80 protein-coding genes and 1 tRNA gene (1 of these 81 running past the window's edge) are annotated in these 104532 nt (G+C 71.6%); 41 read left to right on the forward strand and 40 right to left on the reverse strand.

All coding sequences use genetic code 11. The annotated features are described in order from the left end of the window. The 3 genes from lysA to ACH5AF_RS11665 form a co-directional block, all read right to left on the reverse strand. A protein-coding gene (gene lysA / locus ACH5AF_RS11655; RefSeq protein ID WP_398901368.1) for a diaminopimelate decarboxylase crosses the window boundary here: on the reverse strand, positions 1 to 585 show its 5' end (the start). It extends 807 nt beyond the left edge of the window; 585 of the gene's 1392 nt are visible here — the first part of the coding sequence; it begins with the start codon at positions 583 to 585; its stop codon lies off the left edge, out of view. A gap of 14 nt (positions 586 to 599) precedes the next feature. After that, a complete protein-coding gene (gene nrtL, locus ACH5AF_RS11660; protein ID WP_398901369.1) occupies positions 600 to 1535 on the reverse strand; it encodes an ArgS-related anticodon-binding protein NrtL in 936 nt (311 codons plus the stop codon). 341 nt (positions 1536 to 1876) lie between these two features. Next, positions 1877 to 2368 (reverse strand): response regulator, encoded by a 492-nt coding sequence (locus tag ACH5AF_RS11665; RefSeq protein WP_398901371.1) that lies wholly within the window; start codon positions 2366 to 2368, stop codon positions 1877 to 1879. Between the two features lie 147 nt (positions 2369 to 2515). On the opposite strand from ACH5AF_RS11665, the gene ACH5AF_RS11670 reads away from it, so the two are divergent. Together ACH5AF_RS11670 and ACH5AF_RS11675 are read left to right on the forward strand one after the other, a co-directional pair. Then, a tRNA-Arg gene (locus ACH5AF_RS11670) sits at positions 2516 to 2587 on the forward strand. A gap of 643 nt (positions 2588 to 3230) precedes the next feature. Continuing rightward, the gene (locus tag ACH5AF_RS11675) at positions 3231 to 3785 is read left to right on the forward strand and encodes a hypothetical protein (protein WP_398901372.1); all 555 of its coding nucleotides are present in this window, start codon (positions 3231 to 3233) and stop codon (positions 3783 to 3785) included. Between the two features lie 205 nt (positions 3786 to 3990). On the opposite strand, the gene ACH5AF_RS11680 is transcribed toward ACH5AF_RS11675, so the two are convergent. From ACH5AF_RS11680 to ACH5AF_RS11715, 8 genes are all read right to left on the reverse strand, one after another. Continuing rightward, complete coding sequence (locus ACH5AF_RS11680; RefSeq protein ID WP_398901373.1) at positions 3991 to 5271, reverse strand: alpha/beta fold hydrolase; 1281 nt, start codon at positions 5269 to 5271, stop codon at positions 3991 to 3993. A gap of 146 nt (positions 5272 to 5417) precedes the next feature. Further along, entirely contained in the window at positions 5418 to 6104 is a 687-nt protein-coding gene (locus ACH5AF_RS11685; protein ID WP_398901374.1) for a GntR family transcriptional regulator, read from the reverse strand. 49 nt (positions 6105 to 6153) lie between these two features. Further along, the gene (locus ACH5AF_RS11690) at positions 6154 to 7536 is read right to left on the reverse strand and encodes an aldehyde dehydrogenase family protein (protein WP_398901375.1); all 1383 of its coding nucleotides are present in this window, start codon (positions 7534 to 7536) and stop codon (positions 6154 to 6156) included. Next, positions 7533 to 8537 (reverse strand): proline racemase family protein, encoded by a 1005-nt coding sequence (locus tag ACH5AF_RS11695; RefSeq protein WP_398901376.1) that lies wholly within the window; start codon positions 8535 to 8537, stop codon positions 7533 to 7535. Before ACH5AF_RS11695 ends, ACH5AF_RS11690 begins: the two co-directional genes overlap by 4 nt. Before the next feature lie 49 nt (positions 8538 to 8586). After that, on the reverse strand, positions 8587 to 9495 hold the full coding sequence (locus ACH5AF_RS11700) for a dihydrodipicolinate synthase family protein (protein ID WP_398901377.1): 909 nt from the start codon (positions 9493 to 9495) through the stop codon (positions 8587 to 8589). Positions 9496 to 9569: 74 nt separating this feature from the next. Next, complete coding sequence (locus ACH5AF_RS11705; protein ID WP_398901378.1) at positions 9570 to 11018, reverse strand: NAD(P)/FAD-dependent oxidoreductase; 1449 nt, start codon at positions 11016 to 11018, stop codon at positions 9570 to 9572. Further along, on the reverse strand, positions 10990 to 11313 hold the full coding sequence (locus ACH5AF_RS11710; protein WP_398901380.1) for a (2Fe-2S)-binding protein: 324 nt from the start codon (positions 11311 to 11313) through the stop codon (positions 10990 to 10992). Before ACH5AF_RS11710 ends, ACH5AF_RS11705 begins: the two co-directional genes overlap by 29 nt. A 105-nt stretch (positions 11314 to 11418) precedes the next feature. Then, positions 11419 to 12594 (reverse strand): NAD(P)/FAD-dependent oxidoreductase, encoded by a 1176-nt coding sequence (locus tag ACH5AF_RS11715; protein ID WP_398901381.1) that lies wholly within the window; start codon positions 12592 to 12594, stop codon positions 11419 to 11421. Positions 12595 to 12784: 190 nt separating this feature from the next. Here ACH5AF_RS11715 and ACH5AF_RS11720 point away from each other — a divergent pair, with 190 nt between their 5' ends. The 6 genes from ACH5AF_RS11720 (at position 12785) to ACH5AF_RS11745 (ending at position 19205) form a co-directional block, all read left to right on the forward strand. After that, entirely contained in the window at positions 12785 to 14530 is a 1746-nt protein-coding gene (locus ACH5AF_RS11720; protein WP_398901382.1) for an ABC transporter substrate-binding protein, read from the forward strand. A gap of 21 nt (positions 14531 to 14551) precedes the next feature. Then, on the forward strand, positions 14552 to 15478 hold the full coding sequence (locus ACH5AF_RS11725) for an ABC transporter permease (RefSeq protein WP_398901383.1): 927 nt from the start codon (positions 14552 to 14554) through the stop codon (positions 15476 to 15478). After that, the gene (locus tag ACH5AF_RS11730; protein ID WP_398901384.1) at positions 15475 to 16461 is read left to right on the forward strand and encodes an ABC transporter permease; all 987 of its coding nucleotides are present in this window, start codon (positions 15475 to 15477) and stop codon (positions 16459 to 16461) included. Before ACH5AF_RS11725 ends, ACH5AF_RS11730 begins: the two co-directional genes overlap by 4 nt. After that, a complete protein-coding gene (locus tag ACH5AF_RS11735) occupies positions 16461 to 17465 on the forward strand; it encodes an ABC transporter ATP-binding protein (RefSeq protein ID WP_398901385.1) in 1005 nt (334 codons plus the stop codon). Before ACH5AF_RS11730 ends, ACH5AF_RS11735 begins: the two co-directional genes overlap by 1 nt. Next, positions 17462 to 18433 (forward strand): ABC transporter ATP-binding protein, encoded by a 972-nt coding sequence (locus ACH5AF_RS11740; protein WP_398901387.1) that lies wholly within the window; start codon positions 17462 to 17464, stop codon positions 18431 to 18433. The genes ACH5AF_RS11735 and ACH5AF_RS11740 overlap by 4 nt, the downstream gene beginning before the upstream one ends. Positions 18434 to 18755: 322 nt before the next feature. Beyond that, the gene (locus ACH5AF_RS11745; RefSeq protein ID WP_398901474.1) at positions 18756 to 19205 is read left to right on the forward strand and encodes a DNA-binding protein; all 450 of its coding nucleotides are present in this window, start codon (positions 18756 to 18758) and stop codon (positions 19203 to 19205) included. A 42-nt stretch (positions 19206 to 19247) separates the two neighbouring features. Here the strand turns inward: ACH5AF_RS11745 and ACH5AF_RS11750 are convergent, their stop codons facing one another. Further along, positions 19248 to 20372 carry an amidinotransferase gene (locus ACH5AF_RS11750; protein WP_398901389.1) on the reverse strand — a complete coding sequence of 375 codons (1125 nt, stop codon included), beginning with the start codon at positions 20370 to 20372 and terminating at the stop codon, positions 19248 to 19250. A 555-nt stretch (positions 20373 to 20927) separates the two neighbouring features. Between ACH5AF_RS11750 and ACH5AF_RS11755 the strand changes: the two genes are divergently transcribed. Further along, positions 20928 to 22100, forward strand: coding sequence for a GDSL-type esterase/lipase family protein (locus ACH5AF_RS11755; protein ID WP_398901390.1), 1173 nt, complete (start codon positions 20928 to 20930; stop codon positions 22098 to 22100). A gap of 97 nt (positions 22101 to 22197) precedes the next feature. On the opposite strand, the gene ACH5AF_RS11760 is transcribed toward ACH5AF_RS11755, so the two are convergent. The 7 genes from ACH5AF_RS11760 to ACH5AF_RS11790 all read right to left on the reverse strand — a co-directional run bounded on the left by ACH5AF_RS11760 (position 22198) and on the right by ACH5AF_RS11790 (position 35697). Next, the gene (locus ACH5AF_RS11760) at positions 22198 to 22272 is read right to left on the reverse strand and encodes a 50S ribosomal protein bL37 (protein ID WP_373297613.1); all 75 of its coding nucleotides are present in this window, start codon (positions 22270 to 22272) and stop codon (positions 22198 to 22200) included. Between the two features lie 262 nt (positions 22273 to 22534). Further along, the gene (locus ACH5AF_RS11765; protein ID WP_398901392.1) at positions 22535 to 24805 is read right to left on the reverse strand and encodes a UvrD-helicase domain-containing protein; all 2271 of its coding nucleotides are present in this window, start codon (positions 24803 to 24805) and stop codon (positions 22535 to 22537) included. Next, the gene (locus ACH5AF_RS11770; RefSeq protein WP_398901393.1) at positions 24802 to 31578 is read right to left on the reverse strand and encodes a DEAD/DEAH box helicase; all 6777 of its coding nucleotides are present in this window, start codon (positions 31576 to 31578) and stop codon (positions 24802 to 24804) included. The genes ACH5AF_RS11765 and ACH5AF_RS11770 overlap by 4 nt, the downstream gene beginning before the upstream one ends. A gap of 108 nt (positions 31579 to 31686) precedes the next feature. Then, on the reverse strand, positions 31687 to 32628 hold the full coding sequence (locus ACH5AF_RS11775; protein WP_398901396.1) for a hypothetical protein: 942 nt from the start codon (positions 32626 to 32628) through the stop codon (positions 31687 to 31689). A 54-nt stretch (positions 32629 to 32682) separates the two neighbouring features. Continuing rightward, on the reverse strand, positions 32683 to 33870 hold the full coding sequence (locus ACH5AF_RS11780; protein ID WP_398901397.1) for a DUF3696 domain-containing protein: 1188 nt from the start codon (positions 33868 to 33870) through the stop codon (positions 32683 to 32685). Continuing rightward, positions 33867 to 35138 carry a DUF262 domain-containing protein gene (locus ACH5AF_RS11785; protein WP_398901398.1) on the reverse strand — a complete coding sequence of 424 codons (1272 nt, stop codon included), beginning with the start codon at positions 35136 to 35138 and terminating at the stop codon, positions 33867 to 33869. Before ACH5AF_RS11785 ends, ACH5AF_RS11780 begins: the two co-directional genes overlap by 4 nt. Before the next feature lie 100 nt (positions 35139 to 35238). After that, on the reverse strand, positions 35239 to 35697 hold the full coding sequence (locus tag ACH5AF_RS11790; RefSeq protein ID WP_398901399.1) for an ATP-binding protein: 459 nt from the start codon (positions 35695 to 35697) through the stop codon (positions 35239 to 35241). Positions 35698 to 35940: 243 nt separating this feature from the next. Between ACH5AF_RS11790 and ACH5AF_RS11795 the strand changes: the two genes are divergently transcribed. From ACH5AF_RS11795 to ACH5AF_RS11810, 4 genes are all read left to right on the forward strand, one after another. After that, entirely contained in the window at positions 35941 to 36126 is a 186-nt protein-coding gene (locus tag ACH5AF_RS11795; protein WP_398901400.1) for a hypothetical protein, read from the forward strand. Between the two features lie 500 nt (positions 36127 to 36626). Further along, on the forward strand, positions 36627 to 37733 hold the full coding sequence (locus ACH5AF_RS11800; RefSeq protein ID WP_398901401.1) for a hypothetical protein: 1107 nt from the start codon (positions 36627 to 36629) through the stop codon (positions 37731 to 37733). Positions 37734 to 38030: 297 nt separating this feature from the next. Next, positions 38031 to 38894 carry a helix-turn-helix domain-containing protein gene (locus ACH5AF_RS11805; RefSeq protein ID WP_398901402.1) on the forward strand — a complete coding sequence of 288 codons (864 nt, stop codon included), beginning with the start codon at positions 38031 to 38033 and terminating at the stop codon, positions 38892 to 38894. Next, entirely contained in the window at positions 38891 to 39076 is a 186-nt protein-coding gene (locus ACH5AF_RS11810; protein WP_398901403.1) for a DUF397 domain-containing protein, read from the forward strand. The genes ACH5AF_RS11805 and ACH5AF_RS11810 overlap by 4 nt, the downstream gene beginning before the upstream one ends. A gap of 45 nt (positions 39077 to 39121) precedes the next feature. Here ACH5AF_RS11810 and ACH5AF_RS11815 read toward each other — a convergent pair whose 3' ends face one another. The 5 genes from ACH5AF_RS11815 to ACH5AF_RS11835 form a co-directional block, all read right to left on the reverse strand. Continuing rightward, positions 39122 to 44644 (reverse strand): DNA methyltransferase, encoded by a 5523-nt coding sequence (locus ACH5AF_RS11815; protein WP_398901404.1) that lies wholly within the window; start codon positions 44642 to 44644, stop codon positions 39122 to 39124. Position 44645: 1 nt separating this feature from the next. Further along, positions 44646 to 47666: an SNF2-related protein gene (locus ACH5AF_RS11820; RefSeq protein ID WP_398901406.1), complete on the reverse strand. Its 3021-nt coding sequence runs from the start codon at positions 47664 to 47666 to the stop codon at positions 44646 to 44648. A 119-nt stretch (positions 47667 to 47785) separates the two neighbouring features. Continuing rightward, positions 47786 to 48970 carry a serine/threonine-protein kinase gene (locus tag ACH5AF_RS11825; protein ID WP_398901407.1) on the reverse strand — a complete coding sequence of 395 codons (1185 nt, stop codon included), beginning with the start codon at positions 48968 to 48970 and terminating at the stop codon, positions 47786 to 47788. Positions 48971 to 49096: 126 nt separating this feature from the next. After that, positions 49097 to 49540, reverse strand: coding sequence for a phospholipase D-like domain-containing protein (locus ACH5AF_RS11830; protein WP_398901408.1), 444 nt, complete (start codon positions 49538 to 49540; stop codon positions 49097 to 49099). Next, a complete protein-coding gene (locus ACH5AF_RS11835) occupies positions 49537 to 50592 on the reverse strand; it encodes a Ku protein (RefSeq protein ID WP_398901409.1) in 1056 nt (351 codons plus the stop codon). Before ACH5AF_RS11835 ends, ACH5AF_RS11830 begins: the two co-directional genes overlap by 4 nt. Before the next feature lie 41 nt (positions 50593 to 50633). On the opposite strand from ACH5AF_RS11835, the gene ligD reads away from it, so the two are divergent. The 3 genes from ligD (at position 50634) to ACH5AF_RS11850 (ending at position 52936) form a co-directional block, all read left to right on the forward strand. Then, positions 50634 to 51509 carry a non-homologous end-joining DNA ligase gene (gene ligD / locus ACH5AF_RS11840; protein WP_398901410.1) on the forward strand — a complete coding sequence of 292 codons (876 nt, stop codon included), beginning with the start codon at positions 50634 to 50636 and terminating at the stop codon, positions 51507 to 51509. Beyond that, positions 51506 to 52426, forward strand: coding sequence for an ATP-dependent DNA ligase (locus ACH5AF_RS11845; RefSeq protein WP_398901411.1), 921 nt, complete (start codon positions 51506 to 51508; stop codon positions 52424 to 52426). The genes ligD and ACH5AF_RS11845 overlap by 4 nt, the downstream gene beginning before the upstream one ends. Before the next feature lie 78 nt (positions 52427 to 52504). Further along, positions 52505 to 52936 (forward strand): nuclear transport factor 2 family protein, encoded by a 432-nt coding sequence (locus tag ACH5AF_RS11850; protein ID WP_398901412.1) that lies wholly within the window; start codon positions 52505 to 52507, stop codon positions 52934 to 52936. Positions 52937 to 52967: 31 nt separating this feature from the next. On the opposite strand, the gene ACH5AF_RS11855 is transcribed toward ACH5AF_RS11850, so the two are convergent. Further along, positions 52968 to 53774, reverse strand: coding sequence for an NERD domain-containing protein (locus ACH5AF_RS11855; RefSeq protein ID WP_398901413.1), 807 nt, complete (start codon positions 53772 to 53774; stop codon positions 52968 to 52970). A gap of 157 nt (positions 53775 to 53931) precedes the next feature. On the opposite strand from ACH5AF_RS11855, the gene ACH5AF_RS11860 reads away from it, so the two are divergent. From ACH5AF_RS11860 to ACH5AF_RS11885, 6 genes are all read left to right on the forward strand, one after another. Then, on the forward strand, positions 53932 to 56037 hold the full coding sequence (locus ACH5AF_RS11860; RefSeq protein WP_398901414.1) for a PBS lyase: 2106 nt from the start codon (positions 53932 to 53934) through the stop codon (positions 56035 to 56037). 202 nt (positions 56038 to 56239) lie between these two features. Beyond that, on the forward strand, positions 56240 to 56530 hold the full coding sequence (locus tag ACH5AF_RS11865) for a zinc-ribbon domain-containing protein (RefSeq protein WP_398901415.1): 291 nt from the start codon (positions 56240 to 56242) through the stop codon (positions 56528 to 56530). Positions 56531 to 56768: 238 nt separating this feature from the next. Then, entirely contained in the window at positions 56769 to 58154 is a 1386-nt protein-coding gene (locus ACH5AF_RS11870; RefSeq protein ID WP_398901416.1) for an FtsW/RodA/SpoVE family cell cycle protein, read from the forward strand. Next, positions 58151 to 59608 (forward strand): penicillin-binding transpeptidase domain-containing protein, encoded by a 1458-nt coding sequence (locus ACH5AF_RS11875; RefSeq protein ID WP_398901417.1) that lies wholly within the window; start codon positions 58151 to 58153, stop codon positions 59606 to 59608. The genes ACH5AF_RS11870 and ACH5AF_RS11875 overlap by 4 nt, the downstream gene beginning before the upstream one ends. A gap of 4 nt (positions 59609 to 59612) precedes the next feature. Next, on the forward strand, positions 59613 to 60704 hold the full coding sequence (locus tag ACH5AF_RS11880) for an amidase family protein (RefSeq protein WP_398901418.1): 1092 nt from the start codon (positions 59613 to 59615) through the stop codon (positions 60702 to 60704). Then, on the forward strand, positions 60701 to 61171 hold the full coding sequence (locus ACH5AF_RS11885; RefSeq protein WP_398901419.1) for a DUF3291 domain-containing protein: 471 nt from the start codon (positions 60701 to 60703) through the stop codon (positions 61169 to 61171). The genes ACH5AF_RS11880 and ACH5AF_RS11885 overlap by 4 nt, the downstream gene beginning before the upstream one ends. Here ACH5AF_RS11885 and ACH5AF_RS11890 read toward each other — a convergent pair. Further along, entirely contained in the window at positions 61155 to 61754 is a 600-nt protein-coding gene (locus ACH5AF_RS11890) for a Uma2 family endonuclease (RefSeq protein ID WP_398901420.1), read from the reverse strand. The genes ACH5AF_RS11885 and ACH5AF_RS11890 overlap by 17 nt on opposite strands. Before the next feature lie 146 nt (positions 61755 to 61900). Then, positions 61901 to 63016: a ferritin-like domain-containing protein gene (locus ACH5AF_RS11895; RefSeq protein WP_398901421.1), complete on the reverse strand. Its 1116-nt coding sequence runs from the start codon at positions 63014 to 63016 to the stop codon at positions 61901 to 61903. A gap of 179 nt (positions 63017 to 63195) precedes the next feature. Between ACH5AF_RS11895 and ACH5AF_RS11900 the strand changes: the two genes are divergently transcribed. From ACH5AF_RS11900 to ACH5AF_RS11920, 5 genes are all read left to right on the forward strand, one after another. Beyond that, on the forward strand, positions 63196 to 64131 hold the full coding sequence (locus ACH5AF_RS11900; protein WP_398901422.1) for a diiron oxygenase: 936 nt from the start codon (positions 63196 to 63198) through the stop codon (positions 64129 to 64131). 31 nt (positions 64132 to 64162) lie between these two features. Further along, positions 64163 to 64891 (forward strand): TetR/AcrR family transcriptional regulator, encoded by a 729-nt coding sequence (locus tag ACH5AF_RS11905; protein WP_398901423.1) that lies wholly within the window; start codon positions 64163 to 64165, stop codon positions 64889 to 64891. A gap of 10 nt (positions 64892 to 64901) precedes the next feature. After that, positions 64902 to 65177, forward strand: a complete 276-nt coding sequence (locus ACH5AF_RS11910; protein WP_398901424.1) for a hypothetical protein — start codon at positions 64902 to 64904, stop codon at positions 65175 to 65177. A gap of 35 nt (positions 65178 to 65212) precedes the next feature. Continuing rightward, complete coding sequence (locus tag ACH5AF_RS11915; RefSeq protein WP_398901425.1) at positions 65213 to 68179, forward strand: PQQ-binding-like beta-propeller repeat protein; 2967 nt, start codon at positions 65213 to 65215, stop codon at positions 68177 to 68179. A 210-nt stretch (positions 68180 to 68389) separates the two neighbouring features. Then, a complete protein-coding gene (locus ACH5AF_RS11920) occupies positions 68390 to 69265 on the forward strand; it encodes a coiled-coil domain-containing protein (protein ID WP_398901426.1) in 876 nt (291 codons plus the stop codon). Between the two features lie 48 nt (positions 69266 to 69313). Here ACH5AF_RS11920 and ACH5AF_RS11925 read toward each other — a convergent pair whose 3' ends face one another. The 5 genes from ACH5AF_RS11925 to ACH5AF_RS11945 form a co-directional block, all read right to left on the reverse strand. Then, positions 69314 to 70558, reverse strand: coding sequence for a styrene monooxygenase/indole monooxygenase family protein (locus tag ACH5AF_RS11925; protein WP_398901427.1), 1245 nt, complete (start codon positions 70556 to 70558; stop codon positions 69314 to 69316). 29 nt (positions 70559 to 70587) lie between these two features. Further along, positions 70588 to 71181, reverse strand: a complete 594-nt coding sequence (locus tag ACH5AF_RS11930; protein WP_398901476.1) for a GTP-binding protein — start codon at positions 71179 to 71181, stop codon at positions 70588 to 70590. 88 nt (positions 71182 to 71269) lie between these two features. Next, positions 71270 to 71680 (reverse strand): DUF742 domain-containing protein, encoded by a 411-nt coding sequence (locus ACH5AF_RS11935; RefSeq protein WP_398901428.1) that lies wholly within the window; start codon positions 71678 to 71680, stop codon positions 71270 to 71272. Then, on the reverse strand, positions 71677 to 72159 hold the full coding sequence (locus tag ACH5AF_RS11940) for a roadblock/LC7 domain-containing protein (RefSeq protein WP_398901429.1): 483 nt from the start codon (positions 72157 to 72159) through the stop codon (positions 71677 to 71679). The genes ACH5AF_RS11935 and ACH5AF_RS11940 overlap by 4 nt, the downstream gene beginning before the upstream one ends. Beyond that, entirely contained in the window at positions 72156 to 75698 is a 3543-nt protein-coding gene (locus ACH5AF_RS11945; RefSeq protein ID WP_398901430.1) for a nitrate- and nitrite sensing domain-containing protein, read from the reverse strand. The genes ACH5AF_RS11940 and ACH5AF_RS11945 overlap by 4 nt, the downstream gene beginning before the upstream one ends. Before the next feature lie 540 nt (positions 75699 to 76238). Between ACH5AF_RS11945 and ACH5AF_RS11950 the strand changes: the two genes are divergently transcribed. Next, complete coding sequence (locus ACH5AF_RS11950) at positions 76239 to 77027, forward strand: hypothetical protein (RefSeq protein ID WP_398901431.1); 789 nt, start codon at positions 76239 to 76241, stop codon at positions 77025 to 77027. 42 nt (positions 77028 to 77069) lie between these two features. Here ACH5AF_RS11950 and ACH5AF_RS11955 read toward each other — a convergent pair whose 3' ends face one another. Beyond that, positions 77070 to 77552: a MarR family winged helix-turn-helix transcriptional regulator gene (locus ACH5AF_RS11955; protein WP_398901432.1), complete on the reverse strand. Its 483-nt coding sequence runs from the start codon at positions 77550 to 77552 to the stop codon at positions 77070 to 77072. A gap of 240 nt (positions 77553 to 77792) precedes the next feature. On the opposite strand from ACH5AF_RS11955, the gene ACH5AF_RS11960 reads away from it, so the two are divergent. Further along, positions 77793 to 78617, forward strand: coding sequence for a lysozyme (locus ACH5AF_RS11960; protein ID WP_398901433.1), 825 nt, complete (start codon positions 77793 to 77795; stop codon positions 78615 to 78617). A gap of 40 nt (positions 78618 to 78657) precedes the next feature. On the opposite strand, the gene ACH5AF_RS11965 is transcribed toward ACH5AF_RS11960, so the two are convergent. Together ACH5AF_RS11965 and lon are read right to left on the reverse strand one after the other, a co-directional pair. Continuing rightward, entirely contained in the window at positions 78658 to 79461 is an 804-nt protein-coding gene (locus ACH5AF_RS11965; RefSeq protein ID WP_398901434.1) for a pentapeptide repeat-containing protein, read from the reverse strand. 524 nt (positions 79462 to 79985) lie between these two features. After that, positions 79986 to 82433, reverse strand: coding sequence for an endopeptidase La (gene lon, locus ACH5AF_RS11970; RefSeq protein WP_398901435.1), 2448 nt, complete (start codon positions 82431 to 82433; stop codon positions 79986 to 79988). A gap of 415 nt (positions 82434 to 82848) precedes the next feature. Between lon and ACH5AF_RS11975 the strand changes: the two genes are divergently transcribed. The 8 genes from ACH5AF_RS11975 (at position 82849) to ACH5AF_RS12010 (ending at position 93248) form a co-directional block, all read left to right on the forward strand. After that, a complete protein-coding gene (locus ACH5AF_RS11975) occupies positions 82849 to 83454 on the forward strand; it encodes a hypothetical protein (protein ID WP_398901436.1) in 606 nt (201 codons plus the stop codon). Positions 83455 to 83474: 20 nt separating this feature from the next. Then, the gene (locus ACH5AF_RS11980) at positions 83475 to 84236 is read left to right on the forward strand and encodes an ABC transporter ATP-binding protein (protein WP_398901477.1); all 762 of its coding nucleotides are present in this window, start codon (positions 83475 to 83477) and stop codon (positions 84234 to 84236) included. After that, positions 84233 to 85615, forward strand: a complete 1383-nt coding sequence (locus ACH5AF_RS11985) for a hypothetical protein (RefSeq protein ID WP_398901437.1) — start codon at positions 84233 to 84235, stop codon at positions 85613 to 85615. The genes ACH5AF_RS11980 and ACH5AF_RS11985 overlap by 4 nt, the downstream gene beginning before the upstream one ends. Next, positions 85612 to 86241: a hypothetical protein gene (locus ACH5AF_RS11990; RefSeq protein ID WP_398901438.1), complete on the forward strand. Its 630-nt coding sequence runs from the start codon at positions 85612 to 85614 to the stop codon at positions 86239 to 86241. Before ACH5AF_RS11985 ends, ACH5AF_RS11990 begins: the two co-directional genes overlap by 4 nt. 270 nt (positions 86242 to 86511) lie before the next feature. Continuing rightward, the gene (locus ACH5AF_RS11995; RefSeq protein ID WP_398901439.1) at positions 86512 to 87207 is read left to right on the forward strand and encodes a spermidine synthase; all 696 of its coding nucleotides are present in this window, start codon (positions 86512 to 86514) and stop codon (positions 87205 to 87207) included. Positions 87208 to 87309: 102 nt separating this feature from the next. Then, positions 87310 to 88047, forward strand: a complete 738-nt coding sequence (locus ACH5AF_RS12000; RefSeq protein ID WP_147988102.1) for a response regulator transcription factor — start codon at positions 87310 to 87312, stop codon at positions 88045 to 88047. Then, positions 88044 to 89147, forward strand: coding sequence for an ATP-binding protein (locus ACH5AF_RS12005; protein ID WP_398901441.1), 1104 nt, complete (start codon positions 88044 to 88046; stop codon positions 89145 to 89147). Before ACH5AF_RS12000 ends, ACH5AF_RS12005 begins: the two co-directional genes overlap by 4 nt. A 279-nt stretch (positions 89148 to 89426) precedes the next feature. Further along, a complete protein-coding gene (locus ACH5AF_RS12010; protein ID WP_398901442.1) occupies positions 89427 to 93248 on the forward strand; it encodes a multifunctional oxoglutarate decarboxylase/oxoglutarate dehydrogenase thiamine pyrophosphate-binding subunit/dihydrolipoyllysine-residue succinyltransferase subunit in 3822 nt (1273 codons plus the stop codon). A gap of 46 nt (positions 93249 to 93294) precedes the next feature. Here the strand turns inward: ACH5AF_RS12010 and ACH5AF_RS12015 are convergent, their stop codons facing one another. Continuing rightward, a complete protein-coding gene (locus tag ACH5AF_RS12015) occupies positions 93295 to 93465 on the reverse strand; it encodes a hypothetical protein (RefSeq protein WP_398901443.1) in 171 nt (56 codons plus the stop codon). 235 nt (positions 93466 to 93700) lie between these two features. Here ACH5AF_RS12015 and ACH5AF_RS12020 point away from each other — a divergent pair, with 235 nt between their 5' ends. The 3 genes from ACH5AF_RS12020 to ACH5AF_RS12030 all read left to right on the forward strand — a co-directional run bounded on the left by ACH5AF_RS12020 (position 93701) and on the right by ACH5AF_RS12030 (position 96326). Then, positions 93701 to 93883, forward strand: coding sequence for a DUF6104 family protein (locus ACH5AF_RS12020; protein WP_215025437.1), 183 nt, complete (start codon positions 93701 to 93703; stop codon positions 93881 to 93883). 543 nt (positions 93884 to 94426) lie between these two features. Further along, positions 94427 to 95287, forward strand: a complete 861-nt coding sequence (locus ACH5AF_RS12025) for a DUF4097 family beta strand repeat-containing protein (RefSeq protein ID WP_398901444.1) — start codon at positions 94427 to 94429, stop codon at positions 95285 to 95287. Position 95288: 1 nt separating this feature from the next. Beyond that, positions 95289 to 96326: a helix-turn-helix transcriptional regulator gene (locus ACH5AF_RS12030; RefSeq protein ID WP_398901445.1), complete on the forward strand. Its 1038-nt coding sequence runs from the start codon at positions 95289 to 95291 to the stop codon at positions 96324 to 96326. 56 nt (positions 96327 to 96382) lie between these two features. On the opposite strand, the gene ACH5AF_RS12035 is transcribed toward ACH5AF_RS12030, so the two are convergent. The 4 genes from ACH5AF_RS12035 to ACH5AF_RS12050 all read right to left on the reverse strand — a co-directional run bounded on the left by ACH5AF_RS12035 (position 96383) and on the right by ACH5AF_RS12050 (position 103179). Then, positions 96383 to 99142, reverse strand: a complete 2760-nt coding sequence (locus ACH5AF_RS12035; protein ID WP_398901446.1) for an ABC transporter substrate-binding protein — start codon at positions 99140 to 99142, stop codon at positions 96383 to 96385. Positions 99143 to 99268: 126 nt separating this feature from the next. Then, the gene (locus ACH5AF_RS12040) at positions 99269 to 100708 is read right to left on the reverse strand and encodes a cellulase family glycosylhydrolase (protein ID WP_398901447.1); all 1440 of its coding nucleotides are present in this window, start codon (positions 100706 to 100708) and stop codon (positions 99269 to 99271) included. 72 nt (positions 100709 to 100780) lie between these two features. Then, entirely contained in the window at positions 100781 to 101746 is a 966-nt protein-coding gene (locus ACH5AF_RS12045; RefSeq protein WP_398901448.1) for a zinc-binding dehydrogenase, read from the reverse strand. Between the two features lie 221 nt (positions 101747 to 101967). Next, entirely contained in the window at positions 101968 to 103179 is a 1212-nt protein-coding gene (locus ACH5AF_RS12050; protein ID WP_398901449.1) for an NADP-dependent malic enzyme, read from the reverse strand. A 523-nt stretch (positions 103180 to 103702) separates the two neighbouring features. Between ACH5AF_RS12050 and ACH5AF_RS12055 the strand changes: the two genes are divergently transcribed. Further along, positions 103703 to 104532: ABC transporter substrate-binding protein (locus ACH5AF_RS12055; protein ID WP_398901450.1), on the forward strand; the 830-nt coding region annotated here is incomplete at its 3' end.

Raw genomic sequence — 104532 nt, forward strand, 5'->3', positions numbered from 1 at the left:
GTGCGTGTGCGCCTCGACGCCGACGGTCACCCGGATCTGGACCGGCTGCCGCTTGCCCAGGCGCTGCGCGATGTGCGCGACGCGGACGATCTCCTGGAAGGAGTCGAGCACGATGCGCCCGACGCCGACACGCACGGCTCGCTCGATCTCGGCCTCGGACTTGTTGTTGCCGTGGAAAGCGATGCGCTCGGCGGGCATCCCGGCATCCAGGGCGGTCGCCAGCTCACCCCCGGAGCACACGTCCAGATTGAGCCCTTCCTCCTTCAGCCAGCGCACGACGGCGCGGCTGAGGAACGCCTTCCCCGCGTAGAAGACATCGGCGTCCTTGCCGAACGCCTCGGCCCAGGCACGGCAGCGGGCGCGGAAGTCGGCCTCGTCCAGGAAGTAGGCGGGCGTGCCGAACTCCTCGGCGAGCCGGGTGACCTCGATCCCGCCGACGGTCACGACACCGTCCGTGTCACGGGTGACCGTGCTGGACCACACCTTGCCGTCGAGGGCATTGAGGTCGGTGGGCGGGGCGGTGTAGTGCCCCTCGGGAAGGACGTCGGCGTGACGGGGCCCGGCGGGGTGGGCGGATCGGCTCATCTGTCTCTCACATCTCACAAGTATTCGGGTGCGCTGATGCCGAGCAGGGACAGGCCACCTGCGAGCACCGTCCCGGCGGCTTCGGCGAGGGCCAGCCGGGAGCGGTGGGCGGCCGAGGGTTTCTCGTCCCCGACGGGCAGCACCGTGTGCTGAAAGGCGAGGAGTGCGTCGGCGGTGACGTCCAGATGCCGTGCGAGCCGGTCGGGCGCGCGCAGGCGGGCGGCGCCGGCGACGACCTCGGGGTGATCGCCGACGGCGGTGGTGAGGGCGGGGGCGTCGACGTACGCGTCGGGTGCGGCGCCGAACCCGAGCCGCTCGGCGCTCCTGCCGAGCGCCCTGGCGCGGGCGTGGGCGTACCGCACCTTGTGGAGCGGATTGCGCTCGTGCTGCACGAGGAGGTCCTCCGTACGGGGCCGGTCGTGCGCGGCGGCGGCGAGGAGGGCCCAGCGTGCGGCGTCGTTCCCCAGCGTCGCGAACAGGTCGCCACGGGGCGCGGGTACGACGGTGACGCCCTCGCCGTCGAGGGGCCGGGCGCCGAGCCGTACGAGGGTCTCGGCCCAGACGCGGGCACGCACCTCGTCCGGGTGCGGGAAGTCGGTGCCCGGCAGGGGGTCGCCGTACTGCGCCCCCTGGCTGCGCACGGTCTGGACGAGCCGCTGCTGCGCGCTCCCCGCGAGGGTGAAGTTGAGGAACCCGGGCCCGGTGATCTCGATGCGCTCGATGCCGCCGGTGCGGCCGATGCGCTCCTTGAGGACGGCGGCCACATCACCGGCCGGCCGCCCGGCCGGCCCCGCGAGCCGGAGGGCGACATTGGTGGCGTAGTCCCCGCGCCCGCCGGGCCGTGGCCGCTCGATCCGCACGCTCTCGGGCACGGGGGCCCGCAGCGCACCGTCCTCCACCGCACGGCACACGGCGTGCAGCACGGTACGGGAGAGCTCTGCGGGAGTCACGGGACAAGCGTATGGGAGGAGGGGGGTGCCTTTGCGAACCGGTTTCGCCATGCGGGCAGCGGGGGGCGGTCGACGGGGGGCGGGCCCGTGCGGAGGGGGATGGGTGGGGTCGGCCGGGGGCAGCACGCGGGGGTGCCGACAGGGGGCGGTCAGCCGCGGGGCGGGTGGGGAGCCCGCGAGGCGGGGCGGGGTGGTGCCGAGGGGGGGAGGCGAGTGGGGGTCGGGGTGGTGCCGAAGGGGGTGCCGACCGGGCGCAGGACGGGTGGGCGGCTGGCTGGCGGAGGGGCGGCGGGGGCTGCCAGCCGCGGGGACGGTGGGAGGGGGCGTGTCGCGGTGGGCGGTCAGCCGCGGGGGCTCGGGGCCCGCCCGGCCTCATGCCTGCCGTCTACTGACGGCGGACCCTCCCGGTGCTCCCGGCGCACCAACTGCCGCACGATCCGCACGAGCTCCGCAGGCTCGAAGGGCTTGGCGAGGAAGGCGTCCACGCCGGCGGCGATCCCGGACTCGACCTCGTACGGCGTGCACGCGCTGATGATCGCGACGGGTACCTGCCGGGTGCGTGGGTCGGCGCGGAGGCGGGCGGCGGTGCGCAGCCCGTCGAGCTGGGGCATGACGACGTCGAGGGTGATCATGTCCGGCTGCACCCGGTGCACGACATCGAGGCACTCGGCACCATCGGCCGCGGTCACGACCTCGAAGCCCTCCAGCTCGAGGTTGACCCTGATCAGCTGCCGAATCACCCGGTTGTCATCGACAACCAGCACTCGGCCGGACGCGCCGGACACAACTCGAGAGTAGGTGCGCGGACGCGGCTGCGTCCGGGTTTTCCCCACTTCCGACCCCTGCGGGGGGACACGGGGTCACGTCGGGGCGCACGGGGGCGCGCGCCAAGACGGCCTCACAGGCCGGAAATACCTGTTCACGGCGACCCTTCGGGAGCTGGTAGGGTTCTACCCGTCGCCGCGCACAGCGAGGCGCACGCCCCCGTAGCTCAGGGGATAGAGCAACGGCCTCCGGAGCCGTGTGCGCAGGTTCGAATCCTGCCGGGGGCACAGAAGCCGGAACAGCGTGATCACGCCGCTGACCTGCAGAAGTGCCAGACTTCAAGAGCCGGACCCAGTCTCGTTGGGTCCGGCTCTTCGTCGTTCTCTGTCGCTGATCGCGAGTGAGTGGCGAGTGTGGTGCGGGCTGCCCAAAGATCTCGAAACGGGCGGTTCAACAGGACGGACGAATCTGAAGATGGATCACCAAGGGCATGCCCCAGGCGGTGCACAGAGTCTTGCCCACAGGGAAGTGCTGCTTCCGGGTGATGCAGGGCGGGTGGTCCGTCCGGTGGAAGGGCTGCCTTGTGTACACGATCAGCGGGCGGGGGCGGGGGCGCCTGGTGGTAGAGGAAACAGCATGAGTTCACAGCCACCCGGACCGCCGGCCGGTCCGTTGTTCCCTCCCCCCGAGCCCGGTCCCCGGCCGCCCTCCGGTCCTGGTCCGTCCGGTGGGTTGTCCCGCCGCCTGCTTGCGCTGATCACCGGCGGCGGGGTTGTGGTGCTGGGGCTCGTTGTACTTTTGGTCGCGCTCCTGCGGGGCGGGGGCGGGGACGGTTCCGCGAACGGCTCCCCGTCACCCTCTCCACCGTCACCCACTTCACCCTCGCCCACCGTCACTGGCACCGCGGCAGCCCACGACGTCGCGACACGGGTGGCGCTCACCCCGGCTGACTGGGGGCCTGACTTCGGTCAGGGCGATCCGTACGAGGCCGCCTCGGACGAACTCACCGTCAACAAGAACTGCGAAGCGATCTCCCGGCCCCCACGGGGCGGAACACTCGCCTCTCTGATTCGCTGGTCCGTACAGTACGAACCATCCTTCTTCGCAGGCTCGGAGGTGCGCGTCTTCGCCGATGCGGCAACGGCCCAGAAGTACATTGCCGACGCGAAGAAGACGACACACACGTGTGCAACGCAGACCCAAGGCAAAACCCGCTGGGAGGACGTCCGTGAAGCGGCGCCACCCCAGCTGAACGGCTTCGACGAGTTGTTGGCCGAGGAAAGCAAGCTGACGTCCACCAACGACGGCATGAAGGCGAACGACCTCTGGCTCGCCCTGGCCGGCCGGGTCGATGCAACCGTGCTCACCACCGTTGTGCGCGGAGCGACCAAGGATGACGCCCAGGTCCGCAAACACGCCAGAGAAGGACTTCAGCTCATGCAGAAGCGCCTGGCCGGTGCGTCGCCCAACGCTGCACGCCAGTGACCGCGGAGGAGCGGCAGCAGGACACACTCGGGCCGCCCCGCCGCCAAGCCGGGGCGGCTCGCGTGGCGGAACGCTGACGGACGGGAGACGGGTTGCTGACGACAGGCAGCCCGGACTGGTCGAGGGCGGCCGACAGGCCCGGGACTTTGCGCGGCGGCGCTTGACGTCCGGCGATTCCGCGTGACCGTGCGCAGCCGACGGTCCGTCAGCGTGGGCGGTGTGTCGCCGGCCAGAGGCAGACCACGGGCGGAACGGCGCTGCCGATGCCCACGACCAGGGCGGCGACAGCGAGCGGCTCGCTGATGGTGGGCAGCACCACGCTCACCCGGCCCATGGTGGTGGTCGGCACGGCCGACAACGTGGCCCTGCAGCTGGCCGGTGCTGCCGGTACCCCGGCCCCGCCAGGTCGCCGAGGCACTGGGGTACTGCGGCACCGCAGCGGTTGGCTGGCAGTCGTATGTGCCGTTCCCAGCGCCCGGGCGCTCGCGTCACCCCATTCGATCGGCTCGACACCGTACGTCGGAGCGCCTCGTCCCCGCGGGCACGGGATTCGCCGAACTGCCCGTCGCCTTGGGGCTCGGACCGGTGGGCCAGGTTCGAGTCCGGCGCAGGCGGGGCAGTTCTCCCAGTCGGCGTCGTACGGCTCGATCTCGAGCGGCTGTACGGGAGCGGACAGGGCAAGCGCGGCGTCGGGGCGGCCGACCCCGCGGATCCGCAACGCCCAGTCGCCGGGCTGGACCCGCTCCGAGGGAGGGGCCGCTCCGCAGGGCAGCGCCCCTGCCTCGATACGCCGCCTGCCTGGGCACTTTGGCCGTGCTCGCGGCCCTGCTTCCGGCAGCCGGACGTCGCCGGCCGCGAGGAGGTCGGCGATCTTCCTCAGGCGGGGGGCGTCGTCCGGGTAGCGGGCATAGAAGTCGAGGACCCGATCGCGTACGCGCGGGTAGGTCCGGGCGTACACGTCGTCGGCGGTGGCCGTGAGACCGGGCAGGCCGCCGGTGACGTAGCAGGCCCGCAGGCCCTCGGGGGCCTGGGAGAGGTAGGTGAGGGTGATGAAGCCGCCGTAGCTCTGGCCGAGCGTCTCCCAGGGTGTGTCGTCGCCGCAGAGCCTGCGGCGGATCAGTTCGGCGTCGGCCACGATCGCGTCCGCGCGGAAGTGAGCGAGATGCGCGGCGAGTTCGGCTGAAGAGGGGAACCGGGAGGCGGACCGCGCGGTGACGGGCGTGGAGCGGCCGGTACCGCGCTGGTCGAGGAGCAGTACGCGGTGGGTCTTCAGCGCCTGGGGCAGCCAGCCGGGCGAACCGGCCGACGGGCGTGGTGATTTACCGCCCGGTCCCCCCTGGAGATAGAGCAGCCAGGGCAGTTGCTCGCCGGCCCGGGCCAGATCGGCGACCTCGCGGGCGAAGATCTCGATGGCAGGGCCATCGGGGGCCTCGTGATCCAGGGGGACGGTGAAGACGTGGTCGACCGTCGCGTACGCGGGGTTCATGGATCCCTTTCACGGCCGAGGCGATTGCCTAGTGCGGTGTGACATTGCATAGCCAGTGTGAACCGGGCTGCCCTGTCCGCGGAGCCCTCACTTGCGCATAACCCCGTGTTATGAACCCGCACCCCAGGTGCTACCCAGCCGAGGCGCTACCCGGCGGTGCCCGCCGGCCCCTTGCGCTTGGCCCACAGCGAGCGGACATGACCCAGGTGCTTGGTCATGCATTTCTCCGCGCCCTTGGCGTCGCCCGCCAGCATGAGGTCGAGGAGCTCCAGGTGCTCCTCGGCCGACGGGATCAGTTCACCGCGCTTGTCCAGGGCGGTGAGTCCGTACAGGCGGGACCGCTTGCGCAGGTCGCCGACGGTCTCGACGAGGCGGTCGTTGCCCGCGAGGCCGAGCAGCGTGAGGTGGAAGCGGCGGTCGGCCTCCAGGTAGCCGATCAGGTCGTGCTCACGGGCCGCGCGCACGATTTCCTCGGCGACGGGCCGCAGCGCCTCGAGATCCGCGCGGTCGGCGGTGCGGGTGAGCCGGCCGACGACGGGGACCTCGATGAGCGCGCGGATCTCGGCGTACTGGTCGAGGTCGCGTTCGTCGACCTCGGTGACCCGAAAACCCTTGTTGCGGACGGGCTCGACAAGGCCCTCGCGGGCCAGGTCGAGCATCGCCTCACGGACCGGGGTGGCGGAGATGCCGAAGTCCTCGGCCAGCGCCGGCGCCGAGTACACCACCCCCGGCCGCAGCTCACCCGAGATCAGGGCGGCTCGCAGGGCATGGGCGACCTGGTCGCGCAGCCGCTCCCGGGAGGCGTTCAGGTCACGGCGGGTCAGGTGCCCCATGACGGTGGTGGTTCCCTTCGTTTCCGGTACGGACCAGCACCGTACAATGTCACGTTGTTCCCGCAGGTAGGAGGGTATAGGTGCGGCTGGAGGTGTAGAACTCCAGAGCGGCCCGGCCCTGCTCGCGCGGCCCATGGCTGGATTCCTTGGCTCCGCCGAACGGCAGGTGGAAGTCGACGCCTGTGGACGGGGCGTTGATCCGGATCATGCCGGTGTCGAGCCGGTCGAGCCCGTGCAGGACCGTGTTCAGACCGGCCGTGTGCACCGACGTGACCAGGCCGTACGGTACGGAGTTGGTGATCCGTACCGCGTGGGCGAGGTCGTCGGCGGGCAGCAGGGCGGCGAGGGGGCCGAAGACCTCCTCACGCAGCAGCCGGTGCCCCGGGGGGACCTTCTCGACCAGGGTCGGGGCCGCGTACCAGCCGGGACCGGACGGCACCGTGCCGCCCGCCAGCGTGGGCAGGCCCTGCCAGGCGTCGTTCACCCGGTCGCGCGCGTTCTCGCCGATGAGGGGCCCGCACACGACGGCCGCATCGGCCGGGTCACCGACCGGGAGGGCTCGCAGCGCTTCGGAGAGCGCCTCGCGCAGGGGGTCGAGGGCCGTGCCGACCGCGATCACCCGGCTGGTGGCGGTGCACTTCTGCCCCGCGTACCCGGCGATGGAGGCGGCGATGTGGGCCGCGGCCTGCTCGATGTCGGCGTCCGGCAGGACGATCGCCGCGTTCAGACCGCCCATCTCGGCCTGGACCGGGATGCCCCGGGCTGTCGCCTCCCGGGCGACGGCCTGACCGACGGCGGTCGAACCGGTGAAGGAGACGACATCGGCGGCGGAGACGATCGCGTTGCCCTCGGTCGCACCGCCCGGCAGGACGGTGAACACCTCAGCCGGCAGTTTCTGCCTGACGATCTCGGCCAGACGCTGAGCGCACGCGGTGGCCTCGGGGGCGGGTTTGAGCACGACCGTGTTGCCGGCCGCGAGCGCCGGGGCGGCCTTCCAGCTCGGGATGGCGAAGGGGAAGTTCCAGGGTGTGATCAGCCCCGCCACACCGTGCGGACGGCGACGGGTCAGGAGCAGTCCGGGGCCCGCGGCGGTTTCGTGGACGGCCCCGGTGGGCTCGTAGGGGGCCTGGGCGTAGTAGCGCCAGATCGCGGCGGTCCGCGCGACTTCGGCCCTGGCCTCGGTGAGCGGCTTGCCGACCTCGCGTACGGCGAGTGCGGCCAGCTCATCCGCCGCGGCGTCGACGGCGGCGGCGACCGCGCCGAGGGCGGCGGAGCGGGCGGCCGCTCCGGCGAGCAGCCATCCGGGCTGGGCGGCATGGGCCCGCTCGACGGCGTCGGCCGCCGCGAAGGCGCCGGGCGCCGGAATCCGCACGAGTACGTCGGCCGGGTCGGCCGGGTTGTGGGAGGTGAGGGAGGTGACGGCCGTGGTCATAGGAGGAAGCCTCCGGGGAAGGGGTCGTCGGGGTCGAGGAAGTACTGGGCGGTGCCGGTGATCCAGGCGCGGCCGGTGATGGCCGGAACGACGGCGGGCACCCCGCCGACGTCCGTCTCGGCGATGAGCCGGCCGGTGAAGCGGGTCCCGATGAAGGACTCGTTGACGAAGTCGCGGCCGAGCGGCAGCTCACCCCGGGCGTGCAGCTGGGCCATCCGTGCCGAGGTGCCGGTGCCGCATGGGGAACGGTCGAACCAGCCGGGGTGGATGGCCATCGCGTGCCGTGAGTGGCGGGCGTCGGAGCCGGGGGCAGCGAGGTAGACGTGCTTGACTCCGGCGATCTCCGGCCGCTCCGGATGGACGGGCCGGTCCGGCGACGCGTTGATCGCGTCCATGATCGCGAGTCCGGCCGCGAGCAGGTCGTCCTTACGGGCGCGGTCGAACGGCAGCCCGAGATCGCCGAGCTGGACGAACGCGTAGAAGTTGCCGCCGAAGGCGAGGTCGTAGGTGACCGTCCCGAAGCCGGGGACGGCTGTCTTGCGGTCCAGGCCGACGCAGAACGCGGGCACGTTGGTGAGCGTGACCGATCGCGCCGCACCGGCCTCCACCTGTACGTCGACGGTGACCAGACCGGCCGGGGTGTCGAGCCGCACCGTGGTGACCGGTTCGCTCACCGGCACCATGCCCGTCTCGACGAGAACGGTGGCGACCCCGATGGTGCCGTGCCCGCACATCGGGAGCAGTCCGGAGACCTCGATGTAGAGGACGCCGTAGTCGGCGTCGGGCCGGGTGGGCGGCTGGAGGATGGCGCCGCTCATGGCGGCGTGCCCCCGTGGTTCGTACATCAGGAGCGTGCGGAGATGGTCCAGGTGCTCGATGAAGTGCAGCCTGCGCTCGGCCATCGTGGCGCCGGGGATCACCCCGACGCCACCGGTGATCACCCGCGTCGGCATGCCCTCGGTGTGTGAGTCGACGGCATGGAAGACATGACGCGTACGCACGGGCGCCTCCTTTGTCGGGAACGGTGTGGTTCGTGAACGAGTCTCGTGGTCAGCGGTGACCGCCCGCGATGGCCTTCTCGGTGGCGGTCCGCACTCCGGCCTCGATCTCGCCCGCCAGCGGGAGGCGCGGCGGCCGGGTGGGGCCGCCGCGGCGGCCGGCCAGGTCCATGGACAGCTTGATCGACTGGACGAACTCGGTCTTGGAGTCCCAGCGCAGCAGCGAGTGCAGGGACGTGTAGAGCGGCACGGCGGTGGCCAGGTCGCCCGCGACCGCCGCGTGGTACAGCTCGGCGCAGCTGGCGGGGAAGGCATTGGGGTAGCCGGCGATCCAGCCGACCGCGCCCGCCACGGCCAGTTCGAGCAGCACGTCGTCCGCACCGATGAGGAGATCGAGTCCCGGGGCGAGTTCAGCGATCTCGTACGCCCTGCGGACATCGCCGGTGAACTCCTTCACGGCGACGATGCCGCCGTCCTCGTGCAGCCGGGCAAGCAGACCGGGGGTGAGGTCGACCTTGGTGTCGATGGGGTTGTTGTAGGCGACGACCGGCACCCCGGCCTTGGCCACCTCGGCGTAGTGGGCGCGCACGGCCGGCTCGTCGGCGCGGTAGGCGTTCGGCGGCAGGAGCAGCACGGAACCGCAGCCCGCTTCGGCCGCGTGCTCGGCCCAGCGGCGGGCTTCGGCGCTGCCGTAGGCGGCCACGCCCGGCATGACGCGCGCGCCGTCGCCCGCCGCCTCGACGGCGGTACGAACCACCCGGGCGCGCTCGTCGTCGGTGAGGGTCTGGTACTCGCCGAGCGAACCGTTGGGCACTACGCCGTCGCAGCCGTTGTCGATCAGCCAGCGGACGTGCTCGGCGTACGCGTCGTAGTCGACGGACAGGTCGTCGTGCAGGGGCAGGGTGGTGGCGACCATGATGCCGCGCCAGGGGCGGGCGCTGTTCCAGGTGGTGGCGGTCATGTCCAGAACCTCTCTTCAAGGTGTGACGTTTTACTCATGGCTGTGCGACGCCCACGAGGGTGGGCCGGTCGCGTTCAGCGTTCGGTCTCGGGGGATTCGCCGAGCGCGGCGAGCGCCGACAGCGGAACCGGCACGGCGAACGGGCGGCGCGCGTCGGTCGGTTCGGCCGCGCGGTCGCGTGCGGCCAGGCAGGCCACGGCCGCTGCGCACATCCGGCCCTGGCACCAGCCCATGCCTGCCCTGGTGAGCAGCTTCACGGTCCGGGCGTCGCGTGCCCCGAGGTCGGCGACCGCCTCGCGGATCCGCCCAGCGGTGACCTCTTCGCAGCGGCACACCTCGGTGTCGTCGGCCAGCCAGTCCGGCCAGCCGGGACCGGGCGCGTGGGCGGCGGCCATCACGTCGGCGAAGGCGCGCATCCGGTCGCGGCGGCGTTGGAGTGGACGGACCCGGCCGTCGCCGGTACGTCGTCCCAGCAGCCGGGCGGCTGCCGCGATGCCCGCCAGCTCTCCCTCCGTACGGGCGAGTTCGGCGCCGCCCACTCCGCCCGTCTCGCCCGCCGCCCACAGACCGCGTACCGATGTCTCCTGGAGGCCGTCCAGGGCAAGGGCCACTGTGCCGTCGGCCAGGGGGTGGGTGGCGCAGCCGAGGGTCGTGGCCAGTTCGATCTGGGGGGCCAGTCCGTGCCCGACGGCCAGCGCATCGCACGTGATCCGCCGGCCCGTCCCCCGCACGGGCCGCCAGTCATGGTCGAGGCGGGTGACCGTGACGGCCTCCACCCGGTCGGTGCCGTGCACCTCGGTCACCGCACTGCGCGGTCGGAGCCGGACCCGGTGCCGCAGCAGCGCGGCGCCGTGCACCAGGGCCTCGGCCGCCTTCCACGGGTTGGTCACGAGCGCCCGGGGGCTGCGGGCGTACCGCAGGTACCCGGACGCCTCCACCACGGCCGGCACCCGCGCCCCCGCCGCGGCCAGCGACGAGGCGACCGCCAACAGCAGCGGACCGCTGCCCGCCACGACGATCCGCTTGCCGGGCAGCACCAGGCCGGACTTGAGCATGGCCTGCGCTCCCCCGGCACCCACGACACCGGGCAGGGTCCAGCCCGGAAACGGGAGTTGACGCTCATAGGCCCCGGTCGCGAGCAGTACCGCGCGGGCGCGTACCCGGGCGGGACGCTCGTCGGTGCCGTCGGCCCCGGTGACGGCGTGTACGGCCCACGAGCCGTCGCCCTCCTTCATCACGCTCCACACGTGGTGTCCGGCCAGATGCGTGACGTCGCTCGCCGCCAGGCGCCGGCGCAGGTCGGAGAAGGCGGACCAGTCGTGGTGCAGGGCCTCGGGCCGCACTGCCCCCAGAGCGGGTGCGGGATGCCGGTAGAACTGCCCGCCGATCTGTGGGGAGGCGTCCAGCAGGGCGACGGTCAGACCGAGTCCAAAGGCGGTGACGGCACCGGCGATTCCGGCGGAGCCCGCGCCGATGACCGCGAGGTCGTACGGTTCATACGATCCCGACACTGGGGCGGTCATGGCCGTGTCCTTTCTGGGTGGTGATCGTGTCGCCGGGGGTGGCGGGTACCAGGCAGGCTCGGCGGTTGGGTTGTTCGTTGATGGTGGCAAGGCAGTCGTAGCACTGGCCGATGCCGCAGAACGCGCCGCGCGGCCGGCCGCCGACGCGGGTGGTGCGCCAGGCGAGGATTCCGGCCGCCCACAGTGCGGCGGCGACCGACTGCCCGGGCTGGGCGGTGACGCGGCGGCCGTCGAAGGTGATCTCGAACGGCGGATCGGGTTGTGCCCGGACGAGGTCGGCGGGCGTGCGGGCCACAGGGCCCTCCTCTCGTGACGGCGCGGCAGGAGCACCGGTCGGGTTCGGACAGGGGCGGCACACGGACTCAGGCGGCAGCCAGTCCAGGCAGCTCTGCCGGCGGATTCAGCAGGAGGTGGAGGCGGAGGCGGAGGCGGACGCGAACCGCTCAGGTCTGAACGGGCGGATGTCGAGCGGCGGTTCATGACCGATGAGGCACCCCGCGACGATCAGTCCCGTGGCCGGTGCCAGCCCGATCCCCGCCCCCTCGTGGCCGCAGGCGTGCAGCAGGCCGGGGACGCGCGGGTCGGCGCCGATCGCAGGCAGGTGGTCCGGCAGGTACGGGCGGAAGCCCGCGTACGTCCGTACCGCCCGTACTGCGGCAAGCACCGGGAACAGGGCCGTGGCCCCGGCCGCCAGGCGCCGCAGCACCTCCGCCGACATCGTCCGGTCGAAGCCGACCCGCTCCCGACTGGCCCCGATCAGGACCGGACCCGCCGGGGTGCCCTCGACCACGGCCGAGGTCTGGAGCGCGGCGGACCCGCTGGCGACATCCGCCACATAGTCGGCGGCGTACACCTTGTGGCGCACCAGGCGCGGCAGCGGTTCGGTGACGAGGACGAAGCCCCGGCGGGGCAGTACGGGAAGCTCCACTCCCGCGAGACGCGCGAGTTCACCGCCCCAGGTCCCGGCGGCGTTCACCACGTACGGGGAATGGATCTCCCCGGCCGTCGTGCGGACCCCGCACACTTCCCCGGCGGCCCCGGTGAGCAGGCCGGTGACCTCCTCACCGAGTCTCAGGCGCACCCGGTCGCCGCCCGCACGCAGCAGATGCGCGGCGGCGAGGGCGGGCATGACCTGGGCGTCCTGCAGATAGTGGAAGCCGCCCGCCAGGCCGGGAGCGAGGTGGGGCTCCAGGTCATGCAGCAGCTCCGGCGGGACCTCCCGGGCACTGACACCTGCCTTCTCCTGTCCGGCCGCGAACGCGCGCAGCGCGCTCCTCCCGGCCTCGTCGGAGGCGACGACGAGGCCGCCCTTGGACTCGTACTCGATCTGCGGCGGGAGGCGGTCGGCCAGCTCCCGCCACAAACGGGAGGAGACGAGCGCGAGTTCGAGTTCGGGGCCCGGCTCCTTGTCGGAGACCAGGAGATTTCCCTCCCCCGCGCCCGTGGTGCCGCCCGCGACGGGTCCGCGGTCGATGACGGTGGCGGTGAGGCCGGCTTGAGAGGCGTAGTAGGCGCAGGCCGCGCCGACCACACCGGCGCCGACGACGATGACGTCCGAGGTATTTCTCGTGGGCACCGCAGTAATATTTCACATGGCACTTATGTTGCCAAGAGCCCCGCCGAACGAACCGGAATGACAGGGCCGTTCGGACACGGGTCGGTAACGGAGCCCCCCACGCCTTGTCAGTAAAATTTCACATTACTATGTTACAGGTCGCATTCCAGCTGACCTGGCTGTCCGATCGCTGCTCCCGGAGTGACCACTGATGGACAAGCGCACCTCCACCGCCCTCGCCACCGCACTGGTGGCAGCCCTCACCCTCGGCCTGGCCGGTTGTTCCGGCGGAAAGTCCTCCGACGACGACCGGGGAGGCAGGAATCCCGCGACTGCCAACAACGGCGCGGTGGTCGGCGGCACTCCGCAGAAGGGCGGCACCCTGACCGTCCTGTCCAACCAGGACTTCCAGCACCTCGACCCCGCCCGCAACTGGGTCATGAACGAGATGGACTTCGGCACGCGGCTGCTCTACCGCACCCTGGTGACATACAAGGCGGAGCCCGGCGCCAAGGGCGGGGAGCTGACCCCCGACCTCGCCGAGGACCTCGGCACCTCCTCCAACGGCGCCAAGACCTGGACGTTCACGCTCAAGAAGGGGCTGAAGTACGAGGACGGCTCGCCCATCACCGCTCAGGACATCAAGTACAACGTGGAGCGGTCCTTCTCGCCCGACCTGACCGGTGGCCCCGACTACGCGGCCCGCTACCTCGCCGGTGCCGAGGGTTACCAGGGCCCGGCCAAGGGCAAGCATCTCGACTCCGTCAAGACCCCCGACGACCACACGATCGTCTTCGAACTCCGCAAGCCCTTCGCCGAGTTCCCCTACGCGACGGTCCTGCCCACCTTCGCCCCGGTGCCCAAGGCCAAGGACAAGGGCCCCCAGTACGACAGCCGCCCCTTCTCCTCGGGCCCCTACAAGATCGAGACGTACGCCCGGGACAAGCAGATGGTGCTGGTGCGCAACCCGCACTGGGACCCGGAGACCGACAGCGTGCGCAAGGCCTACCCGGACAAGATCGTCGTGAGGATGGGCCTCAAGCAGAACCAGATCGACGACCGGCTCATCGCCGGTACGGGCGCCGACGCCTCCGCCGTGCCCTGGGGCAAGCTGCGCCCCGAGAGCACGCCCAAGGTGCTCACCAAGCCCGAGGTGAAGGCGCGTCTGCTGGCCGAGTCCAGCAACTGCCACGACATGGTGCAGATGCACACCGGCCGTGCGCCGTTCGACAACATCAAGGTCCGCCAGGCGGTGCAGTACGCCCTCGACCGCGAGGCCATCCTGACCGCGAACGGCGGTCCGGCACTCAACGACCTGTCCACGGCCCTCATGCCGGCCTCTCTCTTCGGCGGCAAGCAGCCCGACATCCTGAAGATCCCCGTCACCGGTGACGTGGAGAAGGCCAAGCAGTTCCTCAAGGAGGCAGGAACGGCGGACGGCTTCGCCACCAGCATCACCGTCTCCAACGGCGACAAGGGAGTCGGCGAGGCGATCCAGCAGGCCCTCGGCCGTGCAGGGATCAAGGTCACCATCGAGACGGTGGACCCGTCGGCCTTCTACGACACCATCGGCGACACCAAGAACCGCACCGACCTCGTCTACACGGGCTGGTGCCCGGACTACCCCTCCGGCTCCACCTTCCTGCCCTTCGTCTTCGACGGCCGCTACATCAAGGAGAAGGGCAACTCAGGCAACCACTCGCTCTTCCGCGACGAGCCGACCATGAAGCGGATGGACGAGATCGCCGCCATGGCGGACGCCGCACAGGCCAACGAGGCCTGGCAGGACCTGGACGGCGAGATCCTCGCCAAGGCTCCGACCGCGCCCACCATCGTCGAGCGCTGGCCGCTGGTGCTCGGCCCCAACATCGCCGGCGCCTTCGGTCACAACTCCTTCGGGGGCCAGATCGACTACGCCACCATCGGCCTCAAGGACCCCTCGAAGAGCGACAACTAAGGACTGAAGGTACGTCACCACATGGCTACCACCTCCGTCTCCGCTCCGGCGGGCAGTGGCCCCTGGCAACTCGCCCGCGCGGAACTGCGCCGCCGTACCTCCGTGAAGGTCTCCCTCGCCGTGGTCGCCCTCTTCGTGATCACGGCGGTGGCCGCCCCGCTGCTCAGCTCGCTGGGCGGCTGGGGTCCCGAGGAGTTCGACAAGAGCGCCGTCGACCCCTATCTGGGCGGACAACCCATCGGGGCGTTCGGCGGCGTCTCGGCCGAACACTGGCTCGGCGTCGAACCCGTCACCGGCCGCGACCTGTTCGCCCGGGTCCTGCACGGCGCCCAGGTCTCTCTGCTCATCGCCTTCGCCGCCACGGCGATCGTCGTCATCGGGGGCGTCGCGGCCGGGACCGCGGCCGGCTACTTCGGCGGCCGCACCGACGCCGTGCTCTGCCGGCTGATGGATCTGACCATGTCCTTCCCGTCCCTCATCTTCATGATCGCGATGATGTCGGTGGCCCGCGACGTCAACCGGATCGTGCTGATGACCGCGGTCATCGGCCTCTTCGGCTGGCCCGGCATCGCCCGCATCGTGCGCGGACAGACGCTCTCGCTCAAGCACCGCGAGTACGTCGACGCGGCCCGCGTCGGCGGCGCCGGCCCCTGGCGGATCCTCACCCGCGACGTCCTGCCGGGTGTGGCGGGATCCGTCATCGCCTACACCACCCTGATCATCCCCGGGATGATCGCCACCGAGGCCGCCCTGAGCTATCTGGGCGTCGGCGTCCGCCCGCCCACTCCGTCCTGGGGCCAGATGATCGCCGAGAGCGTCGCCTTCTACGACACGGACCCCATGTACTTCGTCATCCCGAGCACCTGCCTGTTCCTGACCGTGCTCGCGTTCACCCTGCTCGGCGACGCCCTGAGGGACATCCTCGACCCGAAGGGAAGCCGCACATGATCGTCTACATGTTGCGGCGGCTGGCCGGCGTCATCGGTGTGCTGATCGCCGTCGCCGCCGTCACCTTCGCCATCTTCTACGTCTTTCCCTCCGACCCCGCCGCCGCGGCCTGCGGCAAGTCGTGCAGCGCGGAGCGCCTGGAGGCGATCCGCACCCACATGGGCCTGGACGAGCCGCTCTGGCGGCAGTTCGCGGACTTCGTCAGCGGCATCTTCACCGGCCGCACGATGGGCAGCGGCCAGTACGCCCTGCACTGCGACTTCCCGTGCCTGGGCTACTCGTACGAGAACAGCCAGGGTGTATGGGACCTGCTGATGGACCGGCTGCCCGTCTCCGCCTCGCTCGCGCTGGGCGCCGCGGCGATCTGGCTGCTCCTCGGCCTCTCGGCGGGCGTCGTGGCGGCCCTGCGCAAGGACACCCTCACCGACCGCGTCCTGATGGTCGGCGCTGTCGCCGCCGCCTCGCTGCCCGTCTACTTCACCTCGGTGATGCTCATCTACGGGTTGATCCGGGTGGCCGGACTGCTGCCCTATCCCGAGTACGTGCCGTTCGGCTCCGATCCTCTCGGCTGGGCATCGAACCTACTGCTCCCCTGGCTGGCGCTCGCCGTCCTGTACGCCGCCATGTACGCGCGCCAGAGCCGCAGTTCGATGATCGAGACGATGGCGGAGCCGTACATCCGCACCGCCCGCGCCAAGGGCCTGCCGCGCCGCACGGTCGTGGTCAAGCACGGACTGAGGGCCGGCATGACCCCGATTCTCACCATCTTCGGCATGGACCTCGGCGGTCTGCTCGCGGGCGCGGTGATCACCGAGTCCATCTTCGGGCTGCCGGGCATCGGGCGGCTCTTCTACGGCGCCCTGTCCACCGGCGACCAGCCGGTCATCCTCGGCGTCACGCTGCTCGCCGCCACCTTCATCGTCGTGGCCAACCTGGCCGTCGATCTGTTGTACGCCGTCGTCGACCCGCGAGTGAGGTACTGATGGCCGGCACCGCTTCCCTGTTGTCGGTACGGGACCTGACGGTCACCTTCCCGATGAAGCACGGCCCGGTCCGGGCCGTCGATTCCCTCACCTTCGACGTGCGGCAGGGGCAGACCCTCGGCATCGTCGGCGAGTCCGGCTCCGGCAAGTCCGTCACCTCCATGGCCGTGATGGGCCTGCACACCGGTGCCGAGGTCACCGGCTCCATCACCGTCGACGGCCGGGAACTGATCGGCCTGTCCGAGCGCGAGCTGAACCGGCTCCGCGGCCGGAAGATGGCGATGATCTTCCAGGATCCGCTCTCCAGTCTCCATCCGTACTACACCGTCGGCGACCAGATCGCCGAGCACCACCGGGTGCACTTCGGATCCGGCCGCAGGGCTGCCCGTGAACGTGCGGTGGAAGCGCTGGCCGATGTCGGCATCCCCGAACCCCGTCGCCGGGAGGGGGAGTACCCGCACCAGTTCTCCGGCGGCATGCGCCAGCGCGTGATGATCGCGATGGCGCTGGTCTGCGAACCCGACCTCCTCATCGCGGACGAGCCGACCACGGCCCTGGACGTCACCGTGCAGGCCCAGATCCTGGAACTGATCGCACGGCTTCAGCAGGAGCGGGGCCTCGCCGTCATCCTGATCACGCACGATCTGGGGGTGGTCGCCCGGATCGCCCACGAGGTGCTGGTGATGTACGGGGGGCGGGCCGCCGAACAGGCACCCGTCGACGCACTGTTCGCGTCCCCCGCCCACCCCTACACCCGGGGTCTGCTCGACTCCCTGCCCCGTCTCGACGACAGCGACGACGCGCCACTGCGGGCGATCCCCGGAAGCCCGCCGTCGCTGCTCATCCCCGCTCCCGGCTGCGCCTTCGCGCCACGCTGCCCACGGCCGGCCGCCGGCTCCGCCGAGGAGCGGTCCCGCTGCGAGACGGAGCGCCCCACCCTCCGGGGACCGGCCGGACACCCGGCCGCCTGCCACTTCCCCGCGTACGAAGGCGTCACCTCATGAGCACTGAAACCCTGTTGTCCGTACGGGACTTGGCCAAGACTTTTCCCGGACGACGACATGCGAACCCGGTGCGAGCCGTCGATGGCATCAGCTTCGACGTCGCGGCGGGCGAAACGCTGGGCCTGGTCGGCGAGTCCGGCTGCGGTAAGTCCACCACCGGCCGCCTGATCGTCCGTCTGCTGGAACCCACCACCGGATCCATCACGTACGACGGACGCGACATCAGCCATCTGTCGCAGCGGGGACTGAAGCCCCTGCGCAAGGACCTGCAGATGGTCTTCCAGGACCCGCACTCCTCCCTCAACCCCCGCCAGACGGTGGCCAGGATCATCTCCGATCCCCTGATGGTGCAGGGGAGCCCGGCGGCCGAGGCACGCACGAGGGCAGCCGAGCTGATGGAACTGGTCGGGCTCATCCCCGAGCACATCGACCGCTACCCGCACGAGTTCTCCGGGGGACAGGCCCAGCGCATCGGCATCGCCCGCGCCCTGGCCACCAGCCCCCGCCTCGTCGTCGCCGACGAACCGGTCTCCGCCCTCGACGTCTCCGTCCAGGCCCAGATCGTCAACCTGATGGAACGCCTCCAGCGCGAACTCGGCCTCGCCTACCTCTTCGTCGCCCACGACCTGTCCGTGGTCAAGCGGGTATGCGACCGGGTCGCCGTGATGTACCTGGGCAGGATCGTCGAGATCGGTGCCAAGGAGCGCGTGTACTCGGCCCCCGCCCACCCGTACACGCGGGCGCTGCTGTCCGCCGTACCCCTGCCCGACCCGGCCGCCGAACGGACCCGCGAACGGATCACCCTGCTCGGCGACCCACCGAGCCCGGCCGCGCCTCCGCCCGGCTGCACGTTCCACCCGCGCTGCCCGAAGGCCCAGGAGATCTGCCGGGCCGAGGCGCCGCTGCTGCGGATCGCCGCCCCGGGCGAGGCGCGGCAGGTGGCCTGTCACTTCCCCGAGGTCGCCTGAACGAGGTCCGGCCCCGGCTCCGGTATCTCCGGAGCCGGGGCTGGACCGTCCGCGCGGGGTTCAGCGGATTCTTGCGAGGAACCCCCGGGGCTTCAGCCCCGGGAGGAATCGCATCCATGTGTTCGCGGCGCGGAGCGCCGCGGCATCCACTGCGATTACCGGGCCGTGATGCGGTTGAACGCTGCGGGGCCGGGCGGGTACTGGCGGGGTGGTCGGTTCATCCGGTGGGGTGAATGCCGGATGCTGTCCTGGCAGATCGCCGAGCGAACGGTGTCGATCTGGACGGTGCAGGGGCGGGTCAGGCACACGTCCACCGGCCTGTCTGACCGGGGGCACACCAGACCCTCGCCATGATGACCAAACCCGCTCCCCCGCCGTCCCCGGCGGCACCCGGGTCCTCGACAGTGAGGGACTGGCGAAGGCCGTGCTGCTCGACCGGACGGTCACCGGCTGGCTCGCGCTGGCCCGCGCCGACGACACGAGGGTGATCACGTCCGCGGCCACCCTCGTGGAGGTCGTCCATCCCAGGATCAACAGCCCGGCCCTGGAATGGGCCCCGTCCCGCCTCGTCGTCGAACCGGTCACCGAGCCGATCGCCCGCCACGCCGCCGTCCTGCTCGCCGACGCCGGTCTGCACGGCCACAAGTACGCCATCGACGCCATGCTCTGCGCCACCGCCCTCGTCGCCCCGGGACCGGTCACGATCCTCACCTCGGATCCCGAGGACCTCACCACCCTGTGCGCTGGACGGGTCACCGTCGTCAAGGTCTGACGGCACGCCCCTCGGCTCGGTATCCGTCCCCCGGTGGGTCGATCACTGGCAATACGATTCCAGCGTGCCGCGACGTCGGACGTCGAGCGTCGCACAGTGGAATGAGCCGCCGAACGGGGCGTAGTGGAGCAGGTCGCACGGGATCGGCTCGAACCCCCACTTTTCGAGCGCTCGGAGCATGGCGGTGTGGTGCCGCTCCGCGATCACCCGTTTGTCGTCGATCATGAGAACGTTCATGCTGAGCCATTTGCCGCACATCGAGGTGAGCTTGAGCAGGCGCTCGTCGATCGGGTCGGGCTCGGGGGCGACCAGGATGTCCCATGAGCGCAGCACTTCGGGCAGTCGGTCGGCGTCGATGTGTTCGGGATTGACCAGCACCTTGCCGGGAGAGAGCAGGACGAACGTCGTGTCGATATGCATGGGCGTGCGGCAGCGGCTCTCGATCTCGTGGATCCGATAGCCGGGCCCGAGATGGCGGCGCAACCAGTCGATGCCCATGCGGTTGGTGACGTTGCTCCGCGTAACGAACAGATCGCGTCCCGCCCGCACGAAATCCGCCGCGTCGAACACCGGCTCGAACTCGGTGAGGATGTAGCGCATGGGCTCGCCGGCCTCGGGTGTACGGAAATCCGCCTCGAACAGTTCGTCGGTGAGCTGCGGTTTCGGCGCCGCCGTCCAGCGCGCGCCGCGCCGGAAGTAGTCCTTGAGGATCGCGCGATAGGAGTGGGTCTCAAAATATCGGCACGGCCATGCCATAGGGGTCTCGATGATCTCGTCGCCGATCACGAGCATGCTGTCGCGCGGACAGGTGTTGCAAAAACCTCGCGAGGACCAATCGGGGGTGCCGAAGCGTTGCCTGTGGTCGACCGCGTCCGGGCGGGTGACCGTGATGCCGAGTGACTGCAGGAGACCGACGAACTGATCGAGCTCCTGCTGCGCCGGCTCGATCAGCCTGCGCGGATACCTGAAGCCGGCGGCAACCCCCTGCAACCGCGCCGCCCACGGCGGGATGTTGCAGGCTACGACCGGATGGTGGGAGGGGATCGTCGCGCCGTCGAGACGACCGACGATGATCTCCTCCAGCGGGTCCCACTCGTTGTGTGAATTGACCGGCGAAACGAGACGTTCTGCGGCGTCGTCCGTCGCGGTCAATGGCGCCGACTTCACGCGTACTCCACAGCTCGCGTACGGGCGTCACCGTCTGCCGCCGTCAGAATGTCGGACCTCTGCCCAACCGCCAATGCTCAACCGCTTTCGATCGCAGAAATCAGAACGTGCCGCATTACCTGCCGCATTGAAGTGCCGCATTACCTGCCGCATTGAATACGTTACTGCAAGGCAAGTGGCATGGCAGGGCGCTCCACACCAGCGGTCAGAACCATCTACCTGACACCGGGTCACCGGCGCGCGCAGGAGATCACGGCAGAGCTCCGGACCACCCGTTCCCCTGAGAACGGCTCAAGGCTCCAGGGTCGGTGATCAGCGAGTCGGTCACGGGCCCGCGCCTCGCGCGCCGTCGTGACTCAATCACCACCGCCCGTGTGACCGAAAAGAGACCTGTCGCTACCTAGCGGTAACAAGACGCGGCATGCCAGATTCCGCATGCCACCGGCCGGCGGCTCCCTCACTCGTACGTCACGCCCTCGTCGAGATCGACCGAAAGTCGCTCTCTTCCGTGGCCAGCCGCAGGAGTTCGCCGTGTCTGGATTCCGCTTGTACAGAATGCTTCCCTCAACGGCCCGTGGTCGGCGGTGGCTGCGTGCCGTGGTCGCCGGGGTGCTCGCCTTCCTCGCCCTTGTGGTCGCCGGAGCCGGGACCGCTCAGGCCGGGCCGGGCGTCGGGCCCAGCGCCATCGTGGCGCTCGGGGACAGTTACATCTCCGGCGAGGCCGGGCGCTGGAAGGGCAACAGCCTCACCAACAGCGGCAGCAGGGACGGCACGGACCGGGCGTGGACAGGGACGGCGTACGACCCGGCGCGGGTGTACGGGACGACAGCGGCGAACGGGTGCCACCGGTCGGACTCCGCGGAAGTGCTCAGCGCCACCGGGACGACCCAGGCACTGATCAACCTCGCCTGTTCCGGGGCGACCACGGGGAACGTCTTCCGGACATCCCGCGGCGGCACGGCCTTCAAGGGCGAGGCGCCGCAGGCGGATCAGCTGGCCGCCGTGGTCGCCTCGCACGACGTCGAGGTGATCGCGCTGTCGATCGGCGGCAACGACCTCGGTTTCGCCGACATCATCACCGCCTGCGCGAAGGACTACATCATCTACTACTCGTACTGCCACGACGACCAACAGGCCGTCGTGGACGGGAAGATCGACGCCGTGATGGCGAACGTCGGCAAGGCCGTCGACGAGATCCGCGCGGTGATGGCCGGTGCCGGGTACGCGGCCTCCTCGTACCGGATCGTGCTCCAGTCGTACCCCTCCCCCATCCCCCGCGGCAGCGAGAACCGGTACACCGAGAGCGGCTGGTCCCGGGTGAACACCGGCGGATGCCCCTTCTGGGACCTCGACTCCGACTGGGCGCGCGATTCGCTCGTGCCGCAGCTCGCCGGCCGGCTGAAGGCACTGGCCGCGGCGAAGGAAGCCCAGTTCCTGGATCTGCGGGACATGCTCCAGGGCCGTGAGGTCTGCGCGAGGGCCAGCCGCCTGGTGACCGCGACGCAGCCCCCGTCGGCCGCGGCCAGCGAATGGACGCGGTGGATCGACAGCGACGGGACGCAGGGGCCGGTGCAGGAGTCCGCGCACCCCAACCACTACGGGCAGTTGGCGCAGGGACGCTGCCTGGCCCTCGTCCACGCGAAGCCGACAGGCGACTACAGCTGCCGCAACACGGCGGGCGACGGGCCGTCGGGCATGTATCTGACGGCTCTCGCCGGGGCCTCCTGACGAGCAGGAGCCAGGTGGCCGGCCGGTGCCGCCGCCACCGGCCCGCCCTGCGGCACGGCGGCGCGGCAGCACCGGGCGAATACGGCGGTCGGTCGGCTCAGGCGTTGGGCCGCTTGCCGTGGTTCGCGCCCTTCTTCTTGCGGGCGCGTCGCTTGTTGCCTCGCTTCGACATGGTGCACATCTCCCTTTTCGGGGTGTATCGGGCGCTCGCCAGTCTAGGTTCGGGCCCCCAGGGCCGCATCAGGGCCGGAACCCGGCCGGTTCCGGCCCGCGTCAGGCGCACCGGCGCCGGTGGCGCCGCGCCGGCTACCCGGCGCTGGGTGCGGCGGAGCAGCAGGCGCTTCGAGGAGCTCGGCTTCCCGGCCGCGGAGGCGCGCAGCCGCGGCCTGCTGGCGTACAGCAGCTGCCTCGGCACACCCAGCAGGCCCACGCGGTCATCGGGCCGAGCACAGCGGAGCCAAGAACCGGCTCGGCTCCCCGTGCCAGGTGATCGCGAGGGCGTCACGAGCGCGGGTCGCGGCCACGAAAAGCAGGGAGCGGGCGCGGTGGAGCTCCCGTTGATGGCGTGTCGGGTCGGTGTGCTCCCAGACGTCCACAGATGACCGCGGCACGAGTCCCTCGGACACTCCGGCGATGATCAGACAGCGGTACTCCAGGCCCTTGAAGCGGTACATGGTTCCGATGTGGACGCCCTGATCGCTTCGTGGTCCGTCCTGCGTGATCTCCGTGGCGGTAATGCCACGTTGCCCCAGGCGGTTGGCGAGCTGAGTGACCATCTCGTTGGTCGGGACGCAGATCGCCGTGGACTCGCGGGGCACGTCGTGCCAGGCCCGCAGCTGCTCCACGACAAGGTCCATCTCCTCGTCCCAGCTCCGCGCGCCGCGCAGGGACGGGCTCAGACCGTGGAGGACGGAGCGATATCCGGCAAGAGTGTCGGCGCTACCGTCGAGATCGTCGTAGTCCGCGTCGCCCAGTACCCGGATCGCGTTCCGCAGGATCTCCCGGGTCGTGCGGTAGCTGAGGGTCAATCGGGACGACCGGCCGCGGATGTGGACACCGAGGCTGCCGAGCGTGACCTGGTTGTCGTAGATCCGCTGATGCGTGTCGCCTACGAGGAAGATGTCGTCAGGCTCGGCCGGCACCATGGCGCGCAGCATCTTCCAGTGGGCGGCGCTGAGGTCCTGGGCCTCGTCGACCACGATGTGCCGGTAGCGGTAGCGCAGCCAGGCACCGGAGCCGGCCTCGACGTGGAGGTTGTCCAGGCCGCCCCGTTCCTCGCGTTCCTCAGCCCGCCTGTCGATCCTGGCCTTGCGGGCGATCTCCAGCCGTGCGGCCCGCTCCGCGACCTGGCGGTGGGTCTCCAGTCCCTTGGTCTCCAGGCGCTGGGTGAAGCGTTCGGCGAGCTGCCAGATACCCGCTCGCTCGGCGCGGGTGACGCTGCGTCCCCGTCCGGCGCGCCGGGCGGCGAAGTAGTCGCTCCGGGAGGTCACGGCCTGGCCGAGGATGACCTGGTTCCACTCGTCGCTGAGGAACTCGGCGCTCCAGCGGGTCTCCCCCGCCTCCACCAGCAGCTCCCGCCACTCGCGGAGTGCCGCCGCGTCGTCGATCCGCCGCTTCGCGTTGCCCGGGTCGGCCTCGCTGACGATCCGGGTGGCGAGCTGGTCGACGTGGGCGATGTCGACCCGGGCCAGCACCTCGGGGCCGCCGAGCGAGAGGAGTCGGGCCCGCAGGTCTGCGGCAAGGTTCCTGTTGAACGTGGTGAGCAACACGGGCTTGTCACGGCCCGGCGGAAGCGCGCGCACCAGATGGCACACGCGGTGGAGGGCGACGATCGTCTTGCCCGTCCCCGGTCCCCCTCCGACCCGGGCCGGGCCGGAATAGCGACGATGGACCAGCTTCTCCTGGGTGGGGTGGAGGAAGATCTTCCACCGCCCGAAGTCGCCCTCCTCCAGGATGCTCTGCAGGGACTCGTCGTCGGTGATCACCACGGTCTGGGAGCGGTCGACGGCGGCCTGCCAGTCCTCGGTGTCGACGTTCTGCTCCGGCTCGGCCACCGCGACCGGCGCGGTGACCTGTTCCATGACCGCTTCGTATGGAACGCCGTCGCGCAGCCGGAGCAGGACTTCCCCGGTGTGACGGGGTGCATACTCGGCGAGGCCGAGCAGTTCGTCGTCCGTGGTGAGTTTCCGGACGATGGGGATCAGAGGTTCGGCGACGCCGAGGTCCGCGAGCTGCTCGTCGGTGTACGCGGCGAAGAGGGGCTCCTCCACCGGCTGCCGTCGGACGGCTTCGGGTACGGCGACAGGGGCGGCGGACGGCGCGAGTTCGCGGCGCAGCACGCTGTCCTCGACAACCTGGAGGTCGACGTACTCGATGGCGCCGGTGATGTGGTTGATGCCGTAGTTGAGCCGGTCCAGGTTCTTGTGGACGTGGCTGCGGTGCTTGACCGAGACGAGCAGCCAGTCGTCACCGCCGAGGCGGATCATCAGGGCCCGCCACTCGCGGTTGACGCGTGCCGACCAGAGCCGGTCGTGGCCTTCCAGCTGTTTGAGGCCGAAGCCGCCGGCATCCGGGTTGCGGCGGAAGTCGTGCTGGAACTTGTAGAACGCTCCCAGGACCGCGCGGTCCAGTTTGACGATCTCCTTGTCGGCCTTGTCCAGCAGACGCAGGGTCACGCCCGTCCTCGGCGCTCCGGTGACCGTCATCCCTCGTTCTCCTCGTGCTCATTCGTCGTCCTGCTCGCGTCTCCGCCCAGCAGCGCGGCGAGCTCACCGGCGTTCCACTCCGCCGCGGGCCGGACCTGCCAGTCCGCCTCCCGGTAGGCCTGGTCCCGTTGTTCGGCGTCGATGTCCCGTTTGCTGCCCGGGTCGGGCCTGTGCGCGAGGACGACGCCGACGCGCCGTGCGGGCCAGGCGAGTTCGGCGGGCCAGGCGGCCGGCCCCAGTTCGTAGCCCGCCTCGGGCGCCGGCGCGCCGAGGCCGGCGAGGGTCCGGGCGAGGTCGGGCAGGCCGGGGTCGTCGAGGAGGAACTCGATGACCTCGTCCCAGGCGGGGTCGCGGACGGCCTTGGGGGCTTCCTCGCTCCTTCTCGGAGCCGCTTCAGGCTTCTGCCCGGCCGCCGCGGGTTCGTGCGCCCGCCGCTGGGACGTGAGCCATCCGGTACCGCCGGTGACGGCCAGTTCACGCGGGTCGAATCCGGGCAGCATGCCTGTCGTGAGCTGGACCCCGTCTCCTTCGCCGGCGTCGAGGAACTGGAGCAGGTTGCTCCAGTAGAGCCATGCCTGCCATCGCCGCCGGTGGGCGGCCTCGTCCGCCGCGACGGTTTCCGCGCTGTCGTCGAGCACGGCCAGTGCCGTCCAGGCCGCCCCGGTCTGCCCCCTGCGCAGGTCGAGCGTGATGGTGAGCGGGCATCCCGACGCGTCCCGGGTCGTCATGACCTGGACGGCGCCCTGTCCTCCGGCCAGGCGCCGCCCGTTCAGTGCCTCGCCGATCCTGCGGCCGATCTCCTCGCCGTCCGCCAGGGCCCTGCTGGTCGCCGACACGGCGGCGAAGCCCGCGAGCGCGCTCTGGGTGCGGCGGCGCCATGCGTCGGGGTCGGGGTCGGTGAGGTAGCCGATGAGGGTCTCGACCGGGTTGGCCCATACGAAGCGTGGCAGATCCCGGGTGTCGCCGGCGTGCATGCGCCGGTGAACGTCCATGGCCGTCTTCTGCGCTGTGTTCGGGTACGGCTTCCAGGCGGGGTCGGTCTGCGGCCCGGTCCGGCCCGTCCATGCCTGCACGTCGTCCCAGGTGAGCTGGAAGACCTGCCAGCCCTCAGCTCGCAGACGGGTGCGCTTGTCGGCGTCGGACTCGGCGGTGAGGTGCTCGGGGCTCGCGTGGTAGCGGTATCCGTCCAGGTAGACGGCCACCCTGCGATCGTCGTCGGTGCTGCGGAAGATGACGTCCGGCCGGGTGAAGCCGAGCGGGGTCTGCGTCTCCATCTGCCAGCCGCGGACCGTGCCGTCGGGTGCGGTGAAGCGCAGGGTGGTGTCCCGGGTGCCGTCGGCGGTGAGCGCGCTGCGGACGCTGACCTCGTCCACACCTTCGGCCCATTCGAGCAGCCCGCGCCGGAAGAGCGCCTCCAGTTCGCTCTCCACCTGGTGCACGAGCGTGATGTCCCGGGTGGTGGTGACGGGTGCGACGCTCCACCGGTCCGCTGTGCGGCCGAAGAGGTCGCCGAGCATGTCCAGCGCGTGCTCGCGGGAGACGAGTTCGTACTCGCTGTCGGTGACGTGCCGCAGCAGGCAGCGGTGGCACGCGGGCCGGCCCTGACCGGCGCACACACAGGTCTCGATCACCTGACGGGCGTCGTCCAGGACGCCCCGCAGGCCGTCCTGGCCGGCGAGGCGGTGCAGATATCCGGTGCCGCCCGGCAGCGTGTCGTACAGCACGAGGAAGTGGCGGCGCAGGGCGGCCTCGCCGCCTTCCTCGGGCATGGAGTCGGCGACGACCGCGAGGTGGTCTGGGTCGCCGCCGTAGCTGCGGGCGATGCCGGCCAGCAGCAGCGCCTTGAAGGAGACGAGCCGTTCCTGGGTGTGGGCGGTGACGGCGGGGATGAGGATCCGCAGGGCGTCGGTGCGCAACTCGTGGGCGAGCAGCACCTTCTCGCCGCGCCGCGCGGCGTCGGCTCCGTCGCGCCGCCTGGGGCACCAGGGCCGGTGGTACTTGCCGTACGCGGTGGCGTCGCCGGTGTCGTGGGCGGCGGGGCCGCCGTCGGGGTCGGCGAAGCCGCACGCGTCGCAGACCCAGAAGGGGTTGAGGCGGACCTCCCGGCCGGCGAAAGACGTGTCGGTCCCGCCGTCCACACGGGTGGCTCCGACGTTGATGTGGCGGATCCGTGCCTGGCGGGTGAACTCCCAGCCGAAAGTGGCGTGTTCGTGTTTCCACGCCTGCTCGACGTCTTGCGCGTGGATGTCGACGGCGGGGACGACGGAGTAGTGCCGCCGTTCCCGCTCGTCGGTGTCGTCGCGGACGCGGACGTCGTCGCGTTCGTCGCGGGAGGTGGCGCGGCGCGGCACCAGGACCTTGTGCAGGCAGCCGACGTCGCCGATGGCCGCGGAACGGCAGCGGGGGCAGGGCGAGGTGTCCGGTTCGGCGCGGTGGGTGCGGACGTGGCCGCAGTCGGGGCAGATGCGCCACCAGATCCACGCCGGGCGTCCGGGGCTGCCGATGTCCAGTCCGGTGACGCGGTGCTTGTAGCCCTGGGCGTAGTAGTGGTTGCCGGGGGCGAACTCGGAAAGGGCAAGGCGTGCGGGACGGCTGTGACGGATGGTCTTGCTGTGGTCCTTGCGGGTTCCGTCAGGTGCCTTCTCGGACCAGGTGAGGGTGGCCTCCAGTTCGGTGGCCGAGTCGATGAGGCTGTAGTTGGGAAGCAGGCCGAGGTCCACGAGTGCGCCGTGCGCGGTCGTGCGGCTGATCTCGCAGGAGACGCGTGCCACGTCCCGGCGTTCGGCGCGCAGTTCACGGCCCTGTCGTTCGTGTTCGGGGTCGCCGGCGACGAGCAGTCCGTGCGCCCGGTCGATGGCCTCGATCCGGCGCTGCATGTCGGCACGCCGGTCCTCCCAGCGCCGGCACGCGGTTTTCAGCGCCTCCACCAGCCCCTGCTCGCCGGGGTCGGTGGCGTAGGTGGTGAGGGCGGCGCGGGCCTGCGGGCTGACGCCGGTGCCGCGGCTCTCGTCGTACGGGGGGAAGAGGCCGAGGAAGTCCTCCACGAGCCGTTCTCCCCCTGCCAGTGCGGCCTCGGCGAACTCGTCCTGCCACGCCGAGGCGCCGAACAGTTCGGTGGCGGGTCCGGGCAGGGGCCGCACCGGCGTTCCGTCGGGGGCGGTCAGGCGCCCGGCGCCGGCGAGGTCGAGGAGGTGGGCGAGGTACTGGCGGCGCAGGATCTCGACCGCGGACAGGTAGCAGCCGGGGGGCAGGACGTCTCCGGCGATCATGAGCCGGGGCTCTTCCAGGTAGTAGCGGTCGCGCGGACCGCGGTCGACCATGGTGAGCAGGTACGCGTTGCCGGTGGAGCGGCCCGCCCGGCCCACCCGCTGGATGTAGTTGGCGGGCCCCTTCGGCAGGGAGGCGAGGACGACGGCGGACAGGTCGCCGATGTCGATGCCGAGTTCGAGGGTGGGGGTGCAGGACAGCACCTGCGGGTTGGCGTAGTGGACGTCGATGCCCTCGCGGAAGGCCTTCTCGACGGCCTCGCGCTTGGCGCGGCTGAGGGTGCCGGTGTGCTCGGCGGTGTTGATGGTGAAGACGCCGGCTTCGCGGTACATGCGCCGGTAGAAGTCGTCGCTGAAGTCCCGTTGCCGCAGGCCGCTGTCGAGGTCGCGGCCGGTGGCGAGGACTCCTCCGCAGCGGTAGCGCGGGCACGGCTGTCCGTGCCACTGGTCGGCGAGGTCGGGGTGGACGGTCTGCTCCCAAAAACAGACCGGGCAGTGCGCGGTGGCATCGGGGAGCGCGTGGTCGGCGAGTCGGCGGACCTGGATGTGGCCGGGCTGGAGGCCGTAGACGCGGGTGGCGCCGTCAAGTGCGGTGCGCACGGAGAGGACCCCCGCGTCGGCGAGGGCGGGCAGCAGCCGGGTCAGGAAGTCGGTGGCGGCCTCCCTGCGCAGGCCGAGGGAGCGTACGGCCCAGTCCTGGTACCAGCCGAGGCGGCCGGTGAGGACGTCGAAGTCCTCGCTGCCCTGTTTGGGCGTGCCGAGCAGGAACGCGGGCGCGGACACCCCGCGGGGGAAGGCAGGCATCCCGGTCGCACGCCCGCCCCAGATCGCCCATCTGCGCACCCCGGCCTGGTCGAGCCAGGGGTCCAGCCAGGCGTGCCGGACGGCGCCCCGGACGCGCAGCCTCTCCAGCAGGCCCCGGACGAACCCGGTGTACTGGTCGGGGCCGGGCGTGGACCCGCCGGGCAGTGCGATCTCTCCCGGCGTGGTGAGCAGGGTTTCCCGTACGAGGTCGGCGACGGCATCGGCGTCGGGCAGGGGCACGTCGGCGGCGACGGTGCGGGTGAGTTCGAGGGTGCGGCCCTGACGGGACCGCAGGCCGAACTCCATGACGGTGGCGAACGCGAGGCGCTGCGCGATCAGTTCCCAGGTGGCACCGGACCCGCGGCTGCGGCCGGAGAGCAGGGTGTCCACACCCCGGATCAGGTGCAGGTCCGGGGGAATGACGGCGGCCTGCACCGCCTTGCTGTCGACGACGTCGGCGATCAGGTCCGCGGCGAGGTCGCTCAGGGTGATCGGTTCGTCCTCGTCGATACGGCTGGCGAGCAGGGCGCGGAGCGAGAACGTGTACGAGCGGCTGGCGACGTAGCCGGCGCGGTGGGCGGCGTCCTGGACGGAGTCGTTGAAGAGGAGGGTCTTGTCCTCGCCCAGGTTCTTGTCCAGTTCGCCGCCGGTGAAGAGCTGGGTGACGGCGGCGGCGGCGAGCGCGGCGAGTCCGGTGCCGAGGTAGCGGATGGAGTTGAAGGTGCGGCAGGCGGGGCACTGGTCGCGTTCGGCGGCACGGTCTCCGTCGAGATCGGCGTGGACGAACGCGGCGTTGGTCAGTGGCCTTGGCCGGCGCGGTCCCTGGCCGTCGGCCGGGGCGGTGAAGTCGGCCTCGGGCGACAGTGGGCGCAGCCGTCCGCCGGCACCTTCCAGGACCATGACGGCGGGTCCGCCGCGCCGGCGTTCGGCCCCGGCGCCGAAGGCCGCGTCGTGCACTTCCTGCGGGGTCGCGGCGATCATGTTGCGCACCCGGCGCTTGTCGCGGCCGATGGAGGCGCGGCGGATCTTCGAGGCGTTCAGGTCGAGTTCGGCCGGGTCGACCTCCGGCGAGTACGCGGCCCAGCCGGAACGTCCGCATTCGCGGCAGAACACGGCCGGCAGGAAGACCGCGGCGGGCGGCGGGGCGCTGTCGTCGGCCGGTACGGCGGCCTGCTCGGCCGCGCCGGCCGGTACGACGGGTTCCTCCCCGTCGTACGGGGAGGGCCGGGCGGCCGGGCTCCGGTCCTTGCGGGCCAGCACGCCACGGGAGGTCACCCGCTCGTCGTCCCAGCGGAATTCGGCGCGGGCAGCGCTGATGCCGCGCAGCACACGGGAGACCGACCGCACCCAGTGGTGGATCTCGATGGACAGCAGCGGCCGGCCGGGGTACTCCGGGTCGCGGGCGTACGACAGGAGGGCGATGTAGCGGGCGAGTGCCTCGGCGGCGAGACGTGGCCGCTGCTGCACGGCCATGCCCCAGTGGTAGGCGTAGCGGGGCAGCACCTCGGTGATCTCGGCGAGGGTCTTCGGAGCGCCGTCGAGGATCTCCAGCACAGCGGCGGTGAGCCGGTGACTGCGCAGTACCCCGCCCAGTTCCTCCGGGGTCGGTCCGCTGAGGCTGGTGAACGCGGCGACGAGGGCGTCCATGGCGCCCAGGTCGCGGGTGGGGTCGCCGAGTTCGGCGACCTCCTGCGGGGACGGGAACGGCAGCGTGAAGTCGCTCTCGCCGGTGAAGTCCCTGGTGGTGCGCCGGTCTTCGCCGACGACCGAGTCGGGCGGGAACGGCACGCCGAAGACCTGCTCGGCGACCTCCAGCATTCCCGGGCCGCCGCCCTGCCCCGCGGTCGCGCCGGTTGCGTTCTCCCCCAGCGTCGCGGAGGTGGCGACGGGGCAGACCGGCCCCAGCGGCCGGCCCGGTTCGGCGAGCCCGGTGACGGACCCGAGCCTGCGCAGCAGCATGGCGACGTCCGTGCCCTGGGCGCCGTCATAGGTGTGGAACTCGTCCAGGACGACGTAGGCGAGTGCGGAGTCCTGCCACAGCCGCTGGTCCTCGGGCCGCTGGAGCAGCAGGTCGAGCATCTTGTAGTTGGTGATCAGGATGTCCGGCCGGGTGCGCCGGATCTCGTCCCGGTCGACGGCGATCGCGGGGTTGGCCTGCTTGAACTCCTGGGACGGCTTGTCGCCGATGTAGAGCCCGGCCAGGACGCCCGCGTCGCGCAGCCGGGTGTCCTCGGGGTCGTCGAGCCGCTTGCCGATGCGGTGGGCCTGGTCGGTGGCGAGGGCGTTCATCGGGTAGAGCAGGATCGCCTTGACGCCCTCCCGGCCCGCCTCCCGCTCCCGGCGGCAGTGGTCGAGCAGCGGGATCAGGAACGACTCGGTCTTCCCCGACCCGGTGCCCGTGGTGACGAGCGTAGGCCGCGCCGGTCCGTGCAGCGTGGACAGCCGCTCCCAGGCGAGTTCCTGGTGCCGGTGCGGGGTGAAGTCGCGGGGCCACCAGCCCAGGTGCCGCTGCCAGTCCGTGCCCTCGGCGGACCGGAAGGGCGTGCGGATGCGGAGGTAGGGGCCGCGGAAGATACCGTCGTCGGCATCGCCGAGAAACCCCTCCAGGGCGCGTCGGGTGCTCTCGTCCGCCAGCGCGTACGTCGTCGCGAGGTACTGGCTCAGGCTGGCCCGTACCTGGTCGGCGGCGAGTGTGGGACGCACGCGTGGTCCTCCGTTGCGGTGCTGGTGGGCTGGTCGGAGCCGGGCATCCCAGAGGGCGCCCTTTCACCGCCCTACGGTAACGGCGCGGACAGACAGCCCGGGTCCGGCTCAGACGCCGAGCTTGCGTCCCACGTACGCGATGCGCAGGGTGCGCTCCTCGTGGACCAGCCGGAAGTGCATCCGGCCCGGCTTCGGCAGGAAGTCGCAGTGCCAGTCGAACAGCCGGTTCTCGCCGTCGATGTCGGGGAACCAGCACAGGCGCCGACGGGCCTCGAATTCGGTACGGACGTAGGAACGCCACTGGGGCGAGATGGGCTGCCGGTCCGGGTCCCAGTCGCTGACCGCGTCCTGGAGCTCCCCGAGCCGCTCGCCCACCGGCCGCACCCACGCCTCGGAGAGTTCGGCGAAGTGCTGCTCCGCGAGAGGCAGGAACTGAAGGAGCGGGAAGAGATCCGACCGGGCGGCCCACAGCTCCGCGCCGGATCGCAGGCCCTCGACGGCCTTCTGCCGGCCGGCGTCCGCGCCGCGCCGGATCCACGGCAGGTGGATCGTGACGTGCTCGCGGGTCGCGGCGTGGGAGATCTCCACCTCGGTGAGCGCGGTACCGCCGTCCTCGCCGTCGAGGAGTTCCTCCCGGACGAGGGTGAGCCGGTCGGTGGCCCAGCGCGGCTCGACCGGCAGGGAGACACCGAGGCCACCGGTCAGGTGCGCGGCTCCAAGCCCCTCGACCGTGTCCCCGTCGTGCCGGTACTCGACGTCGGAGTAGGTCTCCCCCTCGGGGAATGCTTCCCGGTGGGGCCACTTGGACTGGAGGATCGCCAGCCGCTGCCACAGGTCCTTGGTGCCCGGGGTGCCGATCCACTTGCCGATGGCGTGGCCGTGCGCGAGCTGTAACGCGGTGACCGGCTCCCGGGAGACCAGCAGGGTTCCCGCCCGGTCCTCCCTCGCAACCGCGAGGACGGCCCTGACCATCTCGGTCATGGCGCGGTTGACCCGCTCCGGGTCCGCTGTCGTTTCGCAGGACTTCTCGTTCAGGAACAGCTGCGGCACGTCTCCCCCTCCGCGACGGTGTGTGCGCCTTGCCCCGCCCTCCCCAGGCGGGTGTCAGCCGATGAGCTGGTCGAGCGTGTTCTCCAGCTCGTCGAAGAAGCCCTCGGGCCACTGGTCGAGCATGCCGTCAGTGTCGACCCGCGGGCTGACGACCTCCACGCCGGTGCCGTCGCCGCGGAAGTAGTGGAGCACCACCGACTCGGGGGCGAGCTGCCCCTGTTTCACGGCGAGCCGCACGCCGTTGATGACGTGGTCGCTGTGGGTCTCCATGATCACCTGCGCGCCCTGTGCGGCGGCCGCTGCGGCCAGGGCGGCCATCCGGGTCTGCCCCTGGGGGTGCAGGTGCGCCTCCGGGTTCTCCAGAAGGACCAGGGAGCCGGGGCGAGCGGTGAGGCAGGCCACCACGATCGGCAGGACGTAAGTGAGGCCGAAGCCGACGTTGCTGGGACGGCGGCGCCGGGTGGGGCCGAGTGTGCCCTGGAATCCGTACGAGAGTTGTACGGCGTCGGCGCCCTTGACGGCCGCGGCCTGGATGTCCACCCCGGGGCACAGTTCACCCATCCAGGCGGCGGCCTGGTCGAGGAACAGGTCGGACGCGGCAGCCGGATGGCGCAGGGGACCGGCGGGGACCTCGTCCCGGGTGTGGTGGCGTAGGAAGTTGACGGTGTGTTCGCCCCGTACTCCGAGAAAGGCACGGCCGATGGCCGCATGGTGGTCGCGCGGGTAGAACTCGGCGGGCGAGATCCGGTCGGCGTGCAGGTACTGGAAGGGGGCGGTGAGGAACGACGGGGCGACGGCCTGTGGCCCGGCCGGCCGGTCGCGCCCCTCCGAGGTGAAGGGCAGGTCCACGTCGAGCAGCGGCAACAGGTTCTGCTCGGCCTCGTACTCGACGGTCCAGCCGTAGTGGAACGGCCCCTCGTCGACGGCGAGGCCGATCCTGGCCTCCTCCTCCGCGAAGTCCTCGTGCAGGACGTCCTCGCCGGTGCCGAGACCGACGAGTTCGCCGTTGAGCAGGAATCCCTGGTTCATGACGCTGACCGTCAGTCCGGCCCGTTGGGCTTCGGGGATGTACTCGGAGACCGCGAGGTCGCCCGCCTCATATGACTGGCGCAGCAGGGCGATCGACTGGAGGACGCTGCTCTTGCCGGACGAGTTGAGCCCGGTGAGGAGGGTGAGCGGGCCCAGCGGTAAGGACACGTCTCTGAACGCCTTGAAGTTGTGCAGTGTCAGACGGTCGATCACTGTTCAGCCACCCCCCGGAACAGCCGTGCCACTTCCTGGAATCGGGTGCGGACCTTCCCCGGGTCCCCGGTGCTCACGGAGATCGACCGGTCGAAGTCCCAGTCGTCCATGAGCTCGAAGAACCTTTGGTGCACCCTCCCCCGAGACGCTACCAGTCTGTCCCGCTCGTGATCTTCGAGTAGCGCGAGATGGACGGAGATCGTCTCGAACAGTGCCTTGTTGATGGCGGGAGAGCTGCGCGGCCCCCCACGCCACTTGCGGAAGGCATGCTCATGGAACAAGTCCTGCGCGCACCGCATGGCCACCCGGAACTCCCGCGCATACTGCTCCCGCCGCTCTTCGGTGAGGGCGTTGATCCGGTACATCGCGTTGATGAGGAACTGATCGAAGTCCTTCTCGGAGTGCTCGGCGGGATTGCTCAGCCGGAAGGCGAGGAAGCGCAGCACCATCTCCCGGTCGGCCATCCGCTCATCGGAAACGCTCCACCGGGTGGCCTCTCCGAAGGCGGGATCCTCGGCCAGGTCGGCGAGGAACTCCCGGACGGGTCCCCGCACCAGCGCGTGCCTCAACTCCTGGGGCTTCAGCGGCATACCACCGGTGTTGATCCGGGAGAACACGTTGTACTTGACGGCCTCAGGGGTGCCCTGCTGCATGATGTGGACCGTGAGCTGGGTCTCCCGCAGCCGAATCTTCAGCCGCCCGGTCAGATCCTGGTACGTGCTGCCGTCGAACCGATAGAGGTAGTCCAGCCCCCGGAGGGTCAACGGGCCGAGGCCGGTGAGCCTTGGTTCCATGAACCGGGCGATGGCGGTGAGCCGCTGGACGCCGTCCACCACGGCCCACTTGTCCTCGTCGTCCTGGGCCATGTGGAAATTGGAGATCGGGATGCGCAGCAGCAGCGACTCGATCAGCCGGCTCTGATCCCGGTCGCTCCAGATTCCGGCCCGGCGCTGGAAGTCAGGCGCGAGGTCGATCATGCCCTCCCGCAGCCGGGACAGCAGCAGGTCCACGGTGGTGGTCTCGGTGTGGATCTTGATGCTGTCGGGCCGGAACGGGGCGGAGATGCCGTCGGCGTCGCTGTAGCCCTCGTCCTCCTCGTCGGAGGGAAGCTCCAGCTCCACGCCGGTCGGCCGTCCGTCGGACCCGATCTCGATGGCCGGCCCCAGCGGCAGGAAGAGCGCGTCCGGCTCGTCGACGTCCTCCGCCGTGGCGTACCGCACCGGCCGGTTCCGCCCGGTGCCCCCGGCACTGCCCTCCAGGTCCGTCATGGTCCCCGCTGCCTCCGCCGCCGCCCGATGCCGTTGCGGCCCAGCCTATAGACGGGCCTTACGGCCTGTCAGCGCGACCGTCCCGGGGCCGCAGGCACCGTCAGCGCGGCAGGTCCAGCTCGGCGGCGACCGTCTTGCCGACAGGGACGCGGTCGAGCACGTCCCACCGGTCGGCGAGCGCCTCCACGAGGAGCATGCCCCGGCCGGTCTCGGCGAGTGGCCGGGGCGCGGGGCGGGGCGCGCCGGGGGCCAGGGGCCGGAGCTCGCCCCGGGTGTCGGACACCTCGATGCGCAGGGTCCGGCCGAGGAGTTTGACTGTGACCTCGAAGTCCCGGCCGGGGACGCGGCCGTGCGTGACGGCATTGGCGGCGAGCTCGGCGACGAGCAGGGCGGCGGTGTCGGACGCCTCGCTACCGTGGGGCACGCCCCAGGAGTCGAGCTGGTGCTGAGCGAGCCTTCGGGCGAGGCGGGCGCCGCGCGGGGTGGAGCTGAAGCGCTGGGTGAACACACGTACGGTGATGGGCTCTTGACGGGACGCAGGCGTGGGCGGCGGTGTCATACGCCCAAATCTGATGGCCGAGCCGTGCCGTTCACCAGGGGAAACGCGCGTACGTCCAGTCGGCGTACGCGCACGGACGGTGGACGGTACGCGTCACCCGGCGTGACGACGGGGGCGAGTCGAGAGCGTGCCGGCAGGGCGACGTCACTTCTCCGGGAGAGTGGGGGCCATCTGGTCGATTCCCGGCCAACGTTCACCACCCCGCCCACCACCTTCACAGCGAGCACACGGACTGTCCCGGCCATGAACACAGGGGCGGGAGCGCGATGGAAGCGCATGAAGGCGTGGCGGACTTCGGCCTCAGCGGCTCTCAGCACGTGTGACGTCCAGATCACCGGGGCCCGGCGCGCCCGCTGCAAGGTGATCGCCGAGCAGCTCGGCTACAGCGACGACCACATCGACGACCGGTTGCCCATGGAACCGTCGTAAGGGTCGCCCGGGCGGCAGACCGTGTCCGGCTGCCGCCCGATGCCGTTCAGCGCGCGGTACTGCGCCGGTGAAGGCGGACTCGGCTGCACGTGGTCAGCATGCCCCCCGCGAGGAGGGTGCCGACCACGCCGACGTTGGAACCGACCACACGGAAACGGCGAGGACGCACACGCACCGGGGACGGTACTCAGGGCAACGGGTGCCCTCGCGATTACGCGCGCCGCGCACCCGCCCTTCACGGCCTGCTTGGGACACCAGGCGCGATCACACCGCGTCGGACACCCCAGAGGCAATCCCGCGGGCAACGCATTCCCTGAGAAATGAACACGGGCAGAGATAGCACTCACGATCGATGACGACCGGTTCGCTTCAAGATCCTGCCCACGGGGTAATCACCACCCAGCTTGCGGCTGGAATTCCCGCGTCCCGGATTCCGGTCGGCTCGCCACCGGAGTGCGTTCAGCAAATCGCATGAGCCAATCGCCCAGAGAGGCAGAACCATGGCAGCGCAGGAGCTTTTCGTCGACTGGACATTCCGCAACGAAGAGAGGACCCGAGCCGTCGGAACCCTGGGCGGCCACCAGGTGACCCTCACCGGGACGGCCACCGGACCGGTGTCGGAATTCAAACCCCTGGGCGCCGCCTATCTCGACGAGAACTGGGAGCAATTCGGGCTGGACCTCTTCACCCCGCAGATGCCCGACTCGGACATGATCGAAATCGTGGGCCTGACCGGCCATTCGTTCACCATCGGGTTCGAGACCGAGGTGCAGGACCTGGTCCTGCACCTGGGATCGCTCGCCTCGACCCTGGTGTTCACAGACCCGGCGAACGTGACGGTCACCAGACTCAGCGGTGACGACGATTTCAAGGCCGAAGGCAACAAGGTCGAAGGCCAGTACCACGAGCCTTCCGACGGCGGGCCCAGCGACTCCAACGGCAGCGTTCGCCTGCGCGGGCGCCAGCCATTCAACTCCCTCACGTTCACCCTGGTGCCGAATCACCCCGTCACCGGACACGACGGCGTGCACTTCCAGCTCGGCGGAAAGGTGGAACCGCTTCAGTTCGTCGACTGGGACAGCCGTAACGAGGAGAGGACCGAAGCCACCGGAAAGCTGGACGGCCACAGGGTGACCCTCACCGGAACGGCTGCCGGACCGGTGTCGGAATTCAAACCCCTGGGCACCGCCTATCTCGACGAGAACTGGGAGCAATTCGGGCTGGACCTCTTCACCCCGCAGATGCCCGACTCGGACATGATCGAAATCGTGGGCCTGACCGGCCATTCGTTCACCATCAAGCTCCAGAAAAAGATGGAGGACCTCGTCATCCATCTGGGATCGCTCGCCTCGACCCTGCTGTTCACAGACCCGGCGGACGTGACGGTCACCAAACTCAGCGGCGACGAAAATTTCCAAGCCGAAGGCAACAAGGTCGAAGGCCTGTATCACCAGCCTTCCGACGGCGGGCCCAGCGACTCCAACGGCAGCGTCCGACTCCACGCGCTCGAGCCTTTCAACTCCCTCACGTTCACCCTGGTGCCGAGGGCACCCGTCATCGGACACGACGGCGTGCACTTCCAGTTCGGCGGGACGCTGAAGCCGTGAGCTGAACTCCGGCAACGAACCGCGACCGCGAGGCCGGCCCCAACCGGGCATCTGCTGCCGTGGGCCGGCGCCCACCACCGCCTGCTTCATCGGACCTCACCTGGCGAGCACGGCCCTCCGGTTCGCCAGGTGATCCCAACAAACCTGTCCGGACGCCTCCGCGTTCGCCAACAATGGTCGCGCACGCTGCGTCAGCGTACGCGCACATTCGGTGGACAGTACGTGTCACCGCGCGTGACGATGGAGCCGAGTCAGTAGCGGTACGGGCGGTGGCGGGTGCGCGGGAGGTGGCCGACAGTGGCCTACGAATGCACGGACGGCGGTACGGGAGCGGGCGGCAGCGGCGAACCGGGGGTGTCGGACAGCCTGCGCACGTTCGGCGCGTTCGTGCAGGCGTTACGGGAGCACGCGGGCCTGAGCCGGGAGGAGTTCGGCGATCTGGTCCGCTTCTCGAAGCACACGGTCGCCTCGATCGAACAGGGCCGGCGCATGCCGGACCGCGACTTCGTGGAACGCGCGGAGGTGGCGCTCGGGAACACGGGGGCGCTGCGGAAGGCGGCGCCGCATCTGACGCGACAGGCGGGGCTGGCGAGTTGGTTCCGGCAGTGGGCGCGGCTGGAGACGACGGCAATCAGCCTGTACACGTACGAATGCCGGGTCGTGCCGGGTCTGTTGCAGACGGAGGCGTACGCGCGGGCGGTGTCGCTGGACGTGCCGCCGCTGCCCGACCCGGAGGAGTTGGAGGAGCGCATCGCGGCGCGGTTGGCACGACAGGAGTTGCTGGCGGTGACGCGGAAACCGCCGACGGCGTTCAGCTTCATCGTGGAGCAGGCGGTGCTGGAGCGGTGGACGGGTGGGGAGCGCGTGACGCGGCAACAGTTCGACCGGCTGCTGGAGTTGATCGAGCGGAACTGGAACGTGGAGTTTCAGGTGATGCCGCTGCGGCAGCCGTCACACGCGGGGATGGATGGGCCGATCATGCTGGCCGAGACGCCCGAAAACCGGTGGTTCGCCTACTCCGAGGGGCAGCAGAACGGACGGCTGATCGCCAACGCGAAAGAGATCAGCCTGCTCCAGCAGCGGTATGCGAAACTGCGCTCACAGGCCCTGACCCCCGAGGACTCGTTGGGCCTGTTGAAGCGATTGCGAGGAGCGCTATGAGCACGTCCGAACTGGCCTGGTTCAAGAGCAGTTACAGCGGCTCGCAGGGTGACGCCTGCATCGAGGTGGCGAAGGGGACGCAGGCGATCCACGTCCGGGACTCCAAGGACCAGCGAAGCCCCGAACTCGCCCTCTCCCCCACCGCATGGGACGACTTCGTCTCCTACGCCGCCCAGGGCTGACCCTCGCGCCCCGCGCCGGAACCGTCCGGCGCGGGGCGCTGCCGTTCACTTGCCCTTGGCGGTGGCTTCCCGTAGCCGCGCGGTGAAGTAGGCGTGCGCCTCACGCATCTCCTTCTCGCGGTCGGCCTTGTAGAAGGGGGCGGTGTAGCCCTCCGGAGGCTCGGAGCGCCCCTGCTTCTGGTAGGCGAGGAACTGCTCGTAGTGGTCCTTGGTCTGGCCGAAGCCGTACGTGTGCCTAGCGCCTGCGATCTTGCGTTCGGTGGCGTCGAACCAAGTGACCGCGTCGAAGTCCTGCATGATCGGGAACCGGGACTTGTACATCGCCGCAAGAGCGTCTGCGCTTACCCCGAGCCATACAGCGACCAGGGCGTCGATCTCCACCAGCGCTGCCCTACGCGCCCGCTCGCTGCGAAGCGGAGTCGCCCGCTCCCACGTTGGGCCGACCTCATGGAGAGGTTGTATGTCCGGCCACTCCACTGCCCAGGGTTCGTAGCCTGGCCACGTCGGTTCGTACAGCTCCTCCCACAGGTCCGCGTAGGCAGAGGTCAGGCAGTTCAGGCGCAGGGTGCGCAACAAGAGGGCTGAATCAAGCGGGTGGTCGACATCTGGCGCTGGCAGCCGTCTCGCTGTAGCCACATCGAGGTTCCGCACCCGAACAGTGCGCAGCAAGTAGTCCACTGGGAGCGACGCCCAGAAGCCAGCCAGCAGTGCAGTGCTCCGGTTGTCGGGCAGAGCACCGCTGCGCAGAGCGTCTACGTGTGCGGCCCCCGGAGGCAACAAGGCTGTGTAGAGCGCCCTCTCCGTATCGGGCGCGATCATCTTGCGCCACGCCACCCGATAGAACTCCGTGTACGGCCGCTGCAGCCGCCGCAGGAGCTCCGCCTCCACCTGCTCCTCGGTCACGTCCGCCGACGCCACCCCGAGCCGCCCGGCCGCGACGTTCCGCGCCCGCGACACCTCACGCTCGGACGCCCTGAGCTGCTCCAGCGTCCTGCCGTCGCTCCACACGTCCTGCACGGCCCGGTACGCCGCCGGCTTGGCGACGTACACGTACTCGGACTCGGGCACGGCCTCGTCCGCCAGCGTCGCCGGGTTGAGGCCCAGGACCTCGCCGCTGCCCTGGCTCGGCTGCTTGAACAGCGGATTGGCCAGGCCGATCTGCGGGCCCTTGAGGATCACCTCGGACCAGTCGGCCGGCCGCCGGACCACACCAGCGTCGTCCGGCGTGTTGTAGTCGATGAGGTCGTCGTCCTTGGCGGTCTTCTCGTTGTAACCACTGCTGATCTGCGGCTCGTACACCGCGAGCCGCAGCGGATAGTCAGCGAGCGCCTCGATCGCGAGCTCCTCGGCTGTACTCACTGGCGACAGCAGCCGGGCCTGGCGGACGGGCTGTGTCTCGTCACCGGTGAGCTTCTGCCACCGGGCGAGCGTCGCTTCGTCCACCCGGACGATCCGTTTGCGGTGCGGGCGTTCATCCCAGCTGTCGCCGTATTTGATCCCAGGGTCCGGAGCCGTTCCGTCATCCTCGGCCGACAGTCGCAGGGCATCCACGGAAACGAGCCATGACAGGTGGTCAAAGTCAATCTCCCCTTCCTGCCCGTAGATGTGCACGCCAAAGTGACTGGCATGACCGACAGGGGGTGGAAAGAAGCGGTTGCCCTGATTCACGAAGTCGCCGTGCACCCGCAGTCTGGTGTAGGCGGCCTCACGCAGACGCCCTTCCTTGTCACCGCTGAAATGCGAGTCCGGATGCACGAGCCCCACCGTGCCCTCGTCAGCCAGGTGTTCCCAGGTACGGCACATGAACGCCCGATACAAGTCCGGACGCGTACCCGAGATGAGCGGATACAGCACAGCACTGCCCAGCAGCTCGGCTGTTCCTGTCGTCCCGGTCAAGTCGCGCAGGTACTCCGTGCGATCGGCCGCGTTCTCCAGAACCGCACTCTTACGCTCCCTCCGTGCTGTGACCGACTGCTTCTCTTCGAGCTGGAACCACGGCTCGAACTCGGCTAGGGCAACGCTCTCGTTCCAGTCCGGCCGCACCCACGGCGGATTCCCCACCTGAAGGTCGAACCCGCCCCCCTTGCCCCTGAACACGTGCGCGAAGTGCAGCTCCCAGTGGAAGAAGCCGTGGCCGTCCTCCGCCTTTATGTCCTTCTCCGTCGTGCCGGCGATGTCCTCCACCGTGTTCAGCCAGGGGAAGCGGAACGGCAGCAGCGCCGCCGGTTCCATGCCGAGGAAGCCCTCCAGACGGTCCTCGACGTCGCCCAGCAGCTCCAGCGCCTCGTCCGGGCTCAGGTTCTCGATGCCCGAGAGCAACGAGTTCTCGGGCATGTCGACCTTGCCGAGGACCTTCTCCAGGAAATCCAGCCAGTCGCCGAAGCTCTGGAGCGGGATGGTCTTCCGCTCAGGCTTCTTCCCGCGCGTCGTACCCGACGAGCTCCGCTTCGGCCCGGTCACCGGCCCCGCGCCCAGTTCCTGCTGCTCGCCGTCCGGGTCGTCGAACAGCCCGGACGCCTGCCACAGTTGGTCCCCAGGTGCCGGGCCGGTCGGCTCCACCGGCTCCTTCGCGACGACCCCCGCGGGCGAGCCGCCCAGCAGTCCCGCAACCGACGACTCGTCGACGAGCCCGCCACCCTTCCCGTACACCGGGTCCGTGCCATCCAGTTCGCCGACCTTGTCCAGCGGCCAGAACCACAGCGCGCACCACGCGTCCATCACGGTCTTGAGCCGCCAGTACGGCGTGCCCTGACGGGTCAGGTCGTCGAGGACCTTCTGCTTGTCTTCTGCTTCCGACGACTGCTCCAGCCAGTCCGCGCCCCACACGTCGATTCGGCGGGCGACCGCCCGCTCGGAGAGTTCCAGACGGGTGGCGACCAGCTGCCACAGGAACTCGGCGCGCCGGGCCACGCCCTGCAACCGGCCCAGCTCCGTCTTCGCCGCCGCCTTCTGCCACCGCTCGTAGCGCTTCTGCCGTGCCTCGTCGGTCTCGTCGCCGCGCTCCTGGAACGGCTTCGGCCCCTTCGGGGCCTTCTGCACGCCCTTGCGCCACGTGCCGAGCGCCTTGGCCTCGTCCTCCGCGAGCTTCTTCGCCTCCGGCTCCCCCGCGACCGCGCCCCAGCCGATCGCCGGCAGCAGGAACTGGTGCACCGCGCCCTCGGGCAGCGGGCCGTCACGGAAGGGCAGGTCGGCCGGCGGCAGGGTGTTCTTCTTCGCCAGCCACGCACCATCGTTGAGAACATCGGCCTTGTAGACCTTCCGCCCCGCGCCGATGAGCGAGTTGCCGCGCCGCAGGTGCAGGCCGAACCACGGCGCCCGCATCCCCGGGTGCATGGAGTTGAGCCACAGCGAGACCTCCGCCAGCTCCACCGCCGTGGCGTTGAGGTCGACGCCGTACGCGTTGTGCAGGGCGATGTACGCCTTGGCCTTCTGGAGCTCGATCTGCCGCAGCTCGGGGTCCACCCGGCGGCCCAGCTCGTGTTCGCGCCGCCTCAGGTACTCGGCGGCCACCTGGTCGATGGCCTCGTTGAGGAACGCGCCCGACCCGAGGGCCGGTTCGCAGATCTTCCACTCCAGGAGTTCCCTGGCCGGGGTGACGGTGTCGTGCTGGTCGAGGCGGTGCTTGAGGGCCAGTTCGACCGTGACCTCGGTGAGGGACTTCGGCGTGTAGTACGAGGCGGAGGTCTGGCGGTCGCGGCCGGCCAGGCGGTAGACGAACGAGTCCCTGGGGTGGACCACCCGCTCGAGCAGACCGGTCTCCTCGTTCGTCCGCTTGACGAAGACCTCGTCCTTGTAGTGCTGGGCGCGTGAGGCGGGGATGGTCCAGCTGCCGCCCGAGGGGTCGCCCCCCTTGGCGACCTCGTACAGCTCCTCCTCGGCGATGGAGCCGGTGTAGGACATCAGGCCCTCGTACACCGCGCCGAGCTGGTTGATGCCGAGCTGGGCGTACGAGATGAACCCGCCGCGTTCCCTCCCCTTGCCCTTGGTGAGCATCAGGCGGCGCAGCACCTTGTGCAGTGTCTCGTTGCGCAGCCGGGTGTCCAGGAACGGGCGGCGCCGCTCGCCCTCGCCGCCCCGGTACGCCGGGTTCTCGATCTGGTCGTCCGAGATGAGGCGGACGGCCTCCTTGGTGAAAAGCTCGGAGCTCAGGGCCTCGAAGCGCAGACCCGCGCTCGTGCTGCGGGCGGCGGCACGGCGCACGCGGTCGGCCTCGCGGACGCGTTCGGTGTGCTCGGCCGGGGTGATCGTGCCGGCGGCGAGCAGCCGGGCCGCCTCGTTCTCCGCCTCGGTGGCCTCGCGGGCGGCGGCCTCGGCCGCCAGGTCCTCGGGCTCGGTGCCGTAGCGGCGGTGGCCGTTCTCGACCTTCTCGAAGAGCAGGTCCAGCGACTCGTACAGGTGGAAGCCTCGCCGGGAGCGTTCGCCGACCAGGTCGCGCAGGACGAGGTCGCCGAGGCGCTGGAGGCCGTAGCCCTGTTCGTACTCCGGATAGTCGGAGGGCAGGATGCCGAGCGTGGGGCTGGCCTCCGCGTAGAGGAGGAACAGGATCCGGTACAGGTAGCGCAGCGACTCGCGGCTGAGCTCCTTGGCCAGCCTGGCGGGGTCGTCGAGCTCGGCCGGGGTGATGCCGTTCTGCGGTTCGCGCAGGCGGTCCAGGACTTCGTTGGCGATCCACTCGACGCTCAGGCGCAGGCCCTCGCGCAGTTCCGTGGAGACGCCGACGGCGTGCTTGCCGGACCTGTCGAGGAAGCCGGCGAGCGGGGCGGTGCCGCCCTCGGCGGGGACGCGCAGCGAGTCGGCGCCGAAGAGTGCGGCCACCGTGTCGAGTTCACCGCCGTGGCGGTCGTCGCGGCGGTTGAGCGCCGCGTCGAGGTCGGCGGCCAGGTAGCGGCCCTCGTGCCAGGCGAGGCGGTCGGCGAGGACGATGACGCCGCCGACGAGCAGGAGGACGTAGCGCGGGGGTGTGTCGCAGGCGAAGAGGAAGTCAGTGAGCGCCTTGGCGTCCTCCAGCGGAGCCGCCGACGCCTCCAGCGCCACAGGGTGGAGCAGGCGGCCGGCGCCGTCCGGGTCGAGCGCGGCGTCGGGCTCGGTGGTCCAGCCGCAGGAGACGGCGTACAGGCCGGTTTCTGCGTGGGCGACCTGGAGGGTGTACGCGTGGTCGGAGCGGTGGACGGTGACCGTCTGCTCGTGGGCGTCGGTGTAGCCGAGGGCGTGCAGGGTGTCCAGATGGACCTCGGTGAACCGCTTCCGCCAGCCTTCGGGTTCGGGCGCGCCCGGGTCGGCGAGCGCTTCCGCGTCCTCGGTGAGGGCGGCGCGGCCCGCGAAGTAGGGACCGCGCAGGGCACGCAGGCCCTCGCGGGGGGTGCGGGCGCGCGGAGGCACGGAGCCCGCATCGCCGCCCCGGCTGCGGGCCTCGGCGACGGCGTCGGTGTACCGGCGGCGTTCCTCTTCCTCGAACGCGGCCCAGCGGGCGAGGAGGCCGTCCTTGGCCTTGAGATCCTTGGGGAGGACTTCGGCGAGATAGTGGGCCGAGAGGTAGTCGCCGTGGTTGACCAGCGAGTCGTACGTCACGTCAGATCTCCGCCTGGGCGTCGGACGGGTGAGAGTCGATGGCGACAGGTGCCGTCGCGGAACCGGCGTCGGGGGCGTCCGGGTCGCCAGGGCGATCGAGGACGGCCAGGACGCGCAGCAGCGGACGGCCGGTGGTGTGCAACTGGTCGAGCAGCCGGGCCAGTTCGTCGGCGGTCTCCTCGACGAGGCGTTCGCGGCGGCCCGTGATGCCGGGCAGCAGCGAGTCGGTACGCCACCGGGCGACATGGTCGCGGTAGCCGGCGAGGGGCTCGCTGATCTGCTCCTCCCACGCGGCCCTCCCCGCCTCCAGGTGTGCGCGTGCGGCGGCGACGGCGGCCGGGACGAGGGCCTGGAGGCGGTCCAGATCGCGCGGCCCGCCGGTACGTGCGAGCCGGGGGCCGACCTTCCCGTCGCGCAGCGCGTCCGCCATGGGGCGCACCTCGGGTGTTCCGGTGCCATCGGCGTCGAGGCCGGTCACGGCCATCCAGCGCACGACGGTGGGGCGGCCCAGTGCGTTGGAGTGAATGCCCTGGACGAGGAACACCGGTCCGTCGACGTGGGGCGTGGTGATGACCGGAGCCTCCTGCCGGCCGAACTCGACGAGGACCTTGTCCGTCAGCCACTCCACCACCGGGTGGATGTCGGTGAGGAAGGAGACCTCCGGCCACATGGTGCTGCTGCTGTCCCTGGCCTCGGTGAGCTTGCGCTGCGCGAGCGTGCGATCGAAGGTGACCAGCATCCGCTCGGCGACACGCTGCTCCTTGAGATAGGAGGGCGGCAGCGCCTTGAGGCGGTGGAGCAGGTCGGGGGCCATCGCCGGGGAGAGCGAGAAGTACGCGCCGCCCTTGGCGTCGCTGCCGGACGACAGGCCGATCAGGTCCTCGGCGCGCTCCTCGTAGACCTCGTCGAGGGCGGTGGAGACGAAGTCGGCCGTGTCGCCCTCGAAGAGGGAGATCAGCTCGGCGCGCGGGGGCAGCTCGTGCTCGGTGATCGTGCCCACCTGGCCGAACAGGTCGGCGAGCGCGGTGTCGTCGGCGGGGGCGGATTCCAGGAATTCCTCGACCGTGCCGCCCCGGACGAGTTCCCTGATGAGCCGGCGTTCCTCCTCCTCGGCCCGGTAGAAACCGGACACGGCCTCGGCCGTGCCGTCCAGCTTGTGCGCCTCCTCCTCCCGCAGGAGCAACTTCTCGGCGACCGTGCGGTCGTCCTTGGCGCCGGGGACGGCGGAGGTGAGGATCAGCGCCCGGAACTGGGGCTCGTGCTTCTGCCCGTACCGGTCGATACGGCCGTTGCGCTGCTCGATGCGGATCAGCGACCACGGGATGTCGTAGTGGATCAGGTGGTGGCACTGGCGGTGCAGGTTGACGCCCTCGGAGGCGACATCGCCGGTGAACAGCAGCCGGACCGGGTTGTCGGCCAGGCCGAACGCCTCCAGGACCTTGTTCTGCTCGTCGTCGCTGAGTCCGCCGTGCATGACCGTGACGGCCTTCGACGTGGCGTCCGCGCCGACGGGGAAGCCCAGACGGGCGGGGACGACCTCGGACAGCCATGTGAGCGTGCGGACGCGTTCGGAGAAGACGACGGCCCGGGTGGTGGACCGGGGGCCGACGCCGATCTCCTTCAACTGCTCGACGAGGGCGTCGAGTTTGGCGGAGTCGCCGGGTGCGGTGCCGTCGCCCATGCCCGCGACGATCTCCCGCAGCCGGGCCAGGGCCGCCTGCTCCGGGGCGATGGCCGGGTCGGGCCGCAACCCCTTCTCCTCGGCCTTGCGGACCCGGTCGCCGAGCGAGGCGATACGGTTGGCGACCGTCTCACCGAGGGCCATGTGGGAGGACAGGAACGTCTTGAGCAGGTTGTAGGCGAAGAGCTGCTCGGTGGCGACCGAGGTGCGGTCCTGGTCGGCCGTGCCGAAGTCCGTACTCGCCGGCGGCGCGGGGAGCCAGTGCTCGACCAGCTCGGCGAAGATCCGTTCCTCCGCCTCCGTGGCGGCGCAGTGGAGGGACACGGTGGGGCCGCGGTCGGGCCACTCGGTGCCCATCTCGTCCCGCACCTCGGGGCTGACCTTGGTCCGCCGGATGTAGAGGTGTCCCAGGTCCTGTGCCGGGTCGTAGTGGTCGGGGTCGGCGATGGCGGCCGGGTCGAGCAGCGAGATCAGGTCGGCGAAGGAGCGCTTGTCGCCGTTGTGCGGGGTGGCGCTGGCGAGCAGCAGGGCGTCCGTGCGCGGGGCGAGGATCTCGGCGAGGGCACGGCGCTGGCTGCCGGGGTTGATCAGGTTGTGGGACTCGTCGATGACGACCGCGTCCCAGCGGATGCGCTCCAGGTGGTGCCGGTACTGGCCGATGTTCTTGAGCGTGTCCACGGAGATGATCACGCGCTTGTAGTGCGTGAAGGGATTCCGGCCCGCCGGGATCTCCCGCTGGATGCGCTGGACGCCGAGGGAGTCGAGCCGCACGAGCGGGATCGAGAAACGCGTCCACAGCTCGTGCTGGAACTGCTCCAGGATGCTCTGCGGGGTCACGACCAGGATGCGCTCACCCCGGCCGCGGCGGATGAGCTCCGCGAGGGTCAGGCCGATCTCCAGGGTCTTGCCGAGGCCGACGACGTCGGCGATCAGGACCCGGGGGCGGAGGTTGCGCATGGACAGGGCGAGTTCGGCGGGGCGCTGCTGGTAGACGAGCGGGTCGAGCAGGAAGCGGTCGGTGAGCGCCAGGCCCCGCTCCGACTGCGGCAGCGGCGTCTTGCGCAGCACGGCTTCGATGAAGAGGCGGCTGCGCCGGAAGTACGAGGAGGTGTCGGGGACGAGGCGCGTCTTCTCCGGGTCGAGCAGCTCCACGTCGTCGATCCCGCTGAAGAAGACCGCTTCCTCGTCGCGGACGAACTCGGAGACGCCGACCGCTTCGATCTTCTCGCCGTCGTGGTCGGTGGGAACGGTGTTGCGGACGAGCCACTCCTCGTCACGGACGAGGATCTGCGCACCCGGCGGGAACCGGGTCTCCCCCTGCGTCGCCCCCTGGTCGGTCACCCGCGATCCCTCCGTCGTCCCCTGCGCGTGCGGCCCTGCGCCTCGCAGCCCTGCGACGGCAAGTCTGTCACGGCGGCGGGGGCGGCCGTGCGTGCCTGGAGAAGGGGCAGCGTCACACCTCAGAAGCGCGCCTCACGTGCGTAGGCGGCACGGATCCGTTCGGCGATCCGCAGGGGTGCGGTGGGGCGGACTCCGGTGGCGCCGCGGCCCCGGGGCGGGGGCCCGCCCTGCCCGGCGGCCACGACGGACGGGACGGCGTCCTCGGGTTCCTCGCCGGGGTCGCCGTCGACGGGATGTGGCTCCGCTCCGGCCGGCGCCGACACACCCGCCTCCTCGTCGTCCTCGGTCGCTGCCACATCGACGGCGCTCGGCGTGTAGGCAGGCTCACCGGCTCCGGCCTCGAAGGCGGGTGCGGGGAGCTGAGGCACGACGATCTCAGGAGTCAGGTCGGTAAGGCGGCGCTTGGCCTGCAGCGCCGTCAGGCCCAGGCCGCGGATGACGCGGACAAGCCGCTCGATGACCTGAGGAAGAGCGGGCCGGGCCGTCGGGTCCACGGCCAGCATGTCCGTGATCAGGGGCGCGAGCTCCGACGGCAGACCGGTCAGGTCCGGACGGGTCTCGGGATCCTCGATCTTCAGAGCGACGGACTGCCAAGTCGGCCCCTCATACGGATAGTGCCCGGTCGCCGCGAACAGCAGCACCGCGCCCAGCGCGTAGACATCGGCCGACCGGTCCAACTGGTGCTCGCCCCGGGCCTGCTCCGGCGGCATGCACAACACGCTGCCGACGACGAAGCCGGTGGCCGTCAGGGTGGTGCGGCGTTCCGCGAAGACAGCCAGACCGAAGTCGATCACCTTGGGGCCGTACTCGGCCAGCAGGATGTTCTGCGGCTTCAGGTCCCGGTGGAGCAGGCCCGCCTCGTGCACCGTGCCGAGCCCCTCGGCCAGCAGCGCCCCGAGGCTCGCGGTCTCGGCGAGCGGGAGAGGACCGTGCCCGGACACGAAGGTGCGCAGATCCGGTCCGGGCACGTACTCCACCGCCAGCCAGGGCTGATCCGCGCCCGCGTCCGCCCCCACGAAGGCCGCGACGAACGGACCGTACACGGTGCGCAGGCTCTCCACTTCGGACAGGAAGCGGGCACGGGTGTCCTCGTCGAGCACCGAGGGCTTGATGACCTTCACGGCGGCCTGGTGTCCGGCCACGGACTCGCCGAGGAACACCTGGCCCATCCCGCCGGACCCGATGCGGCACACGAGGGCGAAGCCCCCGATCGTCTTCGGGTCGTCGTCCCTCAGTGGCTCCATGGTGCTGCGTCTCCCCCTTGCGGCCTGCGTGCCGTCGCTCCGGACGTGAACGGCCCATGGCCCGAAGTCAGTTTATGCGAGGCGTCGGGCACGCTCCGTGCCGCAGTCCCGGGCCCTGCCGGGCCGTCATGTCCGGTGGCGTGCGGTGAAACGCACTGGCGTCTCCCAGCCGCGGGATCCCTTTCGCGCGGGGCACGCGCGGTTGTAGCACCGCCAGCGCCAGTCCCCGTTCTTCCGGCGGCGCAGGTCCACCTCGTCGAGCTGGCACGCCCCGCAACGCGGCGGCCGTGCGAAGTCCTCCGCATGTTCGTGGGTGAGGATCCTGCGTGCGAAATGGCCGCCGTGGATGGTGAGCATGACCTCGCGTGAACGGCTCTGCGACAGGGAGTTGAGGCTGCCGAGGAGGACCGTGCGCTCGTCGATGACGACGATCTTCTGGTGCATCACATTGACCGGTACGACGGTCGACACCACAGCGCGTAGCTGTTTCACCAGGGCGGCCTGTTTCTTCTGTCCGGTGTCGTACGGGTCGCGGACGAAGACCCGCACTGAGGCGCTGAGAGCCGTCACGCCGAACTGCGCCTGCGCGACGCCGTCTTCTTGGCCGCGGGCTTGGACTCCGTCCGGGACGCACTCTTCGAGGCCGTCTTCGAGGTCGACTTGGTGGTGCTCTTCGACGCCGCCTTCTTCGCCGTCTTCGCCGTCTTCGCCGTGGACTTCGTCGCCGCCCTCTTGGCCGGGGTCTTCTTCGCGGCCTGCCCGGTCGACTTCTTCGTCCCGGACTGCTTGGGCGCGGCCCGGCCCTTGATCGGCGTGACCTCGGCGACCTCCTCCTCGCCCCGCGCCTCCTTCGCCGCGCGCACGCTGTTCTCCAGTGCCGCCATGAGGTCGATGACCTTGCCTCCGGCGCGTTCGGCAGGCGATTCCATCTCCGGTGCCGTGACCCCGCCCTCCACCTTGGCGGCGATCATGGCCTCGACCGCCTCGCGGTAGTCGTCGTGCAGGGACTCGATGTCGACCTCGCCGAGCGTGTCCATCAGGGCGTCCGCCAGGTCGAGTTCGGCATCCCGCACGGTCACGTCGGCCTGCGGCGCCACGCCCTCCGGGGTGCGGATCTCGTCCGGCCACAGCAGGCCGTGCATGGCGACCACACCGCCCACGACCCGCAACATGCCGAGCCGTTCCCGGCCGCGCAGGGCGAACTTGGCGATGGCGACCTTGTCGCTGCGTTTGAGTGCCTCGCGCAGCAGCGTGTACGGCTTGGCGGCCGGCACTCCGTTGGGCGACAGGTAGTAGGCCGCGTCCATCTGCAGCGGATCGATCTCGGAGGAGGGCACGAAGGCGACGATCTCGATCGTCTTCGCCGTGGGCAGCGGCAGGAAGGCGAGATCCTCGTCGGTGATCGGGATCATCGATCCGTCCGCGTCCTCGTACGCCTTGCCGATCTCGGCGTTCGTCACCTCCTTCTCCTCCAGCTCGCACACCTTGCGGTAGCGGATCCGGCCGCCGTCGGCTTCGTGGATCTGCCGGAAGGACACCGAGTGGTTCTCGGTGGCGTTCACGAGCTTGATCGGGATGCTGACCAGTCCGAAGGAGATCGCACCGTTCCAGATGGATCGCACGTTTCATCCCTTCCGTCCGGGATTCGTGGGATTCTCATCGTATGACGCCGATCACGGAGGTGGATGGGCGGCGGCTGGCGCTCACCAATCTGGAGAAGGTCATCCACCCCGCCACCGGGACGACCAAAGGCGAGATCCTGCACTACTACGCCGTCACGGCCGAGGCGATACTGCCCCACCTCCAGGACCGGCCCGTCTCCTTCCTGCGGTATCCGGACGGCCCCGACGGGCAGGTGTTCTTCACCAAGAACCCGCCGCCGGGCACACCCGACTGGGTGCGCACGGCCCCCGTCCCACGGTCGGAGGATCCCGGCGCCCGCCAGGTGGTCGTGGACGATCTGGCGTCGCTGGTGTGGGCGAGCAACCTCGTCGTCGAGTTCCACACGCCGCAGTGGCGTGCCGAGAAGCCGGCCGTCGCCGACCGCATGGTCTTCGACCTCGACCCGGGCGTCCCCGCGGGCGTCGCCGAGTGCTGCGAGGTGGCGCTGTGGCTGCGCGAGCGGCTGGCGGCGGACGGGCTCGACGCCTACGCCAAGACCTCGGGCGCCAAGGGGCTGCATCTGCTCGTACCACTGGTTCCGACACCGTCCGAGACGGTGTCGGCGTACGCCAGGGCGCTGGCCAAGGAGGGCGAGGCGGCGATGCCCCGGCTGGTTCTGCACCGGATGGCGCGCTCGCTGCGGCCCGGGAAGGTGTTCGTCGACCACAGCCAGAACGCCGCCGCCAAGACGACCGCCACGCCCTACACCCTGCGGGCCCGCCCCGAGCCGACGGTGTCGGCGCCGGTGACGTGGGAGGAGGTGGAGGCGCGGCGCGGCCTGGCCTTCCGCCTCGGCGACATCGCGGCGCGGCTCGACCGGTACGGGGAGTTGCTCGGCCCGCTCACCGACCCGGACGGCGCCGGGCGCCTGCCGTGAGCGTGCCCAGGCCGCCGGTGAAGGTCGCGGCGGCGGAGTCGGTGACCGTGCTGCCACGCGAAGCGGGCCTGGCGTACGAGCCCAAGTTCGACGGCCACCGGATGGTGGTCTTCCAAGTGGGTGGCGAGGTGCTGCTCCAGGCCCGGTCGGGACGGATCGTCACGGCCGCGTTCCCCGATCTCGCCGAGGCGGCCGCGCGGCTGCCGGACGGCACGGTGCTCGACGGCGAGGTGGTGGTGTGGCGCGACGGGCGTACGGACTTCGCCGCCGTGCAGAGGCGGGCCGCGGCCACCCCGGGCCGGGCACCGGGGCTCGCGCGCTCCCTGCCCGCCTCGTACGCCGCCTTCGATCTGCTCGCCGAGGGCGGCGAGGACCTGCGGCGGCTGGCCTACGCGAAGCGGCGGAAGCGGCTGGTGGCGCTGGTGGGGCCGCTCGGGCCGCCGCTCCAGCCGGTGCCGATGACGCTGGACGTGACGGAGGCGGAGACCTGGTTCGAGACGCTGCCCGCGATCGGCGTCGAGGGACTGGTGGTCAAGCGGCTCGACCAGACTTACCGGAGCGGTGCGCGCGCGTGGCGGAAGCTGCGGCACACCAGCAGCCGGGACGCGGCCGTGGTGGGCTTCACGGGCGGAGCGGCGCGGCCCGCGGCGCTGGTGCTCGTGCTGCCGGACGACGACACCCCGGTGGTCTCCAGCCCGCTTCCCCCAGCGCTGCGGTCCCAGGCCGCGGTGGCGCTCACCGGGCGAGTGGGGGTCGGGACCGGGACCGCGATCGCGCCGGGGCTGGGCGAGATCGGCTACCGGACGGTGGAGCCGGGGCTGACGGCGGAGGTGGAGCAGCGCACGACGCGGCACACGGTCACGACGGTGGCCCGGCTGCGACTTCCCGAGGAGATGGATTCACCGGAGTCGGATTAATCAAGTTTGACTAGGAGTCCCGGCGGGCAGCACTTCGGGACGAGGCACCAGTCAAATGTGATGAGCCGAGGAGACAGAGTGACGCGACTGCCCGACACCGGATACATCCCGACCGCCGAGGAGCTGGCGAGCATCCAGGAGTGGTTCGCCGCCTACGACGCGGTGAGCGCCAAGCGCGACGTCGAGCGCATGGCGGACATGGCCGTCTTCCCGCTCAACCTGGTCAGCGACGACTCGGCGGGCAACGGCGCCTCGGCGCAGTGGGACCGGCAGCAGTTCGTGCGGACGATGACGCAGGTGATGGGCGACGGCAGCGACGACATCACGTTCGAGTCGGTACGGACGCCGGTGCTCCTCTCGCCCGCCATGGCCGTGGTCTTCACGGACTCGACCATGACCATGGAGGGGCGGACGCAGCACCTGCGGTACGCGGACATCCTGATCCGGCAGGAGGGCCGGTGGGCGTTCCAGACCATGCTGCAGGGCGGCTGGGGCGACAACCTCCGCTGACGGCGCGACCTCACCGGGCGCCGCGCGCGGTTCAGACCGCCAGCCAGGTGCGTCTGTCCCGTGCCATCGCGTACAGCGCCTCGACCTCGGCCGGCTTCAGCACCCCGCCGAGCCGTGCCAGCGCTGCCACCTCGTCGTCCCGCAGGATGCGGACATCCTGCGGGACGGCCTCCGTCTCCAGACGCGCCGCGCCCACCACGGCCAGGACCGGCCGCACCGGCGTGGCCAGCGCGTGGGCGGCGCGCTCGGCCCGGCGGCGCACCGCCGCCGCGTATCCGTTCGCCGGTCCGCGGCCCACCCGCACCACGGGTCCGGCGACGCGGACCCGGGTGCCTTGCGCCGCGAGGGCGCGTACGGCGAGGACGCCGCCGGGGCCGACGGCGAGGTGGTCGATCCGGTCGGCACCGGGCAGCGGTACGCAGTGCACGGTCCGCCATCCAGCACCCTCCAGCCGGTCCAGCGCGTCGCCGAGGCGCTGCTGGGCCGCCAGGTCGGCACGGCGGGGATCCCTGCGGATCCGGGGCAGGCCCGGTGGGGGCCGCGGGTCCAGCTCGGCGTACAGGGCCTCACCCGGGCGGTTGGGCGCCAGGTCGTCGTCCGGGTGCAGGGCGAGCCGGGCCAGCTCCGCCGAGGAGGGGACGGGCGGCGGCCCGACGGTGAGGTCACCGGTCGTATAGGGGGCGAGCGCCGCGAGCGCGTCGTCCCTGTACCGCTCCAGAACCACACTGATCCGGCCGTTGTCGGGGTCGTACCAGGCGACGGTAGGGCCGCCCGGAAGATTCACGTACAGCCTGTTACGGCCCCCTGCCCGTGCGGGCGTCACCCTCAGTCCCTGCATGACACCACCACCCCTGACCATGGGAGCAGCCATGGCGTCCGGGGGCAACATCCTGCGGTCCGACAAGCGGCGTGATACCGGTCGCCCCGTCCGGGTCGTGGGGCACACTCTCCCCAGACACAAGGACGATGCAGGAGTTCTTGGGAGGGGGGCAACGGTGTTCGCGGGGATCGACGAGGTCGACTGGGCCTCTCTGGCGCACGCCTACGGCCCGGCAGACGATGTGCCGGAGTTACTGCGCGGACTGGCCTCCGCGGATCCCGAGGAGCGGGAGCACGCGCTCGACGCGATGTACGGGGCGGTGCACCACCAGGGAGACGTCTACGATTCGACGCTCGCGTGCATCCCGTTCCTGATGGAGCTGGTGGCCGACCCCACGGTCGAGGACCGGGGCGGCATCGTCGAGCTGCTCACCAGCATCGGCGGCATCGATCTGGACGGCGACGACGAACTGGACCCGGACGACGAGGAGTTCGAGGGGGCGGCGAACTACGCGATGGCGGCCTCCGCCGTCACCGCGGGCGCCGACGTCTTCCTGCCCCTGGCCGGGGACCACGACCGTGGGGTGCGGCTCGCGGCCCCGCTCGCCCTCGCGACGCTGCACAGCGACCCCGTGCGGGTGCTGGGGAAACTGCGGGAGAGGTTCGACGAGGAGGAGGACAACGAGGTACGGCTCGCCTTCATCGACGCGGCGGGCCGGATAGCGCTGCGGCACCAGTGCCTGACGCCCGAGGTCGTCGCCTGGCTGATGAAGATCGGCGGCCCGGCCTACTGCGCGGGCCTGCGACTGGGCGCGATCGCCCAGCTCGCCCGCTGCGCGCCCGCCGCCCTGCCCGCGGACGTGGTGCCGTGGGTGACGGGGCTGCTGCGGGAACTGCGTGCGGAGCCCGTGGTGGTGGCAGCGGCCGCCGAGATGCCGGCGCCGCCCGTGCCGGGGGCGCAGCGGGAGATGCGGGCGGCCGCCGTCGCGGGCCGGGTCGCGCCGTGGACGGCGGACCTGCTGCGCACGCTCCACGCGGGCCTCGGCGACCGGGTGGACGACCGGATCGCGCTGGTGGCCGACCAGTTGTGCAGCCCGGACCGGGGCCAGCGGATCGACGGTGTACGGATGAGCGAGGCGCTGCTGCGGACGCTGCGCGGTGCCTACGACGAGCTGGTGGGTCTGATCGGCGAGCAACTCGCGGATCCCGAGCCGCGGCTCGGCGACGCCGCCGCCGTGGTGCTCAAGGGTCTGTTCCAGCTCGCCACACCCGCCACGGACGCGCTGATGGAACGGGTGGCGGCCGAGCCGCACGGCTGGGTGCGCGAGTGGGACGCCGGGCCGCCGACGCTCGGTGCGGCGGTCATGGCGCTGGTGCGGGCGGGCGACCCGCGGGTCGTGCCCGTACTGGCGCGGATCCTGGAGCGCGAGAAGGCGCCGAGGGATCTGGGCCGGTCGCTGGACCGGCTCGGCACGGCGGCGGCACCGCTCGGACCGGCTCTGTGCGACCGGCTGGCCCGCGTACCGCTCGACGACACGCTCCACGAACAGGCCGGACCGCTGCTCCACGGGCTGTCCGTGCTGCGGGCGGCCGACACGCTCCCCGGGGCCGTGCCCGCGGTGCTGCGGGTACTGCGGGGCGCTCCCGCGTACCGGCGCGAGTGGGTGACCGAGTCGGCGCTGCGGGCGCTGACCGCGTTCGGTCCCGCGGCGCACGAGGCCGTGCCGGAGCTGCGCCGGCTGATCGCCGGCCCGCACGGCGGGCGGCCCGGCGACACGGGACTCCCGGCCGCGCTGACGGCGCGGGCCGCGGGGGCGCTGTGGGCGATCGAGGGCGATGCCGATGCCGTGCTGCCGGTGCTGTGCGCCGTGCTGAACGGGCCCGACCTGGGGGCCCGGCGCACGGCCGCCGCGGTGCTCGGCGCTCTGGGGCCGGCCGGCGCGCCGGCCGCGCACCCGCTCGGCGGGCTGCTGTGGTCGGCGGAGCCGTGGACGCGGGTGGAGTCGGCCGCGGCACTGTGGCGGGTCAGCGGCGACCCGGGACGGGCGTGGCCGGTGCTGCGCCGGGCCTGGGGCGAGCTGCCGCACTCCCGGGTGCCGGTCGCGGCGGCTCTCGCGGAGATGACGACGCGGGGCGCCGAAGGCGCGGACCGGCTGGTCGACGGCGAACTGCTGTCCGTACGACGGCACAACGCAATCGACGCGGGGGCGGACGGCCACGACATCTTCACGGACGAGCGGCTGCTGAGCCTGTGCCGACAGGCGGTCACGGGCGGTCCCTGACCGCCCGCCGCCCGGCTGTCGGCGGTTCCTGACGGCCCGCGACCCCGGCTGTCGGCGGCTCCTGACCGCCGCACGCCGGCCGTCCCGCGTACGCCGCGGGCTCCTGACCGCCCGCGCCCGTGGCCTCGCGTACGTCATGGCCCCGGGGCGCGCCCATGGCGGCGCGTGCGCGATGCTGGACCTCTACGGAGGGAATCGGAACATGATCATTTTCGGCACCAAGGGCTATCTGTACCAACTGGCGATCCTGACGCTGGTGTGCGGCCACTGCGGCAACCCGTCGGCGCACACGCTCCGTAAGCGCGTCACGAAGTTCACGCTGTTCTTCGTGCCGCTGTTCCCCATTTCGACGAAGTACGCGACGCAGTGCACGTTCTGCGGCGCGGAGCAGCGGCTCACGGCCGAGCAGGCGGAGCAGCTCCAGTGGCAGGCCTCTTCCGCGCCGTCGGCCGGACAGCCGGCAGGCGGACAAACGGTGCGCCCGAGCGAATGAGCCGACGGGCCGGTGACCGCCCGGTGCGGCCGTGCCGGAGTCTGCCCCGTCGGCCCGCCGCCCGGTCCGCCCCCGCGAGGAGACCGGGGAAGGCGAGCCCGTACCGCCCGATGAGGCACGGGCGCCCGGCGGTCGAACTGGTCGTGGACGGCACGGTGGTGACGGTCCGCGACCACAGGCCGGGCCCACCGTTGACATAAAGGGGCAAATACTCTTACAGCTTGCTACGTTGCGTGGCATGACCGCAACGACGGCGGAGCCGGAGCCCGAACCGCCCGAACCGCGCCCCGCCAAGCGGCGGGGCGTGGAGCTGTCGCTCCTCGTCTGCGCCGTCCTCATCTCTGTCTACGGCTATGTGGCCGTCGGCCTCGCCCGCCAGGGCGCCGTGCCCCCGGACACGGTGGGATACGGGGCCGGCCTCGGTCTCCTCTCCCTGCTCGCCCATCTCGCCGTACGCCGGCGCGCCCCCTACGCCGACCCCTTGCTCCTCCCGATCGCCGTCCTGCTCAACGGCATCGGGCTGGTGCTGATCTACCGGCTCGACCTGGAGACCCCCGGCGACGTCGCCGCGCCCACCCAGCTGGTGTGGTCCGCACTCGGCGTCGCCCTGTTCATCGCCTCCGCCGTCGCCCTCCACGACCACCGGGTGCTCCAGCGCTATGCGTACGTCAGTGTCGTCGCCGCCCTCGCCCTGCTCTGCGCACCGATCCTCTTCCCCGCCGTGAACGGGTCCCGCATCTGGATCCGCGCCGGTGAACTGTCCATCCAGCCGGGCGAGTTCGCGAAGGTGCTGCTCGCCGTGTTCTTCGCCGCGTATCTCGCGGCCAACCGCGGCGCTCTCGCGCACACGGGGCGGCGGCTGTGGCGGCTCCGGCTGCCCGCCGGGCGCGTGCTCGGCCCGGTGCTCGCGATCTGGCTGCTCAGCGTGGGCGTCCTGGTCCTGGAGCGGGATCTCGGTACCTCGCTGCTGTTCTTCGGGCTGTTCGTCGTGATGCTGTACGTGGCCACCGGCCGGATCGGCTGGATCGCCGTCGGTCTGCTGCTCGCAGCGGCCGGTGCGTACGCCGTCGGTTCGCTCGAACCGCACGTCCACGGCCGGGTGCAGGACTGGCTCGACCCGTACGCGAGCATCGAGGCCGGACAGGGGCCCGGACAGCTCGCCCAGTCGCTGTTCGCCTTCGCCACCGGCGGGTTGCTCGGCACCGGCCTCGGACTCGGCCACTCCGTCCTCATCGGCTTCGCCACCAAGTCCGACTTCATCCTCGCCACTGCGGGCGAGGAGCTCGGCCTCGTCGGACTGACCGCCCTCATCCTGCTGTACGCGCTGCTCGTGGCCCGCGGCTACCGCGCCGGACTCGCCCTGCGCGACGCGTTCGGCGGACTGCTCGCCGTCGGGCTCTCCTCCATCCTCGCGCTCCAGGTGTTCGTCATCGCGGGCGGTGTGACGGGGCTGATCCCGCTCACCGGCATGGCGATGCCGTTCCTGGCCCAGGGCGGCTCGTCCGTCGTCACCAACTGGGTGATCGTCGCCCTGCTCATCCGCCTGAGCGACTCGGCGAGGGCACCGGGACCCAGGGCCGCCGAGCCCGGCGCCGTCGTCGCGGAACCGGCGGTCGGCCGGTGACCCGCTGCATGCGGCACGCCGCCGCGTTCTGCGTGCTGCTGCTGGCCGCGCTCCTCGTCAACGCCGCACGGGTGCACCTCGTAGAGGGTCCCTCCCTCGTCGACAACCCGGCCAACCGCCGTACCGCCATCGCCCGTTATGCCGACCCGCGCGGTGACATCGTCGTCGACGGCAGGCCGGTCACCGGCTCCCGGGACACGGGCGGCCGACTGCGGTACGAACGGACCTACCCGCACGGCCCGCTGTACGCCCCGGTCACCGGTTACGCCTCCCAGACGTACGGCACCTCGCTGCTGGAGAGCATCGAGGACGGCATCCTCTCCGGCACCGACCCGCTGCTCTCCCGGCTGCCGCTCTGGAACGACCTCAGTCGCGGCCGCACGCCCGGCGGACGGGTCGTCACGACCGTCCGGGCAGCGATGCAACGGGCCGCGTACGAGGGGCTGCACGGGCGCCGGGGCGCCGTCGCGGCGGTCGAGCCCGCCACGGGCCGCATCCTGGCACTGGTCAGCAGCCCCTCGTACGACCCCGGTGAGTTTGCGGGCTCAGGGGAGGAGGCCGCGGACGCGTGGGTTCGGCTGAACGGCGCCCCCACCCGGCCGATGCTCAACCGGGCGATCCGGCAGACGTACCCGCCGGGGTCCGCGTTCAAGATCGTGACGGCCGCGGCGGCGCTGGAGTCGGGCGTGGTCGACGACGTGGACGCGCCGACCCGCACCCCGGACCCGTACGTCCTGCCCGGCACCGGCACCAGGCTGCCCGACGCTGCCGAGGGGTGCGAGAACGCCTCGCTCGCGTACGCGATCCAGTGGTCGTGCAACTCGGTGATGGCCGGGCTCGGGGCGCGTGTGGGCCTGTCGGGGATGGTGGAGGCCGTCGCGGGGTTCGGCTTCAACGACGCGGGGTTGCGCATCCCGGCGGCGGTCTCGCGGTCGAACTTCGACACCGACATGTCCGTGGACCAGCTCGCGCTCTCCTCGATCGGGCAGTTCAACACGACCGCCACACCGCTGCAGATGGCGATGGTCTCGGCGGCCGTCGCCGGCGGCGGTTCCCTCAGACGTCCGTATCTGGTCGAGCGGGTGACCCGGGCGGACGGCTATCCGGTGGCGCAGTACGGCCCCCGGGCCTACCGGCAGGCGATGAACCCGGCCACGGCGATGCGGCTGCGGCGTCTGATGGTGCAGGCCGTCGAGGAGGGCACCGGGACCAACGCGGCGATCGACGGCGCGATCGTGGGCGGCAAGACCGGCACGGCCCAGCACGGCGTCGGCAACACCGGTACGCCGTACGCCTGGTTCATCTCCTGGGCGCAGGACCGCAACGCGGCACAGCCCGCGGTCGCCGTGGCGGTGGTCGTGGAGGAAGCGGCGGCGGACCGCGAGGTGATCAGCGGCGGGGGCAGCGCGGCGCCGATCGCCCGCGCGGTGATGGAGGCGGCGCTGCGACACTGACGGCATGGATGTGGCGCAGGCACTGGAGACCATCGGACGGCTCGATCCCGCGCTCAGCGCCTTCGTCGAGGTCTGGGACGAGCGGGCTCGTGCGCAGTGCCGCGCGGTCGATCCCGGGCTCCCGCTCGCCGGGCTGCCGTTCGCGGTGAAGGGGCGGTCGGGCATCCGCCCCCGTAGCCCTTCGGACGCGGGAGGGGCCCGCACGTACGCGGCCCGCCGGCTGATCGCGGCGGGCGCGGTCCCGGTCGGGTCGACGTCGGTGCCCGGCCCCGGCACGTACTGGCAGACCTGGGGCCTCGGCGCGCACGGCCCCACCCGCAACCCCTGGCGCGCGGACCGCACCCCCGGCGGTTCGTCGGCCGGCTCGGCGGTGGCGGTCGCCGCGGGGATGGCGCGGCTGGCCACCGGCAGCGACGGGGCGGGCTCGGTGCGCATCCCGGCGGCGTGGTGCGGGGTGTTCGGCCTGAAGACGACCAACGGGCTGCTGCCGTCGCCGGACCGCACCGGGCTCGCCTCGGCCGGTGTGCTGACGCCGAGGGCCGCGGACGCGCGGGCGTATCTGCGCTGTGTGCTCGACGGCCACGCGGAGGCCCCCGTGGACCTCCCGCTGCGGGCGGTGTGGTCGCCGGACCTGGGCTTCGCCGCTGTGGACCCGGAGGTGGCCGATGTGGCACGCGCCGCGGTGGACCGGCTGGTGGGGGCGGGGGTCGTACGCCCGGTGGGCGGGGATCCGGCCCTGCTGGACCCGGCGGACGCGTGGTCGGCGGTGCGGGCCGGGCGGGCGGCGACGGGGGCGGCGGTACGGGAGGAGAACGACCGGCGGCTCGACGCCCTGTTCGCCGGGGCGGACGTCCTTCTCACCCCGGCGACCCCGAACCGCCCGCACGGCCACGACGGCCCCGGCCCCGATGTCTACTCCACGGCGCTGACCTGGGCGTTCAACCTGAGCGGCCATCCGGCGGCAAGCATCCCGGCGGGTTTCACCAGCGACGGCTGCCCCGTCGGGCTCCAACTGGTGGCGGCGCGCGGGGCGGACGTCTCACTGGTCGAAATGGCGGTTGCGGCCGAGGAGCGGCTGATTACTGTGCGGCCATGACCGCACACGAACTCGCTCAGGTGAACATCGCCCGGCTCAAACACCCGCTGGATTCCGCGCAGTTGAAGGACTTCGTCGACAACCTCGACCCGGTGAACGCGGTCGCCGACGCGGCCGACGGCTTCGTGTGGCGCATGCAGGACGCGACGGGCGACGCGAAGGACATGCGGGTGTTCGGCGACGACATGATGATGGTGAACATGTCCCTGTGGCGCGACACGAACGCGCTGACGGCGTTCATGTACCAGGGGACGCACCGCGAACTCCTGGCGCGGCGCCACGAGTTCTTCGAGCGCATACAGGAGGTCATGACCACCCTGTGGTGGGTCCCGGCCGGCCACCGCCCGACGGTCCGGGAGGCGGAGGAGCGCCTTCGGTACGTACGGGAACACGGGCCGACGGAGTATGCGTTCACGCTGCGGACGTCGTTCCCGCCGCCGGTGGGGGAACTCAAAGCCGCCGTTTGACCGCGGTGAGGTCGATGTCGATGGGGTACGGAAGGTCGACCTTGAGCTGCTTGCGGTGGATCCCGCTCAACGCGTAGGCGCGGGTCGCGGGGTCGAGCTCGTAGACGTAGACGACCGGCAGTCCCTCGTCCTCCTCGACGCGCCAGAAGTGGGGGACGCCGGCCTGGGCGTACTTGCGGGGCTTGAGTTCGCGGTCGCGCTCGACGGAGTCGGCGGAAACGACCTCGACGGCGAGAAAGACGTCCTGCGGCTTGAACCACGTTTCCCGCGGGCCTGCGTCGGCGTCCACCGGAACCACCAGCACATCGGGCTCGGGCCGGTTCTTGCTGTCCATCCTCATGGTCATCTCGCCGATGGCCTCAAGATGCTCCGGCGCCTGGTCCGTCAGCGCCTGCACCAGGAAGTGGATGGTGCGCGAATGGAACCGCGTCTGCGGACTCATCAAGACAAGGATCCCATCGATCAGCTCCGTGTGCGGAGGAAGATTCGGAAGCCTGTCGAGGTCGTCCGCCGTCCATCCGTCGGCCGGCGGAAGCGGCCACCGGAACTGGTCATCCAGTTCGTACTCGCGTGCGGCGCTCATGATTGCTCCCATGCGACGGAGTCTGCCTGGCGCTTTCAGCGTACCCAGCAGAGATGCCGCATCGACCCATCGAAAGAGTGATCGACGATCTCGCGTTGACCGGCCCGGCTGTCAGCCGCCCAGCCGGCCGCCAGGCCTGCACCGGCTCACGGACCAGAGAGCTGAGCGCCCTCCGCGATCGCGTCCGTCACCTCGGTCACCCGCGCCTGCTCCTCGGCCGCGAACCGCTCCCGGTCGAGCTGTTCGGCCACCTCCTCGTCCTGGCTCATCAGCAGCTCCAGTCCGGCGTCGCCCAGCTCGAGGACGCCCATGTCCAGATACGCCTTCTGCAGCCGCTCGCCCCACAGTCCGATGTCCTTGACGCAGGGCACGATGCGGCTGAACAGCAGCTTGCGGAAGAGGTGGAGGAACTCGGACCGCTCCGAGTACTCCTCCGCTTCCTTGCGCGAGATGCCGAAGTTCTCCAGGACCTCGACGCCGCGCAGGCGGTCGCGCATGAGGTAGCAGCCCTCGATCACGAACTCCTCGCGTTCGCGCAGTTCGGCATCGGTGAGCTGCCGGTAGTAGTCGCGCAGCGCCATCCGTCCGAAAGCCACGTGACGGGCCTCGTCCTGCATCACATACGCCAGGATCTGCTTCGGCAGCGGCTTGCTGGTGGTGTCGCGGATCATGCCGAACGCGGCCAGCGCCAGGCCCTCGATCAGGACCTGCATCCCGAGGTAGGGCATGTCCCAGCGGGAGTCGCGCAGGGTGTCGCCGAGCAGGCTCTGCAGATTGTCGTTGATCGGGTAGAGCATGCCGATCTTCTCGTGCAGGAAACGGCCGTAGATCTCGGCGTGCCGGGCCTCGTCCATCGTCTGCGTGGCGGAGTAGAACTTGGCGTCGAGGTCGGGGGCGGACTCGACGATCCGCGCGGCGCAGACCATGGCGCCCTGCTCGCCGTGGAGGAACTGGCTGAACTGCCAGGAGGTGTAGTGCCTGCGCAGCTCGCCCTTGTCCTTGTCGGTCATCCTGGCCCAGTGCCGGGTGCCGTGGAGGGTCAGCGCCTCGTCGGGTGTGCCGAGGGCGTCGTACGGGTCGACCTCCAGGTCCCAGTCGATGCGCTTGGCGCCGTCCCACTGCTTGTCCTTGCCCTTCTGGTACAGGGCGAGCAGCCGGTCGCGCCCGTCGTCGTAGTCCCACGCGAAGCGTGCCGAACCGGAAGCCGGGACCTGCCAGAGGGGGCTCGCGGGTGGCTGCGTGTAGCGCTCGTACGTCGACACTGGCGGCTCCTTCGCCTGGTATCCCGTTTCGACTCACCGATGTGCAAGGACAGTTGGCAGGCTCACACGCTGATAGACGGATAGTCAACAAGTTGCGCACGAGGGATTGACGAGCTTGCTGACGAGCAGTCTCATAACGGTTGACGACCGGCAACCCCCCTCGCGAGGTGTCCTCAGCCATGACAACCGTGACCGAACACGATGTGCAGCTGCTGCGCGACGCACTGGGCCCCCTCCGGGACCGCGAGCAGGTCGCCGCCCGGCTGCTCGAGGCTTCCGCGAAGCACTCCTTCGACCCCGAGAAGGAGCTCGACTGGGCGGCGCCGATCGAGGACGGCAAGTGGTTCTGGCCGCCGGAGCTGGTCTCGCTCTACGACACCCCGCTCTGGCACCGGATGTCCGAGGAGCAGCGGATGGACCTGGCCCGGCACGAAGGGGCGTCACTCGCCTCGCTCGGGATCTGGTTCGAGATCATCCTGATGCAGCTGCTGGTCCGCCACATCTATGACAAGTCCCTGACCAGCGACCACGTCCGCTACGCGCTCACGGAGATCGCCGACGAGTGCCGGCACTCGATGATGTTCGCGAAGATGATCCGTAAGGCCGAGGCCCCCGCCTACCCCGTTCCGCGGATCTACCACAACCTGGCCCGCGTGCTGAAGACCGTCTCGACCACACCCGGTTCCTTCGCGGCGACGCTCCTCGGCGAGGAGATCCTCGACTGGATGCAGCGCCTCACCTTCCCGGACGAGCGGGTGCAGACCCTGGTGCGCGGTGTCACCCGTATCCATGTGGTGGAGGAGGCCCGCCATGTGCGGTACGCCCGTGAGGAGTTGCGCCGCCAGATGGTGACGGCGCCGCGCTGGGAGCAGGAGTTCACGCGCCTGAGCTGCGGCGAGGCCGCCCGCGTCTTCAGCGTCTGCTTCGTCAACCCGAAGGTGTACGACAACGTGGGCCTCGACCGGCGCGAGGCCGTCGCCCAGGTGCGGGCGAGCGGTCACCGGCGGCAGGTCATGCAGGCGGGCGCCCGGCGGCTCACCGACTTCCTGGACGACATCGGCGTGCTGCGCGGAGCGGGCCGCAGGCTGTGGAAGAGCTCCGGCCTTCTCGCGTAGGGCGGCGCGGGCTGCGGTTACGCTGCGGAGCATGACCAGTCCTGCTCCCGCGGCCCGGGCGTACCGACGGCTCAGCGTCGAGAAGCGCCGCGCGCAGCTGCTCGCCGCGGCGCTCTCCCTCTTCGCGCACCGGCCGCCGGACGAGATCTCGCTCGATGACGTGGCGGAGGCGGCCGGTGTCTCCCGGCCGCTCGTCTACCGCTACTTCCCGGGCGGCAAGCAGCAGCTGTACGAGGCGGCGCTGCGCTCGGCCGCCGACCGGCTGGAGGACTGCTTCGCCGAACCGGCCGCCGGGCCCCCGACCGCCCGGCTGGCCCGGGTCCTTGACCGCTACCTCGTCTTCGTCGACGAGCACGACACGGGATTCAGCGCTCTGCTGCGCGGCGGCAGCGTCGTCGAGACCTCGCGCACGACATCGATCGTCGACGAGGTACGGCGGTCCGCGGCCGAGCAGATCCTGATCCATCTCGGCGCCGAAGGGGCCGGGTCCCGGCTGCGGATGATGGTGCGCACCTGGATCGCGGCCGTCGAGGCGGCGTCGCTGATCTGGATCGACGACGGCAAGCAGCCTTCCGCCGCCGAGATGCGGGACTGGCTGGTGGACCATCTGATCGCCCTGCTCGTGGCGACGGCCACGACCGACGAGGAGACCGCGGCCGCGGTCGCGGACCTGGTGGCGCAGGAGACGGCGGACGGCGCGGTCGGCACGCTGGCCCGCCGCCTGCTGCCGGTCGTGGCCGAGGCGTCGCATCTGCTGTGACACTGGTGCGGTGAGAAGCGAGAACACCCCCTTCGTCGGCGGCCCGATGGACGGGCGCGTACTGCCGGTGCTGGTGGGCCCCACGGGCCATCCCCCGAAGTGGTACACGATTCCGGTCCCGCACGACGACGGCAGCCCGCCCACGGTCCACGCCTACCGCCGGGTCCCGTCCGGCTACACCAAACGCCTCGGCCTGCAGCGCGGCTGGATGTACGAGTACGCGCCGGAGGGCGTGCAGCGGCGTGAGCCGAGGTGGCCCTGGTCGAAGCCGAAGGGCACGCCATAGGATCACGGGACCGTGTCACCAGGGGGGATGTCGCGATGGAGCCGCTGCTGCCGGACGATCCGGCCCGGATCGGTCCGTACCGCACGCTGGCGCGTGTGCGTGAGTCGGCGAGTTCGGTCCGCTTCCTGGCGCTGGGGCCGGACGGGGAGGCGTCCGTGGTCGCGTTCGTCAGGCCCGAGCTTGCCGCCTCGCCCGTGTTCCGGCGCCGTTTCCGGCACGAGACCCGCAGGACGGAGCAGCTGGCCGGGGGCTGGGTCCAGCCGGTCACGTCGGACGTGGACGGGCCGCAGCTGTGGACGGCGAGCCCGTACGTCCCCGCGCTGACCCTGCGGCAGGCGATCGCGCTCGCCGGCCCGCTGTCCGAACGCGCTGTACGGATCCTGGGCGCGGCGCTCGACGAGACCCTGTCCCGGGTGCACGCCACCGGCATGGTCCTGCACAGCCTCTCGCCCGACACGGTGCTGCTGGCGGCGGACGGCCCGCGTCTGACGGCGCTCGGCGCTCTCGGTGCCGCGGTCGTCGCGGAGGCGGACGCGGACGGCCAGCTGACGGTCAGGCTGGGCTATCTGACGCCGGAACAGGCCACGGGTGCCCAGCCCGGACCCGCGTCGGACATGTTCGTCCTCGGCCAGCTCCTCGCCTACGCGGCGACGGGGACGACCCCGCTCGCGGACGCGGACCGGATCACGCACGGCGAACCGGAACTGGCCGGCGTGCCGGAGCGACTGCGCCCGGTCGTGGCGTCCTGCCTGGCGAAGCTTCCCGCCGAACGCCCCCTGGCCGGAAAGGTGGCGGCGGACCTCGCCCTGGAGGGCGCGGCAGCCCTGGCCCGCGACGGCTGGCTCCCGACCCCGGTGACGTCGGCGCTTGCGGCCCAGGAGGCGAAGGCGAGGGCACTCGCCACGGGCAACGCGGACGCGGCGCGCACCCGGGCCGTGGGGTCCACGGGCGGCGCGTCCGTGGGTGGCCCGGCCACGGGCGGCGCGTCCGTGGGTGGCCCGGCCACGGGCGGAGGCAGCGAACCGGACGGGCTCCCGGCCGACCGTTCCACGGGCGGGGGCAGCCCAGGCCGCACAGCCACGGGGGCGGGACACGCCGACGAGGCCGCCGCGAGGGCGGGGAGCACGGCCGGCCCGGCCACGGGCGGTGCAAGCCCGGTCCAGCCTGCCGCGGGGGCGGGTGGCGCCGACCGGGCCGCCGCAGGCGCAGCCGGAACCGAAGGGGTGGCAAGCACCCCTCGGCCCGCCGCCGGGGCGGATGGCGCCGCCTACGCGGCCACGGGAGCGGGGACGTTCGTTCAGCCCACCGCCGGTACAGCGAGCACAACCGACCCGGCCAGGGACGCGGGTTACCCCCACGCCGACGCCGCCGGGGCGGACGGCACCGCCCACGCGGCCACACACCACCACCCCGCCGCAAGGGGACCGGATGCCGCCCGGCCCGCCGCATTGGCAGGCGACACGCCCCACCCCGCCGCGGGCGCAGGCAACAACCCCGCCCACCCCGCCGCGGGCGACCTCGGGGATCGGGCCACCGTGCTCGTGCGGCGTCGTGGGGCGCCGGGCGTGCGCGACACCACCCCCCTTGTGAGCGACCACACCGCGCCCGCGGTGCCGGCGCTGCCTGCCGTCGTGCCCTTCGCGGGCGGGACCGCTTCGCGGACCGAGCAGGACACCGGCATCGCGCGGCGGGGGCTGCTCGTCGCGGCGGCGGCAGGCGTCGCCGGGCTCGTCGTCGGGGGCGGGGCGGTGTACGCCCTCGGCGGGGACACCGAGGACAAAGCCGGTACGGGCACTCCCGCGCCCGCCCCGCGGCCCAGCCGTATGGCCGGACTCGCGCCCGATCCGCTGTGGCGGTACGAGCATCCGGCGGCCGGGGACGGTCCCGTCGGGGCGGCCGTGTGGCGCGACCGGCTGCTGCTGGTGACGGACGGCAAACGGATGACGGGCGTCGATCTGCGCACCGGCCGACGCCGATGGGAGCTGGCGGAGGCCGCGGCCGCCTCCCGGCCCGTGCCGGTGGACACCACGTTCTGTCTCGTGGACACCGCCGACCACCTGCTGTGGGTGTCGGCGGAGGACGGCAGGACCGGACACCGCGTGGCCAAGGCGACCTTGGCGCGGCCGGGCGAGAGCCTCACGATCGGGAACGTCATGGGAGCCGACGGCCCCACCGTCTGGTTCACCGGCCATGTGCGCAAGACGGTCGAGAAGACCGTCAAGAAGCGCAAGAGGAAGGTGGACGTACGCGAGACGTACGTGATCGCCTACGACCTCGCCGGGCGCAGACAGCTGTGGCGGGCGCGCGTCCCCGACGGGCGCCCGCCGTACACCCCGCTGTACCAGCTGGTCGCGGCACGCTCCGGAGAGGTGCTCGTACGGCAGGACGGCAACACCCTCACCCCCGCGCAGCGCAAGGCGGCGAGGAACAAGACCGTGCTGCTCGCCTTGGACCGCGGTACGGGCAAGCCGCTCGCGTCCGTTCCGCTCGGCGCGGTGGGCCCGACCGCCGCCGTCACCGGGGACGCCGCGGGCCGGCTCTACGCCGCGTCCGGCGGCGAACTGCACGCGTACTCAGGGCCGGACGGCAAGCGGCAGTGGCGGGTCGCCGCGGCCGACACCCGCGGCGAGAGCGGGGAGTTCGCCTTCGGTACGGCCGTACTGCGCGGCCCGACCCTGTACGTCGCCAACCGCTACCAGCAGGTGTGCGCCGTCGACACGGCCACCGGCCGGCAGCTGTGGCGGCGCTCCACCGAGGCCCCGGTGTGGCGGGAGACGCCCTCGACGGCCCTGAGCACCAGCGGCCGCACCGTTCTGGCGGGCGATGCCGCACAGCTCACCGCCTTCTCCGCGCGTGACGGCCGACGCCTGTGGAAGTTCCAGGAGGCGGGCGCCGCGGAGGCCGAGGAGCAGGCCGCGCCGCGCTACGCGGCGATGGCCGCCGGGGACCGCCGGGTCCTCGCCCGCCGGGGCTCGGTCTTCTACGCCCTGCCCGTGGACTGACGGACACCACGGGGATCGGTCTGCTACGCCCTGCCCGTGGACTGACGGACACCGCCGGGGGCCCGTCGCCACGCCGCGCCGCGCGTGCACTGTGCCGCGACGGATGACCGTGTTGCGCCGATGCGACGACTCGGCGGGCCCACGCGGCGGCTGGGGCGCATGCTCACGTCGTGGGGAGGAGGGGCCGCCCCGCGAGGCGGAGGTGATGGTGTGTCAGGCAGGATGCTGCGTACGGTCTGCGCGGTGGCGCTCGTCGCCGCGACAGCCGTCGCCGGGGACCCGGCCGCCGCCGACCCCGTTCCCGGTGGCACACCCGGTGCCGTGGCGCCCGCTCCCGGCGGCGAGAGGGGCCGCGAGGCGGGCGGCGCCGTCGACCGGGTGCTCGGTGATCTCGGGGACGGTGTGGTCGAGGCGCTCGTCGGGGACGGCGGGCCCACGGCGGGCGCGGGCGCGCCGGTCGGCCTGCAGGGTGTGCTGACGCATCTCGGGGCTCTGTACCGGCAGGCGTCCGAGGCGGAGAAGACGTACCGCGTCACCGCACGGGCGCTCACGAAGCAGCGCGCCGAGACCGCACGGCTCGGCCGCGAGCTCGGCGCGGCGCGCCGGGCGCTCGCCGTCAGCCGTGCCGACGCCGGGTGGATCGCACGCCAGCAGTACCAGGGCACCTCGGAACTCTCCGCCTACCTGCGGCTGCTGCTCGCGCCCGATCCGGAACAGGCGCTGGAACAGGGGCATCTGATCGAGCGCGTCGCCACCGGACGGCTGGCGGCGATGTCTCGCCTGGAGGCCGTGGAGCGGCGGGCCCGGGAGCTGGCCACCGCCTCACGCGCGGCCCTGGACACCGAACTCGCGCTGGCGGCCGGGCAGCAGCACTCCCAGGCCACCACGACCGCACGGCTGAAGTCCGCCGCGGCGGTGCTCGCCACGCTGTCCCCTGAGGACGTCGCCGCCCTCGGATCCCTGCCGAAGGCGCCGCGACCCCTGCCCGGCGGCGGGGCGGCGGGAACAGGCGGTACGAGCAGGACGGACGGCACGGCCGGTTCCGTACCGCCGGCCACGCCAGCCACGCCGGCCCCGCCGGAATGACGGCGGGAGGGGACGGGACGACGGCGGCGGCGGCGAATGGGGACGCCGTCAGGCGCCCTGGGCGCCCGCGACCTCGGCCAGGTAGGCACCGGCCTTCTCCGGGTCGTAGAAGTAGTTCTCGAAGTCCGCCGGGTCGTTGAACCCGTTCGCGAACCGGTTCGCGACCGGCTGGAGCTGACCGGCCGCACCGATCAGGTTCAACACGTGCTCCGGAGGGACTCCCAGCATCGCGTTGGTCCACTTGGTGACGTGCTGCGCCGTCTCCCAGTACCGGTCGAACGCCGCCTGCATCCACGCCTCGTCGAACGGCTTGTCGCCGTGCTCGGTGATCGAGGCGAGGTACGACGCGGCGCACTTGGCGGCCGAGTTGGACCCCTGGCCGGTGATCGGGTCGTTGGCCACGACCACGTCGGCCACGCCGAGCACCAGCCCACCGCCGGGCAGGCGGCCGATGGGATTGCGCACGGTGGGGGCGTAACGGCCGGCGAGCGTGCCGGCCGCGTCGGTCAGCTCGACCTTCGTGGCCCGCGCGTACTCCCACGGCGTGTGCTTCTCCATCAGCTCCAGCGTCAGCGCGAGATGCTCGGAGGGGTCCTTGACGCCCTGGAAGACGTCGAGCGGACCGCCGGGGATGCCCTCCCAGAAGAGGATGTCCGCGCGGCCCGACGTCGTCAGGGTCGGCATCACGAACAGCTCACCGACGCCCGGCACCAGGTTGCAGCGCACCGCATCGTAGTCGGGGTGCTCGGGGCGCGGGCCGAGGCCGTGGACGTAGGCGACGGCGAGCGCGCGCTGCGGTTCGGCGTACGGGGAGCGGGTGGCGTCCCGGCCGAACATGGAGACCAGTTCGCCCTTGCCGGCCGAGACCAGCACCAGGTCGTAGGTGCGGGAGAAGTAGTCCAGGTCGGACACGGCCGCGCCGTGGATGACGAGCTGCCCGCCGCGCTGGGCGAACGTCTCCATCCAGCCGGCCATCTTGACGCGCTGGTCGACGGACTGGGCGTAGCCGTCGAGCCTGCCCACCCAGTCGATGGCACGGCTCGCGTCGGGTCCGGCCACCGAGACGCCGAGACCCTCGATCTTCGGGGCCTGTGTCTCCCAGAAGTTGATGCCCAGGTCCCGCTCGTGCTGGAGCGCGGTGTGGAACATGCACTGGGTGGACATGACCCGGCCGGACCGGATCTCGTCCGCCGTGCGGTTGGACATCAGGGTGACCTCGTAGCCCCGGGACTGGAGGCCGAGGGCGAGCTGCAGTCCGGACTGGCCGGCGCCGACTATGAGTATCTTCCGCATGAAGGGGTGCTCCGTAGATGTTCGGGAGGCTATTCGGGGGTGGCTTCGAGGGCGTGGGCGACGAGCGCGAGCAGCGACTCGATGACCGTGACGCGATTGCGGGCGTCCATGATCACCACCGGCACGTGGGGCGGCACGGTGAGGGCCTCTCGTACGTCCTCGGCCTCGTAGGCGGTCGTTCCCTCGAAATGGTTGACAGCGACGATGTAGGGCAGCCCGCAGCTCTCGAAGTAGTCGAGCGCCGGGAAGCAGTCCGGCAGCCGCCGCGTGTCGGCCATCACGACGGCGCCTATCGCGCCGCGTACCAGGTCGTCCCACATGAACCAGAAACGCTGCTGGCCGGGCGTGCCGAAGACGTAGAGCACCAGGTCGTCGTCGAGCGTGATGCGGCCGAAGTCCATCGCCACGGTCGTGGTGACCTTGTCGGGCGTGGCGGCGAGGTCGTCGGTGTCCTCGCTGGCCCGGGTCATCAGCGCCTCGGTCTGCAGCGGGGTGATCTCCGAGACCGAGCCGACGAAGGTCGTCTTGCCCACGCCGAAACCGCCCGCAACGACGATCTTGGTGGCGGTGGGGGCGCGGGTGGTGTCCAGCTCCCACGCCTGCAGGGTCTCGTCGGGTTGCACGGCGTCCCGTGGGCGCGGGTCCGCGGCCGCTGCGGGGGCGTCCTGCGCCTCCTCGTCCTGCGGGAGGCGGGGGCGTGCCAGGAGCGTGTCAGAGGCGGCGGAGTCCACTCAGCACCCTTTCGAGCAGCGCGCGGTCGGGCTGGCCGGTGCCGTGCCCGGTCCCGTACACACGGATCTTTCCCTGATCGGCCAAGTCACTGAGCAGCACCCGGACGACACCCAGCGGCATCTTCAGCAGCGCCGATATCTCGGCGACGGTACGCATACGGCGGCACAGCTCGACGATCGCCCGCAGTTCGGGCATGACACGAGTGGAGAGGTCACCACCGGGCAGCTCGCGCCGCTCGGGCGCGGCCTCCAGCGCGGCGACGAACGTCTCGACGAGCAGCACATGGCCGAAGCGGGTGCGGCCGCCGGTGAGCGAGTACGGGCGGACCCGGGCGGGCCTGCGCCCCTGGCCGCGTACGGGGAGTGTGGCGGACGAGGCGGCGGCTGTCATCGGGTGCTCTCCATCGATTTGCGCAGCTCGCTGCGGACTTCGGGGGTGAGTACGTGTCCTGCGCGGCCGACGAACAGGGCCATGTGGTACGCGACGACGCTCATGTCGCAGTCGGGTGTGGCGTGCACGCCCAGCAGGGAGCCGTCGCTGATCGACATCACGAAGACGCTGCCCTCGTCCATCGCGACCATGGTCTGTTTCACCCCGCCGCCGTCCATCAGCCCGGCGGCGCCGACGGTGAGGCTGCCGATGCCGGAGACGATGGTGGCGAGGTCGGCGCTGGAGCCGCGGGGGCCCTCACGGCGCGGGGACTCGGTCGGGGCGGTGTTCTGTGCGGGGTCGGAGGAGAGCAGCAGCAGCCCGTCGGACGAGACGACGGCGACCGAGCGGACTCCTGGCACCTCCTCCACGAGATTGCCCAACAACCACTGCAGATTACGGGCTTCGCTGCTCAGCCCGAATGTGCCGGTCGCAGTCAACTGCGTGCCTCCTCGACTGTGTCCCCCGCCTCTGTCTCCGTGTCCTGCTGGTCCGTTGTCCGGGTGTGGTCGGTATGCGGCGCGTGCTGCTCGCCGTGCACGGTCTGCTCGCTCTGCGCGATCTCGGCCTCGGCATCGCGGCGGCCTTCCTGCGCACCGCGGTGGAACCCACCGAGCCGACGACGCAGCACCTCGGGGTCGACGCCCTTGGGGCGCTCCGCGGGCGCGGTCGTGGGCGCGACGACCATGGGAGTTCGCTTGGGCAGGCCCTTGTCGGTGACCCGGTCCCAGGCGGCGTCGCCTTCGGCCGGGGCGTCGCTCCCGGAGGGCTGCTCGGGCAGCCGCATCGCGAACGTCTCCTGGTCGACGACGTCGGCCCGGGGTCCGCTGGCGGCGGTCCGCTCGTGGGTGTCCTGCGTGTCCTGCGTGTCCTGCGTGTCCTGCGTGTCCTGCGTGTCCTGTTCGACTCCGGCGGCCCGGATGGCCCGTTCGGCGGCCTCCACGAACGGGTCGACGGGGAGGGCGGGTTCGCCGTGGGCGGCGTCTGTCGGCTCGGGCTCGGCCAGGGGGCCGACGTCGGCGTCCACCGACGGGGCTACGGACGCGACCGGGTCCGCGGACGACATCGCGTCCGCGTAGGGGTCACGGGCCGCGTGACCCGCCGGGTCGGCACCGGCGAACAGGTCCGCCTGGACGGACGGGGCAGCATCGGCGGGGCCGGCCGACGAAGCCACGGGCGCGACCGGGTCCGTGTGGGGCGCGCGGTTCGCGTGCTGCACCGGGTCGGCGGCGGCGAACGGGTCCGCCTGGGCCTGCGATTCGGCCTCGGCCGACGAGGCCGCAGGCGCCACCAGGTCCGCGGACGACACCGCGTCCGCGTGGGAGTCGCGGTCCCCGTGACCCGCCGGGTCGGTACCGGCGAACAGGTCCACGTCGACCGGCGGATCGGTGTCGGCCAGCAGGTCCGCGTCAGCGGCGGCCGAGGAGGCCACGGGCGCGACCGGGTCCGCGTGGGAGTCGCGGTCCCCGTGACCCGCCGGGTCGGTACCGGCGAACGGGTCCACGTCGACCGGCGGATCGGTGTCGGCCAGCAGGTCCGCGTCAGCGGCGGCCGAGGAGGCCACGGGCGCGACCGGGTCCGTGTGGGGGGCGCGGGCCGCGTGCTGCACCGGGTCGGTACCGGCGAACAGGTCCGGCGCGGCCGGCGATTCGGCTTCGGCCACCACGGCCGCGTCAGCGGCGTCGGCCTCGGACGACGGGGCCGCAGGCGCGACCAGGTCCCCGGGCGCCGTGGCGGGCCGCGGCGAGGGGCGGCGGGAGCTCGCCGGGAGCGCGTTGGAGTTCGCCTCCGCCGCCGAGCCCGGCAGGTTCAGCGTGGGGCCCGCACCGGAGACCGGCGCCTGCTGGGACGCGGTGGCCGGTGGACCGTCCGGCAGCAGCGCCGCCGGGACGACGACCACCGCCGTGATCCCGCCCTGCTTGTGCTCGCGCAGCTGGATCCGTACGCCGTGACGCGCGGCCAGCAGCGCGGCCACCCGCAGGCCGAGGCCCTGGGTCTCGGGGCCGGCCCCCGTCTCGTACGTCTCCGGGTTCTGCAGCCGGGCGTTGACCTCCTCGATACGCGCCTCGGTCATGCCGATGCCCGCATCCTGGACGGACAGCATCACCTCGCCGCTCTCCAGCAGCCAGCCGGACATCTCGACCTGGGCGTCCGGTGGCGAGAAGGAGGTGGCGTTCTCCAGCAGTTCGGCGACCAGGTGGCTGAGGTCGTCTGCGGCGAAGCCGGCGACCTGGGCGTGCGGCGGCAGGGACTGGATGACGACCCGGTCGTAGCGCTCGATCTCGCTCACCGCGGCGCGCAGGACGTCGACGAGCGGTACGGGCCCGACATGGCCCTGGCCGTGCTCGGCGCCCGCGAGGACCAGCAGGTTCTCGCTGTGGCGGCGCATGACGGTGGCCATGTGGTCGAGCTTGAAGAGGGTGGCGAGCCGCTCGGGGTCCTGCTCGCGCTCCTCCAGCTTCTCGATGACGCCCAACTGGCGTTCGACGAGGCCGAGCGTGCGCAGCGAGAGGTTGACGAAGGTGTGGTGGACGGTGTGGCGCAGGCGTTCCAGCTCGGTGGTGAGCTCCGCGGTGCGCTCGCCCAGCTCGGTGCGGGCCTCGGCCAGTTCGGCGGCCAGACTCTCGCGCGTGCCGATGAGGTCGCCGCGCTCGCTGTCGAGGCGCTGGACGCGTGCGGCGAGGTCGCGCAGGCTGCCGTGCACGGTATTGAGGGACCGTACGACCTGGGCGAACTCGTCGTTGCGGCCGGTGAAGCGGACCGGCTCCTCGGTGTCGGGCGACTCGGCGACCCGGGCGGCGCCGATGCGCAGGACGGCGAGCGGGCGGGTGAGGGTGCGCGAGACGGCCGCGAGGACACCGATGGTGACGACGAGCAGTCCGCCGAGCAGCGCGATGCGTACCTCGAGTGCCGTGACGTCGTCGTCACGGAGCTGCTCGATGCGGGCGAGACGGTCGGCGGCGAGCGCGGTCTCGGCGCCGCGCATCTGCTCGATGCGGGCGGTGAGCGCGGCCTCCAGCTTGGCGCGGTCGGTGTCGCGCTCGGAGTCGGAGAGCTTGGGCTGGTCGGTGAGGCGGTCGAGATAGCTCTCGGCGGTCGTGACCTCGGGGCCGGTGACGGTGGCGGCCAGCTTGTCGCGGGCGTCCTTGTCGGCGGCCCGGTCGAACTCGGCGAGCGCGGCGAGTTCGCGGACGCGGGCCTGCTGGGCGGCGGCGCTGAGCGCGTTGCGGGTCCGGGCGGCGGCGCCGGAGTCCTCGGGCCGGGTCTCTACGGGCAGGCCGGTGACCGGGTCGTAGGTCAGCCGGGGCTCGGGCTGCGGGACGGACAGCGCGGCGAGCAGCAGTCCGCGGGCGGCGGACGCCTGCTCCACGGCGAGGCCGAGCGCGGCGGGCGCACGGGTGGCCTCGGCGGCGCGCGGCGGGGTCTTCTCGGCGAGCTCGTCGGCGAGGGCCTGGAGCCGGTCGATGACCGCGGTGTAGGCGCGGTGGACCTGCATGGGGGTGCCCTCGCCGGTGAGGGCGGTGCGCCGCACGGCGGGCAGGGAGGCGAGCTCGCGGCGCAGTTCGGCGTGGTCGTCGGGGACGGCGGCGGCGATCTCGCCGATCTGCCGGTCGACGCGGGCGCGGAGGCTCGCGGAGAGCTTCGGCCCCTCGTCGGTGCCCGCCGCTTTGTCCTGCGACCCGCCGTCTTTCGCCGCGTCGTCCTTCGCCCTGCCGTCCTTCGCCCTGCCGTCCTTCGACGCGTCGCGGCCGGCGGCGACGTAGGCGGTGACCTCGTCGCGTTCGTCGGCGAGGGAGTGGGCGAGGGTGACGGCCTGGCGGTCGAGCTCGGCGAGGGTGACGAGGCGTTGGGCCTCGGTCAGTTCCGCGGAGGTCGCGAGGACGCCGGGGGCTCCGGCGCCGACGACGACCAGGCCGACGACCGCCACCGCGGCGACGAGCCTGCGGCGTACGCGGGTGGGGCGCCCCGTGGGGGTCACCGTGTCCTGCGCGGGCGCGGGGCTCTGCGTGGGAAACGCGGGGGTCCCTTCCGTGGACGGGAGGGTTTCGCCCTGTTCCCGTGGGGGCAGTGACGCCGCAGGGGCCGGGACCTGGAGCTCGCCTGCCGTTCCAGTGGGCCTGCCGCCCTTGCCCCGAGGCCGCTTCTTCTGCACCGGTGCTCGCAATCTTGCTTGACTCGTCCACCCATGAAGCAGAGATGACGACCGGTCACGCGCGAGAGCCCCACCCCTGGTACGGCTTCCGACCATTCCAGTGCCTTTGGGAGGGAGGCGCGCATCGGCCGCTCCGCCACCCGAACGAGTGAACAACATGCTTGAGTTGGCGAACAACTCTCCCGAACACCGAAACGCGCGAAGCCCGGCGTGTGGGTTGGACCTCGCGGGCACCCTTTGGCAGGATGCGCGCCCGCAGCTTCGCACAGCGGTCCATTTGGGTCGAAGCCACCGGTCTGACCTGCCGGTACGGGCCGATGGACACATCGTGCGGGGTGGGTGGAGGAGTCATGCAGACTGAAGGTCATGCACTTCGATCTCGCCACTGCCCCGGGCAGGCCCGAACGTCTCAACGAGGACTGGGCCTCGGTGGCTCTGCCCGCATCGGGCCAGGGCGGAACGCTGGTCGTACTGGACGGCGTGACTCCGCCGCAGGGCGACGCGGGATGTGTGCACGGCGTTCCATGGTTCACCGCCCGGCTCGGCGGCACGCTGATCGAACTGTCCGGTTCGCGGTGTGATCTCCCTTTGGCGGATGTGCTCTCCGAGGCGATCCGCCGCACGGCGGCCGCCCACCGGGGCACCTGTGACCTTTCTCACGTGCGTACGCCGCAGGCGACGGTGGTCCTCGCGCGGTGGGGCGAACCGTCGGGCGAGGTGGAGTACCTGGTGCTCTCCGACTCGACACTGCTGCTGGAGTCGGCCGACGGCTCGGTCCGCGCGGTGCTGGACGACCGGCTCGACCGGCTGCCCCGCGAGGCGCTGCGTACGCACGCGTCGGCCGACGCGCTGCGCAATGCGGAGGGCGGGTTCTTCACGGCGGCGGCCGACCCGGCAGTGGCGGCGCGGGCGGTGACGGGCCGGATCCCGCGCGTCGGGGTGCGGGCGTTGGCGGCACTGACCGACGGCGCGTCCCGCTGGGTGGACATGTTCGCCGAGGGCGACTGGGCCGCGTGCGTGGGCTTGCTGCGCAAGGAGGGGGCGCAGGCTCTGATCGACCGGGTGCGGGCGCTGGAGTCGGCTGCGGAGCCGCGTACGGGCGCGATCCGCTTCAAGCTGCACGACGACGCCACGGCGGTCTTCGCCGAGTTGTGAGGCGCGAGGTGCGCTCGGGGCCCTCGGCCCTCCGAGATCTCTTCAGCCCTCCGCGCGCGCGTTCAGCTGGTGGAGCAGCCGGGCGAGTTCGGCGACCTCGCGCCGGTCCCAGCCCGCCAGCTTGTTCCGGTAGCGGTCGCGGCGGGCATCGCGCACATGGCGGAAGCGCGCCACTCCCTCGTCCGTGAGCCGCACGAGGGAGGCTCGGCCGTCGGCGGGGTCGGGCTCGCGGGTGACGAGGCCCAGCTCCTCGAGGGCCCGCAACTGCCGGCTCATGGTCGCCTTTCCGACTCCGAAGTAACCGGCGAGTTCCGTGGCGCGCTGCTGTCCGGTCTCCTCCAGGCGGACGAGCAGGCCGTAGGCGGCGGGTTCCAGGTCGGGGTGGACCTCGCGTGCCATCTCCCCGGACGAAGCCCTCGCGCGGCGCAGGAAGACCGACAACTCCCGCTCCAGGGTGAGGAATTCCTGGTCCACACCAGTTCTGTCATTGGGGTCGGCTTCACTTGCCGTACCGCTTTCGTGCACGTCAGCACCCCTCGCGCGCTTTCCTGGTGATGAAATTTTCTTCCGGCGTCTCACGTCGCCGCAGCTCGGCAAGTATTTCGCAGGCGTAGACCAACGGCGGCAACCCGGGCCCCTTCCACGGGGTGTTCTACGTGCGTAGCGTATTCATGGCATGTCCACACCAAGCAGTTTTCCGCCACGACATGTCGACACATCGTCAGATCCCCTCACCCCCCTCACCGAGGTCTTCGGAGGCACGCCATGCCCGTGCACAGATCCGGAACGACCGGACGCAGGCGTCTCGCTGCGGCCGGCACTCTCCTCGCACTCCTCGCCCTCCTGCCGGCCGTCCCGAGCTCCGCCATGGCCGACCCCAAACCCGAGCGCGGCTCCGCGCGCATGGGGATGGGCGTGATCGCCCATGACGGTCGGGGCGGCACCCCGGGCGACACCCGCGCCGTCCAGACGGAAGGCGTCGACGTCTCCAGCCACCAGGGCAACGTCGACTGGGCCGCCCTGTGGAACAGCGGCGTCAAGTGGGCATACGTGAAGGCAACGGAAGGCACGTACTACAAGAACACGTACTTCACCCAGCAGTACAACGGCTCCTACAACATCGGCATGATCAGGGGCTCGTACCACTTCGCCACCCCCGACACGACCACGGGCGCCGTCCAGGCGGACTACTTCGTCAACAACGGCGGGGGCTGGTCCCGCGACGGCAAGACCCTGCCGGGCGCGCTGGACGTGGAGTGGAATCCGTACGGCGCGGCCTGCTACGGCAAGTCGCGGTCCGCGATGGTCACCTGGATCCGCGACTTCCTGAACCGCTACAGGTACCGGACCGGGCGGGACGCGGTCATCTACACGGCGACCAGCTGGTGGACCCAGTGCACCGGCAACTACGGCGGCTTCGGCTCCACCAACCCGCTGTGGATCGCCCGCTACAACACCACGCCCGGAACGCTCCCGGCCGGCTGGAGCTACTACACGATGTGGCAGTACACCTCTTCCGGGCCCATCGTCGGCGACCACAACAAGTTCAACGGCGCCTACGACCGCCTCCAGGCACTCGCCAACGGCTGAGCCCCCGACCCTCGACTGCCCCGTCCCGCCGTGCCGGTCGTCACGACCAGTGCGCGGGGCGGGTCAGCCCTTGCGGCAGCCGGGTGGCGCCGTCGCCGCGGGCCGCGTTGACCTGCGGCTGCGTGAGGAAGAAGCTGCCGGTCAGATTCGCACCGGAGAGGTCGGCGTCCCTCAGATCGGCCCCGATCAGATCGGCCTGCCGCAGATCGGCACCGGTGAGGTCGGCGGCGATGAGATACGCGCCGCGCAGGCTCACCCCGCGCAGATCCGCACCGCGCAGCCGGGCGCCCATCAGGTCCGCGCCCCTGTGGTCCTTCTTCTTCCCACCCCTGCCCACGCCCGCTCGGACGAGCTCACTGGCGCGCAGCAGCAGTACGTTGACGTCCTGGCGGTGCGCGGCGACGTCGAGTTCCAGCAGCGCGTCGGGGTCGAGGCGGGTCAGCTCGGTGACCGTCTCCCGCTGCCGGCGCAGCGCCGGGTGCACCTCCCGCGCGGCCGGCAGCGTCAGCGCCTCCTCCACGTACCGGAGCAGCTCGTGGAGCCGGCGGACGACGGGGAACACCGCGAACATCTGCCGCGCGGTGTCCGGTGCCTGCCGCCAGTCCGTACCGCCGTAAGTGACCTGGGAGACGTGCTGGCCGGCGCCGAAGCAGTCGTAGACGGTGCAGCCCTGGAAGCCGCTCGTACGCAGCCGCTCATGGATGCCGCAGCCGAAGTCCGTCCGAAGGTTGCCACAGGGCTTTCCGGCGGGCTTGTCCACGGCGAAGTCGGCGGATGCGGAGAAGGGCAGTGCGACACAGCACAGCCCGAAGCAGTTCGAGCAGTCGGCTTGCAGGGCGGTCATCCGTCCATTGTGCCGGACACGCCGACATGGCAGGGACACGGCAGGGCCCGGTACGCGCCCGCCCGTCGGCGCGGCACGGGCCCGGCACGCACCCGGCGGGGACGCCGCACCGATCCGGCGCGCACCCGGCGGGGACGCCGCACCGATCCGGCACGCACCCGGCGGGGACACGGCACGGGCCCGGCGCGCACCCCGGCACGCACCCGGTAGGGACACGGCACGGGCCCGGCGCGCACCCCGGCACGCACCCGGTAGGGACACGGCACGGGCCCGGCGCGCACCCCGGCGGGGACGCCGCACCGATCCGGCACGCACCCGGCGGGGACACGACAGGGCCCGGTACGCGCCCGCCCGTCGGCGCGGCACGGGCCCGGCACGCACCCGGCAGGGGCGCCGCACGGATCCGCCACGCACCCGGCGGGCTGTCGACGCGGCACGCGCACCGTACGGACCGGCAGGGACAGGGACGGACCCGGCGGGGATCACGTGGATCGCCTCCGCCGGGTCCGTGCCCCGCCGTGCGGTCAGGCCGCGGCCGTCACCGGCACCTCCGCCGGGGAGAGCGCGAGCTCCAGCACCTGGCGGACGTCCGTGACCGGGTGGACCTCCAGCCTGTCGAGGATCTCGGCCGGCACGTCGTCCAGATCGGCCTCGTTCCGCTTGGGGATCACGACGGTCGTGATGCCCGCGCGGTGCGCGGCCAGCAGCTTCTGCTTCACGCCGCCGACGGGCAGCACCCGACCGGTCAACGACACCTCACCGGTCATCGCCACGTCGGTACGCACCAGGCGTCCGGAGAGCAGCGACGCGAGCGCCGTGGTCATCGTGACGCCCGCGCTGGGGCCGTCCTTGGGCACCGCGCCCGCCGGGAAGTGGATGTGCACACCCCGGTCCTTGAGGTCGGCGACCGGCAGCTCCAGCTCGGCGCCGTGCGAGCGCAGGAAGCTCAGCGCGATCTGTGCGGACTCCTTCATCACGTCACCCAGCTGACCGGTCAGGGTCAGTCCGGCGGCACCGGTCTCCGGGTCGGCGAGCGAGGCCTCGACGAACAGGACGTCGCCGCCCGCGCCGGTCACCGCCAGCCCGGTGGCCACGCCGGGCACCGCGGTGCGGCGCTCGGCCGGGTCCTGGGCGGACTCGGGAACGTGGTGCGGCCGTCCGATGAGCGCGCGCAGCTCACCGTCGGTGATGGTGAGCGGCAGCTCCTCCCGGTCGCCCAGTTCCTGCTGGGCCGCCACCTTTCGCAGCAGCCGCGCGATGGACCGCTCCAGGTTCCGTACGCCCGCCTCGCGGGTGTACTCCCCCGCCAGCTTGCGCAGCGCCGAGTCGTCCAGCGTCACCTCGCCGACCGCGAGCCCCGCCCGCTCCAGCTGGCGCGGCACGAGGTGGTCCCGGGCGATGACGATCTTCTCGTCCTCGGTGTAGCCGTCGAGCCGGACGAGCTCCATCCGGTCGAGCAGCGCCTCCGGGATGGCCTCCAGCACGTTGGCGGTGGCGAGGAAGACGACGTCGCTGAGGTCGAGTTCGACCTCCAGGTAGTGGTCGCGGAAGGTGTGGTTCTGCGCGGGGTCGAGGACTTCGAGCAGGGCCGCGGCCGGGTCGCCGCGGAAGTCGGAGCCGACCTTGTCGATCTCGTCGAGCAGGACGACCGGGTTCATGGAACCGGCCTCCTTGATCGCGCGGACGATGCGGCCGGGCAGCGCGCCGACGTAGGTGCGCCGGTGGCCGCGGATCTCCGCCTCGTCCCGTACGCCGCCGAGCGCGACGCGCACGAACTTGCGACCCATCGCGTGGGCCACGGACTCGCCGAGGCTGGTCTTGCCGACGCCGGGCGGGCCGACGAGCGCGAGCACCGCGCCCCCGCGCCGCCCGCCGACCACGCCCAGCCCCCGGTCGGCGCGCCGCTTGCGCACCGCCAGGTACTCGGTGATCCGCTCCTTCACGTCCTGCAGGCCCGCGTGCTCGGCCTCCAGGGTCGCCTTGGCTCCCCGGATGTCGTAGGCGTCCTCCGTGCGTTCGTTCCACGGCAGTTCGAGGACGGTGTCGAGCCAGGTGCGGATCCAGGAGCCCTCGGGGCTCTGGTCGCTGGCCCGCTCCAGCTTCTCGACCTCCTTGAGCGCGGCTTCCCTGACCTTCTCCGGCAGGTCGGCCGCCTCGACGCGGGCGCGGTAGTCGTCGGACTCGTCGTCGCCGTCCTGGCCGTTGAGCTCGCGCAGCTCCTTGCGCACGGCTTCGAGCTGACGGCGCAGCAGGAACTCACGCTGCTGCTTGTCGACGCCTTCCTGGACGTCCTTGGCGATGGACTCGGCGACGTCCTGCTCGGCGAGGTGGTCGCGCAGCTGCTCCGTGGCGAGCTTGAGCCGGGCCACCGGGTCCGTGGTCTCCAGGAGCTCGATCTTCTGAGCGGTGGTCAGGAACGGCGAGTAACCGGAGTTGTCGGCGAGTTGCGAGATGCCCTCGATCTGCTGCACGCGGTCGACGACCTGCCAGGCACCGCGCCTCTTCAGCCAGTCGGTGGCCAGCGCCTTGTACTCCTTGACCAGCTCCGTGACGGCGCCGGGCATGGGGCCTCCCCGGGCCCCCTGGGGCCCAGGGGAAGGGTCGGGAACGGTCTCCTCCACCATGGCGCCCTCGACCCAGAGAGCCGCGCCGGGACCGGTGGTGCCGGCGCCGATGCGGACGCGGCCGACGCCGCGGATGAGTGCGCCGGGGTCGCCGTCGGAGAGCCGGCCCACCTGCTCGACCGTGCCGAGCACACCGGTCGCGGCGTATGTGCCGTCGATGCGGGGAACGAGCAGCACCTTCGGCTTGTTGCCGGAGGGACGGGCGGCAGCCTGGGCGGCCTCCACCGCGGCCCGTACTTCGGTGTCGGACAGGTCGAGCGGCACGACCATGCCGGGCAGTACGACCTCGTCGTCGAGCGGCAGGACGGGCAGCGTGAGCGGTGAGTGAGCCGTGACATCGGCAGCCATGATCTCCCCTTAGGCAGTCAAGTTGAGCTGTACCGACTCAATGCATATGAGCCCAACAATGTTCCCCGTGGGCTGTTCGCTGAGAGCGATCACCCAGCCCCACCGAGGAAGGCGCTCCACCGTGCCGCCGGGCCTGGCGCCCGCGCCAACCGTCCTGTGTAAATGGCCCCATGCAGACTTCCGTCATTGCGGCCGCCTGGGTCCGCGGCTGGGTCGTGTCCCGAGGCGCGGCCGAACCCGTCGTCGCGGCCAGGGCAGGCGGACGGAGCCGTACGCCACCGGACGGATCCGGCAGACGTACGCCGCCGGGCGGATCCTTCGGGCACGGACCGGCGGGCGGACGGAGCCGTGCGTCGCCGGGCGGACCCCCCGGGCACGGACCGGCGGGCGGATCCGGCAGGCCTGGGCCTCCAGGTTGCGCCTGCGGGCCCTGGGACCGGGGCTGCACCGCGCCTGGGTCGTCGCGCTGCTGCTCGTCGGCGCGGGCGCGCTCGGGCTCGGGTACGGGGCCGGCTACCAGGGCGCGCGGCCGATGCTGCTGCTCGTCGCGCCGCTGGTTCCGCTCGCCGGGGTCGGGCTGTCGTACGGCAGGCACACGGACCCGCTGTACGAAATCGCCCTGTCCACGCCGTCCGGCGGGCTCCGGCTGCTGCTGGCGCGCACCGCCGTCGTGCTCGCGGCCGGCGTCCCGCTGCTCACCGCGGTCGGTGCCCTGCTGCCGCCCGGTGCGGGAGGGCCCGGCGCGGCGGCGTGGCTGCTGCCCGGCCTCGCGCTGACCCTCGCGGCACTGGCGCTCGGCTCGTACGTGGGCTGCCGCACGGCCGCCGCGGCTCTGGGGGTCGGCTGGCTGGCCGTCGTCGTCGCTCCCGTCCTGGCGGCGATGCCGCCGGAGATCGCCGACCGCCTCGCCCACGTCGTCGGCGGACCCGCCACGCAGAGCGCCTGGGGCGGCGCGGCCGTGCTCTGCGTGGCGCTTCTCTCGCTGCGCCGTTCCTCGTTCGACCACCTGGAGAAGATGTGAGCACCGCAAGCAGGGCAGAGGTGACGGGCCTGACGGTCCGGCACCGCAGAACCGTCGCGCTGGATGCCGTCGACGTGTCGTTCGGGGCCGGCGTGCACGGACTGCTGGGCCCGAACGGCGCGGGCAAGACCTCGCTGATCCGTGTCCTGGCGACCGTCGCCGCCCCCTCCGGCGGGCGCGTGGAACTGCTGGGCCGCGATGTGGCGGTGCACCGGACGCGCGCGGAGGTCCGGCGCAGACTGGGGTATCTGCCACAGGAGTTCGGCTACTACCCGGGCTTGACGGTGCGCGAGTTCGTGGCCTATGTGGCGTGGCTGAAGGAGATGGACGCCGGCGCCGTCCCGGGCGCGGTGGAACGCGCGGTGGACCGGGTCGGCCTCGGCGACCGCATCGACGCCAAGGTCAGGACGCTGTCGGGCGGCATGCTGCGCCGCGTAGGGATCGCGCAGGCGATCGTGAACGAGCCGGAGCTGCTGCTGCTCGACGAACCGACCGCCGGTCTCGATCCGGAGCAGCGTGTCGAGTTCCGGGCACTGCTCCGGGAACTCGGCACCCTGGCCACCGTGATCGTCTCCACCCACCTGGTGGAGGACGTGGCGGCCGCCTGCTCGGAGGTGACCCTGATCGAGTCCGGCCGGCTCGCCTTCCGCGGCACCACCGGGGAACTGATCGCCCTCGGCAAGGGCTCCGCCGCGGACGAGTACGGGACGAACCCCATCGAACGCGGCTACACGACAGCCCTCCGCGACCACCGCGCAGACCGCGTGGCGGCACGCCGATGACCGCCAACGCACCCGCACCCGTAGCCACACCCGCGGCCCCGATCGCGGCGGCGCGCCCCGCGCCGCATCCGCTCCGCAGCGAGCTGCGGCGCGGCTCCGCGCCTTGGGCGGGCGTCGCCGTCGCCGTCACGCTCGGGATCGCGCTCGCCGGAAAGGCACCGCGGTGGCAGGGCAGTTGGGGTGAGACGCAGATGATGCTGAACACCGTGGCCGCGCTGCTCGGCGGTCCTCTCGCGGCCGCCGCCGGCTGCTGGCAGGGCGGCAGGGAGCGGCGGCGGCGCACGGACGAGCTACGCGCATCGGCCGCGCGCGCCCCGCTTGCCCAGTTCCTGACGGCCTCGCTGCCCACGGCGGGGTGGATCGTGGTGGGCTACGGCGTCGTGGCGGCGGGGACGCTGGCCGCCACCTGGCCGTACACGTCCGCCGGTCGTCCGCTGCTCGCCCCGATGCTCGTGGACGCCGCCTTCCTGGCGGCCATGACACTGCTGGGGCACGTCGTGGGGCGGCTGGTGGCGTGGCGGGCGGCGGCACCGGCGCTCGCCGTGTGCTGCTACCTCCTCTTCGGCATCCCGTCCTACGGGACGAGCCGGGCGCGCCACCTCAGCCCGGCGTCCGCGGAGGCGATGGGCGACATGATTCCCGTGTGGTGGCAGCCCGTCGCCGCGATCACCTGGACGGGCGGCCTGGCGGCCGCCGCGGTGCTCGCGTACGCGGCCCGCCGCCGGTCCACCGCACTGCTGCCGCTCGCCGCCGCGGCCGTCGCGGGGGTCGTCGTCGCGCAGACCGGTGACGGCATGTGGCGCCCCCACCCCCTCGCGCAGCGCCAGGTGTGCGACACGTCGGTACGGCCGCATATCTGCGTCAACGCACTCCGTCCCGGTCTGCTCCCCGAGGTCAGGAACGCCCTGGCTCCGCTCCAGGAGCGCCTCGACGGGGTCGACAACCTTCCCGCGCGCTTCGAGGACCTGGTCGGGGAGCCCGGGCCGGACGAGGCTCAACTGCCCATGCTGACCCCGCTTGGCTGGATCGTCGTACGCGGCGAACTGACCGACCCCGAGCAGTACGCATGGGAGGGGGCTGCGGCGATCATGGGCAGCCACGACGCCTGCGACGCGCGCGCCGAGGACGAGCGGGCCCGCCGGGTCGACATGGCGGTCACCGACTGGTTGGCCCCGGTTCCCGTGCGGCAGGCCAGCGAGCGGGACACCTTGGAGTTGGCCGGTGAGGCGGGCGACGAGGCCGCGATCGCCCATGTCGAGGCGGACCGGGCGGTCCGGGCCCGCTTGGCCGCCATGCCCGACGACGAGCGCCGCGAATGGCTGTCCCGCTACTTCGCCACCGTCCACAGCTGCGACCCGAAGGAGGTGCCGGCCCTGTGACCGCCCCCTTCTCCCGCCTGGCCGGTCCGCTGCTGCTCGCGCGCTCGCGCGCCGTCCCCCTCACCGTCACCTCGCTGGCGGCCGTCACCGTGCTGGCGGCCTGGGCGGCGTACGGGCTGGACGCCCATCTCGATTCCCGACGTCTCGTCCCGGTGGTCGCGCTCGCCCCGCTGATGGCCGCCGCGTTGATCGGCACGGGCCTGCACTCGCCGATGGAGGAGCTGGAGCGTGCCGCGGTCCGCCCCTGGTGGCCGAGGCGTCTCGTCCAGTCGGCCGGTCTCGCGGCCTTCGCCTCGGCGCTGCTCGCGGTCGCGGTCGTCGCCGACGACGACGGTACGTTCGGCCCTCCGGCCATGGTCCGCAACACCCTGGGCGCCGTCGGGATCACGGCGGCCGCGGCCGCCGTGATCGGCGCGCGCCTGAGCTGGCTGCCCGCGTTCGCCTACCTCAGCGCGGTCTATCTGGGCGCGCCCAGGACGCACGGCGGTGCGGCGCAGATCTGGGCCTGGCCGATGCAGTCCGGAGACCTGCCCGGCGCGTGGGCGACGGCCCTCGCCGCCTTCGTGCTCGGCGTCACCTTCCACGCCTGCCGCGGCCCCCGGCCCACCGGAGGCACAGCCGCCTGACCGCGGCCCCGGGCCCCGGGCCCACCAGAGGTGCGCTCGGGGGCCGCGGCCGGGTAGCCGCCTCGGACGCGGTCCCGCCACCCGGGCAGGCCGCAAATCGGTGCCTCCCGCCTGCGCGGCCGGGGCCCGGGGCCCGGCGTAACGGGCGGTGCTCCCGGCCCGGGGGCACCGCCCCCGGGCGGCCAGGAACAGGTTTGTCCCGCCCACTGCGGCCCGACAAAATGGCACCGATCCCTGTCGTCACCCGCCCGCCGCCCGGAGGTCACCCCGATGCCGTTCCCCGTCAGCGACGCCACCGTCACCCTGGACCGGCGCGAGGGGCCCTACGGGGAGGTCGTGCTGCGCAGACGCGGCGAAGGGGACGCGGCGGTGCACGAGATCATCGCCAACGGGTGCTTCCTGATGGACACCTCCGACGGGCGTTCCGAGCGACTGCTGATCGACGCCGCGTACGACGCCGTGACCACCGGCTACGTCGCGCCCAGTGTCCTCATCGGCGGTCTCGGGGTCGGTTTCTCCCTCGCCCACGCCGCCGCGAACACGGCCTGGCGGCGGATCGCGGTCGTCGAGCGCGAGCAGGCGATCATCGACTGGCACCGGTCGGGGCCGCTCGCGGCGATCTCCGGTGAGGCCCTCGCCGATCCACGCTGCGTGATCCTTCACACGGACCTTGTGGCATATCTGCGGACCACGGACGACCAGTACGACGCACTGTGTCTGGACATCGACAACGGGCCCGACTGGACGGTCACCGAGGACAACGGCGAGCTGTACTCTCCTGCCGGACTTGCCGCCTGTCAGGGGGCGTTGAGGCCCGGGGGCGTACTCGCCGTGTGGTCCGCACAGCCTTCCGCCGCATTCGAGGACGAGTTGCGGAATGCCGGATTCACCGGGGTAAGAACCGAAGAGATCCGCCTTGCCCGAGGAGTACCCGACGTGGTCCACCTCGCTGTTCGCCCTGCGTAGCCGGGACCCCTTCGATGCCCTTACGCTGCTGGGACACACACGGGATCAACCTCGATCCGGATTCCGTGCAGCTAGCGGTGAAACAGGTACAGGGGCGGGGCGATGGAGCAGACACACACCACGCACAACGGGGTCGCGGCCACTCCCGGGGCCCAGCGCCGGGTGCTGGTCGTCGAGGACGACGCCACGATCGTGGACGCCATCGCCGCCCGGCTGCGGGCCGAGGGCTTCCTGGTCCAGACGGCCCTCGACGGCCCCGCGGCCGTGGACGCCGCCGAGGCGTGGCAGCCCGATCTGATGGTCCTGGACGTGATGCTGCCGGGCTTCGACGGCCTGGAGGTCTGCCGCCGGGTCCAGGCGCAGCGTCCGGTGCCGGTGCTCATGCTCACCGCCCGTGACGACGAGACGGACATGCTGGTCGGTCTCGGCGTCGGCGCGGACGACTACATGACGAAGCCTTTCTCGATGCGCGAGCTGGCCGCCCGGGTGCACGTACTGCTGCGTCGCGTGGAGCGCGCGGCGCTCGCCGCGGTCACGCCGCGCAGCGGCATCCTCCGCCTCGGCGAGCTGGAGATCGACCACGCGCAGCGCCGGGTGCGGGTGCGGGCCGAGGACGTGCATCTCACCCCCACCGAGTTCGATCTGCTGGTGTGCCTGGCGAACACCCCGCGTGCGGTGCTCTCGCGTGAGCAGCTGCTGGCCGAGGTGTGGGACTGGGCGGACGCATCCGGCACCCGTACCGTCGACAGCCACATCAAGGCGCTGCGCCGGAAGATCGGCGCCGAGCGGATCCGCACGGTCCATGGCGTCGGGTACGCGCTGGAGACGCCGGCGCCATGACCCCGCGCCCCCGCGGCCGAGTGCGCGGGCGGCTGGGTGCCGCCTCCATCGCGATCTCGATCAAGACCAAGCTCAGCACGCTCGTCGTCGTCTCGGTCTTCATCACGACCGGTCTGCTGCTGATGGCCTTCCACAGCAAGACCGAGATCCGCTTCATCACCGTCTTCACGATCATCGCCACCCTGCTGATCACGCAGTTCGTGGCGCACGGCCTGACCGCGCCGCTGGACGAGATGAACACGGTCGCCAAGGGGATATCGCACGGGGACTACACGCGCCGGGTACGCGGCGCCGACCGCCGCGACGAGCTGGGCGACCTGGCCTCAACGATCAACCGCATGGCCGACGACCTGGAGGCGGTGGACCGGCACCGCAAGGAGCTGGTCGCCAATGTCTCGCACGAGCTGCGCACCCCGATCGCCGCGCTGCGCGCCGTGCTGGAGAACGTGGTCGACGGGGTCTCCGCCGCCGATCCCGAGACGATGCGCACGGCGCTGAAGCAGACCGAGCGCCTCAGCCGGCTCGTGGAGACGCTGCTGGACCTGTCCCGGCTCGACAACGGTGTGCTGCCGCTGAAGGCCCGCCGCTTCGAGGTGTGGCCCTATCTGTCCGGTGTGCTGAAGGAGGCGAATCTCGCATCCTCCCAGCGGGGCCTCGCCTCCGGCTCCGGCCACCACACCCGTACCGACGTCCACCTGCACCTGGACGTCTCTCCGCCGGAGCTGACCGCGCACGCGGACGCCGAGCGGCTGCACCAGGTGGTGGCGAACCTCATCGACAACGCGGTGAAGCACTCGCCGCCGCACGGCCGCGTGACGGTACGGGCCAGGCGCGGCCAGGGCCGGGAGTCGCTGGACCTGGAAGTGGTCGACGAGGGGCCCGGCATCCCGGAGCAGGAGCGTCACCGGGTCTTCGAGCGGTTCAACCGGGGCCAGGTCGCCGCACCGCACGGTCCGGGCAGCGACGGCGGTACGGGGCTGGGGCTGGCGATCGCACGCTGGGCGGTGGATCTGCACGGCGGCCACATCGGAGTGGCCGAATCCGCGCGCGGCTGCCGGATTCGCGTCACTCTGCCGGGGGTCCGGTCACCGCGAGGTTGACGTAGGGTTCGAACCGGAGGGGCTTGTTCTGGGTGTATGCGGGCAGGACTCGTTCGGGACCAGCGAAAGACTGCAGGCCACAGGGCTGCAGCCGTGATGGGGCCTACCCTCACAGAAGCGAAACTTCGCTTGTTTCCCGCCATTCACAACCCCGAAACCCGCCTTTCGGTGTGACTTGCGCGACGATGACCCGCCCGGCCTGCACCTCCCGGCCAGGGAGGCGTAGCCTTTATTTCCGCTGTCCATCACCTTGTGAAGCGGAAGAGGGCGGTTCTCGCCGTGTCGTCTCAGTCCCCCAGTAACTCGAGCATCTCGACCGACCAAGGCAAGCAGGGCCAGAATCCTGCCGCCGCGTTCGGAGCCAATGAGTGGCTCGTCGACGAGATCTACCAGCAGTACCTCCAGGACCCGAATTCGGTCGATCGCGCCTGGTGGGACTTCTTCGCCGACTACAAGCCGGGCACTGCCGGCGCGGCGGACAAGGACAAGTCGGCGGCTGCCGCCGCGGCCACCACCACGACCCCGAGCGCGCCGGCCGCGCAGGAGGCGGCACCCGCACAGGCCGCCTCCGCCGCCCCGGCGAAGCCCGCTGCCCAGCCCGCCGCTCCCGCGCAGGCCGCCCCGGCCGCTGCGGCCCAGCCCGCGGCACCGGCACCGGCACCGGCACCGAAGGCGGCCCCGGCGAAGCCCGCCGCAGCCGCCAAGGCCGCCACGCCGGAGACCGAGGCCTCCACCGGGCCCGAGCACCTCACGCTGCGCGGCCCGGCCGCCGCGGTCGCGAAGAACATGAACGCCTCGCTGGAGGTGCCCACGGCCACGTCCGTGCGCGCCGTCCCGGTGAAGCTGCTGTTCGACAACCGCATCGTCATCAACAACCACCTCAAGCGGGCCCGGGGTGGGAAGATCTCCTTCACCCACCTCATCGGCTACGCGATGGTGCAGGCCATCAAGGCCATGCCGTCGATGAACTGGAGCTACGCGGAGAAGGACGGCAAGCCGACCCTGGTCAAGCCGGACCACGTCAACTTCGGTCTGGCCATCGACCTGGTGAAGCCCAACGGCGACCGCCAGCTCGTCGTCGCCGGCATCAAGAAGGCCGAGACGCTGAACTTCTTCGAGTTCTGGCAGGCCTACGAGGACATCGTCCGCCGCGCCCGCAACAACAAGCTGACGATGGACGACTTCACCGGCGTCACCGTCTCGCTGACCAACCCCGGCGGCCTCGGCACCGTCCACTCCGTGCCGCGTCTGATGCCCGGACAGTCGGTCATCATGGGCGTCGGCTCCATGGACTACCCGGCCGAGTTCCAGGGCACGTCGCAGGACACCCTGAACAAGCTGGGCATCTCCAAGGTGATGACCCTCACGAGCACGTACGACCACCGCGTCATCCAGGGCGCCGCGTCGGGCGAGTTCCTGCGGATCGTCGCCAACTTCCTCCTCGGCGAGGAGGGCTTCTACGACGAGATCTTCGAGTCGCTGCGCATCCCCTACGAGCCGGTCCGCTGGCTCAAGGACATCGACGCCTCCCACGACGACGACGTCACCAAGGCCGCGCGCGTCTTCGAACTGATCCACTCCTACCGGGTCCGCGGCCATGTCATGGCCGACACCGACCCGCTGGAGTACCGCCAGCGCAAGCACCCCGACCTGGACATCACCGAGCACGGCCTCACCCTGTGGGACCTGGAGCGCGAGTTCGCCGTCGGCGGCTTCGCCGGCAAGTCGATGATGAAGCTGCGCGACATCCTTGGCGTGCTGCGCGAGTCGTACTGCCGCACCACCGGCATCGAATTCATGCACATCCAGGACCCGAAGCAGCGCAAGTGGCTGCAGGACCGGGTGGAGCGCCCGCACCACAAGCCGGAGCGCGAGGAGCAGCTGCGCATCCTGCGCCGGCTGAACGCGGCGGAGGCCTTCGAGACCTTCCTCCAGACCAAGTACGTCGGTCAGAAGCGGTTCTCCCTGGAGGGCGGCGAGTCCGTCATCCCGCTGCTCGACGCGGTCATCGACTCGGCCGCCGAGTCGCGCCTGGACGAGGTCGTCATCGGCATGGCCCACCGCGGCCGCCTGAACGTGCTGGCGAACATCGTCGGCAAGTCGTACGCGCAGATCTTCCGCGAGTTCGAGGGCAACCTCGACCCGAAGTCGATGCACGGCTCCGGCGACGTGAAGTACCACCTGGGCGCCGAGGGCACGTTCACCGGCCTCGACGGCGAGCAGATCAAGGTCTCGCTGGTCGCCAACCCCTCCCACCTGGAGGCCGTCGACCCGGTCCTCGAGGGTGTCTCCCGCGCCAAGCAGGACGTCATCAACAAGGGCGGCACGGACTTCACCGTCCTGCCGGTCGCCCTGCACGGTGACGCGGCCTTCGCCGGCCAGGGTGTCGTCGCCGAGACGCTGAACATGTCGCAGCTGCGGGGTTACCGCACCGGCGGCACGGTCCACATCGTCATCAACAACCAGGTCGGCTTCACCGCCGCCCCGGAGTCGTCGCGTTCGTCGATGTACGCGACCGACGTTGCCCGCATGATCGAGGCGCCGATCTTCCACGTGAACGGCGACGACCCGGAGGCCGTGGTCCGCGTCGCGCGGCTCGCCTTCGAGTTCCGCCAGGCGTTCAACAAGGACGTCGTGATCGACCTCATCTGCTACCGCCGCCGCGGTCACAACGAGGGCGACAACCCGCAGTTCACCAACCCGCAGATGTACAACCTGATCGACAAGAAGCGCTCGGTGCGCAAGCTGTACACCGAGTCGCTGATCGGTCGCGGCGACATCACGCTGGAAGAGGCCGAGCAGGCGCTCCAGGACTTCCAGGGCCAGCTGGAGAAGGTGTTCGCGGAGGTCCGCGAGGCCACCAGCCACCCGGTGCCGGAGCATGTCCCGGCCGTGCAGGCCGAGTTCCCGGTCGCGGTGAGCACGGCGGTCTCCCAGGAGGTCGTCAAGCGGATCGCCGAGTCCCAGGTCAACATCCCCGACCACATCACGGTGCACCCGCGCCTGATGCCGCAGATGCAGCGCCGCGCGGCCTCCGTCGAGGACGGCACGATCGACTGGGGCATGGGCGAGACGCTGGCCATCGGCTCGCTGCTGATGGAGGGCGTCCCGGTCCGGCTGTCCGGCCAGGACACCCGCCGCGGTACATTCGGCCAGCGCCACGCGGTGCTGGTGGACCAGCAGACCGGCGAGGACTACACCCCGCTGCTCTACCTGACCGAGGACCAGGCCCGTTACAACGTCTACGACTCGCTGCTCAGCGAGTACGCGGCGATGGGCTTCGAGTACGGCTACTCGCTGGCCCGCCCGGACGCGCTGGTCATGTGGGAGGCGCAGTTCGGTGACTTCGTCAACGGCGCGCAGACCGTCGTCGACGAGTTCATCTCCTCGGCCGAGCAGAAGTGGGGCCAGCACTCCGGCGTCACCCTGCTGCTGCCGCACGGCTACGAGGGCCAGGGCCCGGACCACAGCTCCGCGCGCCCCGAGCGCTTCCTGCAGATGTGCGCGCAGGACAACATGACGGTCGCGATGCCGACCCTGCCGTCGAACTACTTCCACCTGCTGCGCTGGCAGGTCCACAACCCGCACCACAAGCCGCTCATCGTCTTCACCCCGAAGTCGATGCTGCGTCTGAAGGCGGCGGCGTCGAAGGTGGAGGAGTTCACCACCGGCGGCTTCCGCCCGGTGATCGGCGACGAGTCGGTCGACCCGGCGGCCGTTCGCAAGGTCGTCTTCTGCGCCGGCAAGGTCTACTACGACCTCGACGCCGAGCGCAGGAAGCGCGGCGTCACGGACACGGCGATCATCCGCCTGGAGCGCCTGTACCCGCTGCCGGGTGCGGAGCTCCAGGCCGAGATCGCGAAGTTCCCGAACGCCGAGAAGTACCTGTGGACGCAGGAGGAGCCGGCGAACCAGGGTGCCTGGCCGTTCATCGCGCTCAACCTGATCGACCACCTGGACCTGGCGGTCGGCGCGGACATCCCGCACGGCGAGCGCCTGCGGCGCATCTCGCGTCCGCACGGCTCCTCCCCGGCCGTGGGCTCGAAGAAGCGCCACGAGCAGGAGCAGGAGCAGCTGGTCAGCGAGGTGTTCGACGCGTGAGGCGGCTGCGCCTCCGCATGACGTAGTACCCAGCCCGGCCCCGCGATCAGTTCGCGGGGCCGGGCCCCTCTGTGTCCGGGCGGAGAACCGCGCCGAGGTCGTACCGACCGCGCACCAGGTCCAGCAACCGCCAGGCCGCCTCCCGGTCCGCGAAAGGGACGGTGCGCTCATCCAGCAGCCCTGACACCAGCTGGACGCCTTCGATGGCGTTCTCCACGCTGCCGTCAGCGTGCTGCGCACGAGCAGCGCCTCGGCCGGCAGCAAGGAGCGTTGCGCGCCGCTGTCGGCTTCCCCGCAGAGCCGGACAGCACGGCAGGCGCTTCGTCAGGCCGGCGCCGCGGCGGTCCGGTGCCACGCCCGCCCCTCCGGCAGCCAGGGCACCGGCGCTCGGCGGCGGGCCTCTGCTCCTATCCTGGTAGAGCACATTTCACAGATCCCATCGGAGTGCTCCCTTGTATTTCACCGACCGCGGCATCGAGGAACTGGAGAAGCGGCGCGGCGAGGAGGAGGTCACGTTCGAGTGGCTGGCAGAGCAGCTGCGCACGTTCGTGGACCTCAACCCGGACTTCGAGGTCCCGGTCGAACGCCTCGCGACGTGGCTGGCCCGCCTGGACGACGAGGATGACGACGTGTGACGGGCGCCGCCGCCCGCACGTGCCCCTGACGCGGGGGCCCGGGGCATATCCGGATAGCGGCGCCCCCGGATACTGCGCCGCCGATGCCGGGGGCCGTCCGGCCCAGTCCCTGGCGGTGGGGCCCCAAGAGCGCCGCGGATACCGAGCCGCACCTCGGATGCGCCGCTGACTTTCGGGGGCGTAGGGCCGCATGCGTCGCCCACACCCGGAGTGCGGGCGACGCCGGGGTGCCGCGCCGCAGCCGCCCGCCGATGACCGGCCTTGGCGCCCCCGGCCACGCTGACACCCCGTGCTGACGGGCCACCGCGCCCACACCGTGACTGTGGCGTCCCGCACCACGAGAGCGCGTATCACGCCCGGACCCGTCCGGCCACCCGACGCGGCTCCCTGCCGGCCCCATTCCCCAGCCCCCAGGCAGCAGCGCTCCACCGCCCTCCGCCGCCCGACGCGGCTCCGGCCCTTGACAACCCAAAACCGCGATATATCGTGTCCATCCAGGAGACGCGATATGTTGCGTCGCGGCCGGCCCTGGAGGTCACCACCATGGCAGAAACGACATGGGATGTCGCCGAGTCCCGGAAGCTCACCTTCGACGCCCCGGTCACGACGCTCAACGTCCGCATCGTCAACGGAACGGTCAACGTCGTCGGCACCGACGAAGGTTCCACCCGCCTGGAGGTGTCCGAGGTCGAGGGCCCACCGCTCCTCGTCACCAGGAACGGCTCCACCCTCACCGTCGCCTACCAGGACCTGCCCTGGAAGGGCTTCCTCAAGTGGCTCGACCGCAAGGGCTGGCACCGCAGCGCGGTCGTCTCCCTCGCCGTGCCCGCCGAGGCCACCGTCGAGGTGGGTGTCGTCGGGGCGAACGCCGTGGTCTCCGGCATCCAGGGCCCCGCCGTCATCCGCGGGGTCACCGGGGACACCACCCTCGTCGGGCTGTCCGGCGCCGTCCGCGCCGACACCGTCTCCGGCAATCTGGAGGCGCAGTCGCTCAGCGGCGACCTGCGCTACAACTCCGTCTCCGGCGACCTCACCGTCATCGCCGGCTCGGGCCGCTCCGTGCGGGCGGACTCCGTCAGCGGGGACATGGTCATCGACGTCGACGCCGCCGGCGGGCCGACCGACATCACGCTGACCACCGTCTCGGGCGAGGTCGCCATCCGGCTGCCCCACCCCGCCGACGCCCGGGTCGAGGCCAATACCGCGAGCGGCGCCGTGTCCAACGCCTTCGACGACCTGCGCGTCAACGGCCAGTGGGGCACCAAGCAGATCACCGGGACCCTCGGTGCGGGCACGGGCAGGCTCAAGGCCACCACCGTCTCCGGCTCGATCGCGCTGCTGCGCAGACCACCGGCCGAGGAGGACGAGGCGTACGCCGACGCCCCGACCGGGAAGGTTCTCTGACATGCCCCCCGTATTCGCCCATGGCCGCCTGCGGCTCTACCTGTTGAAGCTGCTGGACGAGGCGCCGCGCCACGGATACGAGGTGATCCGCCTCCTGGAGGAGCGTTTCCACGGCCTGTACGCGCCGAGCGCGGGCACCGTCTACCCGCGGCTGGCCAAACTGGAGGCCGAGGGCCTGGTCACGCACGCCACCGAGGGCGGTCGCAAGGTGTACTCGATCACCGACGCGGGCCGTGCCGAGCTCGCCGGGCGCAGCGGTGAACTGGCCGATCTGGAGCTGGAGATCCGCGAGTCCGTCTCCGAACTCGCCGCGGAGATCCGCGACGACGTGCGCGGTGCCGCGGGCAAGCTGCGCAGCGAGATGCGTGCCGCGGCGAGCGAGACCCGCAGGCAGTCCCCCGGCGCCGGGGGCTCCCAAGGCGCCAGGGGTCCCGGCGATTTCAAGGACTTCGGCGACTTCGGCGAGTTCATGGACAAGGAGTCCTGGCGGGCGGCGAAGGACGAGCTGCGCCGCGCCAAGCAGGAGTGGAAGGAGCAGGCGCAGCGCGCGAAGGACGAGTCGCGCCGGGCGCGGGAGGATGCCAAGCAGGCGCGCCGGCAGGCGCAGGAGGCGCACGAGAGTGCCCGCGCCGAGATGCAGCGCATCGCCAAGCAGGTGCAGGACCAGGTCCAGGACCACTTCGCGCGCGGCGACTGGCCCACCGGGGTGCGCGAGGGCCTGTCGGAGCTGGCGGGCCGGCTCGGCGGTCTGGCGAGAGGCACGGCATGGCCGCCGTATGTGCAGCCGGATCCGGCCGAGGTCGACCCCGACTGGGCGAAGGACACGGTGGACGCCATGGATTCGGCCGATCCGGCGCGTGATCTCGAAAGGCTGCTCGACCGCTTCCGGGATGACGTACGGGATGCGGCACGCGACCACGGCGTGACGCGGGAGCAGCTCGGCGAGGCCCGCCGGCATCTGTCGACCGCGGCCGCGCACATCGGCGCGCTGCTGCGTGCCCCCAGGGAGCACGAGGAGCCCAAGGACCGCAAGGAGTAGAACGGTCCGGGGCAGGGGGGCCGGGACCCCGCTCCGGCCCCGGACCCCCCGCACGGTCACAGCGGGCAGGTGTGCTTCTCGGGCCCCCAGACCCGGCGTACGTCGTCGCGCGCGATCATCCCGCACAGCAGCACCGTCTGCGCTCCCCGCGGGCCGCCGCGCTCGACCGCTATCAGCTTGTTCTCGGTGACCCGGCCGCCGCCCGCCGCCCCGTGCGCCTCGATCCGTCCGGTGGCGCCGTCGAATCCTCCGCCGCCGAGCCCCTGGTAGAGCACGGCCTGCAGCAGCCTGCGGTCGAGGCGCTCGTCGTGGCCGCCGGTGCCCCGCCACGCCTGGTCGACACCCTCCGCGAGGTAGCGCATCGCGTCCCAGGCGAGCGCCACATGGGCGTTCTGCCGCATCGCGCCCGTCCGGGTGCCGCGGTCCTTCCCGTACGTGCGGTCGTACGCCGCGAGGAAGGCCGCCGCCTCGCCGCTGACCTCGGCGAGCGCCGGGGCGCGTCCGTGCGAGACGTAGTACAGGCTCAGTCCGTCGAAGACCTCCCAGGGCCGCCGCTGCTCCGTCAGGGCGTTGGTGACGTCATCGCCGCCGAGCACGCTCACCTCGGGGCAGTCCCGGGCGTCACGGGTCAACTCGCCCAGGAACAGCTGGAAGTGGCTGCCCCGACCCGCCCAGACCACCGCCGTGCGCGGCTCCTCGGCCACCGCCCGGCACACCTCGCGCGCCAGGTCCTCCACCGCCGGGAACGGGGTGCCTGCCGGGGCCCCGGTCAGCGGCGAGGGCTCGGGCGCGTCCTTCGGCGTGTGCAGCAGCGACTCGGTCCGCTGCTCGCCGTACGCCGCCCGGAAGGCCGTCGCGAGGCTCGCGCTGTACGCGTCGGACGGATCGGCGATGAGCCGCACACGCACTGCGGGCTTGTCGTCCACGATGGGGACGTGTTCGGCGAACGCCGCCATCACCTGCCCGGCGCGGGTGTCGGTCGGCGCGGTCTGGTAATAGTGCCCGCCCTGGTGCAGCAGTTCGTCGGCCGTGCCGGAGGTGCCGACCATCGGCAGGCCGGCCTCGTCGAAGATGCGCATCGCCTCGTACGTACTGCGCCGGCTCTGTCCGAAGCCGATGACTCCGACGATCGTGTGGTCCTTTCCGGCGAGTTCGACGATCCGGTGGGCCACTGCCGGGGCGTCCTGGAAGCGGTCGCCGGCGTTCGCGGCGAGGACGCGCAGTGGGACCCGCTCTCCGGATTGCAGGGCCTGTTGGTTCGCGTATGCCTGGGCGAGGGCCAGGCCGCGCAGTTCGGCGAGGGTGCCGCCGCGGACCGCGTCCTCGGCGTCCTTGCCGCCGCTGAGCGGGCCGAAGTAGACGACGGTGCGGGCGTCCGGTCGCGGGTCGTCGTCGTCCCGGCCCGAAAGCTCCTTCTCCACCTCCCTGTTCTGCCGCTCGATGCGCTCCAGCACGTCCCGCACGGCGCGCTCGCTCTCGCCCGTGCCGAACACTTCCGATCCTTCCGCGACGCCGACGCACTGCCCGTCGGTGCCGAGGAAGGTGGAGCCGAGGCACGGGTCGGGGCCGACCCGGGTGAACGGCACGCCCGCCACGAGCCCGGCGATGACCGCGAGGGCGAGCACGGCCGCGGTGGCCGACATGGCCACTTCGGCACCGGGCCCCCAGCGTGTCGCGGGCGGGGCGAGCGTGGGCCAGCGGCCCAGCCAGTACGTCGCGGCCTGGTCGTCGGCGGGTCCCTCGGAGACCGGCACGACCATTCCCGACGGCCGCCCCGGCGGAGTGCCCCGCTGGGCGATGTTGGCCAGGTCGGCTCCCGCGGCGGACAGGCCCGGGACCTCGATGTCGGGGATCCGGCTGGCCAGCGTGCGCACACCGGCCGCCACCGCGACGACGGAGGTGCAGCGCAGGTCCTCCATGGCGGAGCGCAGTTCCCGCAGGAAGCGCTGGACACGCGACTCGGCCGGACCCGCCTCCTCCACAAGGAGCACGAAGCGGCTGACGCGCCGGCGCCGCCAGGGGTTGAACAGCCGCTTGCGGGCGGCGGCCTCCAGGTCGGCGAGTAAGGCGTGCACCAGGATCCGGTCGAGCTGTTCGGGATCGCCGTCCGGCCCGCCGCCGACCAGGTCGAGGGCCGAGCGGAAGAAGTCGGAGGGTGGCGTGCCCTGCTGCTGGCGCACCCACTGCGCGTACCAGCGACGCCCTCCGGAGCGGCTCCTGCCCAGCATCCGGCGGCCGGCCCGCCTGCCGTACAGGGCGCGCGGCAGCCGCTGGAAGAGCGGTCCTGCGATGAAGTTCCACAGCAGTTCGAGCAGGGTGCCGCCGTTGGCCTGGTCCCGGCCGCCCAGCCACCACAGCCCTCGGGCCAGCGCCGACACCTGCCGGTGCTCGGCGTAGCAGTGGTCACGCAACTCCCCGGGGCGGCGCTCCATCAGGCCCCCGACGGCGGGCGCGGTGACGACGGCGCGCAGCAGCCGGTAGGACGGCAGGCTCAGCCGTCCCGTGCCCGGCGGCATGGTCGCGTCCAGCTGGAAGGTGATCTGCTCGAACAGGTCCAGTGGCGGCGCGGCCGGGTCCGCCGTGGACTCGTCCAGGCAGGCGTGCGGGGCCAGCCTGCCCTCGCGCCCGCGCAGCCGGGAGCGCAGGCCGGTGACGATCCGGCGCCCCGCCCGCCCGGCGCCCGGCTCGCTCAGCAGCACCACCGGCACGCGGCTGCGGCTGCGGCGCGGCTCCACCACGAGTTTGTCGAAGGCGTCCACGAACCGTTCGACGCCCGGATAGGCCGGAATCCGACTCTGCTGATCCCCCGTTGCCATGATCTCCTCCCCCTCCACGTGCGATCACGTGAGCGTCAAGGCTCGTGCCCGGCACCGCTGTTGCGCAACCGATTCCCGACGCTGTTGCGCAACCGTCGCCCGGCGCCCGCACGTGGTGCGGGAAGTTCATCGTGGCGTGCGCGGAGTGACCCGGACGGTGACCTGTGCGCCGGGCCGCGCGTGCACGCGTGCGGTCGTCGCGCGGTCCGCGGGCAGCAACGGCGTGGCGTTCCGGGCGCGGCCGGTCACGTCGATGCGCCAGCCACCAGGCCGGGGCGGCACGGAGATCTCGGTGGGGCCGCCCCGCGCCCGGTACGCCAGCCGGTAGGTCGCGCTGTCCGGTTCGAACGTCTCCGCGCTGATCCGGCCGGCGACGGCGGGGGCGTACGGGGCGGCGGTCTGGTCCTTGTTCGTACGGAAGCGTCCCTCGTCGTCGACGGCGCAGTACCCGCCGCCGTAGCACCAGACGTAGCCCGCCCAGCCGGAGCCGTAGCGGTTCAGGAACGCCAGTGCGTCGCGGTAGAAACGGCCCATGTGCGGAAGGGAGTTGTTGAGCGGACCCCACTCCCCCACCACCACCGGGACCCGGTACTGCCGCGGATAGAGGGTGACGGCCGACTCGTACGCCTCTATCCAGCCCTTGGAGGGGTCGTAGTCGGCGCCTGCCTCCATCGCGGTGTTGTAGAAGTGGGGGGCGTAGACGGCCTTCGGGTCCTCGATCCGGCCCAGGCCGGTGGGGACGCCCTCCCCGACGATCGGGGTCGGTTCGAAGAAGATCCAGTTGTCGTCGTCGGCGGAACGGACAGCGTCCGCCAGGCGGTTGTACATCGGGGTGAGCTGCTCGCGCTCGATGCGCCGGGCCGCCGTCGGCAGGTCCTCGCCCGGCGCGATCTCACCCATGGGCTCGTTGATCAGGTCGTAACCGATCACGGCCGGATGGTCCTCGAAGCGTCCGGCCAGCACCCGCCACATGTCCGCCTGTGCGCGCCGCAGGTCCGGGTCCTCGTAGAGGTGGGTGAACGCGCGCTGCACGGCGGGCTCGAAATACTCGGCGAACCAGTCGTCGGGGTGCGGGGTGAACGGCAGCCCGTCGGTCCTCGTGGCCCACCGAGGGATGCCGCGGTGCCCGAAGACGGGCCCGAAGACGTCCTGGTGGGCGTCGATCAGGACCTGGATCCGATGCTTGCGCGCCCAGCCCAGGACACGTTCGATCTTGCGGAGGTACGCCTCGCTGTAGTGGCCCCGCTCGGGCTCCAGGTCGTCCCAGAAGACCAGCAGCCGGGCGAAGCCGAAGCCCTGGGCGCGCAGATCGCGGAAGTGGCGCTCGGTGATCGCGGACAGGGCGGCTTCGCCGCGATGGGTCTTGTCCTCGACGTTCCAGCCGCGCAGGGTGAGGACACGGCCCCGGTCGTCGGTGAGCCGGGGTATTTCCTGGGCTGCGTCCCGGTCGGCGGCGAGCCGGGGTATGTCCGGGGCTGCGTCCCGGTCGCCGGCGCTCGGCGCGTGGGCGGCGGACGTGGACAGGACGGCTGCGCAGACGAGGGCGGCGAGCAGACGCTGGTGCATGGGACCTCCGGCACGGTCGGTCGGCAGTGCCGGAGATCCCATCAGCAGAACTGACGGTCCATCAAGGGGACGTCAGCGAGGGGTCAGGACGATCTTCCCGAACAGGTCGCCGGCGGCCAGCTTCTCGAAGCCCTCCCTGGCCCGGTCCAGCGGCAGCACCTGGTCGATCACCGGCCGGACACCGGTCGCCGCGCAGAACGACAGCAGGTCCTCCAGCTCGTCCTTGGAGCCCATCGTCGAGCCCACGACCTTCAGCTCCAGGAAGAAGATCCGGGTCAGCTCGGCGTGCGAGGGCCGGTCGCCGCTCGTCGCACCGGAGATCACCAGCGTGCCGCCGGGCCGGAGCGACTTGACCGAGTGGGACCAGGTGGCAGCGCCGACCGTCTCGATGACGGCGTCCACACGCCGGGGCAGCCGCGCGCCGGGCTCGTACGCCTCCTCGGCACCGAGGTCGACCGCCCGCTCGCGCTTGGCCTCGTCCCGGCTGGTGGCGTACACCCGAAGGCCGGCCGCTTTGCCGAGCACGATCGCGGCGGTGGCGACGCCCCCGCCCGCGCCCTGCACGAGGACGGAGTCGCCCGGGCGGACACCCGCGTTGGTGAACAGCATCCGGTACGCGGTCAGCCAGGCGGTCGGCAGGCAGGCGGCCTGCTCGAAGGTGAGCTCCTTCGGCTTCGGCAGCACGTTCCAGGAGGGGACGGTGACCTGCTCGGCGAAGGTGCCCTGGTAGCGCTCGGTGAGGATGGAGCGGGGCTCGTCGGGACCGACGCCGTGGCCGCTCTGGCCGATGACGGAGTGGAGGACCACCTCGTTCCCGTCCTCGTCGACGCCGGCGGCGTCGCAGCCGAGGATCATCGGCAGCTTGTCCTCGCCGAGGCCGACCCCCCGCAGCGACCACAGGTCGTGGTGGTTGAGGGAGGCGGCCCTGACGTTCACGGTCGTCCAGCCGGGACGGGTCTCGGGGGCGGGTCGCTCGCCCAGTTCGAGTCCGTTCAGCGGCTGGTCGCGGTCGATGCGGGCGGCGTAGGCGGCGAACATGACCTTGAGACTAGGACGGCGGGGTGCGTGGCGGAACCGGGCACCGGTGTGACGCGCGTCCCGATCCGCCGCGCCTCGGCCGGGTCCGGCTGTCCCCACCAACCGTATGGCCCCGTGCGCCCCGTGAATCCGGTGGATCCGTGAACCGAAACGGGCCGTGCCGTACCCCCGCACGGAGTACGACACGGCCCGCTTCCACCGTGTAGGACGCGGGCGGCGCGTCAGCGCCGGGCGACGCCCTCGGCCCGCGCCGCCGCCGCGACGGCCGCGGTGACCGCGGGGGCGACCCGCTCGTCGAACGGGGACGGGATCACGTAGTCGGCCGACAGCGCGTCACCGACGACGTCGGCCAGCGCATTGGCCGCCGCGATCTTCATGCCTTCGGTGATACGGGAGGCCCGCACCTGGAGCGCGCCCGCGAAGATGCCCGGGAAGGCGAGGACGTTGTTGATCTGGTTCGGGTAGTCCGAACGGCCCGTCGCCACGACCGCCGCGTACTTGTGCGCGACGTCGGGGTGGACCTCGGGGTTGGGGTTGGCCATGGCGAAGACGAACGCGCCAGGCGCCATCGACGCGACCGCTTCCTCGGGCACCGTGCCGCCGGAGACCCCGATGAAGACGTCCGCACCGGCGAGCGCGGTCTCGAGGGAGCCCGACAGGCCCGCGCGGTTGGTGATCTCGGCGAGCTCGCGCTTGACCGGGGTCAGGTCCTCGCGGTCACGGCTGACGATGCCCTTGCGGTCGGCGACCGCCACGTCGCCGAGACCGGCCTCCAGCAGGAACTTCGCGATGGCCACACCGGCCGCGCCCGCGCCGGAGATGACACCGCGCAGGTCTCCGAGACCGCGTCCGGTCAGCTTGGCCGCGTTGCGCAGGGCCGCGAGCGTGACCACGGCCGTGCCGTGCTGGTCGTCATGGAAGACGGGGATGTCGAGGCGCTCCTGGAGCTTGCGCTCGATCTCGAAGCACCGCGGCGCCGAGATGTCCTCGAGGTTCACTCCACCGAAGGACGGCGCGAGGCGCACGACGGTCTCGACGATCTCGTCCGCGTCCGTGGTGGCGAGGGCGATCGGGACCGCGTCCACGCCGCCGAACTGCTTGAAGAGGATCGCTTTGCCCTCCATGACCGGAAGGGATGCCTCCGGGCCGATGTCGCCGAGGCCGAGCACCGCGGTCCCGTCCGTCACGACGGCGACGACCTGCGACTTCCAGGTGTAGTCGTGGACGAGCTCGGGCTGCTCGGCGATAGCCGTGCACACCTTGGCGACACCAGGTGTGTACGCGAGGGACAGGTCGTCCTTGTTCCGCACGGGCACGGTGGCCTGGATGGCCATCTTGCCGCCGCGGTGCAGCGCGAACGCCGGATCGAAGGGCTCGTCGGCACTCTCCGTGTTGGCGTCGTCGCTGCGAGGATTGACGATCTCCGCTGCCATTGGTAGACCCCTTAAGTCTTCATCAGTTGAGGGTGGCCACTCCTGGTTGAGGAGGGGTGGGCGGGCACCGCGTACGTCCCCTGCGCCGGGCGGTTGGCCCGCCCTGGCAGGGAGTGGTACGTACGCGCGGGCGCGCCGCACAACGCGCCCTGAGCCCCGGATGAGGGGTGTAAGGATCCTTCTTACCCGAGAGAGCGCACCTCGGACGAGTCGGTATCGGCACGGTGACGCGCTTCATACCCGTAAATCGGGACAACTCGACCAGGTGGCGTGAACCCGACCAGATCGCGAGACCACGGGAGATCTTCCGGTCGGAAGAGGGCAATCCAGCGAAAGGTCCGGCCTGGATGGACCGACTCGCGGGGGTTCGGGGGTGACCCGTTATCCGATTTTGACATGCGCGTCCCCCTGAATGAGCCAGTCCGAATGGCAAGATGCCGAAAACACACCGGCTGGCGACACTCGAAGATGAGTGCACAGCTGCACGTAACGCCCCTCTTACTCATGCCGGAGGACCCCGATCATGACCGCAAGCTTCACCCGTCGTACGACTGCCGCCAGGTCCCGGATCGCCGCGGTCTGTGCGGTCGCGGTCGCCGGCTCGCTGGTGCTCACCGCCTGTGGTGACCAGACGAACTCCGGATCCGACACCGCGCGGACCGAGGGCACGAAGTCCACGAGTGCCCCGCTGTTCGACAAGCTGCCGAAGAAGTACCAGGACTCCGGTGTCATCAAGGTCGGCACCGACGCCGCCTACGCCCCGATGGAGTACGAGGAGGGCGGCAAGATCGTCGGTATCGACCCCGACATCGCCGCCGCCATGGGCAAGCAGCTCGGTGTCACGTTCGAGTTCACGAGCGGTACCTTCGATGGCCTGATCTCGTCGCTCAACACGGGCCGCCAGGACATCGTCATGTCCGCCATGAGTGACACGAAGGCCCGCCAGGAGGGCCTTGACGACAAGGGCAAGAAGACGGGCGAGGGCGTCGACTTCGTCGACTACTTCAACTCCGGCGTCTCCCTGCTGGTGAAGAAGGGCAACCCGGAGAACATCCAGTCGCTCGATGACCTGTGCGGGAAGAAGGTGGCCGTCCAGCGCGGCACGACCTACCACGACACCTTCAAGGCGCAGGCCGCCACGTGTGAGAAGGCGGGCAAGGGCAAGCTCACCATCGAGGCGTTCGACACCGACGCCGAGGCCCAGACGCGCGTGAAGTCCGGCGGCGCCGTCGCCGACCTCAACGACTACCCCGTCTCGGCGCACATCGCGAAGACCGCGGGCGGCGGCAACGACTTCGAGGTCGCGGGCGGCCAGACCGAGGCCGGTCCGTTCGGCATCGCCGTCGACAAGGA

The sequence above is a fragment of the Streptomyces sp. NPDC018833 genome, assembly GCF_044390825.1.
In the GTDB taxonomy this organism is placed as follows: Bacteria; Actinomycetota; Actinomycetes; order Streptomycetales; family Streptomycetaceae; genus Streptomyces.

What these genes read in the sequence shown, in the direction of transcription:
- ACH5AF_RS11680 (WP_398901373.1), bottom strand. Translation starts at nt 5,271, where the DNA reads ATGAACCCCGCGTACGCGACGGTCGACCACGTCTTCACCGTCCCCCTG.
- ACH5AF_RS11685 (WP_398901374.1), bottom strand. Translation starts at nt 6,104, where the DNA reads ATGGGGCACCTGACCCGCCGTGACCTGAACGCCTCCCGGGAGCGGCTG.
- ACH5AF_RS11690 (WP_398901375.1), bottom strand. Translation starts at nt 7,536, where the DNA reads ATGACCACGGCCGTCACCTCCCTCACCTCCCACAACCCGGCCGACCCG.
- ACH5AF_RS11700 (WP_398901377.1), bottom strand. Translation starts at nt 9,495, where the DNA reads ATGACCGCCACCACCTGGAACAGCGCCCGCCCCTGGCGCGGCATCATG.
- ACH5AF_RS11705 (WP_398901378.1), bottom strand. Translation starts at nt 11,018, where the DNA reads ATGACCGCCCCAGTGTCGGGATCGTATGAACCGTACGACCTCGCGGTC.
- ACH5AF_RS11720 (WP_398901382.1), top strand. Translation starts at nt 12,785, where the DNA reads ATGGACAAGCGCACCTCCACCGCCCTCGCCACCGCACTGGTGGCAGCC.
- ACH5AF_RS11725 (WP_398901383.1), top strand. Translation starts at nt 14,552, where the DNA reads ATGGCTACCACCTCCGTCTCCGCTCCGGCGGGCAGTGGCCCCTGGCAA.
- ACH5AF_RS11730 (WP_398901384.1), top strand. Translation starts at nt 15,475, where the DNA reads ATGATCGTCTACATGTTGCGGCGGCTGGCCGGCGTCATCGGTGTGCTG.
- ACH5AF_RS11735 (WP_398901385.1), top strand. Translation starts at nt 16,461, where the DNA reads ATGGCCGGCACCGCTTCCCTGTTGTCGGTACGGGACCTGACGGTCACC.
- ACH5AF_RS11740 (WP_398901387.1), top strand. Translation starts at nt 17,462, where the DNA reads ATGAGCACTGAAACCCTGTTGTCCGTACGGGACTTGGCCAAGACTTTT.
- ACH5AF_RS11755 (WP_398901390.1), top strand. Translation starts at nt 20,928, where the DNA reads ATGCTTCCCTCAACGGCCCGTGGTCGGCGGTGGCTGCGTGCCGTGGTC.
- ACH5AF_RS11765 (WP_398901392.1), bottom strand. Translation starts at nt 24,805, where the DNA reads ATGACGGTCACCGGAGCGCCGAGGACGGGCGTGACCCTGCGTCTGCTG.
- ACH5AF_RS11785 (WP_398901398.1), bottom strand. Translation starts at nt 35,138, where the DNA reads ATGACGGACCTGGAGGGCAGTGCCGGGGGCACCGGGCGGAACCGGCCG.
- ACH5AF_RS11790 (WP_398901399.1), bottom strand. Translation starts at nt 35,697, where the DNA reads ATGACACCGCCGCCCACGCCTGCGTCCCGTCAAGAGCCCATCACCGTA.
- ACH5AF_RS11795 (WP_398901400.1), top strand. Translation starts at nt 35,941, where the DNA reads ATGAACACAGGGGCGGGAGCGCGATGGAAGCGCATGAAGGCGTGGCGG.
- ACH5AF_RS11800 (WP_398901401.1), top strand. Translation starts at nt 36,627, where the DNA reads ATGGCAGCGCAGGAGCTTTTCGTCGACTGGACATTCCGCAACGAAGAG.
- ACH5AF_RS11810 (WP_398901403.1), top strand. Translation starts at nt 38,891, where the DNA reads ATGAGCACGTCCGAACTGGCCTGGTTCAAGAGCAGTTACAGCGGCTCG.
- ACH5AF_RS11825 (WP_398901407.1), bottom strand. Translation starts at nt 48,970, where the DNA reads ATGGAGCCACTGAGGGACGACGACCCGAAGACGATCGGGGGCTTCGCC.
- ligD (WP_398901410.1), top strand. Translation starts at nt 50,634, where the DNA reads ATGACGCCGATCACGGAGGTGGATGGGCGGCGGCTGGCGCTCACCAAT.
- ACH5AF_RS11855 (WP_398901413.1), bottom strand. Translation starts at nt 53,774, where the DNA reads ATGCAGGGACTGAGGGTGACGCCCGCACGGGCAGGGGGCCGTAACAGG.
- ACH5AF_RS11865 (WP_398901415.1), top strand. Translation starts at nt 56,240, where the DNA reads ATGATCATTTTCGGCACCAAGGGCTATCTGTACCAACTGGCGATCCTG.
- ACH5AF_RS11870 (WP_398901416.1), top strand. Translation starts at nt 56,769, where the DNA reads ATGACCGCAACGACGGCGGAGCCGGAGCCCGAACCGCCCGAACCGCGC.
- ACH5AF_RS11880 (WP_398901418.1), top strand. Translation starts at nt 59,613, where the DNA reads ATGGATGTGGCGCAGGCACTGGAGACCATCGGACGGCTCGATCCCGCG.
- ACH5AF_RS11885 (WP_398901419.1), top strand. Translation starts at nt 60,701, where the DNA reads ATGACCGCACACGAACTCGCTCAGGTGAACATCGCCCGGCTCAAACAC.
- ACH5AF_RS11890 (WP_398901420.1), bottom strand. Translation starts at nt 61,754, where the DNA reads ATGAGCGCCGCACGCGAGTACGAACTGGATGACCAGTTCCGGTGGCCG.
- ACH5AF_RS11900 (WP_398901422.1), top strand. Translation starts at nt 63,196, where the DNA reads ATGACAACCGTGACCGAACACGATGTGCAGCTGCTGCGCGACGCACTG.
- ACH5AF_RS11905 (WP_398901423.1), top strand. Translation starts at nt 64,163, where the DNA reads ATGACCAGTCCTGCTCCCGCGGCCCGGGCGTACCGACGGCTCAGCGTC.
- ACH5AF_RS11915 (WP_398901425.1), top strand. Translation starts at nt 65,213, where the DNA reads ATGGAGCCGCTGCTGCCGGACGATCCGGCCCGGATCGGTCCGTACCGC.
- ACH5AF_RS11925 (WP_398901427.1), bottom strand. Translation starts at nt 70,558, where the DNA reads ATGCGGAAGATACTCATAGTCGGCGCCGGCCAGTCCGGACTGCAGCTC.
- ACH5AF_RS11935 (WP_398901428.1), bottom strand. Translation starts at nt 71,680, where the DNA reads ATGACAGCCGCCGCCTCGTCCGCCACACTCCCCGTACGCGGCCAGGGG.
- ACH5AF_RS11950 (WP_398901431.1), top strand. Translation starts at nt 76,239, where the DNA reads ATGCACTTCGATCTCGCCACTGCCCCGGGCAGGCCCGAACGTCTCAAC.
- ACH5AF_RS11960 (WP_398901433.1), top strand. Translation starts at nt 77,793, where the DNA reads ATGCCCGTGCACAGATCCGGAACGACCGGACGCAGGCGTCTCGCTGCG.
- ACH5AF_RS11965 (WP_398901434.1), bottom strand. Translation starts at nt 79,461, where the DNA reads ATGACCGCCCTGCAAGCCGACTGCTCGAACTGCTTCGGGCTGTGCTGT.
- lon (WP_398901435.1), bottom strand. Translation starts at nt 82,433, where the DNA reads ATGGCTGCCGATGTCACGGCTCACTCACCGCTCACGCTGCCCGTCCTG.
- ACH5AF_RS11985 (WP_398901437.1), top strand. Translation starts at nt 84,233, where the DNA reads ATGACCGCCAACGCACCCGCACCCGTAGCCACACCCGCGGCCCCGATC.
- ACH5AF_RS11995 (WP_398901439.1), top strand. Translation starts at nt 86,512, where the DNA reads ATGCCGTTCCCCGTCAGCGACGCCACCGTCACCCTGGACCGGCGCGAG.
- ACH5AF_RS12000 (WP_147988102.1), top strand. Translation starts at nt 87,310, where the DNA reads ATGGAGCAGACACACACCACGCACAACGGGGTCGCGGCCACTCCCGGG.
- ACH5AF_RS12005 (WP_398901441.1), top strand. Translation starts at nt 88,044, where the DNA reads ATGACCCCGCGCCCCCGCGGCCGAGTGCGCGGGCGGCTGGGTGCCGCC.
- ACH5AF_RS12025 (WP_398901444.1), top strand. Translation starts at nt 94,427, where the DNA reads ATGGCAGAAACGACATGGGATGTCGCCGAGTCCCGGAAGCTCACCTTC.
- ACH5AF_RS12030 (WP_398901445.1), top strand. Translation starts at nt 95,289, where the DNA reads ATGCCCCCCGTATTCGCCCATGGCCGCCTGCGGCTCTACCTGTTGAAG.
- ACH5AF_RS12035 (WP_398901446.1), bottom strand. Translation starts at nt 99,142, where the DNA reads ATGGCAACGGGGGATCAGCAGAGTCGGATTCCGGCCTATCCGGGCGTC.
- ACH5AF_RS12040 (WP_398901447.1), bottom strand. Translation starts at nt 100,708, where the DNA reads ATGCACCAGCGTCTGCTCGCCGCCCTCGTCTGCGCAGCCGTCCTGTCC.
- ACH5AF_RS12045 (WP_398901448.1), bottom strand. Translation starts at nt 101,746, where the DNA reads ATGTTCGCCGCCTACGCCGCCCGCATCGACCGCGACCAGCCGCTGAAC.
- ACH5AF_RS12050 (WP_398901449.1), bottom strand. Translation starts at nt 103,179, where the DNA reads ATGGCAGCGGAGATCGTCAATCCTCGCAGCGACGACGCCAACACGGAG.